This window comes from Streptacidiphilus cavernicola (genome assembly GCF_042510955.1).
Classification (GTDB): Bacteria; Actinomycetota; Actinomycetes; order Streptomycetales; family Streptomycetaceae; genus Streptacidiphilus; species Streptacidiphilus cavernicola.
The window spans coordinates 55,866-160,837 of sequence record NZ_JBHFAB010000019.1; the positions used below are offsets into that span (position 1 = coordinate 55,866).

Genomic DNA, 104,972 nt, shown 5'->3' on the forward strand with positions numbered 1-104,972 from the left:
CTGCCGCTCGTCGCCACCCAGGACGTGGCCGCCACGGCAGCGGCGCTCCTGCTGGACGGCGCCTGGAGCGGACAGGCCCGCGTCCCCGTGGTCAGCCCCGACCGGCTGACCCCCGACGCCATGGCCGGGATCATCTCCGACGCCCTGGGCCGCACGGTGCGCTACCAGCAGGTGCCGGTCGCGGAGTTCCGGGCCCGGATGCTGCAGCACGGCGCGAGCCCCGCGCTGGCCCAGGACATGGCCGACATGATCGTCGCGCAGAACAACGGCATCTACGACGCCGAACCCCGCGACCCGGCCTCAGCCGCCGCCACCGGCTTCCGCCAGTGGTGCCAGGACGTCCTGAGGCCGGCCATGCGGTGACGGGGCCGCGGTGCCCGAGGGCACGGCTCGGTCAGGCAGGACCCAGGTAGGACCAGTCCTCGTAGTGGTTCTCGCCGTGGGCGTTGCAGCCGTTCTCCGGGTAGCCGTAGGTGTCCGAGTATCCGCCGTCGAGGCAGACCCGGTACTGGAAGTTGAAGTAGTTGAGGTAGCCGTCCGCGCTGCGGGTGCTGGCCCACTCCTGGGCGGCCGACCCGTCGCAGGGGCGCGGAGAGACCTCGTTGCCGAATCCGCCGGGGCCGACCTGGCCCAGGACGGTGAGGCACTCGTTCAGGTCGGTGCCGCGAATGCGGACGTTGGCATAGGCGTGGTTCGGCGCGTCCGGGTAGACGGACTCGAGGTTCCAGTCCGTGTCGATCCCGTAGACGCCGCAGGTGCCCATGAAGCTGCCGGCGCCGGGTTCGCCGACGATGCACTGGCCGGTCTGACGGAGGCCCAGTTGCTGGTTGGGAATGTTGATCGAGGCGTAGGCGCTGCCGGGCAGCGCCGCGACGGCGACGGCGGCCATGGTGGCGACGGCGAGTCCGGACTTCAGCAGTCCGGCCTTCGGAGCGGTGGCGCGTCGGGTCCTTGGGAGCTTGAGCATGCTGCTGTCTCCTTGACTGCGAGCGACTTGGCCCGACTCGGCTGGAGTCGAGCAAGCCCCACCGTTCCAGGGCCCGTCCTAGGTTGGTCCTAGCCCCACTTCCACCTGTGGGGCCCCGCCGAGTGGCGGGACCCCGGGTGCGGGCGGCGGCCAGTGGTCGGCCTTGGGCGGTCGGCGGTCAGTGGGCCGGGAAGCTCACGTAGTGGAGGCTGACGTAGGGCGGGTTGCCCGGTGCCGCCGAGGACATGACCAGGTAGACGTCATGGGTGCCGGTGGTGGTGGCGATGTTGGCGGGGACGGTCTGCCAGCTGGACCAGCCGCCGGTGTTCCCCACCGCGAAGCTGCCGATCGGGGCGTTGGCGGGGTTGTCCAGGACGACTTCGACCAGCCCGCTGACGCCGCCCGCCGCGCCGGAGGCGACCCGGGCCTGGAACTGGCTGGAGCCGCTGCCGAAGTTGACGCCGCTGTACTTGAGCCAGTTGCCGTTGTGCAGTTGGGCCACCTGGTTGCCGTCCACCCCGCTGGGGTCGGTGTCCCCGGTGGCGGCCTGGACGGTGACCGTCCCCTGGGCGGCGCTGTAGCAGTCGGCCGAGAGGGAGGCGGTCGCCGTGGTGGTGCACAGCGTGCCGCCGCCACTGCCGCCGGCGCCGGTCGGGGTGGGCGTCGGGGTCGGAGTGGGTGTAGGCGTAGGCGTGGGGGTCGGCGTGGTGCTGCTGCCGCCCGCGGGCTTCTCGTACGCCGCGAACCAGTCCACGCTCATCGCCGCGCCCGAGGAGGTCGCCGCCGTCGGCGAGCCGCAGCCGCAGATGGCGTTGGGGTAGGCGCCGCCGATGGCCACGTTGAAGATGGCGAAGAAGCCGTGGTCGACCGCCGCCTGCCAGGTCGCGGTGGGGACCTGGCTCTCGTTCACGGTGAAGGTCTGCGCGCCGTCCAGGTAGAAGCGGAGCTGCTCGGCGGCGGTGTCGGTGCGGTCCAGGATCACCGAGTAGGTGTGGTAGCCGGTCTGGCAGCCGCTGCAGGCCTGCAGCCCGCTGCCGATGCCGGTGGTCTCGTTGCAGGGGCCGCCGGGGTCGACGCCGCAGTGGAAGGTGGTGGAGTGCTGGCTGAGGCCGTTGACGTCCTCCATGATGTCCAGCTCGCCGATGCTGGGCCAGTTGGTCGCGCCGACCGGACGGGCCGCCGCGCCCAGCGCCCAGAAGGCGGGCCAGTAGCCGGTGCCCGAGGCCGGGTTGGGCTGCTCGAGCGAGGCGCTGAGCTCCAGCTCGCCGCCGGCCGGTGCGGCGAAGTCGGTGCGCTGGGTCTCCACCCGGCCGGAGGTCCAGTTGCCCGCGGCGTCCCGGATCGGCTTGATGACCAGGTGGCCTGAGCCGTCCTGGTAGACGTTGGCGGTGGAGCTGGTCTCGCTCTCCACCTCGCCGGTGCCCCAGTTCCCGGCCCCGCCGGGATAGTTGGTGCCGGTGTCGTAGAGCCAGTCCGCGGTGTTGAGGCCGGTGCCGGCGGCCCCGTTGAAGTCGTCGCTGAACGCGGTGGTCCAGCCGGCCGGCGCGGGCGGGACGGCGGCCGAGGCGCTGCCCGCGGCGACGGACAGCCCGAGCAGCCCGGCCAGCGGCAGCGCCATCGCGGTGAACAGCGCCACCGTGCGGCGGCTGAGCCGGGGACGCCGGTGCCGGGAGCCGGGGTACCGGCCGGGGCTGGGAGGCAGGGAAGGGCGCGGCGGGGTGGGTCTGCGCATGGGGGTGCCTTCCTCGGTTCGTGAAGTGAAGCTGGAGTCGACTTCCTCCTTTGAATCAACGGAATGGAAGCGCTCTCAAGCAATGGACAAGCGACTTCTGACCACGTAACGCAGTGTCATCCCGTAGCTGAAGGGCCGTCAATACACCGCGCAGCGTTCATCTTCCGAACGGACTGTCATGCACGCGCTTGCTCCGTCCGGGGCGGTTGGCGGCCGTTCGGGGCGAGCCGGGATGCGGGCGGTGGCCCGCTCCCGCAGGATGGGCCGAGGAGCACGAAGCGGGAGGGCGGGTGGGGGCGGGTGTTCAGTGACGCCGCGGACCCGCGCACCAGCCGGATCCTGCACCAGGTGCTGGACGGCACCACCGCCGGGGTCGCCCTGCTCGACCAGGAGCTGCGCTACATCTATGTGAACCCCACCCTGGCGCGGATGAACGGCGCCCCCGCCGCCGACCACCTCGGCCGCACCATCGCCGAGATGCTGCCGGGCGTCGACGCCCGCGAGGACGTGCTGCGCCTGGTCCTCGCCGACGGCGTCCCCCGGGAGGTCACCTCCAGCGGGCACACCCGGGCCAGCTCGGACCGGGAGCGCCGCTACTGGCACGGCGCGTACCACCGGCTGGAGCAGGACGGGCGGGTGCTCGGGATCGTCGGGATCGTCCTGGAGGTCACCGACTCGCGGGAGCAGCAGCAGGCGCTGGAGCGCACCCGGGCCCGGCTGGCCCTGCTGGACCGGGCCGCCACCATGATCGGCACCACCCTGGACATGGACGCCACCTGCGGCGAGCTGGCCGCCTTCCTGGTGCCCGAGCTGTGCGACACCGCCACCGTGGAGGTCTTCCCGCACGAGCACAGCACCGAGACCCGTCCCGCGCCGCCCGGTGTGCTGCGGCTGCGCCGGGCGGCGATGGAGTCGGTCCCCGAACTGCGGGAGGCGGTAAGGGTGTTCGGGCGCCCCGGCGAGCACGTGGACTACCAGCCGGGGGCGGCGATCCCGCGCTGCCTGGCCAGCGGGCAGCCGATCGTGGAGAACCTGTTCAGCGACGCCTCGGTGAGCCGGTCCGCGCCCACCCCGGCGCGGGTCGCCGCGTACCGGGCCGCCGGAATCCACTCCGCGCTGGTGGTGCCGCTGACCGCGCGCGGGGTGCCGGTCGGCACGGTCAGCATGGTCCGCGCGGGCGACTCCCCCACCTTCAGCCCGGAGGACGTGATCACTGCCCAGGACCTGGCCGGGCGCGCCGCGATCAGCCTCGACAACGCCCGCCGCTTCACCCAGGAGCACCACATCGCGCTGGAACTGCAGCGCGCCCTGCTGTCGGGGCCGACCCGCCCGCACCGGGGCCTCAGCATCGCCACCCGCTACCTCGCCTCCGGCAGCAGCGCACTGGTCGGCGGCGACTGGTTCGACAGCGTGCTGCTGCCGCGCGGGCGGACACTGCTGGTGATCGGCGACGTGATGGGCCACGGGGTCGCCGCCGCGGTCGACATGAGCCGCTACAGCTCGATGCTGCGGGTGGTCGCCGAGCAGGAGCTGCCGCCGCACCATGTGCTGGAGCGGATGGACCAGATGATGTCGAAGGTCGCCTCGGCCCGCCCGGCCACCTGCCTGCTCGCCCTGGCCGACCCGCGGCGCGGGGTCTGCACCTACGCCAGCGCCGGCCACCTCCCCCCGGCCCAGGTCCGTGAGGGCGACCGGACCGTGCTCATCCCGGTCCCGGTCGGCCCGCCGCTGGGCAGCGGGTTCGGCGGCTACCGCTCGCTCACCACGGCGGTCCGACCGGGCCGCACCCTGCTGATGTACACCGACGGCCTGGTGGAACGGCGGCACGAGGACATCGACGTCTCCCTGGCCCGTCTCGCCGGGCTGCGCCTGCGGAGCGCCGCGAGCCTGGACCAGATCCTGGAGCAGCTGCTCACCGGCCTGAACGCGAAGGACGCCGAGGACGACGTGGCGGTACTGGCAGCCAGGATCCTGCCGGGCTGAGCGGGGGCCCCGCGGGGGCGGGCGGAGAGGCGGGGGCGGCAGGGGTAGCGACACGGCGAGGTAGGTGGCAGGACAGGGTCGCCGGAAACTCGGGGGCGGGGGGCAGCGTCCGTCGCTACCGTGACGGGGTGACCGCCTCTGCCGCCGCCTCTGCCGCTGCCTCCCCCACCGTCAGCGCCTCGCTGCTGCTCTGCTGCGACCCGCTGCGGCCCGCCCGCTGCGACCCGCACTTCGCCGACCACGCCACGGCCGCCCGCGACCTCGGCGCGGCGGTCGCCCTGCTCGACCACGACGCGCTGCTCGCGGGCGACGCCGCCGAGGCCGTCCGCCGGGTGCCGAAGGATCTCGGGCCGCTGTGGTACCGGGGCTGGATGATCCCGGTGGCCGCGTACGCGGAGCTGGAGACGGCCCTCGCGGCCCGCGGCGGACAGCTCCGGACCAGCGCCGAGCAGTACCGGACGGCCCATCAGCTCCCGGGCTGGTACCACCGGTTCGCGGAGGCGACCCCCGCGAGCGGCTGGCTCGCCTGCGCGCCGGGCCAGGCTCCGACCCGGGAGGAGCTGGCGGCGCTGGCCCGCTCCCTGCCGCCCGGGGCCGGCATCGTCAAGGACTACGTCAAGTCCCGCAAGCACGAGTGGGACACCGCCTGCTACCTCCCCGACCTCGCCGACACCGAGGCCGTCCACCGGGTGGTGTCCCGCTTCGTCGAGGTGCGGGAGGACTCCCTCGCGGGCGGCGTGGTGCTGCGCGCCTTCGAGCGCTTCTCCGCCGCGACCGGCGAGGCCCGGATCTGGTGGCTGGACGGGGGACCGGTTCTGACGACCCCTCACCCCGACAGCCCCGAACTGCTCCCCTGCCCGGACCTGGCGGCCGTCCGCCCGCTGGTCGCCGCCCTCGGCTGCCGCTTCGTCAGCACAGACCTGGCGCTGCGCGAGGACGGCGCCTGGCGGGTGGTCGAGGTGGGCGACGGACAGGTCAGCGGGCTCCCGGCCGGAACCGACCCGTCGGCACTGCTGAAGACACTGTTCGCGGGCACGGATGAGCAGCTGGGAGCTGGGTAGACGGGCCCAGGGGCGGGGCGGATCATACGGTGCCGCACATGGCTGAGCCAGGAGGCACAGGGAGCATGCTGAACGGAATACTGCGACGCGGCGACTCGTCGGCGGCAACGGCTGCGAAGCCGAGACCGAAGCCGAAGACGAAGCCGAAGTCGAAGCCGGCAGCGGCGAAGCCCGCGCCGAAGCGCTCGATCCCGAAGCCGAGGCTCAAGCGGCTGCCGCGCAAGGCTGCTGACGTTCCGTCACGGCAAGGTCCGTCCCTGGGCCTCCGGATGCTCCGGGCGCTGGTCGGCACGGTCGCGCTGCTCGCGTTCACGGTCTGTGCCGCGGTGGTGCTGAAACTGACGCTGACCCCTTCCCCCGCGTCGGTGGGGATCGCGCACACCAACCTGGATCCGGGCACCTCGATCCGGCTCTACCTGGACCAGCCCTCGGTACGCGAGGCCGCGCTTCAGATCGGCGGGAACATCCTGATCGGGGTGCCCTTCGGCCTGCTGCTGCCGCTGATCAGCCCGCGGGCCAGGGGGCTGCTCCGGGTGGTGCTGACCACCACCTTCGTGGTGCTGATCCTGGAGCTGACGCAGCACTACTTCATCGAGGGCCGCTCCTTCGACGTGGACGACCTGATCCTGGCCGCCGTCGGCGCCGTGATCGGATACGTCCCGGTCGGCCGCTACCTCTCGCTGCGGATCCACCCCGGACACCGGCACTGGTGGCAGCGCCTGCTCGGCTCCCGGCGCCGGACCACCGCCTGACCCCGGCGCGGGGCTCAGTGAGGTGGGGGCAGCGGTGCGGGCGGCAGCCGGGTACGGTGGGCCCGTCTTGATCACGAGGAGTTGACGCCGTGTCCACCCAGCCCACGCCGCCCGCGCCACCCGCCTCCGCAGCATCCCCCGCCTCTACGCCGTCCCCCGCCGCACCAGCTCCTGCCGCACCGTCCCCCGCCGCACCGCAGGTGCCCCCGCTGCGGCGTCCGCGCAGGCTCGTCGCCGGGGACACCGTCGCCGTGGTCGCGCCCTCCGGCGCCGTGCAGCAGGACCGGCTGGACCACGGCGTGGAGATCCTCAGGTCCTGGGGCCTGCGGGTCCAGGTGATGCCGCACGTCCTGGCCGGGCACCCGGAGCTGCCCTACCTGGCCGCACCCGACCGTGACCGAGCCGCCGACCTGCAACGCGCCTGGCTCGACCCGGACGTCGCCGCGGTGGTCTGCGCCCGCGGCGGCTACGGCGCGCAGCGGGTGGTCGACCTGCTCGACTGGACCGCGATGGCCGCCGCCGGACCCAAGGTCCTGGTCGGCTACAGCGATGTGACGGCGCTGCACGAGGCACTCGCGGTCCGCCTCGGGCTGGCCACGCTGCACGGGCCGATGGCCGCCGCCGCCGTGTTCGGCGCCGACCGGGCCACCGTGGAGCACCTGCGGCTGACCCTGTTCGAGCCGGAGCGGGTGCGCACCCTCGGCTCCCCCACCGCGGAGTGCCTGCTGCCCGGCCGGGCCCGCGGCGTCACCGCGGGCGGCTGCCTCAGCCTGCTCGCCTCCGACCGCGGCACACCGCACGCACGGCCCGGCTTCGCGGGCGCGATCCTGGTCGTCGAGGACGTGGACGAGGAGCTCTACGCCCTGGACCGGCTGCTCACCCACCTGCTGCGCTCCGGCGCGCTGGACGGCGTGGCGGGGATCGCCCTCGGCTCCTGGCAGGACTGCCGCCCCTCACCGGACCGCATCCGCGGTCTGATGCTGGAGCGGCTCGCCCCGCTCGGCGTCCCGGTGATCTGGGAACTGGGCTTCGGCCACGGCCCGACCAGCCTCACCGTCCCGCTGGGCCTGCCCGCCGTGCTGGACGCGGACGCCGGGACGATCACCCTGGACCTGCCCGCCCTGGACGTCGCGGGGCCGGACGCGTCAGCGACGGTGTGAATATCGCTCGCCGGGACGCGCGGCCTGGCCTAGCGTCTCCGGGTATGAGCAGCAGACTGCACACCATCGCGACCGAGAACGAGCGCATCGCCGCCGAGGGCCACTACTGGGCGGCTGACGGCAGCCGGGTCACGATCGAGGCCGCGCTCAAAGCCGCCGCCACCGGCACCCGTTGCCATCAGCCGGAGGAGGCGCTTTCGCGGCCGTCGGGACGCTCGCCCGGGGCCGCGCCTGCCGGACCCAGTGGACCCGGCGGGCCTGCTGACGGGCCCGCCGACCGTGCCCTGCGGATCGAGGTCACCGCGGAGAAGACCCTCGACGCGGCGCGGCGGCTGTGCGACAGCGGAGCCGGTGAGGTCGCCGTGCTCAACTTCGCCTCGGCGCGCAACCCGGGCGGCGGCTACCTGCGCGGCGCCAAGGCCCAGGAGGAGGACCTCTGCCGCGAAGCGCTGCTCTACAGCTGCCTGATCCGGACGCAGCACGACTACTACGAGCCGCACCGCGCCTCCGACGACCTGCTCTACAGCGACCGGGTGATCTGGTCCCCGCAGGTGCCGGTGCACCGCGGCAACGGGGCGCTGCTGCCCGAGCCCTACCTGGTCTCCTTCCTCACCAGCCCGGCCCCCAACGCGGGCCAGATGCTGCGCCGCGATCCGGCGGCGGGACCGGCGATCGACACCGCACTGCGCCGCCGCGCGGGCCGGGTCCTCGCGGTCGCCGCGGCGCACGGCGTCCGCAGGCTGGTGCTGGGCGCCTGGGGCTGCGGAGTGTTCGCCAACCAGCCGACAGCGGTGGCCGAGGCGTTCCACCAGCACCTGGAAGGCGACGAGTTGGGCAACCGTCGCGACTTCGACGAGATCGTCTTCGCCGTCTGGGACCGGGGAACCCACTCCGCCAACCGCGACGCCTTCACCCACCGCTTCGCCGGATGACCGCAGCGCGCGAACTACGCCTGGACGGCACCGGCCTGACCGAACTGGACCCGTCCCTCTTCCGGAGCCCGGACGGCACCGACGGCGTAGAGGGCGCGGGCGGGCCGGAGCTGCTCTCCGCCTACCGCAACCGGATCACCGAACTCCCGCCCGGCATCGCCCTGCTGGCCCCGACCCTGCACACCCTCAACCTCGCCGACAACCTGCTGACGGCGGTCCCGGCCGAGATCGGCACGCTGCGCCGCCTGCACACGCTGGACCTGGCCCACAACCGCATCGCCGAACTGCCGGACACCCTCGGGGACCTCTCCGGTCTGACCCGGTACCTCTACGTCGCCGACAACCGGCTCACCTCGCTGCCGACCGGGATCGGCCGACTCACCCGGCTGCGCTACCTGGGCGCGACGGACAACCGGCTCAGCGCCCTGCCGTCCGGCATCGGCGCCATGGCCCAACTGCGCGAACTGCGCCTCTACGGCAACCGGATCAGCGTCCTGCCGGAGTCCCTGGGACGGCTCGGCGCGCTGCGGGAACTGCATCTGATGGACAATCAACTGACGTATCTGCCCGACTCCGTCGGCGGCCTGCGGCAGCTCCGCGAACTGCGGCTGATGGACAATCAGCTGCGGGAGCTGCCGCCGTCACTGGGCGACCTGAGCCGGTTGAGCCACCTCGACCTGCGCAACAACCAACTGGCTGAGCTGCCACCCGTGGTGGCGGGCGGGCTGGTCGCGCTCACCCGGCTGGACCTGCGCAACAACCGCCTGCGGCGGCTCCCCACAGCAGAGTTGGCGTCCCTGCCGCTGCTGGAGAAGCTGGACCTCCGCTGGAACCCGCTCCAGCTGGACCGGCGGACCGAGGAGTGGGTCAGCGACCTGGAACACCGGGGCTGCACGGTCCTGCTGTGACGCCACCGCCGCCTCGCCGCGGCCCGTCACCCCGGCGGCGGGCCCGTCACCCCCGGCTCCGCCGCGAGCACCGCCGCCGTCTCCTCCTGGCCGAAGTGGCGGGCCCAGTCCAGGGGCGTGCCGTCGAAGCGGCGGTCGCGGACGGTCCGGTCCGCCCCGAGGCTCAGCAGCAGCCGTACCGACGGAACGTCACCCGCCATCGCCGCATGGTGCAGCGCCGTCTCCCAGGGCTGGTCGGAGGGGATGTCGCCGCGACCCAGCGCATTGACGTCGAAGCCCAGACCGGCCAGCAGCCCCAGCACCTCCGCCCGCCCCTGGGGCGATCCTTGAGCCCGTCCCTGCGCCGGACCCTGGGCCGCCGCCCAGACCATCGCCGACGGACGGGCCGCCCGCGCCTCACCTGCGGCCTCCGGGTGCGCGGCGCGCAGCGCGGTGACGGCCGCCCCGTCCCCAGCCAGGGCCGCACCGAGCAGGGCCTCGGCCGGGGTCGGCACGGGGGCATCGGCTCCGTGGGCCACCAACAGGGCGACCAGCTCCGGATCGCCGTTGCGCTGGGCGCGTTCGGCGAAGGTGCCTCCGGTGCTGCCGGTGCTGCCGTCCAGCGGCGTCCGCAGATCGACGCCGTGCGCGGCCAGCAGCCGGACCCGCTCCGGCATCCGGTGGTCGACGGCCCAGCCGAGTTGGCCGCGCAGCATCTCCCCCGGGGTGGCCAGGGCGTCGCCGAGACGGGACTTCCAGACCCCGCCGTCGCTCTCGGCCAGGCCATGGGCGAACAACAGGACGAGGTGGTCGTCGTCCGAGCCGAACATCCGGTTGTAGAGGGCCTGGCTGTCGGCCGGGTCCGCGCCCGCGTCGAGCAGCAGCCGGGCCAGCGCGAGCGCGTCCGGGTGGCGCGGCTGGCGCTCCGGCCCCTGTTCCCCCTCGCCGAAGGCGCCGGTGAGCAGGGTGAACGGGCTCGGCAGCCCGTGCCAGAGGTAGCCCTCGTGCGGATCGGCCCCGGCCTCCAGCAGCAGCCGGGCGGCGGCCGGCGCGTCTCCTGACGGCGCGTTCAGGCGCGAGTAGACCAGGTGGAACAGGGGGGACCAGCCGTACGGACCGCTGTGCCGCACGGCCGCGGACGGGTCGGCGGCGAGGTGTCGGCGCAGCGCGGCCACGTCCGCGGCGGCTGCCGCGGCCCCGGAGTGAGCGTTCACCAACCCCGGTTCGTCGGCGAGCAGCGCGGCGGCGCGGGCCCAGCGGTCCGGGCCGTCCGCGGGCGTGTAGCCGAGGCAGGCGAGGCGGCAGAAGCGGTCGGCCGAGGTCTCGTCCGGCTCGGGGTCGGCCGTGGCGGCCGGATCCCAGCGGTAGCGGGCGACGGTGTCGAGATGGTGCTTCAGCCGCGGCCAGCTCGCGAAGCCGTACTCCCGGGCGACGGCGAGCTGGGCGGCGCTGAGCGGAAAGGCATCGAGCGGGACGGCGGCGCCCGTTCCGCCCGACCCGGCGGCCAGGCCCTGGGCCCGGATCCGGCGCAGCGCGGCCGGGTCGCCGCGGCGGACACCGCGTTGCAGGGTGCGGGCCTGGCCGCGCAGGTGGCCCAGGTCGGCGTTCTCGGGCAGGGCGGCCCGACGGGGGGCAGGACGGTCCGGCACAGCGGACTCCTCTCGTCATGCCTGCTGTCCGCATGGTCAGGCCGAAAGGAGTGCGGGGATCGTACGCACCGGGTTCCGCCCGGATGGGCTGAGCCCTTCCCGCGGACCGGGGGCGCTCCGACGCGCCGTGTGCCGACGATAGCGCTGCGCGCGCCCCGGACACAGCAGGCACGGCAGGCACGGCCGGGCGGGTTGCGGAACCGGTCCATCTTCTTGACATGGCGTTAACAGATGCGCAACCGTCGTGGAATCTGAGAGAGCGCTCTCAGTCGGACTCGCCCCGGGCACTCAGCCGGACGTATCCAGGTGGACCGCCGCGAACGGGTCCGCACAGAATGGTGAACCCGAACCGACGGGGCCGCCGCGCCGCATCCACCCCGCTCGCGCGCGGCGGCACCGTCCCCCCGACTGCAAGAGAACGGTCCTGATCCACACATGAGTTGATTACCCGTCAGGGAAGGGCAGTCTCGATGACGCACCTACGCCACCCCGCCTCCGTGCACGTCGGAACCGGCCGCCCCTGGCGGGCGCTCGCCGCGCTGCTGGGAGTGCTGCTGCTCGCCGCGCTGCTGGTCGCCCCGCGCGGGGCCGCTGCCGCGACCGGAGCCGTGCTGCTCTCCCAGGGCAAGCCCGCCACCGCCTCGTCCACCGAGAACGCGGGCACCCCCGCCTCCGCGGCCGTGGACGGCAACACCGGGACCCGCTGGTCCTCCGCCTTCAGCGACCCGCAGTGGCTGGAGGTCGACCTCGGCTCCAGCCAGAGCATCAGCCAGGTCGTGCTGAACTGGGAGACCGCGGCCAGCAAGGCCTACCAGATCCAGACCTCCACCGACGGCACCACCTGGACGCCGATCTACTCCACCACCACCGGCGCGGGCGGCACCGAGACGCTCAACGTCACCGGCACCGGCCGCTACGTCCGGATGTACGGGACCCAGCGCACCACCGGCTACGGCTACTCGCTCTGGGAGTTCCAGGTCTACGGCGGCGGCAGCGCCCCCACCACCTGCGGCAACGCCGACATCGCGCAGGGCAGGACGGCCACCGCCTCGTCCACCGAGAAGGACTCCACCCCGGCGTCGGCCGCCGTGGACGGCGACGGCGGGACCCGCTGGTCCTCCGCCTTCAGCGACCCGCAGTGGCTGGAGGTCGACCTCGGCTCCAGCCAGGCGGTCTGCGGCGTCCAACTCGCCTGGGAGGCGGCCTACGGCAAGGCCTACCAGATCCAGACCTCCACCGACGGCAGCACCTGGACCACGATCTACAGCACCACCACCGGCGCCGGCGGCACCGAGAACCTCACCGTCAACGGTACCGGCCGCTACCTGCGGATGTACGGGACCCAGCGGGGCACCGCCTACGGCTACTCGCTGTGGACGCTGGCCGTGTTCTCCCCCGGCGTGACCACCTCGCCCCCGGCCGGCTGCCCCTGGGTCGGCTCCACCGCGCCGGTCGCCACCCGGGTCGCCCAGCTGCTGGCGCAGATGACGCAGGCTCAGAAGGTGTCGCTGCTGCACGGCAGCGGCAGCACCTCCCCCTACGTCGGCGACGTCAACGCCATCCCCGCGCTCTGCATCCCGGCGATGGGCCTGCACGACGGCCCCGAGGGCGTCGGCGACGGCTTCACCGGCGTCACCCAGTTGCCCGCCCCGGTCGCCGCCGCGGCCACCTGGGACACCTCGCTGGAGAAGCAGTACGGCACGGTCGCCGGGAACGAGTTCGCCGGGAAGGGCGTCACCGTGGGCCTCGGCCCGACCCTCAACATCGACCGCGACCCGCGCTGGGGCCGGGCCTTCGAGACCTTCAGCGAGGACCCCTACCTGACCGCGCAGATGGCCACCGCCGACATCCAGGGCATCCAGAGCCAGGGCGTGATGGCGCAGGCCAAGCATGTCGCCGTCTACAACCAGGAGACCAACCGCAACACCCCGGCCGACAACGCGGTGATCGACACCCGCACGCTCCAGGAGATCTACCTGCCCGGCTTCCAGGCCGCGGTCAGCAAGGGCGCGGCGGCGTCGGTGATGTGCGCCTACAGCAGTGTCAACGGCGTTTACGCCTGCCAGAACCCCTATCTGCTGAACACCGCGCTCTACCAGCAGGCGGGCTTCGGCGGCTTCGTCACCTCCGACTGGGGCGCCACCCACGCCACCGCGGACTCCGCCAACGCCGGGATGACCATGGAGATGCCCGGCAGCGACTACTTCGGCGCCTCGCTCACCAGCGCGCTCAACGCCGGGACGGTCAGCCAGACCACGCTGAACACCATGGTCAGCCGGATCCTCACGCAGATGTTCGCGTTCGGCCTGTTCGACAGGGCTCCCAGCGGTTCGATCGGAGCGACCGTCACCAGCGCGGCGCACCAGGCCACCGGCACCCAGGTGGCGCAGCAGGGCACGGTGCTGCTGAAGAACTCCGGGGTGCTGCCGCTGTCCACCACGACCACCCACTCCATCGCCGTCATCGGCAGCGACGCCGGCACCGGCGTGATGAGCGTCGGCGGCGGCAGCGCGGGGGTCACCAGCTCCGGCACGGTGACACCGCTGACCGGCATCCAGAACCGGGCCGGCAGCGGGGTGAACGTCCAGTACAACGACGGCAGCAACGCCACCACCGCCGCCGCCCTGGCCAAGTCCTCGGACGTGGCGATCGTCTTCGCGAGCTACGGCGAGAGCGAGGGCAGCGACATCGGCAGCATCGACCTGCCGGGCAACCTGAACAGCCTGATCACCCAGGTCGCCGCGGCCAACCCGAAGACGATCGTGGTGCTGAACACCGGTTCCGCGGTCACCATGCCGTGGCTGGGCCAGGTCTCCGCGGTGATGGAGAACTGGTACGCCGGACAGGGCGTCGGCACCGCGCTGGCGCAGCTGGTCTTCGGCGACGCCGACTTCTCCGGCAAGCTGCCGATCACCTTCCCGGCCAGCCTGGCGGACGTCCCGGCCAGCACCACCGCCCAGTGGCCCGGCAGCGGCGGCACGGTCCAGTACTCGGAGGGCCTGGACGTCGGCTACCGCTGGTACGACGCCAAGAACAAGACGCCGCTGTTCCCCTTCGGCTTCGGCCTCTCCTACACCAGCTTCGGCTTCTCCGGGCTGCAGGTCGGGACCCCGGACGCGGCCGGGAACGTCACGGTCAAGGCCACCGTCACCAACACCGGCAGCCGGGAGGGCGCCGAGGTCGCCCAGCTCTACCTGGGCGACCCGGCCTCGACCGGGGAGCCCGCCAAGCAGCTCAAGGGCTTCCAGCGGGTGGACCTGCAACCGGGGGCCAGCCAGCAGGTCAGCTTCGCGCTCACCGCGCACGACCTGGCGTACTGGAACACGTCGAGCAACGGGTGGACCGCGGCGAGCGGCGCGTACCAAGTGCTGGTCGGCGACTCGTCCCGGAGCCTGCCGCTGACCGGTTCGTTCACCCTCGGCAGCGCGATCAGCCCGGCGCTGGTCGGGTCCGCGGGCGGCAGTGGCGGTGCCGGTGCGGGTGCCGCTGCGGTGGTCGTCGACAACCCGCACGGGATGAGCAGCCGGGCCCACGCGCCCGCGACGCTGACCGTCACCGCCGACGGAACCGGCGTCAGCTTCACCGCCACCGGGCTTCCGGCCGGGCTGTCGATCAGCCCGACCGGGGTCATCTCCGGCACCGCGAGCACCCCCGGCACCAGCACGGTCGCTGTCACCGCCGTTGACAGCGCCGGTGACTCCGACACGGCCTCGTTCGTCTGGACCGTCGTCGGGTAGCCCGGACCGGCAAGGGCCCCGCAGCCGATGCGGGATGATGTCCGCCATGAGTATGGGGAACGGGGAAGGTAGCGACCGGCTGGTCGCCGGTCGCTACCGCCTGCTGACGCGACTGGGCCGCGGCGGCATGGGCACGGTGTGGCGGGCCGAGGACGAACTGCTGAACCGTCAGGTCGCGGTGAAGGAGGTGCACCTGCGCGGCGAGCACTCCGCGGCGGAGCGCGAGCAGCAGCGCGAGCGCACCCTGCGCGAGGCCCGCGCCGTCGCGCAGGTCCGGCACCCCTCGGTGGTCGGCATCCACGACGTGGTGGAGCAGGACGGCCGCCCCTGGATCGTGATGGAGCTGGTGGACGGCGCCACCCTGGGCAGCGTACTGGCGGCCGAGGGCCCCCTGCCGCCGCGCGAGGCGGCGGCGATCGGCCTGGCCGTACTGGCGGCGCTGGAGGCCGCGCACGCGCGCGGCGTGCTGCACCGCGACGTCAAGCCGGACAACGTGCTGCTGGAGCGGGGCAGCGGCCGGATCGTGCTGACCGACTTCGGCATCGCCCGGCTGGACGGCAGCACCACCCTCACCGAACAGGGGGCCTTCCTCGGCTCCCCCGAGTTCACCGCCCCCGAACGGACCGAGGGCGGTACGGCCGGTCCCGAGGCCGACCTGTGGTCGGTCGGCGTGCTGCTGTGCGCGGCGCTGGACGGGCGTTCGCCGTTCCGCCGCGACTCGATGTCGGGCGTCCTGTACGCGGTGCTCTACGAGGACATCACGCTCCCGGCGCGGGCGGAGCCGCTGGCTCCGGTGATCCGCGGGCTGCTGCAGCGGGATCCGGCCGGGAGGCTGACCGCGGTGGAGGCGTCCTGGCTGCTGACGGACTATCTGGACGGGCAGCCGGAACGGTCGGCGGCGACAGCGGAGACGGTGCAGGCACCTCGCCGGGAACGCGATCGGGATCAGGATCGGGATCGGGATCGGGATCGGCAGGTAGCTTCGCAGGACCGTGGCGGGACGCTGGCGGACCCGGAGGGGGCAGTCGGCAGGTCGGCGGAGCCGGGGCACGGCCGGGTGGCGCCGAGGCCCGGAGCGGACCCTTCCGTCGCACCCCGGTCCGGATCTGCGTCCGGATCTGCGTCCGGGTCCGAGCCCGCATCCGGGTCTGACGTCTGGTCAGAGTCCGGGCCGGACGGGGCTCCAGAACGCGGGCGGGGTCGGACGGCCCTCGTCCTGCTGGCCGTGGTCGTCGTCGCGGCGGCGCTCGCGGCAGGCGGGGTGCTGCTCCTCGGGCCCGACTCCGGGCCCGGCTCCGACCCCGGCCGCGGCACGGTGGCCGGGGCCTCGACCCATCCGCCGGCCTCCCCCGCAGCCTCCTCTTCCGCTTCCGCCACCACCTCCGCCGCGCCCACCGGAACGCCTTCGGTCCGGCCGACCGCCCTCGCCGACGACCCGGTCCCCGCGGGCTACACCCTTCACCGCGACCCGGCCGGGTTCTGGCTCGCGGCCCCCACCGGCTGGCCGCGCACCACCAACAGCGCCGGGCAGGTCTTCTACATCTCGCCCGACGGCAGGTTCCGGATCGGGGTGCACCCGTCGCCGGGCGTGTCGCCCGACGGCGTGCTCGCCACCCTCAAGGGGCAGGACAGCGCCGGCGCAAAGGTCTACCCCGGCTTCAGGAACGACTCGGTGCAGGCCACCGTCTTCCACAGCACCAGCGACGCCGCGCTGATGGTGTGGACCTGGGACGGCTACTCCGACGGCTTCGGCGCGCGCACGGTCGAGGACCAGAGCTGGACCGAGGGCGGCGCGACCTACGACTTCTGGGTCTCCGCGCCGACCACCGGCGCCGAACAGGCGATCCGGTACTTCCAGGTCGTCTCGTCGACCTTCCGCGCGGGCTGAGCGCGTCGCCGACGGCCCGTATGTTTGCTCAACTCCGGCTTATTTCACCATAGCTGACGTGTCGTCATTCATTATCTGACGCACCGTCATTGACTTCTCACGGTGCCGGTTGGATTCTCTGTCCACCACGGCTCCAGCAGCCACCACGGCCCAGCAGCGCGCCACGACGCGGCCCCGCTCCGCCGTACCCAGTACAGGCCCGCGCCCCTGTACCCGGCTCCACTGTCACCTTCACCCGGCCCCGCCCCCGTCCCCCACGGGCCCGCGGCCAGGGCACCGCCATGCCCGCCCCCACCCGGTCGCGCATGCCCACCTCTCTGTGGAGGACATCCATGGGATCATCCAACCTCTCCCGTCGCACCTTCCTCGGCGCGGCCGGGGCCACCGCCGCCGTCAGCGCCCTGACCTGGACGCCCGCGTTCCGGGTCACCCCCGCCGAGGCGGACACGCCCGCCCCACCCGCCTTCCCGAGCGGGATCAGCGTCTACCAGCAGGCCTGGTCCAACTGGTCCGGCGAGATCGTCGTCAGCCCGACCTGGACCTGTGCCCCGTCCTCCCCCACCGACGTGGTCACCCTCGCCAACTGGGCCAACTCCCAGGGCTGGAAGCTCCGTCCGCGCGGCATGGGCCACGGCTGGTCACCACTGCTGGAGCCCAGCGGAGCCAGCGGCAACATCCTCATGGTCGACACCACCCAGCACCTCACCGCCGTCACCGTGAACAGCGGCAGCGCCCCCACCGTCACCGCGCAGGCCGGCATCACCATGCTCAACCTGCTCACCTCGCTGGAGAACGCCGGATACGGGCTGACCAACACCCCGGCCCCGGGCGACCTCACCCTCGGCGGCGTCCTCGCCATCGACGGCCACGGCACCTCCGTCCCGGCCAGCGGCGAGAGCCGCACCGCCGGGCACACCTTCGGCTCGGTCAGCAACCTGGTCACCTCGCTCACCGCCGTGGTCTGGGACGCGGGAGCCGGCGCGTATGTGCTGAAGACCTTCCAGCGCAACGACCCCGACATCGGAGCCTTCCTGGTGCACGTCGGCCGGGCCTTCGTCACCGAGGCGACGCTGCGGGTGGGCGCCAACTCGCGGGTCCGCTGCCAGAGCACCTACACCACCAACGTCGGCACCCTGTTCGCACCGCCGGCCTCGGCCGGGTCCAACTCCTTCGCCTCGCTGGTCAACCAGACCGGGCGGGTGGAGACGATCTGGTTCCCCTTCACCACCGTGCCCTGGCTCAAGGTCTGGACGGTCAGCCCGAAGAAGCCGCTGTTCTCCAAGGAGGTGGACAGCCCCTTCCCGTTCAGCTTCGCCGACTCGGTCAGCCAGGACGAGTCCACGCTGATCGCCGAGATCGTCGGCGGGAACGTGTCGGTCACCCCGACCTTCGAGAACCTGGAGATGAGCATCGTCGGCTCCGGGCTGATCGTCACCGGCACCTGGGACATCTGGGGCTGGGCCAAGAACACCCAGCTCTACGTCAAGCCGACCACGCTGAAGGTCACCGCCAACGGCTATGCGATCCTCTGCGCCCGCGCCGACCTGCAGCGCGTGGTCAGCGAGTTCTACACCTACCTCAACGGGGCGCTCAACACCTACAAGGCGCGCGGCCAGTACCCGATGAACGGGCCGTGGGAGGTCCGGGTCACCGGCCTCGACAACGCCGCTGACAGCGGCGTGACCGGCGCGGTGCAACCGCTGCTCAGCGCGCTGCGCCCGCGCCCGGACCAGCCCGCCTGGGACACCGCGGTGTGGATGGACCTGCTCACCATCCCCGGGACGCCGCAGTCGCAGCAGTTCTACCGGGAGACCGAGCAGTGGGTGCTCGGCAACTACACCGGCAGCTACGCGGCGGTGCGTCCCGAGTGGTCCAAGGGCTGGGCCTACTCCGGCACCGCGGCCTGGGCCGACCCGACCATCCTCGGCAGCACCATCCCGGCCGCGTACCGGGCCGGGCAGGCGTCGGGCAGCAACTGGGACACGGCTCTGTCCATCCTGGACCGCTACGACCCCAACCGGATCTACAGCAACGCCTTCCTGGACGGCCTGCTGCCCTGACCGCCGCCCTGACCACCGCCGGGGTCGCGGCGGTCAGCCGGACTCGGAGTCGGTCCCGGACACGGTCTTGGCCTCGGGTTCGGTCTTGACCTCAGCCCCGGTCTCGCTCTCGGTCTCGGCCGTCTGCGCGACCAGCGCGTAGCGCTCGTCGTGGACCTGACGGCCCCACAGGTCGGCGTCGCCGCTGAGATCCTCGACCCGCACCGCGGCGACCAGCGGGCGGAGCACCCCGGCCAGGTGCTCCGCCCCGACCCCGCCGCCCCACGGCAACTGCTCCGCGCCCGGGACGTACGGGGCGGCCGTCTGCCCCACCGTCCCCCAACGGCCCTCGACCAGGAGACCAGCCGACCGCCCGGAGCGAGCCGTCCCAGCCAGGCGCGCAGCGCGTCCTCGGGCGACGGCAGCGTCCACAGCAGGTGCCGCGCCAGGACGACGTCGTAGCTCCGGCCGCCGGTCGGCGGGTCCGCAGCGTCGCCGAGCAGGAACTCGGCCGACAGTCCGGCGGCGGCCAGCTTCGCCCCGGCCCTGGCCAGCATCGCGGGCGCCAGGTCCACCCCGGTCACCTGGTGGCCCCGCCGGGCCAGTTCCAGCGCCAGCGAGCCGGTCCCGCAGCCGACGTCCAGAATCCGCCGCGGTGGCACGGCCGGGATGCAGCGGGCCAGCAACCCGGCCCAGGCCGCCCTGGTCCGCTCGGCCAGCAGGCCGTGGTCCGGCTCCCGGTCGAATGCGGGCGCGGCGGCGTCCCAGTAGTCGGCGACGGCATCATGATCGAACGTCATCCCGGCATGCTCGCACGCGGCACTGACACCGGGGTCAGCACCATCACCGGCAGCCGCCGCCCGGCCCGTCCGGCCCGTCCGGCTCGCTCGGCCAGGGCCTGGTGCCGGTCGTAGCCGCCGTAGACCTGGAGCAGCAGCGGCCAGAGCCGCGCCCGCTCGGCGCCCTCGGCCTCGGCGGCGGTGACCGCGAAGACCTCGCGGCGGTAGCGGACGGTGCCGCCGCCGGAGGCGAGCAGGTTGTAGTACCAGCCGGGGTTGCGCCGGGCTCCGTTGTCCGAGGCGACCACCACATAGCGGTCGGCGTCGCGCAGGAAGACCAGCCCGTTCACCCGCAGCCGCCCGGTCCTCCGGCCGCGGGTGGTGAGCAGCAGGATCGGCTGTCCGAACCAACTCGCCCCGAGCAGGCCGCCGGTGGCGCGGTAGACGACGTTGCAGCCGCGGAGGAGGGCACGGCTCAGGGCGCGGGGCAGCAGTCGGTGCACAGCGTGATCGCTCCTCTAGGTCTTGGAGGGCCTTGGAAGGTCTTGGAGTGTCTTGGAAGATTGCGGAAGATTGCGGAAGATTGCGGAAGATTCTGGGAGTCCTGGAAGGTTACGGGCAAGGTTCGCGGAGCGTTCCCCTCCGCGCCGTGCCTCGGTCGTGGGTGAGTCCACCCCGCGCGGTGACACTGTTCCGTCCGCCGTCCGTCCATCCTCCCTCAGTCGCGGACGAGAGCCCCAGGAGCCACACCTGTCATGAGCGATATCAACCGCCGCAGGTTCATCCAGCTCGCCGGCGGCACCGCCGCCGCCAGCGCCATGTCGACCAGCATCGCCCGCGCCGCGTCGATCCCGGCCGACCGCAGGACCGGCACTCTCGCGGACGTCGAGCACATCGTCGTACTGATGCAGGAGAACCGGTCGTTCGACCACTACTTCGGCAGCCTGCGCGGGGTCCGCGGCTTCGGGGACCCGCACCCGGTCACCCTGCCCAACGGCAAGGCCGTCTGGTACCAGTCGGACGGCGGCAAGGACGGCGCCGGCGCCAAGGACGTGCTGCCGTTCCACCCGGACGCCAGGAACCTCGGGCTGCAGTTCCTGGAGGACCTGAACCACGACTGGAACGGCGGCCACCAGGCCTGGAACCAGGGCAGATACGACCAGTGGGTGCCCGCGAAGACCGCGAGCACCATGGCCTACCTGACCCGTGACGACATCCCGTTCCACTACGCCCTTGCTGACGCGTTCACCGTCTGCGACGCGTACCACTGCTCGCTGATCGGGCCGACCGACCCCAACCGCTACTACATGTGGACCGGCTACACCGGCAACGACGGCAAGGGCGGCGGTCCGGTGGTCACCAACGCCGAGGCCGGCTACGACTGGACCACCTACCCGGAGCGGCTGGAGCAGGCGAAAGTCAGCTGGAAGATCTACCAGGACGTCGGCGACGGCCTGGACGCCGACGGCTCCTGGGGCTGGACCGACGACGCCTACATCGGCAACTACGGCGACAACTCGCTGCTCTACTTCGACAACTACCGCAACGCGCAACCCGGTGACGCCCTCTACGAGAAGGCCCGCACCGGCACCGACAACAAGAACGGCGACGGCTACTTCGACCTGCTGAAGGCCGACGTCACGGCGGGCAGGCTGCCGCAGGTCTCCTGGATCGTCGCCCCCGAGGCCTTCACCGAGCACCCCAACTGGCCGGTGAACTACGGCGCCTGGTACATCGCCCAGGTGCTGGACGCGCTCACCGCCAATCCCGGGGTGTGGTCGAAGACCGCGTTGTTCATCACCTACGACGAGAACGACGGCTTCTTCGACCATGTCGTCCCCGCCTTTCCGGCCGGGTCCGCCGCGCAGGGCGGGTCGACCGTGGACACCGGCGGCGAACTGCTCGACCCTCCCGCGTCCACCGGTCTCGCCGCAGGGCCCTACGGGCTGGGGCAGCGGGTGCCGATGCTGGTGGTGTCGCCGTGGAGCAAGGGCGGCTACGCCTGCTCGGAGCTGTTCGACCACACCTCCATCATCCGCTTCATCGAGCGGCGGTTCGGGGTGCGCGAGCCCAATATCTCGCCCTGGCGGCGGGCCATCTGCGGCGACCTGACCTCGGCGTTCGACTTCTCGCACCGGGACGCCAAGGTCCCGGCGCTGCCCGCGACCGACTCCTACGCCCCGCCGGACCGGGACCGGCACCCGGACTACGTGCCGACCCTGCCCGCGCACCCGGCGCTGCCCCGGCAGGAGCGCGGCCGACGCCCGGCCCGCGCCCTGCCGTACGACCTCGCGGCGGACGCCCGCACCAGCCCGGCCGACGGAAGGCTGACCGTCGACTTCGCCGCGCGGGGGCGGGTCGGGGCGAACTTCCTGGTCACCTCCACGACCCACCCGGGCGGCCCGTGGACGTACACGGTCGGGGCGGGAGCGCGGCTGACCGGATCGTGGGCAGTCGACGCGGACGCCTCCGGCGGCGGCTACGACTTCACCGTGCACGGGCCGAACGGCTTCCTCCGGCAGTACCGGGGCAGGGTCGGGACGACTGGGGCGGAGGTGACGGTACGTCACGACGGCGGGGCTGACCTGGTTCACCTCGATCTGGTCAACCACGGCGACAACACCGTCCACCTCGACATCCAGGACGGCTACGGTGGCCGGGCCACCAGCCACCAGCTGCGCCCCGGGGCGCGGGTCACCCACACGGCGCACCTGCACGGCACCGACGGCTGGTACGACCTCACGGTCGTGTCCGACCACGACCCGGCGTTCGCCCGACGGGCGGCCGGTCACGTGGAGACCGGCAGGGAGAGCAGCACCGACCCGGCAATCGCCTCGGCGTAGCCGCGGGGGCCGCTCGGGGCGGCGAGGGGTCACGGGGACCGCGAGCGTCACGGGGCCGCGAGCGGTGGCGGGCGGTGGCAGGCGATGGCGAGGATCGAGGGAGGACTGCGGGAGACTGGACCGCATGACGCCCGACACCCTCAAAGCCGCCTGCCTGGAACTCAACGGCGCGGAGGAGACCTTTCCGTTCGGCCCGGAGACCTCGGTCTTCAAGGTCGGCGGAAAGGTCTTCGCACTGACCGCGCTGGACGGACAGCCGCTGAAGGTCAGCCTCAAATGCGACCCCGACCTCGCCCTGCAACTGCGCGAGGCGCACCCGGCAATCGTGGGCGGGTGGCACCTCAACAAGCGCCACTGGAACACGGTAACCCTGGACGGCTCCGTACCGGAGCCGCTGGTGCGGGAGATGATCGAGGACTCGTATGACCTGATCGTCGCCAAGCTCCCGCGGAGGCAGCAGCTGATCCTGGACTGGCAGGGCGTCGGGGCCGCAGGCAGGCAGCGGTAGCTCAGCCGGTCAGGACGGCGCTTGCCGACGCCGACGCCGCAGGAAGGCGACAAGCGCCCCGACAACGGCGAGGACCGCCACGGCCGCGATGCCCGCGAACGCCCCGACCCCGAGGCCACCCGACGCCCCACCCGGCGTAGCGGCAACCGCACCCGCACCCTTCCCGCCGACGGCAGCAGCAGTGGCCGCGCCGCCACCACCCGCAAGCGGATCAACAGTCTGCGGCAAAGGCCCGGCAGCCGGGCCAGCCGCAAGCGTGGTATTCAACGCAGCATCAGGCCGCAACACGCCGTACCCGTAGTGCAGATCAGGCGTCGTCTGCCCAGGCTTGGCATTGGGATCGACAGCAGTCTTAATCAGCCGATTGACCACCTGCCCAGCAGTAAGCTCCGGAAACTTAGCCCGAACCAGCGCGGCAGCAGCCGAAACGTAGGCAGCGGCATAACTCGTGCCATCGCCGATCCCGTACTGGGTATCAGATCCCATGTTGTCACTGACGATTCCCGTGGCCGGTGCAACGAGAACTAGATGCGAGCCGAAGTCCGATCCGCCCCAGATGGTGCCGTTCTGATCAGCCCCACCTACAGAAATGACACCGGGGAAGGATGCTGGGTAGTTATCGACTTGAACCCCATCATTCCCGGAAGCAGCCACCAAGATCACATCCCTCGATTCAGCATAGGCAACCGCCGATTCCTCGGTTGTACTTTTTCCAGGCCCACCTAGAGAAACGTTGATTACAGCAGCACCTTGATCCACTGCGTATCGGATCGCATCGGCAACCTGCTGCGACCCACTGTTCGATTCGCTGTCGACTGCGAGCGGAAGAATCTTGACTCCTGGAGCAAGGCCGATGATCCCCTCAGTGCCACCCGGGCCATGGCCGTGAGCAGCAATCAGACTCGCAACACCAGTTCCATGTCCATCGGTGGAGATATCATGCTGCCCATTTCCGCCAGTTGCAAAGTTCTTACCCACAAGCACTTGCCCATCAAGATCAACATGGGTGGCTCGAACACCCGAGTCGATGACCGCGACCACTACACCTTTGCCGATTGAAAGCGGCCAGATTCTCTGCTGCGCTTTGAACACCTGCAATGTCCATTGTTTGTCACGCGTCGCATCGGCATGCGCCGCTACAAAGGTGGTGAACATCAAAACTCCCGAAACAGCAAAAGCGCACAAAAGGAAAAATACGCGCCTCACGCCAGCTCTCCATTCCCTCATAGCCAGATTATCCATCGCATAATCCGTTGCAACGGACGCCACACGCCGATCACACTTAACTGATGACCGGCGGATTGGCATGCCCATCAGCGATCCACGCCTCCTCGTCCTCGACCAGATAGCGAGCACGAGCACGGCGCTTGCACTTTTTCCCCTTACTTCCAGTCCCAAGACCGAGACCGCCAATCATGGCCGGCCCCCCTTGCTTCACAGTCTCACCTGCTACACCACCACCTTTCGTGCCCGATAGCTCCTCGATGAAGCCCTCTTCAGACTCCTGCCGCCCTGACCCCCCTGCACCAATCGGTCTTCCTCTCTCAGAGGAGGGATTATCAGACACTGTGTACCAACCCTCTCCTTCATTGCGGGAGTGCCCTCGCGTAGCACCACTGCTGATCGGCGCGGAATCCCAAATACCGGCATTGCCGCCGCTGATACCTTCGATCCCGGCTCTGCCACCGGTCTCCCGGACAGCGTCCGCACCTGTCGTACCGCCGTCCCTCAACTCAGCGGTCTCTGCGACGCCACTGACTTCGGGAGTAGTCCCTTGGACGGTCGTTCCCAGGTCAGGCAAGCGTGGGGGGTGTTCACCGCCCGAAATGCCATAACCTGATCTACTGTCACCGCCCATTTCAACCGATCCGGAACGTGCCGGGTCGAGGACTTGTTTCGAACGGCTCTCCGCGGTCCCGCCCCCTTCAACCTGACGGGCACCACCGCCTGCCCCAGGGTCAGCCACAGTAGAAGCGGATTTGCTGGTCACCGAGCTACGCCTGATCGTCGGCGGTGGCGACGGATACACGTCATGACCGCCGAAGGCGTCGCCCGGCGGCTCGCCGATCATCTGTGCTGCGGCGTTGTATGAGGACTCCAGGCGTTCCATTACTGCGACTGCTTGTTGGTGGCGTTCTTCCATGAGGGAGAGTTGGCCGCCGTCCTGTTTGATGGCCTGTTCTCGGGTCATGCCTGCGCTCAGGTCCTGGTCGAAGGCTTGGCCGTTGCGCTCGCTGGTGAGGGCTCGGGTGAAGCGGTCCCACTGGCTCGGGACCTTGGGCATCGTCTGCTTTGCCAGCCGCAGCGCCTCCGCCGCTGCCGAGACACCCGTGCCTGCGTTGGACGCGTACTCCGCGCCGTTGCCCAGTGCCTCGGCGAGCTGCGAGGCCCTGCTGGCGAAGCCGTCGGCCGCTGCGCCTTCCCAGTGCTGAAGGGCGGCGCCGGTATGCGTCCGGAGATCCGCCTGCGCAGCAACCAGTGCCTGCTGGATCGCGGTCCAGCGGGCCGAGACCGTGTCCAGGCTCCCGGGGTCGGCGTCGGCGATCATCGCGCGCAGCCCTACCAGCCCGCCCGCGCCGTCGCCGGCGAAGTCGGCGCCAGAGCCGGTGCCGGGCTGAGGAGCACCGCCGCCACCCCCGGTCGCTGCCGACATCGTCTCTCCCGCTCGCCCTCGGTCGGTCAGCTGTTGCTGTACAGGTCCTGCTTGGTCTGGGCTTCCTGCCGGGTGTAGTTGGCCGCTGCCTGCCCGGTCTGACCGCCGTAGTCGTCGATGAAGCCCTGCAGCTTGCTGATCATCGAGGCGATCCAGGACTGCATCGAGTCGTGCGTCGACAGCAGCCCGTCCGCCGCGGCGAAGTTCTTACCGAGGACGCCCGCACCGATGGTGGTGTCGTATGCGGCGCTGCCCTGACTGTGCGCCAACTCGGCTGCGACGGACCGCAGTTTTGCCACCGTCTGCTCAAGCGAACTCACGTCGACCTGGTAACCGGTTCCCACAGTGCACGCTCCCACCGTCAGCGCATGTCTTGCCTGGGTGCGCATCTTATGGAGCGTGTGCTGACCATTCGCAACTCGCCGGAGGGCCACGAATTGCGCGTGGACGCAGCGTCATGCCGCCTCCGGGGTAAGAGAAATCCGGTCAAAGTAAGGGCTGTCCGCCCGGCTTCCGCGGCTCAGAGGCGGTCACTCAGCGTCAACTGGGGACCTGTTGAATCCCAACGATCGGGCGAACGGTTGTTGACGCGCGAGGTACCGTAGGTCCTGGTGGTTCCGGCCGCCTCTGGGTCCGCGGGAAGGGCTTCAAGCCCATCGGTGGCACGGCCGTGTGATCGATGCCGGTCTTTCCTGCCTGATGTCGCGGACCCGCAGGCGTGAGGAAGGACTGCCATGTCTGACCAGCACCGTTCCCTGCCCGACCGCCCTAACCTGCGGTATCTGAAGCTTGAGGCCAAGCGCCGTCTCACCGCGGGCGAGTTCCCTTCGCTGCACGACGCGCAGTTGGCCGTCGCCCGCGAGCACGGCGAGCCCAGCTGGGCCGCGCTGAAGCGGCGCGTCGAGAGCAGCCACGCCGCCCCGAGCGGCCGTGCCGGAGAGCAGCTCCGCTGGATCGCCTCCCGCTTCGCCGGGGCCGACGAGCCCGGCTGGGCCCCGCCCACGGATGACGAACTGCGCGAGCACTTCCACGAGCGGTTCCTCGGCGCGCTTCCGTCGGACCGGCTGCTGCCCACGCTCACCGCCCTCGCTCCGCGCCTGCGCAAAGCCCCGGCGCTGGTCGAGGACACCCCGACGCACGCGCTGGTCCAGCTCGACGGGGGCCAGTTCCAGGCGGTCGTCGAGGCCGTCGCGCCGTACCGGCTGATCGGCCTGCGCGCCTACGGCACCGGCCGGGGGCACGACCCGCGGCTGGCCGCGCCGACCACCGCCCTCGGCAACGGTGCCGTACCCGCTGCGGCGGTCGACGTGGCGGAGCGGGCATTCTCCGAACTGGGCCTGGTGGGGCTGGCTCTGGCCGGGAGCGACGGTTCCGCCGGTAGCGGTGCCTGGGCGCTGGCCCGTGGCTGGGCAGCTCTGGATCCGGACGTCGAATTGACGGTCCATCACCGTTTTCCGGTTGGTCCGGTCAGCACGCTGGTCACCGCCGTCGCGGTGCTGTGCCTGGTCGTTGACGGCCGGGTCGTCCTCGACGCCCCGCTGAATCGTCAGCTGCGCAGGCCCGGACCGGCCGATCCGTCAGCGACCGTTCGGGAGTTGCTCAGCGGCATCGGGGACGCGGGCGCGGTACTCGGGCGGCTCATCGCGGACGCCAGCGGAGTCCGGTACCCGGAGGCGGTCACCCGTCTGGTGCTGGAGCCGCTCGGGATGAGCAGCACGTCCTTTGCGCGATCGAGCGTGGAGACCGTCACCGGTTACGGTCCGGGGGTCGACGGCCGACTCGTTCCCGTCCAGGGACAGGGGCAGGACCAGCCGACGGCTGCCGTTGGCGGGCTCTGGACCACCGCGTTCGATCTGGTTCGGTTCGGGGTCGGTTGGCGCACGCTGCTCCCTGAGGAGTTGGCGCGTGAGGCGCTGACGCCGCACACCACCCTGCCGGGCGGCAGCGCCCTCGGTCTGGGCTGGCGGCTGGACCCGACCGGAGAGATCGCGGGGCTCGCCGGCAGCCTCCCCGGCGCGTCCGCCTCGCTCGTGCTGCGGCTCCGGGACCGGCGGGTGCACGTCGCGCTGAGCAACCGGGACGTGCCGGTCGAGCCGGTCAACGGCCGCGTGCTGCGCGCGCTCGGCTGACCTGACTCCTGGTCAGCCTGACAGCCTGACGGCGAGCGCCCGGATCTTCCCGTAATCGCTCGCTTCCGGGAGCAGGATCGGAACTCACCGCCCTTCTCACGCAAGCAACAGCAGGTCGGCGGTCCGGAAATAGCTTCCGGGAGCCGACAAGGCACGCCCCAAGGGCTTCATGATCAACTCATGGCCCTTGGAGACGTGCCTTGCAGGTCGGGTCAGCCCCCGTGCTGTCGTCTCAGCCCGTGATCCTCCATGCCGAGAGACGCCAACGGGCGCTGTCCGCTGCGGCGATAGTGAGTTGCGCCTCCGTCGCACGAATGGCGCCCGTGGAGCTGTAGATCACCGAGCCGTCGGTGGAGCAGGCAGAGATTTGCTCCAGGTTTCTTCCGTCACTCTCCTTCACCGTGAGGGCCTGCGAGCTGCCGGTGCAGGTGACGGCCACGACGAACTTCCCGCTTCCGCGGACACCCTTGAGTTGCAACGTCCTCGACCCCGTGCCCGCCGTGTCGAGGAGGAGGGTGGCTCCGGCCGTGTTCTTCTCGTAGGCCACGGGGTCGACGGGGACGGTAACCGCGGTGCCGGATGGTGATGCACTGGTGCTGGAGACGCGGACCCCCGGGGCCGAGCCGACCGAAGAGGGCTGTGCCCCCGCAGTGCAGGCGGTGGCACCTGCCAGCAGAAGGCCGACGAGGACGGTGGCGACAGATGGTCTGATCATCGACTGTTCCCCTGTCGTCAGGTCGTCTGCGTGTGCCAGAAGGTGGGCACGTGGTAGGGCAGGTAGCCAGTCCCACTGAAGCTGGTCATCCAGGTGCAGTTGCCGTTGTACTCGCCGTACTGCCAGTGCACGTACTCCTCGTCCGCTCCCGCGTGCAGCTCTCCGAACTTCCAGGAGGCCGGGACCGCATACGTGGAGCTGTAGGCCACCGATGCGGTGATGCCCGCGGCCACTGAGACCCCGATGGTCTCCTTCGCACTCGCGATGATCATGCTCTCTTTGAAGGCGGCGCTGCCGCTGATCGTTGCGGTGACCGAGGCGCCGGCGGTGAGCGTGATGCCCACGGTCTGACCACCTTCCGCCTTGGCGTACGGGACCATGTCATGGTAGGCGTGCGTATACGAAGTGACGACGTAGCCCTCGTCGGGCGCGCACGCGTTCGGGTGGACCTCCGTCGGCGCGGCGGCCAACGCCGTCGTCGCCCCCGCAGCGGTCAGGACCAGCAGGCAGGCGGCAACTACAGCCGCCCTAGCCGGTATTGTGCTCATTCGGTTCCCCCGTATTGTTTTCCAAGCCGATTGTTTCGACACGGAGGAAGCTAGCACGAACATGTCAAGAATGGAACAAAATTTGAGGGCGATTTGAGGCAACCCGCACTTCAGAGGGGCTGTCGGCGCGCCCGCACGGGCAGCAGCGTTCTATCAACCAAAGGCCGAGGGAGCGCTAACCGCCAGGCCGCCTTTCTTCCACGGGTCGGCCGACTGAACGCCAGCCCGGGATCGGGGCGGCCAGGAGTCGAGGCGCTCTTCGCCGCAGGCGGCGAGGACCTTCACCTGGGTCGTGCCGTTGGTGGAATCGGCGAGGATCTTGCGCAGCCGAGCGGCGTCGTCGTCCGGTGCGACCAGGTCATCGTAGAGTTCCCCGCGCGCCGTCACGAGTATCAATCGCCCGTCGTCAGCGGCCTCGACCAGGGTGTAGGGGTCGCGGCGGACGAGGGGGACGAGGATCTCGGCGCTGTGGGGCAACACGGTCTCGTGCTTGGTGCCGGTGAACAGGTCGAGGCCGATGATGGACGCCTGCTTGCGCCCGCCCACGGTGACGCCTCGGATGGTGCTGTCGGCCGGCCCGGCCGGCGCCCGGAGCTCGCGCGGATCCCGCACGCGGTCGGCGCCAACCCGGGCCTTCACGGCTTCACGAGAGAGTGGAACCACCGTGACTACTGACACCAAGTCGTGAATCCAGCAGGCCGATCCCCCCGGGCATCAGGGGAACTCACCGGATGTCGTGCCCCTACCCCGTCAGCTGAACGGGTCGAGGGTGATGTAAGCCTGCTGCGGGTTGCTGTCGTTGACCAGCGACTCGAAGTTGCCGACGTCGTCGAAGGCGAAGGCGTAGGCCTTGCCGTCGACCATCTGGGCGTGGATCTTGCGGGCGTACTGGTTGCTGACCGTGTCCTTGTAGAAGTCCGCCGCGTTGGTGTCCGGCTGGTTGGAGTCGGTCAGCAGCGTCGCGCGGTTGTAGCCCGCGCACAGCGTGCGCGAGATCGGGCCGCGGACCAGGTCGTTCGGCGCGTCCAGCAGCTTGTAGCAGCCGAAGATGCTGTCCGAGTCCGGCTTCTGGAACGAGGTGACGACCGCCCCGGCGCTGTTGGTGAAGTTCATGACGTTGCCGGAGACCCGCCCGTAGTACTTGGTGTTGGGCTGGTCGGCGAACGGGGTGACGGTCAGCGTCGAGCTGCTGTACTTCGTCCAGACCCGGTTGACGTAGTCGTTCATCACGGTGGCGGGCAGGGCGCCGTTCTCGATGCCGTGGCCGGGGGCGAGCGCTCGCAGGATCGTTCCGTCCGAGCGCTTCTGGATCAGGTTGGCCCAGCCGCCCGGCTGCCCCTTGAGGGCGTTGAAGAAGCCGGTGTAGCCGCCGGACTTGAGGTGCCCGGTGTTCTTGACGGTGCCGTTGGCGGCCTTGACGCCGACCGCGTACGGGGCCGAGAACATGTCGACCTGGGTGCTGTTGATCCACAGCCCGGAGCTGTTGAGGGTGTACTCGGTCCAGTTGAACAGGATGTTCTCGTTGGGGTCGCTGGGGTTCTGCACCGCGGGCTGGACCAGGCCGCCCGTGGTGAGCTTGAACACCAGCTTCTGGCCGTAGGAGAAGTAGACCCGGCCGGAGAACTGCGGCATCCGCAGGGTCAGCTTCTGCCCGTTGGCCGGTCCGGCGATGGACGCGTCGGGCGCGGCGATCGGCGGCTGCGCCCCGGCCGGCCAGGCGTGGAAGGTGCCGTTGGCGTCGGCCCAGCCCTGTTGGCCGGTGGAGAGCAGCGTCCCGATGTCGTAGATGTAGACCTTGTCGCTGCGACCCGAGTTGTTGCTGAAGGTCAGTGGGAGGGTCGTCGGGACGGCGGCCTGCGCGCCGGATCCGAACCCGACCGCGGCGAGCCCGGTGCCGACCAGGGCGGCGGCGATCGCCGGGGCCAGCACCCTTCTTCTTCTGGCATGCATCTGTGGCGTTCTCCTCGTCAGGGATGGGTGCCTGGGTGGAATGTGACGTGGTGACACCCTTGCGGGCATTTTTGAGAGCGCTCTCAGAATTGACTGATGAGCAGAACCTGTCAATCCTGCTGCACAGAGATTTCCCAGGCGATTTCCCAGGGTCGGGCAAACCGTTGGCCCCGCCCACCGGGCCGTCGGTAGATTCGCGCGATGGACGACGCCCCCAGCACCACCCGGATACGCCCCGCCGGACCTGCGGACGCGGCGGAGATCGCCGCCGTCCAGATGCGGTCGCGGGTCGAGACCATGCCGTACCTGCCGCCGCAGCGGCGGACCCACGAGCAGGTGACCCGCTGGGTCGAGGACATCGTGCTCCGCGACTGCCGGATCTGGGTGGCCGTGGACGACGGCGGCCGGATCCTCGGCTTCGCCGCGCTGGAGGGCACCATGCTGGAACACCTCTACCTGCTCCCCGAGACCCGCCGCCGGGGCATCGGCAGCCGACTCCTGGACCAGGTCCGCCGGCACAGCCCGGACCAGGTCACGCTGCATGTGTTCCAGCAGAACACCGACGCCCGCGCCTTCTACGCGAAGCACGGGTTCACCGTCGTCGACAGCACCGACGGCCGGGGAAACATGGAGAAACTGCCTGATCTGACCCTCCGCTGGACGCCGGACCGGGCCCCGGACGGGACGCCGGAAGGAACCCCGGACGGGACCCTCCACGGGGTGCCGGGAGAGCGCTGACCAGGGGGCTTCCGGGTGTCGGCGGCTGCACCTATGCTCAGCCTGCGCATTTCCGCGCCCCTGATCGAAACCCCGATCGAGACCCCTGATCGAAAGGCCCTGCTCCGTGAGCGTCAGGATCCAGCCCAGTGCCCAGGTCGACGAGACGGCCGAGGTCGGCGAAGGGAGCGCGGTGTGGGATCTGGCGCAGATCAGGGAGGGCGCCACGCTCGGGGCGAACTGCGTGGTCGGGCGCGGGGCGTACGTCGGCCCCGGGGTGCGGATCGGCGACAATGTGAAGCTGCAGAACCACGCGCTGGTCTACGAGCCCGCGGTGCTCGGTGACGGTGTGTTCATCGGACCGGCGGTGGTGTTCACCAATGACCACTTCCCCCGCGCGGTGACCCCCGACGGCCGGTTGAAGCGCGGCGACGACTGGGAGGCCGTGGGCGTACTGGTGGCAGAGGGGGCGTCCGTGGGGGCGCGCGCGGTGTGCGTCGCGCCGGTGCGGCTGGGCCGCTGGGCGCTGGTCGCGGCCGGGGCCGTGGTGACCCGTGATGTGCCGGACTTCGCGCTGGTGGCAGGGGTTCCGGCACGAAGGATCGGCTGGGTGGGCCGGGCCGGGGCCCGACTGGTCGCCAAGGACGGCGAGTCCGGCGTCTGGGAGTGCCCCACGACCGGGGCGCTGTACCAGGAACAGGACGGTGAGCTGGGCGAGCTCGGCTGACCGCGCCGGGGGCCGCTTTCCGTTGATCGACCTGCGGTAATTCCGCAAAACGTCAGTCAGCGGACATCTGTGGCCTTACGGTGTGTGTGTACGGTTCGGGCTGGGGACAGCCACGGGCTGTAGTGCAGGGGGGACGCGGTGGGGGTACCGGCGGTTCGACGGGTCGAGGCGGATGACGCCCCGACAGTTGTCGGCTGCCCGGACGCATCCCCTCCCCGCGCAGCACCAGATCATTGAAAATCCGACCCGAGGGGGGTGGGGTGTGCCGAAGCCGCGTTGCTCAGACGTGCACAGCTTGTACAACCGCAAGATCCGCAAGATCCGAGAGAGCCGCGACAGCCAGGTGACTGACGCATCCGCCGCGGCAGGGGCGGTCCGATGACCGCCGCCGTGGCGTCGAGCCGTCTGCGCGCGCTCGCCGAGACCGACGCCGACCTGCACGGACTCGCCGAGCGGCTGCTCGGCCTGGCCGAGGCCGGGCTTCCGGCGATGTACCTGCCCGGCGCCGACACCTTCGTCTTCACCCGCGCCCAGGGCCCGGACGGGACGTTGGAGCAGCGCGGCACCAGCATCCGCTACGCGGCCATCACCGCGCTCGGCGCCCGCTTCCTGCCGCCGGACCGGCAGCGCGCGGTGCTCGGCGGCCACACCGCCGAGGAGTTCGCCGGGCTGCTGGTGCAGCGCCTGCCCGAGGTGTCCAACCTGGGCGACGCCGCGCTGGTCGCCTGGGCCGCCGCCGAGACCGGGCATCCCAAGCTGTCGGACGCCCTGGACCGGGTCGCCGCGCTGGACGCCGACGGGCGGCCCCGGTACACCGTCGAGGCCGCCTGGGTGCTGTCCGCGCTGGCCGCGGCCCGCGGCGTGCTCGACGTCGAGGAGCGCCTCGGCGCCGCCCGGGACCGGCTGCTGGCGGCCAGGATCGGCGACAGCCCGCTGTTCCCGCACGCCACCGGGCCCGGCCTGGTGCCGTGGTACCGCTCGCACATCGGCTGCTTCGCCGACCAGACCTACCCGTTGCAGGCACTGGCCCGCGCCCACGCCAGCGGTGTCGCGAACGGCGGCGCGAGCGACCCGGAGGCGCTGGCCGCCGCCGAGGCCTGCGGCCGGCGGATCTGCGAGCTGCAGGGCGGGGGCGGCCAGTGGTGGTGGCACTACGACGCCCGCCGCGGCAGCGTGGTGGAGGGCTTCCCGGTCTACAGCGTGCACCAGCACGCGATGGCCCCGACCGCCCTGTTCGACCTCGCCGAGGCCGGCGGCACCGACGCCGACGGCGGCGACTTCGGCCCGGCGATCCGGCGCGGGCTGCGCTGGATGACCGAGGTGCCGGAGCTGGCGGCCGCGGGCGCGGCCGAGCCGATGGTGCTGGACGAGCTGGGCGTGACCTGGCGCAAGGTCTACCGCGGCGACCCGAGGAAGGCGGTCCGCGCGGCGCGCGGGGTGGGTACCAGGGTCGCGCCGGGGCTGCGGCTGTCGCCGCTGGACCGGGTGTTCCGGCCCGCCTCGGTGGACCGGGAGTGCCGCCCGTACGAGTTCGGCTGGATGCTGTTCGCCTGGCTCGGCGGCGACGACAGCAACCATGCCGATGGGGGGAGCACGACATGACGGAACGTCAGGCTCTCTTCGGGGTCGAGCTCGACCCGCTGACCATGGAGCAGACCGTCCAGCGCTGCCTCGGCGCGGTCCGGGACGGCGAGCAGTTGGAGGTCGGCGTGGTGAACGCCGCCAAGCTGGTCAACATGCGCCGCGACCCCCGGCTCGCGCAGGCGGTCAGCGGCTGCGACCTGGTGCTCGCGGACGGGCAGGCCGTGGTCTGGGCCGCCCGGGTGCTGCGCAGGCCGCTTCCGGAGCGGGTGGCCGGCATCGACCTGTTCATGCGGCTGCTGGCCGAGGCCGAGACGGCCGGCATGTCCGTCTACCTGCTCGGCGCCAAGCAGGACGTGCTCGACCTGATGCTGCTGCGGATCGCGGAGCGGTTCCCGGAGTTGAAGGTCGCCGGGAGCAGGAACGGCTACTTCGAGGACGCCCGGCAGGGCGACGTCGCCGACGCCATAGCGGCCTCCGGCGCGCAGATGCTGTTCCTCGGGATGACCTCGCCGAAGAAGGAGATCTTCACCGCGGGCTACGGCGCGCGCAGCGGCGTCAAGGTGGTGCACGGGGTCGGCGGCTCCTTCGACATCCTGGCCGGGGTGACCAGGCGGGCCCCGGCGCTCTGGCAGCGGCTGGGCGTCGAGTGGCTCTACCGGGCACTGCAGGAGCCGCGCCGGCTCGGCCGCCGCTACCTCACCACCAATGCGCTGTTCATGCTCATGACCGCCCGTGAGTTGGTCCACCGCACCCCTGTCGCCACCGTTTCCGCCACCGGTTCCACCGCTGGTCCCGCCACCAGGAGGTAGTCATGCGTGTTGTCGTCGTCGGACAGGGATACGTGGGACTGCCGCTGGCCATCCGGGCCGCGGAGGTCGGCCACGAGGTGATCGGATACGACGTGGACGTGCCCCGGGTCAAGAGCCTCGCCGCCGGGGAGTCCTACGTCGAGGACGTCTCGGCCGAGCGGATCAGGGCCACGCTCGCCAACGGCAGCTACCGGCCGAGCGAACTGGCCCGGGACTGCGGCGGTTTCGACGTCGCCGTGGTGACCGTGCCGACCCCGCTGCGCGAGGGCGTGCCGGATCTCAGCTACATCGAGGAGTCGGCCAGGACCCTGGCCCGCTTCCTGCGGCCGGGGGCGACGGTGATCCTGGAGTCGACCACCTACCCGGGCACCACCCAGGAGCTGTTCGCCCCGCTGCTGGAGGACGGCTCGGGGCTGACCGCCGGGGCGGACTTCCACCTCGGCTACAGCCCGGAGCGGATCGACCCGGGCAACCCGGTCTGGGGCTTCCAGCAGACCCCGAAGGTGGTCTCCGGGGTGGACCCGGCCTCGCTGAAGGCCGTGCAGGGCTTCTACGACCAACTGGTCGACACCACCGTGCCGGTCGGCTCGCCGAAGGAGGCGGAGCTCGCCAAGCTGCTGGAGAACACCTTCCGGCACGTCAACATCGCCCTGGTGAACGAGGTGGCGATGTTCGCCCGGCACCTGGACATCGACGTCTGGCAGGCGATCGAGGCGGCGTCCAGCAAGCCGTTCGGCTTCATGAAGTTCACGCCGGGGCCCGGCGTCGGCGGGCACTGCCTGCCGATCGACCCGTCGTACCTGTCCTGGCGGGTGCAGCGCGAGCTGGGGCAGAGCTTCCGCTTCGTGGAGCTGGCCAACGACATCAACAACCACATGCCGGAGTACGTGACCCGGCGTCTGATCGACGCCTTCAACGAGCGCCGCCGCTCGGTGAACGGCTCGCGGGTGCTGCTGCTCGGCCTCGCCTACAAGAAGAACACCGGCGACGCCCGGGAGTCGCCGGCCCTGCGCGTCTCGCAGCTGCTGCTGGACATGGGCGCCGAGGTCAGGGCCGCCGACCCGCATGTGGTGGAGCGGGTGAGGGTGGACGCCCGGCTGGTCCGGGTCGAGCTGACCGCGGAGGAGGTGGCCGCCGCCGACGCGGTGGTGCTGCTCACCGACCACGACTCCTACGACTACGACCTGGTGACCGAGCACGCCGCCCTGGTGCTGGACTGCCGGAACAAGCTGTCCGGACCGAATGTGGAGGTGCTCTGACCATGGGGGCCCCGATGAGGATCGTCTGCGTCGCCGGCGCGCGACCGAACTACATGAAGATCAAACCGGTGATGGACGCCCTGGAGGCGCGCGGCGCCGACGTGGTGCTGGTCCACACCGGGCAGCACTACGACGAGTCGATGAACGACGTCTTCTTCCGCGACCTCGGCATCCGGCCGCCGGACCGCTTCCTGGGCATCGGCTCCGGCAGCCACGCCGAGCAGACCGGGCGGGTGATGGCGGCGTTCGAGCCGCTGCTGGACGAGGTCGCCCCGGACGCGGTGGTCGTGGTCGGGGACATCAACTCCACGCTGGCCTGCGCCCTGGTCACGGCCAAGGCCGGGCCGCTGCTGGCGCATGTCGAGGCCGGGCTGCGCAGCCGCGACTGGGGCATGCCGGAGGAGGTCAACCGGGTCGCCACCGACCGGGTCAGCGACTACCTGCTCGCCTCCTCCCCCGACGCCGCCGACAACCTGCGCGCCGAGGGCTACCGCGAGGACCAGATCCACCTGGTCGGCAATGTCATGATCGACACCCTGTTCGGCAACCTGGACCGGGCCCGGCAGTCGGACGTGCTGGCCCGGCACGGGCTCAGCCGCGGCGGGTACGGCCTGGTCACCCTGCACCGTCCGGCCAACGTGGACGACCCGGAGGTGCTCACCGGGCTGCTCAAGGCGCTGGGCGAGATCGCCGGCCGCTGCCCGCTGCTGCTGCCGGTGCACCCGCGCGCGGCCGGGCGGCTGGCCGAACTCGGCGTCCCCGGCGGCATCACGCTGATCCCGCCGGCCGGATACCTGGACTTCATCGCACTGCAGGACTCGGCCCGGGTGGTGCTCACCGACTCCGGCGGGGTGCAGGAGGAGACCACGGCGCTGGGCGTGCCGTGTGTGACGCTGCGCGACAACACCGAGCGCCCGATCACGGTCGAGCAGGGCACCAACGTCCTGGCCGGACGCGATCCGCAACGCATCGTCAGCACCGTGCACGCGGTGCTGGACAGCCCGCCCGAGCCGCGCCGCCCGGCGCTGTGGGACGGGCACGCCAGCGACAGGATCGCCGCGGTGCTGCTGGACGGCGGAACCGCCGCGCAGCGGCTGCGGCCGACCGACCTGTCGGAGGGATGAAAGGGTGTTCAGCTGATCGGAGCCGACTCTATGCTTGATCACCGCATTGTCGTACGGGGCTGAGTAGGGGGAAAACCATGGATCTCGCCGAGATCGCACGGGTCATGCGCAGACGCTGGTATGTCCTGCTGCCCGGGCTGCTGGTCACCGCGGTACTGGTGGTCGGCGTCTTCCTGGTCGTACCGACCAAGTACCAGTCGCAGAGCACCGTCGAGCTGCTCAACTCACAGAAGGCGACCGTGGATTTCGACGGCAACCCCTTCCTGAGCACGCAGACCTCGCTCACCGGCATGGCCGACAGCCTGGCCCGCAACGTCAACTCGGACGCGGCCATCGCCGACCTCAAGTCGCAGGGCCTCACCGGCACCTATGTGGCGATGATCGCGGACAACGCGCAGGGCCCGCTGATGTGGCTCACCGTCACCGGCACCGACCAGGCCGCCGTGCTGAAGTCGGACCAGCTGCTGACCGCCTACACCGCGCAGCGGCTGCAGCAGTTCCAGGCGCAGCAGTCGGTCGCCGCCGACGCCATGATCCGGATGACCACCATCGTCCCGCCGCAGAACCCGGTGGCCCAGCTCAAGACCAAGATCGAGTACCTGATCATGGCCGGTCTGCTGGGGGTGGTGGTCAGTATGGTGGGCACCTTCTACGTCGAGGCCAGGCGGCGTCCGCAGCCGACGGTCCGCCCGGCCGACGACGAACTCGCCCCGGTCAGCGCCGAGGACGACGACGAGGACGAGGACGACGGCCCGGACGGGCAGCACGGCGCCGCCGGGGACGGCTCCGTCCCCGCGCCGCGACAGCAACGGCCACGACCACAGGACGAGGACATCGAGCAGCCGACGGTCCAGCTGGCGCTGCTCCAGTCCCATGAGCACGGGAACCAGAAGGGCGACCGGACCAAGGCCCCCTGGTTCTCGCCATGACCCTCACCTCGGACGAATCAGCCGACCAGGACTGGGAAGATCCGCCTCGGCCGGGCGACCCGGCCACGATCCCGATCAGGGTGCTGGACTCCTCCACCATCCCGATCCGGCTCATGGACAGCGCCACGATCTCGATGCGCGTCCTGCGCCCCGCACCGGCCGGGGAGCAGGACGCGGCGGACAGCCCCTCACTGGGGAAGCAGGTCCGCTCCGCCGCCCGGTGGAGTCTGATCAACACCGTGGTGATGCGGCTCGGCAACTTCGCCACCGGGATCATCCTGGCCCGGTTCGTGCTCGACCCGGCCGCCTGGGGCGTCTACGGCATCGCGCAGACCGTGCTGCTGGTGCTGCTGTCCGCGAACGAGCTGGGCATCGGCCTGGCCCTGGTCCGCTGGGACGGCGACCCGCGCCGGTTCGCCCCGACCGTGCTGACCCTGAGCACCGCCTCCAGTACCCTGCTCTATGTCGCGCTGTTCGCCGCCGCGCCGACCGTGGGCGGGATGCTGGGCTCGCCGCAGGCGGTCGGCGTGCTACGGGTGATGTGCCTGTGCGTGATCCTGGACGGCCTGTCCCAGGTGCCGTCGGGGTTTCTGACCAGGGCGTTCGACCAGCGCAAGCGCATGGTCATCGACGCCCTCAACTTCGTGCTGAGCACGGCCGTGACGCTGGTGCTGGCGTTCGCCGGGATGGGCGCGATGGCGTTCGCGCTGGGCTCGGTGGTCGGCAATGTGGCTGCGCTGATCGGCTTCTGCCTGGCGGCCCCCGGGACGCTGCGGTTCGGCTGGGACCCGGCGCAGGCCAGGGCGCTGCTGCGGTTCGGGCTGCCGCTGGCCGGGGCCAGCCTGCTGGCGCTGGGCGTGGTCAATGTGGACACCCTGGTGGTCGGTTCGACTCTGGGCAATGTGTCGCTGGGCTTCTACGTGCTGGCCTTCAACATCTCCGGCTGGCCGGTGCGGATCATCTCCGAGGCGGCCCGCCGGGTCTCCTTCGCCGGGTTCTCCCGGCTGGCCGAGTCCCCCGAGGCGCTGGCCAAGGGCTTCAGCCGGGCGCTGGGCGTGCTGGTCACCGGCACGGTGCCGCTGTGCGTGCTGCTGGGCGTGCTGGCCGGGCCGATCGTGGAGCTGGTCTACGGGAAGCAGTGGCATCCGGCGGCGGCGGCGCTGCCCTGGCTGATGGTGCTCGGCCTGGTCCGGATCGGCTGCGAGCTGGCCTACGACTGCCTGGTGGCGATCGGTCGGCGACGGCTGCTGATCACGGTCCAGGGGGTGTGGCTGGTGGTGCTGATCCCGGTGCTGATCGTGGCCGCCAGGACGCACGGCATCGTCGGCGTCTCGCAGGGCCATGTGCTGGTGGCCGGGGGCATCGTGGTGCCGGTGTTCCTCTGGGCATTGCAGCGCGGGGGCATCGGCGTCGGCTCGATCGCCAGGGCCACCTGCTGGTCGTTCCTCGGCGGGGCGGCGATGACCTTGTGCATCATGGTGCTGGAGCGACCGCTCGGGCATGACCTGCTCGCCCTGATGATCATGGGGGTGCTGTCCATGGTGCTCTACGGAGTCTGCGTGCTGCCCAGCATCGGCTACCTGCGCGGCACCGCCAAGGAGCAGAAGGGGGGCAAGCACGCTGCGAAGCGCCGAAGAAACGGATGAATCCCCCTACACACGGACAAGGTTGGCCGATGTTAAGAGCACGAGGGCGGATCCTGGCGACCGGGATCCTGCTCGCACTGGTTCTGGTGACGCTGGCGGTGGCCCTCTCCCGCGGCGGCGGGCCCGAGCGCACCACGGCAGGGCCGCCCGGTCCCAGTGCCGACGGGTCCGCCGGCACGTCCTCCGTGCAGGGCACCCCGTCCCCCGCACCGGGCAGCGACCCAGCGAAGATCGGCCAACCGGCCTCCACTCCGTCGCCCAGGCCCAGCACCGGCAAGCCGGCCGGCAGCGGAAAGGGCTCCTCGGTCTCCGGTGACGCGACCGGCCAGATCGTCGCCGGGGGCTTCCCCGACGCCAGCTCCACCGGGCCCCGGATCGCCCTCAAGCCGCACCACACCGGGGCGCTGAGCATCACCACCAACGGCACCGTGATCAGCGGCTGGGACATCACCGGCTCGCTGGACATCTATGCGAACAACGTCACCATCGTCGACAGCCGGGTCACCTCGGACAACTGGTGGGGCATCAACCTGCGGGCCGGGTTCAGCGGCCTGCGGATCCTGCACACCACCATCACCGGGCTGCCCGGACAGGGCCCGGACAACGGCGGCGAGGACTACGCGGTCTCCAACATGGGCGGCAGCTCGATCGAGGTCGGCTGGAGCAACATCTCCGAGTTCGGCAACATGCTGTCCATGGGCCAGGGCAACCTGCACGACAACTACCTGCACGACGTGTCCGAGTTCCGCAACCAGAGCGGCGGCTGGGAGCACGCCGACGCGGTGATCAGCGACGGCGGCAACACCGGCAGCCTGATCATCCGTCACAACACCCTGCTCAACCAGGTCGGCGTGGACCACGGCGCCAGCGGCAGCATCGGCCTGTTCGCCGACACCGGCACGGTGGCCAACAGCGTGGTGGACGGCAACTGGATCGCCGGCGGCTCCTACGCGCTGTACGGCGGGGGGCCCGGCGCGACCGGGATCCAGGTCACCAACAACATCTTCTCCACCCAGTTCCACCCCGACTGCGGCGAGTACGGTCCGGTCGCGGCGTGGAACGCGGGCGGCGCGGGGAACGTCTGGAGCAACAACAAGATGTCCGACGGCCGCACCGTGGTGCCCTCGTCCTGACTGCACGGAAGGTGACCATGCGCCGGATCGTCCGGGCTCCCTGGGAACTGCTCAAGCTGGTCTTCGGCTGGCTGGTGCTGTTCGAGGCCGCGAACAAGCTGCGGCTGGCCCCGTCGGCGGTCCGGCTGCGCCGCTTCGAGGACGCCGAGGTGCGGCGGCTGGCGCCGCTCACCGCCGACGCGCCGTCGGCTCTGGTCGCCACGGTCATCGCCACCCACCGCCGGCCCGAGGCGCTGCTGCACGCGATCCGCTCGGCGCTGACGCAGACCGAGGCGGACCAGGTGGTGATCGTGGTCGACGACGGCGCCGGGCTGCCCGAGCGGTCCCGGTTCCCGGACGACCCGCGGCTGTTCACCGTCTCGCTGTCGCGCAACTGCGGCACCGCCGGGGTGGTCCGCAACGTCGGCATCCGGCTCACCCGCTCCCGCTACACGGCCTTCCTGGACGACGACAACCTCTGGGAGCCGGACCACCTGGCCCGCGCCCTGGCCGCGCTGCGCGCCCCTGGCGGCCCGGACGGCGTCTACACCGCGCTGCGCCGGGTCCGCGCCGACGGCACCGAGCAGGATGTGCTCTCCGTCCCGTTCAGCCGCCGCCGCTCGGCGCGCGAGTCCTTCCTGGACACCAACGCCTTCGTCGCCCGCCGGACCCGGGCGCTGCACTTCAGCCGGCTCCGGCGCACCCCGGAGGTGCTCCCCCGCGAGGACTGGGAGCTCATCCGCCGCTACAGCCGCCGACACCGGGTCGCCCACCTCCCGGAGCCGACGGTCCGTTACCTGATGAACCCCGCCAGCTACTTCACTGCCTGGGACGAGCCGCCGGTCACGGTCCCGGGGTCGCCCGGAGCGCCGCCGAGCTGAGCAGGGCCGCGGCGGCGGCGCGGTTGGGGGCCCGGCCGAGGGCGGCCCGGGAGGTCTCCCGGAGCAGGACCGCGGCCCGGAAGGCCGCGCTGGAGGCGGCGCCGTGGCGGCGGCGGTGCAGCCGGACCCGGTTCAGCACCAGCAGGGTCCACAGCCTCGGCGAGACCTGGGACTCGCCGCCGAGGTGCACCGCCTCGGCCTCGGGGCGCAGCTGGGTGGCGTAGCCGCGGTCCCCGGCCCGCAGGCAGAACTCGGTCTCCTCGGAGTAGAGGAAGAAGGACTCGTCCCACGGCCCGCAGGCGGCCAGGCAGTCGGCGGAGAGCGCCATCAGCGCCCCGGTGGCCCAGTCCGCCCGGGTCGGCCGGTCGTAGGCGGCGGGATCGGTGACCAGCTCGCTCAGCCCGGGGAAGCGCCCGGCCCTGCGATTGCCGATGACCGCCTCGCCCAGCGCCCGGCCGACGCTGGACTCGCGGCGCAGCGAGTGCAGCGGGGCGTCCTCGCCGTCCTGGTAGAGCAGCGGGACGGTGATGCCGACGGTCGCGCCGTCCGGCAGCGCCGTGCCGAGCGCCGCGACCAGCGCGGGGGCGCAGCCGGGGCGCATCCGCACGTCCGGGTTGCAGACCAGGGCGGCCGAGTAGCCGCCGTCCCATGCGGCGGCGGCGCCGAGCGCGGCGTTGACCCCGGCGGCGTAGCCGGCGTTGCGGCCGGTCTGCACCACGACCGCGTCCGGGGCGAGGTCGCGGACCAGGGCGACGGTGTCGTCGGCCGAGTCGTTGTCGGCGACGACCAGCCGCCAGGGCAGGTCGCCCATGCCGTCCGGCAGCGCCGCCAGGAAGCCGGGGATCACCGCGGCGCTGTTCCAGGTGACCACCAGGACCGCGACAGGGGCGACGGGCGCGGGCTGAGCGGGCATCAGGAGTCCACCAGTTCGGGGGTGCGGGCGCTGACGGCGGGCGGGGGTGCGGTGTCCGCCCGGGAGGTGTCGGCGGCCTCCGCGGCCTCGCGGCGGATGAAGCCGAGGTAGCTCCCGCCCGCGGCCAGGACCAGGAAGAACATCCCGGCGAACATCGCGAAGCTCAGTGCGTCGAAGGTGGCGCTGATGACCAGCGCGACCAGCGAGGAGGCGAAGAAGGCCTGGCCCAGCTCGCGGTCGGACTCGGTCCTGGCCAGCCGCCGGATCGCACCGCCGTGGTGGATCCCGGTGCAGAACAGCACCAGCAGCGCCAGCACGCCGAGGCCGCCCATCTCGGCCATGGTCAGCATGTACTGGTTGTCGGTGAAGAAGTAGAGGTCCGGCATGAAGGTGCCGAACCCCCGTCCGAACAGCGGCCGGTCGACGATGTAGGGGACGATCTCGGCGTACTTCACGGTACGGGCCTGGGTGCTGCTGTCGGTGTTGGAGAAGAAGCTGGAGAACAGCCCGCTGATGGTGCCGATCAGCCCGGGGATGACCACCTTGAACGCGCCCAGCGCCCCGGTCAGCAGCCCCAGCGCGGCCCAGCGCCGGGCCGGCTTCCAGCGCGGCAGCATCACCAGGGCGACGATCACCGCGCCGATGATGGAGGTCCGGGAGACGGTCAGCGGCAGCGCCCCGCCCATCGCCACCACCGGTCCCCAGCGGCGCAGCAGGCTCGCGTGCCGGCGGACCGGGTCCAGCGCCTGGTGGATCGCGAAGGGGACCAGGATGGCCAGCATCCCGCCGAACTCCAGCGGCTGCGCGGTGGTGGAGCGGGGGCGGGTGAACGAGCCGCGGTCCATCGCCGAGATGCCGGTGACGCTGGAGTGCAGGCCGGGGATGGTGATCGAGTCGGCGATGTTGGTGGCGGAGAAGAAGTCGTAGTAGCCGAGCGCGGCGACCACGGTGCCCATGATCACCATCCGCCGCATCAGCACGTCCAGCCGGTCCCGGGTCTGGATCCCGGCGGAGACCAGCACCACCAGCGACACCCAGACCAGGAAGCCGATCAGGCCGCGGTCGGCGGCCAGCACCTCGGCGTGCGAGCTGTTGCGGGTCGCGTCGGCCAGGTAGGAGAACAGCACGGCCGCGCCGAGCAGGCACATCGCCAGCCGCGGCGAGCGGGTGCCGGGGGCCGGGACCAGCCGGTCGCTGAGCCAGTTGGCGATGTACCAGAGCAGCGCCAGCAGCGCGAAGACGTTGGCCGGGGTGCCGACCCCGCCGAGCGCGGGCAGGGCCAGGTCGGAGGGGATGAAGAAGGCCAGCGCCATGTAGACGGTGAGCAGCGCGGTGGCGTCGCGCGGGCGGCCGAGGAAGCCCCGGGCCGGGCGCTTCAGCGGCCAGGGGTTGATCCTGGCGCCGAAGAACGGCCGTCGGCGGCGGGCCAGCATGATGCTCTCGAAGACGAAGCAGAGCAGGAACCCGCCGGTGATGCCGACCACGATCACGCCCGCGACGTCCTGGATCTTGGTCTTGGACTGCGCCACCGGGGCCTGCGGCAGCACCACCGGGGTGGCCTGCACCAGGTAGGCGGGGGCGATCCCGGCCGCCGTCTGCAGCGCCTTGAGCTGGTCCCCGGCGAAGGCGGTGATGGTGTTGGTCTCCCGCAGCACCTTCGCCCGGTCGTGGCCGGTGACGGTGAGGGTGAGCAGCGGGCCCGAGGTGTTGCTGGCGAAGTCGACCGTGTAGACGTCGGTCACCCCGAGCGACTGCAGGTCCTTGGCGGAGTCGCTGGACTCCAGCGTCCGGATCAGCACGTCGGCGGTGACCACCAGCGAGCCGCCAGCGTTGGAGATGGGGTTGCCGTAGGTGGGCGCGAGCTTGGCGACGGCGGTGGAGTCCAGCAGCGCGACCGAGCTCTGCGACTCGTAGGACAGCGGCACCGTGCGGAACAGGTAGAAGCCGGCCGCCAGGCTGAGCACGGTGATCGGCACCATGAAGTACCAGCGCCTGCGCAGTACGGCGATGACCTCACTCAGGCTCATGGTCACTCCCCCGGCTCGATGTCGCGGTCCGCTCCCCCCGGAGCCCCGGGCCAGCATAGGCTGCCGCCTGGGAGTACCGGTACCGAGGGAAGGACGTCACGTGTCGCCTGCCGAGCTGGTCCGCACGCTGCTCAGGCGCTGGTACGTCCTGTTGCTGGCGCTGCTGCTGACCGCTGCCGGGGCCTACCACGTGCTGAAGCCCACTCAGCTGTACCTGAGCACGGCCGTGGTCGTGCTGAAGCCGCCGGTGACCGGGAACCAGCCGAACCAGTTCGCCAATCTGCAGCCGACCCTGGCCGCGGTCTCCTACGCGGTGATCCAGCAGATGGAGTCCCCGGCCGGGGAGGCCGAGCTGGACGCCGCCGGGGTCGCCGGGACGTACCACCTGGTGCCGCGGAACAGCGGCACCAGCGCGACCCCGCACTATCTGATCCCGACCCTGCAGGTGCAGTCGGAGCTGACCGATCCGGCCACCGCGGACGGCACCGTGCAGAAGATCATCGCCATCTACACCACGCATGTCGACCAGTTGCAGTCGGCGCACCGGATCGCCGAGGCCTCCCGGATGAGCGTGGACGTGCTGGTTCCCGCCAGCGCGGTCGAGGTGCACGGCACCAAGAGCCGCGGGCTGGCCGGGACGGCGCTGCTGGGCCTGGGCGGCGGCGTGCTCGCGGCGCTGTGGACCGACCGCTGGGCGAAGCGGCGGCGGCTGCGCCGGGTAGGAGAGGGGTCGACGGACCATCAGATGCCCCGCCGCTCCCAGGACTTCCACCAGAACCACTCGCGGGCCCGGTCCGCCACCGCGGACAGCACCAGCGGCTGAAGCCAGGGCATGGCCCGGGTCCCGATCCGCTGCCGCAGCCGCAGCGCCCGGTACTCGGGCAGCGCGGTGAAGCCGTCCGGCAGGCAGTCCTCGGCGAAGGCCAGCAGTTCACCGACCGGGACCAGGTCGGTCCGGCCGCGGTCGTAGGCGCGGTAGGCGCGGCGCAGCGCGAACCGGGCCAGCCGGGTGTGCACCTCCGCCGACAGCCGTTCGGCCTGCGGCAGCCGGTCGCCGCACTTGGCGAGCACCGACTCGAAGGCGATCCGGCGCTGCCGCAGGTCGTCCAGCTGCCCGCCGAAGTCGGTGGTGGACATGTTGTTGCCGTGCACCCGGTAGAAGGCCTGGTCCGCGCCCTGGACGTAGCCGACGTCGGCGTGCGCCGCCAGCCGCATCCACATCTCGATGTCGCCCGCGTGCGGCAGCGCCGGGTCGTAGCCGCCGACCTCGCGCTGCAGGCTGGTCCTGACCACCACCTCGGGCGAGGTGATGCAGCCGGTGCCCTCGCGGAAGCGGCGCTCCAGCCACCAGTGGCCGGGGTAGACCACGCTGCCGGTGCCGCTGGTGCGGGCGGCCGGGAGCGGCCCGCCGTGCTGGAACCGGAGCGGCCTGCCGTAGGCGAAGCCGGCCTCCGGGTGGGCGTCCAGCAGGGCCGCGGCGCGCACCAGCGCGCCGGGGACCAGCCGGTCGTCGGCGGAGAGCAGGGCCACGTAGTCGCCGTCGGCCCACTCCAGCAGGCCTTCGTTGTAGGTGGCGATGTGGCCCTTGTTGGTCTCGTGCACCCGGACCTCGATCCGGGGGTCGGCGGCGGCCAGCTTGCGGGCGACCGCCGCCGAGTCGTCGGGTGACGCGTCGTCGATGATCAGCACCTTGACGTCCAGCCCCTCCTGCTCGTCCAGGACGCTGCGCACGCAGTCCGCCAGGAAGTGGCCGTACTTGTAGCAGGGGATGACGACGCTGAGGGTGCTCATGGTCTGTGGAGCCAATCCCCGGGCGGCCTCGGGGGAGGCGGCCCGTTACCGCTGGGCCGCCTCCCCCTGACCGCACCGGTGGGTGCGGGCTGGAAACGTGGTTGCTGTGCTGGTCAGGCCCTAGAAGAAAGGCGTGACCCCGTGCGGGAAGCGGATCCTGGCCGTCGCCGACGGCTGCGAGGCCGGGGCCCCGCTGCCGGCCGAGCCCGGGGCCGCCGGTCGCCCGGTGGTGCTCTTGAGGGTCGCGGTGAAGGACTTCACGGTGTGTCCGTGCTTGTCCTTCGCCGTGATGACCAGCTTGTACTTGGCGCCGTAGGGCATCGGTGCGGAGAGCCGGAAGGTCGCCCGGTGGGTGGCCTTGTCGTAGGAGAGGACCCCGGGAACCGTGGTCGCCCCCGCTCCCGACTCGGTGCTGACGTGCCCGACCAGGGTGGTGACCACGGCCTTCACCGTCGCCGGGACGGTGTCGGCGGGCAGGGTGACCACCGTGGCCGCGGGTGCGGCCGCGGCGAGCGAGCGCGCGCCCTCGGTCATGGTGCCGTTCAGGCCGGACGGCGCCGTGGTGGTGATGATCGGCGCGACCCAGTAGTTCGCCGACCCGGCCGAGCCGGTCGGGAAGGCGGAGGTGGACCCGTACGCGTACAGGCCGTTGGATCCGCCGCTGCCGTCGGCCGGTGCGGTGAGCGGGTAGGACTGGTGCGCACCGCCGAAGTAGCCGCCGTCCACGGAGTAGTTGCCGTTGGGCGCGTGGTAGGAGGCGACGTAGCTGGTGCCCGCGGTGATCGCCACCGGGGTGTCGAAGGTGAGCGTCTGCCAGCCGGTGGCGCTCTCCCCGCTGAAGGTGCCGGTGGCCAGCAGTGCGCCGGTGGACGACCAGAGGTTGCCGGAGTGCGTGCCGGTGTTGCCCGCGCCCTTGTAGAAGGTCACTCCGGTGACCCAGCCGTCGACCGCCGACTGGAACCGCACGCCGAGTTCCAGCGAGTTGGCGTCGCCGGTCTCGTCCACGGTGCTCGGCACGGTGCTGCTCGGCCACAGGCTGCACGGGCAGGTGACCGCGGGCGGGGTCGCGCTGGTGGTGAACGACCAGGTGGTCGGCGCCGTCATCGCGTTGCCCCACAGGTCCGAGGTCTGGACCGAGGCGGTGTAGGTGGTGTTCAGCGCCAGTTCGGTGGACGGGGTGAAGGTCGCCGTCTTGCCGGCGGTGACCACCGTGCTGCCGGGGACGCTGTTGCCGCTCGCGTCCTTGAGGCCGAAGACCAGGGTGCCGCTGTCGATGCCCTCGTTGAAGGTCGCCGACACCGGCGAGGTGATGGCGACCCCGGTGGCCGCGGAGGCCGGGGTGGTGCTGCTGACCGAGGGCGGGGTGGTGCTGGCGGTGGAGGTGTCCAGGACTGCGTCCACCCAGTAGTTGCTGCCGGTCGACGCCGAGGACGGGAAGCCGCCGCCGGTGCCGTAGTGGTAGACGCCGTTGCCGCCGTCGGTGCCGGACTGCAGGGCGGTCAGCGGGGCCACGCCGGCCGCGCTGTTGGTGAAGTAGCCGCCGTCGTAGGAGTAGCCGCCGTTGGGGGCGTAGTACGAGGCGATGTAGGTGGTGTTGGTCTTGATCGGCACGGGTGAGTCGAAGGTCAGCTGCTGCCAGCCGGACGCCGTCTCGTTGGTGAAGGTGCCGGTCGCCAGCAGGGTGCCGGTGCTGCTCCACAGGCTGCCGGTGTGGGTGCCGGTGTTGGCTGCCGACTTGTAGAAGCGGACGCCGGTGATCGAGCCGGGGACCGAGCTGCGGATCTTGACGCCCAGTTCGATCGCGCTGCCGTCACCGCCGTTGACGGTGCCGGGGACGGCGGAGCCGGGCCAGACCGTGCAGGGGCACTGCTGGCCGCCGACGGTCAGCGGGACGGTGGTGACCGCGCCGATGTTGACGCTGTCGTCCACCGCGCGGACCTTGACGGACGCCGGGCCGGTGGTGGTCGGGGTCCAGGAGTAGGTCCAGGAGTTCAGACCGGTCGCCGGGCTCCAGGTGCTGCCGCCGTCGGTGGAGACCTCCACCCGGGCGACCACGCCGCCGCCGGTGTCGGCCGCGGTGCCGCTGATGGTGACCGGCTTCTGCACCGGCACGGTGACGTTGGACGCGGGGGTGGTCACGGTGACCGTCGGCCCGGTGGTGTCGGTGGACTGCGTCGCGGCGACCAGGCCGCTCTGCAGGGTCAGCGGCTGGATGCCCATGTCGGCGATGATGTTGACGGTCGCCTGCTGCATCCGCTTGTCGGCGGTGACCACCGCGTCGGCCGGGTTGCTGGTCGGGACGTTGGTCAGGCCCCAGGACCACTGCACCGTGCCGGAGCCGAAGACCAGGGCGTGCGAGGTCGGGTCGCGGAACTCGACCAGGCTGTGGGTCGCGGTCCCGCTGCCGTAGATGTTGCCGTAGTCCTCGCGGTAGGTGCCGTCGGCGACGTTGACCGTGGTGGACGACAGGTCGATCTCGCCGGAGGGCCTGGTGGCGTTGTCGAAGTCGCTGTCCCACTCGTAGCCCAGCGTCCCGGTCGGGAAGGTGGCGGTCTGCGTGGAGGTCAGGTTGGCGACCGTGGTGTTGCGCCAGATCCGGTTCTTGGCGAAGGATCCGGGCACGGTGATCGCGTCACTGCGGTAGCCGTTCACCTGGAACAGCGAGCCGGTGAGGATGTTCTGCGGTTGGAACAGACCGGTCTTGGCGATGCTGCCCGGGTCCAGGAAGGCCCCGGTCCAGGTGCTGCTGGGGTCGGGTATGCCGTCCGGGGCCGGGAGTTCGAGCTTGGTCTCCTTGTAGGTGACCAGGGTCCGGTTCGGGGTGCTGGTGCCGTCGATGCTGGGGGCGAACCGGGTCTCCCAGGAGACCTCGTTGCCGCTGAAGAAGCTCTCGTTGACCCCGGCCTGACGGGCCGCCAGCACGTTGTTGAACTGGCTCTGGGTCCAGTACTCGTCATGGCCGGAGGACATGAACATCTTGTGGTTCAGCAGATCGGCCGGCCTGGTCGCGGTGTCGAGCCCGGACAGGTAGCTGACGTCGTAGCCGTTCTGCTCCAGCCAGGAGATCATCTCGAACTCGGAGCCGTAGACGCCGTTGTCGCCGCCGATGTCCAACGGGCGGTTGTAGCTGACCTGGTAGGCGCGGCCGTCGGGCGCGGGCCCGGCGCCCTGGTAGAGGTTCTGGCCGCCCCACATATTGTAGGCCTGCCAGGTCTCGTCGTCGGTCTGCACCACGATGTCGGAGTGGCTGCTGTCGTTGCGGACCACGAACGGGTACGGCATCACGCCGTTGCCGTCAGCCTGGTCGAAGTTGGCGATGTAGAGGCCGGAGACGGCGTCGCTGGGCACCGTGAAGGTGGCTGTGACCGGCCAACTCCCGCAGTCCACCAGGCCGGTGCCGGTGTCGTGGGCGCAGTTCAGCGGCTTGCCGTCGGGCACGCCGTCGTTGACCACGGTGTCGATCGGGCTGCCGGCCGTGCCGTTCTTGGTGAAGTTCGCCGGGTAGGTCGCCGCCGCCTGCGCGGCGGTGGAGATCTCCCGGCCGCCGTCGCCGCCGTAGTAGCCGAGCCGGTAGACCTCGACGTGGTACGGGGTCGGCGACTGGATCTTGAACTGGACCGTGTCGCCCGGCTGGACGCTCTCGGCGGTGGAGAAGCCCTGGACGTTGCCGTAGGCGTTGGGCGCGAACCAGTCGGACATCGGCGAGCCCGGCTTGGAGTTCTCGCAGACGATCGGATTGCTGCCGGACCCGCAGGGGTCGGCCGACGCACTCGCCGCCCAGGTCATCGGGAGTACGGCTGTCACCAGAGCTGCGACCACGGCGAAGAGCCCGCCTTGGAGGAGTCTGCTCCTTCTGAACATCTGTTACCTCTCAGTGGTGCTGGTGCCGCCCCGGTGAGGCGGGGCGGAGTGGTGCCGGTGGTGCTGTTCGGGGTGGTGCCGTTCGGGGGACCGTCAGCCGAGGGCGTCGACGAGGGCGCCGACCACCCGCCGCTGCTGGTCCGCGGTGATCTGCGGGAAGAGCGGAAGCGAGAGCATCCGGTCGGCGGCGGCCTCGGCCTGCGGGAAGTCGCCGCGGCGGTGGCCCAGTCGGGCGAACGCGGGGGTCAGGTGGACCGCGGCCGGGTAGTGCACCCCGGCGCCGATGCCGGCCGCGTTCAGCCGGGCCACCACCTCGTCCCGGTCCGCGCCGGAGATCCGGACCACGTAGAGGTGCCAGACCGGGACGTTGCCCTCGGCGGTGACCGGCAGCAGCACCCGCCCGGCCGCGGCCAGGTCGGCCAGCAGCGTGTGGTAACGGGCGGCGGCGGCGCGGCGGGCCGCGTTGCCGTCGGCGAGCCGGGCCAGCTTGGCCCGCAGCACGACCGCCTGCAGCCCGTCCAGCCTGCTGTTGAACCCGGCCACGTCATGGCGGTACTTGGCCACCCCGCCGTGGTTGGCCAGCGCCCGGACCAGCTCGGCCAGTTCCTCGTCGTCGGTCAGCACCGCGCCCGCGTCGCCGTAGGCGCCGAGGTTCTTGCCGGGGTAGAAGCTGGTGGCGGCGACGCCGCCGCTGCCGGGGGTGCGGCCGAACCGGCTCGCGCCCTGGCTCTGCGCACCGTCCTCCACCACCCGGACCCGCTCCGGCAGTTCGGCGAGCAGTTCCTCGACCGCGGCCGACTGCCCGTACAGGTGCACCGGGACCACCGCGCGGGTGGCCGGGCCGACCGCCTTGAGCGCCAGCCGGGGGTCGATCAGCAGGGTGTCCGGCAGGCAGTCCACCAGCACCGGGCGGGCGCCGATCCGGGCCACCGCGCCGGCCGTGGCGATGAAGGTATTGGCGGGCAGCACCACCTCGTCGCCGACGCCCACGCCGCTCGCGCGCAGCGCCAGTTCCAGCGCGTCGGTGCCGTTGGCGACCCCGACGCAGTGCGCCACGCCGCCGAACTCCGCGTACTCGCGTTCGAACGCGCTGACCTCGGCGCCGCCGATGAACGCCGTGTTGGCGAGGACCCGGTCGAATCCGGCCCTCACCTCCTCGGCGACCTCGGCGTGGGCGGCCTTGAGGTCCACAAGCGGAATCTGGCTCATCTGACGGAGTCCCCCATCGGTTCGGCTTCCTGTTCCTGTTCCTGTTCCTTCAGCTGCTCCAGTGCCGCGGTCCCGGCCGCGCGCAGCCGCCGGGCCGGGGCGCCGACCCAGACCTCCCCCGGCGGGACGTCGCCGAGCACCACGCTGCCGGTGCCGACCAGTGACCAGTCCCCCACCGTCGCGTACTCGCGCACCAGCGCCCCGGCGCCGACGTAGCCGCCGGTGCCGATCCGCACGCCGCCGCCGAGCCTGACCCCCGAGGCGACCGTGGCGAAGTCCTCGACCACGTCCTCGTGGGTCAGCACCACCTGCGGCATCACCGCGGCGTGCGCGCCGATCCGGACCGCGGCGGTGAGCACGGTGTGCGCCAGCACCACCGAGCCCGGCCCGACCGAGGAACTGCGGGAGACCACCGCGGTCGGATGGACCACGGTGGCGTAGCGCTCCTCCGGCAGGGCGAGCCGGCGCACCAGCCGGGCCCGTACCGCGTAGTCCCTGGGGCTGCCGACGCAGACCACCACCCGGGCCCGGTCCAGGCCGCCCCACTGGTGCACCAGTTCGCAGGAGCCGAGCACCGGCACCCCGTCGACGGTGCGCCCGTGCAGCGCCGGGTCGTCGTCCAGGTGGCCGAGCAGGGTCCACTGCCCGGAGTCGAGGACGGCCTGCGCGGTCTCCCGCGCGAAGCCGCCCGCGCCCACGATCACCAGCCCGTTGTCCCTCATCCCGCGGTCGCCTGTCTCCGCAGCACCGCCACCACGCGGTCCTGCTGGTCCTCGGTCATGGTGTGGAACAGCGGCAGGATCAGCGAGTCGCGGCTGATCCGCTCGGTGACCGGGAGCGGCGCTGCCGGGTGCCCCTGATAGGCGGGCTCCAGGTGCGAGGCCATGATCCCGCGCCGGGCCGAGACCCCGGCCTCGGCGAGCACAGCCAGCAGGTCGTCCCGGCCGACCGGGAAGTCCCGGTCCGGAAGCACCCAGTAGGACTGGAAGTTGCCCTGCCCGTACTCCGGGTCGCGGACCGCGGTGAGCCCGGGGACGTCCCGCAGCAGCGCGTCGTAGCGGGCGGCCAGGGCCCGGCGGCGGGCCACGATCTGGTCCAGCTTGCCGAGTTGGACCAGGCCGATGGCGGCCTGGACGTCGGTCATCCGGTAGTTGTAGCCGACCTCCAGGTAGCTCTCCAGGACCGGCTTGCTGCTGGCGTGCCGTTCGGCGGCGGAGGCGTTCATGCCGTGCTCGCGCAGCCGGCGCAGCCGGGCGGCCCACTCGGCGTCGTCGGTGGTGACCATGCCGCCCTCGCCGGTGGTGATCACCTTGCGCGGGTGGAACGACCAGGCCGCGAGCAGCGCGCCGTGGCCGACCGACTTGCCGCCGACGGTGGAGCCGATGGCGCAGGCGGCGTCCTCGACCAGGGCCAGGTCCCAGTCCGCGCAGGCCGCCCGCAGCGCGTCCACGTCGGCCGGGACGCCGCCCTGGTGGACCACCAGGACGGCCTTGGTCCTGGCCGTCCTGACCGCGTCCACGGTGGCCGCGGTGAGGTTGCCGGTGGTGGCGTCGACGTCGGCGAAGACCGGGTCGGCGCCGACGTAGCGGACCGCGTTGGCGGTGGCGATGAAGGACAGCGAGGGGACGATCACCTCGTCGCCCGGACCGAGGTCCAGTGCGACCAGGGCCAGGTGCAGCGCGGTGGTGCAGGAGCTGACGGCGATGCCGTGCTCGGCGCCGACCCGCTCGGCGAAGGCGCGCTCGAACGCGGCGACCCGGGGGCCCTGGGCGACCCAGCCGGACAGCACCGCGTCGGAGGCGGCCTTCGCCTCCTCCTCGCCCAGCCAGGGGATCATCACCGGGATCCGGTCCGGCTGACCGGCGCTCATGCCCCGGCCCCCGCACCGGCCTGGGCGGCAGCCGCCGCGTCGGCCTCGCGCTCGGCGCGCCACCAGGCGACCAGGTCGCGCAGCCCGGTGCGCAGGTCGATCTCGGCGGTGAAGCCGAGCTTCTCGGCCGCCTGCGAGGTGTCGGCCAGCCGCCGGGTCACCCCGTTCACCGCGCGGGCCGGGCCGTGCACCGGCTCCAGGTCCGAGTCCATCGCCTCCAGCAGGCCGTCGGCCAACTGGCGCAGGCTGGTCTCGCTGCCGCTGGCGACGTTGAACACGGTGTCGGTCAGGTCCGACTCGGCCGCCAGCAGGTTCGCTCTGGCGATGTCGCGGACGTCGACGAAGTCCATGGTCTGGGTGCCGTCGCCGAGGATCAGCGGGGGCTCGCCGGAGGCGATCCGCTCCATCCAGCGGATCAGCACCTCGGTGTAGAGGCCGTGGATGTCCATCCGCGGGCCGTAGACGTTGAAGTAGCGCAGTGCCACGTAGTCGAGCCCGTACATGGCGTGGAAGCTGCGCAGCAGGCCCTCGTTGAAGGCCTTCGCCGCGCCGTAGAAGGTGTCGTTGTTGTACGGGTGGTGCCGCTCGGTGGTGGGGAACTCCTCGGCCAGGCCGTAGACCGAGGCCGAGGACGAGGCGACCACCTTGCCGACCCCGGCCTGCGCCGCCGCCTCGACCACGTTGAAGGTGCCGTCGACCATGACCTCGTTGGCCAGCCGGGGCTCCTCGGCGCACTGGGTGATCCGGATCGCGGCCAGGTGGAACACCAGGTCCGCGCCCTCGGTGACCTTCCGCACGGTGGCGGCGTCGCGGATGTCGCCCTCGACCACGTTCACCAGGCCGCTGGGCATGGCCGTCGCCAGGTTGGCCATCCGGCCGCGGACGAAGTTGTCCAGCACGGTGATCTCCCGTGCCCCGTTGCCGACCAGCAGGTCCACCAGATTGGAGCCGATGGTGCCGGCGCCCCCGGTGACCAGGATCCTCTTGCCTCGTACGCTGCTCAACTCTGTTCCCTTACTTGCTCGTTCATGACTTCCAGGCCCTGTCGGAGGGTCAGCGGTCGGCCCGCAGGCCGACCACCGCCCCCTTGAACTCCAGGCTTCGTGACGCCGCCTCCAGGATGTCCAGCACCCGCAGCCCGGCCCGGCCGTCGGTGAGCGGGGCGCGGCCCTCGCGGATCGCCGCGGCGAACTCGTCGACCATGGTCCGCAGCGCCTCCTTCTCGCCGATGGCGGGCGCGACCATGTCGCCGGTGCGGTAGGAGACCAGCATGTCCCGCCGCTCGTCCGCGCCGATCTCCTGCGGCGCGGCCAGGTCCACCCCGCGGTCGAAGACCGCGACCCGCTGCGCCGGGTTGAGGTCGTCCCAGATCAGGGTGCGCTTGGCGCCGCCGACCATGGTGGTCCGCACCTTGGTCGGGGACAGCCAGTTGACGTGGACGTGGGCTATCGCGCCGGTGTTGAGCTGCAGCGTCAGATAGGCCACGCAGGCCTGCCCGGCGCCGATCGGGTCGGCCCCGTGCGCCGCGACGGCGACCGGGACCACGTGCTCCGGGAGGATGAAGTCCAGGATCGACAGGTCGTGCGGGGCCAGGTCCCACATCACGTCGATGTCCTTCTGGACCAGGCCGAGGTTGATCCGGACCGAGTCCACGAAGTGGATCTCGCCCAGCTCGCCGGAGCGGACCAGGTTCCGGATCGCGCCCACCGCCGGGGTGTAGCAGTAGGTGTGGTCGCACATCAGGGTCAGCCCGCGCTCCTCGGCCTCGGCGACCAGCCGGACCCCGTCCGCGTAGGTGGCCGCCAGCGGCTTCTCCACCAGGACGTGCTTTCCGGCGCGCAGCGCCGCGAGCGCCACGTCCAGGTGGGTCCCGGCGGGGGTGGCCACGGCCACGGCCTGGACGGCCGGGTCGGCCAGGACCGCCGCGTAGTCGTCGGTGGCCTGGACCGTGGAGTAGCCGCCGAGCACCCGCTGCGCCCGGGAGACGTCGAGGTCGCAGAGCCAGCGCAGCCGGAACTCCGGGCTGGACTGGAAGTTGCGGACGAGGTTGGGGCCCCAGTAGCCGGCGCCGACGACGGCGACACCCAACGGTTCCGCGCTGGTCTGTGTCACGGTGGTGTGGTTCCTCTCAGGTGAAGCGCTTTCGGGTGAAGCATGATGACGGTGCGTCGGCGGGTGCGACGGCGGGGACGCGGGCTCAGTACGCCCCGGTTCCGCGGAGCACGGCGGGGCCGGTCCGCAGCAGGATCTCCAGGTCCAGGCCCAGCGACCAGTTCTCGACATAGCCGAGGTCCAGCCGCACCGCCTCGTCCCAGGGCAGGTCGGAACGGCCGCTCACCTGCCACAGGCCGGTCAGACCCGGCTTGACCAGCAGTCGGCGGCGCACCTCGGGGGTGTAGCCGCTGACCTCCTCGGGCAGCGGCGGGCGCGGGCCGACCAGCGACATGTGGCCGCGCAGCACGTTGAACAACTGCGGCAGCTCGTCCAGGGAGTAGCGGCGCAGCAGCGAGCCGACCCGGGTGATCCTGGGGTCCTCCTTCATCTTGAACAGCAGGCCGTCGCTGTTCTCGTTGAGGTGGGCCAGCTCCTCCCGGAAGGACTCGGCGTCCTCGCGCATGGTGCGGAACTTCAGCATGGTGAAGTGGTCGCCGTTGCGGCCGACCCGGGCCTGCCGGAACAGCACCGGGCCGGGGCTGTCCAGCCGGACCCGCAGCGCGACCACCGCCAGCAGCGGCGCGAGCAGCAGCAGGAGCAGCACGGCGACACCGCGGTCCAGGATCTCCTTGGGGATCCGCCGGGTTGCCGAGAGCGCCGGGGCACGCAGCCGCACCAGCGGAACCGCCTTGCAGGGCTTGGCCACCAGCCGGTTCGCGGCGATGTCGGCGACCACCGGGGCGAGCAGGAAGTCGACCCCCTCGGCGGCGGCGATCCAGGACAGCCGGCGCAGCACGGTCGAGTCGATCTCGGGGGCGGGCAGCACCAGCACGGTGGTGCTGCCGCCGCCGTGGACCACCTCGGGCACCGCGTCCAGGCCGCCGCGGTACGGGACGCCCAGCTTGGCGACCGCGGCGGCGTTCGCCGGGTCGGTCAGGCAGACCCCGGCCACCCGCAACTCCTGGGAGCCGCCCCGGCGCAGCGCGCCGACCAGGTCGACGATCCCGTGCGAGGGGCCGACCAGCAGCACGCTGCTGCGGTCGCGGTCCGAGGCCCAGCGCCGGTGCAGTCGGCGGCGCAGCATGTAGCGGCCGGCCAGCCCGATCACCGCGGCCGGGACGACGGCGATCATCGTGTCGTGGAAGAGGTCGTGCTCCCGGGCGAACCACCAGTAGGAGCAGGCGCCGAGCGCGGGCAGCGCAACGGCGCCGCGCAGCACCCGCCGGTACTCCTCGGTGCCCAGGCCGAAGGCGCTGCGGTCGTAGGCGCGGTAGGCGCCCATCGCGGCGATCCAGGCGGGCGGCAGGACCAGCGCCACGGCCCAGCGGCCGTACGCGCCGTGGATCACAAAAGCGGCCAGTGCGGCCGCCAGCGCGTCCGCGATCAACAGGACGGCACGGTACCTCCGGTCCCAACGTCGGCGCCGGACTCCGAGAGTCCGACGGTCCACCACATGTCGTTCGTGCGTGACCGGCTCAATGGTCATGGGAACCCCCCCACAACGGTGCTCGGCGCGCCCGCGGCCGGTTCCGGCGACCGACCACAGCCGTCCCGGCGGGGCCCGGCGACCGGGCGGCAGGGTGGCTGGAGTGGACTGTCGACGTCTCTACCTGGGCACTTGACTCTTACACCTGATCGGACAGCTCGGCGACCTTCGGCAAGTGTCCCCCCGCCTCCGGTGTCCGCCCCGTCCGCTCCGCGCTGCTCCTGACCCGTCCCACAGAGTTCTGGAAACCGAACAACGCCTCATACCGTAGCGATGACCAATCACTACGTTCGGGCGAACAATCCGATTCGGCTGAAACCGCATCCCTGGGGAGGACTCCGTCACGGACTGTGCCCCTATGTGTCAGACCTGTGTTGATCGAGTGAAAGTCACCGCCCAAACCGGCCCACCGGCGTTCAATCTAGAGCACAGGACGCAAGCGCGGGAACATTTGGGCGAAACACTCGGCATCATCCCCATCCCTGGCCTCATACTGCCCAGGTGACGAGCATTGTGATCCCCGCTCACAACGAGGGGCAAGTCATCGGCCGCCTGCTGGACGCGCTGCTGACCGGAAGCGACCCCGGCGAGGTGGACATCGTGGTCGTCTGCAACGGCTGCACCGACGACACCGCGCAGGTCGCGGCGTTGCGCGGGCCCGCGGTCAGGGTGCTGGAGAGCCCGGTCCCGTCCAAGCACGCGGCCCTGCGACTGGGCGACGAGCACGCCCGCGGCTTCCCCCGGCTGTATGTGGACGCGGACGTGGTGCTCGCGGGCCCGGACGTCCGGAAACTGACTGCCCCGCTCGCCAGTGCGCCGGACGGCGGGCCGGCCGACGGCCCCGCCGTGCTCGCCACCGCGCCCGAGCGGGAGCTGCCGATGGACGGCTGCGCCTGGCGGGTCCGCGCCTACTACCGGGTCTGGCAGCAACTGCCGTCCGTACGCGAAGGGTTGTTCGGTCGCGGGGTGATCGCGGTGTCCGCCGCCGGATACGCCAGGCTGGCCGCGCTGCCACCGCTGATGGCGGACGACCTGGCCGCCTCGCTGGCCTTCGCCCCGCACGAGCGGCTGGTGGTGCGGACCGCCCTGGTCCGGGTGCTCCCGCCGCGCACCTGGGCGGACCTGATCCGACGCCGGATCAGGGCGGCCACCTCCACCACCCAGTTGGAACAGCACCAGCGCGAGGCCGCCGGTCCTGACGGCGCGGAGCAGCCCGCCCCCTCCGCCCGGACCGGCAAGGCCGACCTGGTCGCCCTGCTGCGGGCCAGGCCGGGCCTGCTGCCCGCGATGGCGGTCTTCCTGGCCGCGGCGGTGGTGGCCCGCCGGAAGTCCCGAAAGGCGGTCAGCAGCCAGGACTTCGGCACCTGGCTGCGGGACGAGAGCAGCCGGCAGGCCTGACCGCCCGGTCCGGAGCGGGCGGCGATCCGACCGAACCGCCCCCGACCACGGCGAACGAGCCTCTAGAGTGTGCGTCGGACGATCGAGCACACGCCCGATCACAGTAGAGAGCATCGACGATGTACCTCGCGGACCGATCCGCCCCCGCCAAGACGGCGACCACGACGACCGCGTCCCGCTCCGGCGGCACCGCCCGCGTGGTCGGTTCCACCGTGCTCGCGCTCGGCGCGGTCAGCCTGATCACCGACGTCTCCTCGGAGATGGTCACCGCCGTCCTGCCGCTCTACCTGGTGGTCGGGCTCGGCCTCAGCCCGCTCGGCTTCGGTGTGCTGGACGGCGTCTACAACGGCGTCAGCGCCCTGGTCCAGCTGCTCGGCGGCCACCTCGCTGACCGGGTCAGGAACCACAAGCTGATCGCCGGAATCGGCTACGGCCTGTCCGCGGTCTGCAAGCCGCTGCTGATGCTGGTGCACACGCTCGGACCGCTCGGCTTCGCGCTGGCGCTCGAACGCACCGGCAAGGGGCTGCGCACCTCCCCGCGCGACGCGCTGATCTCGATGTCCACCGCACCGGAGAACCGCGGCCGGGCCTTCGGCGTGCACCGGGCGATGGACACCACCGGCGCGGTGCTCGGGCCGATCTCCGCCTACCTGATCCTGCGCGCCGCCACCGACGGCTACGACGCGGTGTTCGGGGTCAGCGCGTGCGTGGCCGTGCTCGGCGTGCTGGTGCTGGTGCTGTTCGTACCGGGCCGCGCGAAGACGGCGCAGGCGGACGCCGCGACCGGGACCGCCACCGACCCCTCCGCCACCGCTCCAGCCGCCAACGCTCCGTCCACGACCGGCCCTTCCGCCGCCGACCCGGTGCGCCGGGTCGACCTGCGCGAGGCGCTGACCCTGCTCCGGCTTCCCCGGCTGCGCGCGCTCACCGGCTGCGCCGCGCTGCTCGGGCTGACCACCGTCAGCGACGCCTTCGTCTACCTGCTGCTGCAGCAGCGGATCGGCATCGGCGAGCAGTGGTTCCCGCTGCTGCCGCTCGGCACCGCCTCGGTCTTCCTGCTGCTCGCGGTTCCGCTCGGGGTGCTCGCCGACCGAATAGGCCGCCGGGTGGTCTTCCTCGCCGGGCACGCCGGGCTGCTGGTCGCGTACGGGCTGCTGCTCTGGGCCCCGCACACCGCCGCCCTCCCCTACCTGGTGCTGGCCCTGCACGGCAGCTTCTACGCCGCCACCGACGGGGTGCTGCCCGCCGCGGTCGCCGACGTCGTGCCCGAGCAGCTGCGCGGCAGCGGCCTGGCCCTGGTCGGCACCGGGCAGGCGCTGGCCCGCTTCCTCTGCTCGCTGGGCTTCGGCGCGGCCTGGACGGTGTGGGGCGACGGCCCGGCGCTGGCCGGGGCCGCGATCGGACTGCTCTGCTGCGCGACCGCGGCCGGCTTCGTACTGCGCCCCTCAGGACCACCCGCACCCGGTACCACCGCACCAGCGAGGACGACCCCGTGACACCGCTCCGCCGCCTGCTCATCCTCGTCGCGGCCATCGTGCTGCTGGCCGGTCTCGGCACCGGGTTCGTGCTGCACGCCCACTCCAGGGACGCCGCCAGGACCCGGCCGCAGGCGGGCGGACCCACCGTCGCCGCCGGGAAGGTGACGCTCGGTCAGCCGGGGCGGCTGCTGTTCGTCAACACCGCCCGGGGCCCGCACCTGGACGAGCTGGTCTCGGTCCCCGATACCGCGGGCGGCGCGGTTTCCGACTCGGCCCCGCGGACCGCCGCCGGGGTGAAGTGCCTGCGCTTCTACACCGCCGCCGGGACCGGGGTCTGCCTGCAGTCCGTCCCCGGCGCGCTCACCCCGACCAACCAGGCGGTGATCCTCGACAGCGGGCTGCACACCCTGCACACCTTCCCGCTGGCCGGGACCCCGAGCCGGGCCCGGGTCTCGCCCAGCGGCCACTTCGCCGCCTGGACCGTCTTCGTCGGCGGCGAGTCCTACGGCGCGGCCTTCTTCTCCACCCGCACCTCGATCGTCGACACCCGCACCTGGAAGCTCATCCCCAGCCTGGAGACCTTCCACATCACCCTGGACGGCAAGCCGTACCACAACGTCGACGACAACTTCTGGGGCGTCACCTTCGCCGCCGACGACGACACCTTCTACGCCACCCTGGGCACCGGCGGCCACACCTACCTGGTCCGCGGCTCGATCTCCCGGCAGACCGTCACCACCCTGGTACAGAACGTCGAGTGCCCCTCGCTCTCCCCCGACGGCACCCGGATCGCCTACAAGAAGCGGGCCCTGGCCGGGGCGTCGCTGTGGCACGAGTACGTGCTCGACCTCGGCACCCTCAAGGAGACCCCGCTGGCCGAGCAGCACAGCGTGGACGACCAGGCCACCTGGCTGAACGACGACACCGTCGCCTACGCCCTGCCGACCCCGGGCGTCACCGGCAGCGACGACCTCTGGTCCGTCCCCGCCGACGGCAGCGGCAGCCCGCACCTGCTGCTCTCCGGCGCGTTCTCGCCCTCGGCCCCGCAGTAGCGCCTCCCGCCGCCGGAACCTAGAGCAGTCGGGCGTACTCCGCGCCGTCCCTGACGCCGAATCCGATCCGGCGCGGGAAGCCGGACTCGACCGGCCGACCGGCCCAGGCCCGCAGGCTCTCGGGGAGCAGCTTCACCGAGCCGTCGGCGAGCCGGATCCAGGCGGGGCCCGCGCCGCCGTCGCGGAGGCCGACCTCGGCGACCTCCAGCACCAGTTCCGGGCCGCCGTCCTCGACGCCCGCGAAGAGGTCGAGCATCCCGGCGATCTCCGCCATCCGGGGCTGCCCGGTGCCGGTCAGGGTCGGTCGCTCACGGCGCGGCTTGTTCTGCTTCTGACGGCCCATCCCCGGATCGTAGGCCATCGGCCGGTGACAGTGGGTCACCAGCACCGACGTCACCGGCCACCGACGTCGAGGGCCGACCGTCCGGGCCGACCGGGACCTCCCCGGCCAGCAGCACCCGGTGCATGATCCGCGGGGCGTCCAGGTGCTCGGTGTCGGACGGGGCGAGGTGGATGGTGGCCCGGTTGTCCCAGAAGGCGACGCTGCCGGGCTCCCAGCGGAACCTGACGGTGTACTCGGGCCGGGTCGCCTGCTGCAGGAACAGCTCCAGCAGCGGCCCGCTCTCGATCCGGGACACCCCGGTGATCCGCTCCACGTAGTAGCCGTTGACGAACAGCAGCCGCTCGCCGGTGTGCGGGTGCACCCGCACCAGCGGGTGCACCGACACCACCGGCCGCTGCTGCAGCCGCTGCAGGTAGCGGTCCTCGCCGGGGACCGGGAGGTAGCCGACGCCGTGCCGGTGCTCGGCCCGCAGGGTGTCGGCGAAGCGGCGCAGCGGCTCGGACAGGCCCGCGTAGGCGGCGGCCAGGTTGGACCAGGTGGTGTCGCCGCCGTAGGGCGGGACCTGCTCGGCCCGCAGGACGGTCGCGGCGGGCGGGTCGATCCAGGTGGTGAGGTCGCTGTGCCAGCCGCGCAGCGGCGCGTGCCGGCGGCGGTCCAGCCAGTCCGCGCGGTCCTGCCCGTACCGCCCGGCCAGCTCCCGGCGGTCGGCGGTGGTCTCGATGTGCGGGAAGTCGGCGGGTGAGGCGGATCCGCGCGAGCGCGGCGGGACCGGCTCGCCGAAGCGCCGGGCGAAGGCCAGGTGCGCGGCGTGGTCCAGCTGCTGTTCCCGGAAGAACAGCACCTTCCAGCGGTGCAGTGCGGACCGGAGCGCCGCGACGGTGCGGTCGTCCAGCGGTCCGGCCAGGTCGACGCCGCGGACCTCGGCCCCGATGTGGCCGGCCGCGGGCCGCAGGTCAAGCACTGGCTGCTGATGCTCGCTCAAGGACGCTCCTCGGTAGGACGTGGGGACCGTGCCATTGCACAATGTGCGGGCGGGGAACGCCAGTTCCTCCGATCCCGGGACCGGTGTGCGTATGCCCCCTAGTCTGTTGGGGTGATCACAGCCGCGTCCGTGCCGGTGGAGAGGAAGTGTCGTCGATGACCAGCGAGGAGATCCAGGGACCCACCGAGCTGGACAGCTGGGCGCCGGTCCGGATCGACACCAGCGTGGCGCACCCGGCCCGGATGTACGACTTCTACCTCGGCGGCAAGGACAACTTCCCGGCCGACCGCGAGGCCGCCGAGCGGATCATCGCGATGGGCGCGGACGTCCGCGAGGGCGCCAGGACCAACCGGGCCTTCCTGGGCCGCGCGGTGCGCTACCTGTCGGCGCAGGGCGTGAGCCAGTTCCTGGACATCGGCACCGGGATACCCAGCGCGGGCAACACCCACGAGATCGCCCAGTCGGTGGACCCGGCCGCCCGGGTGGTCTACGTCGACAACGACCCGATCGTGCTGGCCCACGCCCGCGCGCTGATGGGCGGTCACGGCAAGGGCGCCACCACCGTGGTCCAGGCCGACCTGCGCGACCCGGCCGCGATCCTGGCGGACCCGAGGGTCAGGGCCGCGCTCGACTTCGACCGGCCGATCGCGCTGATGCTGGTCGCGGTGCTGCACTTCATCACCGAGGAGGACGGCCCGGACCGGATCATCAAGACCCTGGGCGACGCCCTGCCCGGCGGCAGCTACCTGGTCGTCTCGCACGGCACCGGCGACGGCGTGGCGGAGCGGAAGCGCCCCGGCCTGGACGAGGCGGTCGACGTCTACCGGAACCGGTCCACGGCGGCGCTGAGCCTGCGCGGCAAGGCCAGGATCGCCGAGTTCTTCGCCGACTTCCCGCTGGTCGAACCCGGTCTGGTGCCGGGTCAGGACTGGCGCCCGGACGCCGAGACGCCCCCGGCCACCATGGTCACCGTGTACGGCGGGGTCGGCCGCAAACCCTGACCCGGGAACCCCTCGCACTGATGGAACGTCAGAAAGGGTGACAGTAGGGGGAAGAGGCCACGTGTTCCGCAGCAGGTGCCCGGTCGGCGAGGACGAGCGGCGGTGGATCGAGGAGTCGCTGGAGTGGCTCACCGGACAGTTCGGCGAGCCGCTGCTGCGCGCCCCGGTGCTGCTGCCGGACGACCCGCGCTTCCCGCGCCCGTACCGGGGCGGGGAGGAGCAGGTCCAGCAGGTGGTGCGGACCGTCTTCGCCCAGCTCCGGGTGGACCGGGAGGCGGTGACCGTGGAGCTGGAGCACGAGGACCGGGCCGAGCGGGAGCTGTTCGCCCACCTCCCCCGGGTCGCCTACAGCGCACAGGGCGCGGTGGGCCACTACCGGCGCTCGGCCGACGGGTCGCCGCTGGTCACCCTCACCGACCGGCTGACCGCCGACCCGGTGGCCCTGGTCGCAGTGCTGGCCCATGAGCTGGGCCACCACCGGCTGCTGGGCGAGGGGCGGATCACCGCCGACCGCCGCGACGGCGAGCCGCTGACCGACCTGCTGACCGTCTTCTTCGGGGCGGGCCACTTCAACGCCAACGCCGCCTTCCGCTTCACCCAGGGCTCCACCGGCTGGCGCCGCAGCAGCATCGGCTACCTCACCCAGCCGATGTTCGGCTACGCCCTGGCCCGCTACGCCTGGCTGCGCGGGGAACGCGAGCCGGGCTGGGCCCGGCTGCTGGACGCCAACCCGCGCGGGTACCTCCGCGAGGGCCTGCGCTACCTGCGCTGATCCCTTCCCGGGGCGGGTTGACGCGCGGCCCGGCGCTGGGCAGGGTGGCGGCTGACCGAGGGAGATCACCGATGCAGTCGTGGAACAGCCCGGCCGAGGACCGCCTCCTCTCCCCGTACACGGGCTGGACCCGGGCGCACTGGGAGCGGCTGGCGGACCGGATGCTGGACGCGGTCGCCCGCCACGCGACCCCGCGGCAGGCGCTGATCCACCTGCCGGGCCCGGTCAGCGGCAACGGACGGCACAGCGACGGCCTGGAGGGCTACGCCCGCACCTTCCTGCTGGCCGCGTTCCGGATCGCCGGGGCGCGCGGCGCGGACGGCACCGGGGCGCTGGCCGAGCGCTACGCCGAGGGGCTCGCGGCGGGCACCGACCCGGCCTCGCCGGAGCGCTGGCCCCGACTGGCCGCGTGCAACCAGGCCAAGGTCGAGGCCGCGTCGATCGCGCTGGGGCTGCACGAGACCCGGCCGTGGATCTGGGACCGGCTCGACCCCGGGGTGCGGGCCCGGGTGGTGGACTGGCTGGCGGAGATGCTGGGCGGCTGGGTCCCGGACAACAACTGGGTCTGGTTCCGGGCGGTCGTGGAGGCGTTCCTGCGCTCGGTCGGCGGCCCCTGGCGGCAGCGGGACCTGGCCCACGCGATCGAGCGCACCGAGGACTGGTACGCCGGGGGCGGCTGGTACGCGGACGGCGCCGACGGTCCGGCCCCGTTCCGCAACTTCGACCACTACAGCGGCTGGGCGATGCAGCTCTATCCGCTCTGGTACTGCCGGATCAGCGGCGAGCAGGCCGAAGAGGGCCTGGCCGACCGCTACCGGGCGCGCCTGGCCGACTATCTGACGGACCTTCAGTACCTGGTCGGCGCCGACGGAGCGCCGCTCCACCAGGGCCGCTCACTGACCTACCGCTATGCCGCCGCCGCGCCGTTCTGGGCCGGGCAGGTCTTCGGCGCGCCGGCGCTCTCCCCCGGGCTGGCCCGGCGGATCGGCAGCGGCATGGTCCGGCACTTCACCGAGCGGGGCGGGCCGGACGACGACGGCCTGCTGTCGCTGGGCTGGTACCGGCCGCATCCGCCGATCCGGCAGAACTACTCGGGACCGGCCTCGCCGTACTGGGCCAGCAAGGGCTTCGCCGGGCTGCTGCTGCCCGCCGACCACCCGGCCTGGACCGCGGTCGAGGAGCAACTGCCGGTGGAGCGCGGCGACTTCGTCCGCACCCTGCACGCGCCCGGCTGGATCGCCTCCGGCACCCGCGCCGACGGCATCGTCCGGATCGCCAACCACGGCGCGGACCACGCCGACCAGGGCGAGGTCAGCCGGCACGCCTACGACCCGTTCTACAGCCGCTGGGCCTACTCCACCGCCACCGGACCCGAGCTGGGCGGCCCCGGCCCGGTGCCGGACGCCGAGGGGGCGGTCCACCCCTCGGCCCCGGATCTGGCGCTGCCCGGCGGCGGCCCGCTGGACTCACACGTCGCCCTGCTGGACGACCGGGGACGCCCCTCCCACCGCCGCCCGCTGACCCGGCTCGCGGTAAACGGCGCGACCGCGGCCTCGCGGTTCCGCGCGCACTGGCCGCAGCACGACGGCGCCGAAGGCCCCTGGCTGACCACCGCCTCGGCGCTGCACGGCCCGTGGGAGGTGCGGGTGGTCCGGGTGGACGGCGATCCGGGCGGCGCACGGCTGCGGATCGGCGGCTGGGCGGTGTCCGGCGCGGTGCCGCCGGAGCAGCGGACGGCCGCCGACCGGGCCGAGGCGCGGGCCGCGGACGGGCTGGTCGGGGCGGTGGTCGCGCTGCACGGCCCGGAGTCGGGGCCGCTGCGGCCGGGCGTCCGGGCCTCGACCGGCCGCAGCTCCTTCGGCGCGCACGCCGCCGTCCCCTACCTGGAGGCCGCCGCCCGCCCCGGCGTGCTGTACGTCGCCGCCGTCGCCCTCGGCCGATCGCTGGACGCCGCTCCCAGCGTCACAGTTGACGGCCCGTCAGTCCTGATCGACTGGTCCGACGGGTCGTCCGACCGACTGGTCCTCAGCTCCGGTGAAGGAGCGGCTACTTGACCGATCCGGCGGTCAACCCGGCCACCAGGTAGCGTTGCAGCAGCAGGAATCCGGCCACCACCGGGACGCTGACCACCAGCGAGGCGGCCATGATCTGGTTCCAGTACACGTCGTTCTGTGAGGCGTAGTTGCGCAGCCCGACCGCGAGCGTCCTGGTCGAGTCGTCGGTCATCACCGAGGCGAACAGCACCTCGCCCCAGGCGGTCATGAAGGAGTACACCGCCACCGTGACGATGCCCGGGACCGCTGCCGGGACGACGACCCGCAGCAGCGCCCCGATCGGCCCGTTGCCGTCCATCTCGGCGGCCTCGTCCAACTCGCGCGGGATGGAGTCGAAGTAGCCGACCAGCATCCAGATCGAGAAGGGCAGGGTGAAGGTGAGGTAGGTGATGATCAGTCCGAGCCTGGTCCCGGACAGCTCGATGCCGGTGCTGTTGCCGATGTTGACGTAGATCAGGAACAGCGGCAGCAGGAACAGGATGCCGGGGAACATCTGGGTGGACAGCACGGTCACGCTGAACACCCGCCGCCCGGGGAAGCGGAAGCGGCTCACCGCGTAGGCCGCGAGGACCGCGATCACCACCGAGACCGCGGTCGAACAGGTGGACACCAGCAGGCTGTTCAGGAAGTAGTGCCCGAGCGGCACGGTGCTCCACATATCGACATAGGGACGTATCGTCAGCCGGGACGGCCACCACTGGAACGCCGACTGCACGTCCTGCAGCGGCTTCAGCGAACTGCTGACCATCACGTACAGCGGGACGGCGGTGAACACCCCGAGCAGGGTCAGCACGATCCGCCGCACCCACAGGAACGAGCGCGGCGGGGCCATCGGCGAGCGGGGGCGGCGTTCAGACATCGGCGCTCCTTCTTCCGCGACCGGTCAGCAGCAGGTAGACCGCGGTCACCAGCAGCAGGAACAGCAGCAGCAGCACCGACATCGCGGAACCCGAGCCGAAGTTCCAGCTCTGGAAGGAGGTGTCGTAGATCTGCAGCGACAGCAGGTTCGCCTGCTGCGGGGCGACGTTGCCGAACAGCACGTAGGGGGTGTTGAAGTCGTTGAAGTTCCACAGGAACAGCACCAGCACCAGCACCTGGTTCACCGGCCGCAGCGAGGGCAGGGTGATCCGGCGGATCCGCTGCCGGACGCCGGCCCCGTCGATGGCCGCCGCCTCGTAGAGGTCGGCCGGGATGTTCTGCAGCCCGGCGGTGACCACCAGGAAGGCGAACGGCCAGGTGCGCCAGACCGCGGTGATCACCAGGGCGGCGAAGCTGTTGTCGCCGATCAGCCAGAACGGCGCGTGCGAGGTCAGGTGCAGCTCGTGCACCAGCAGCCGGTTCACCAGACCGTTGTCCCGCTGGAACATGAACTCCCAGGTGATCGCGGCGGTGTAGGCGGGCAGCGCGTACGGCACCAGGAAGTAGGTGCGCAGCAGCCCGCGCCCGCGGAACGGGTCCTGGAGCAGCACCGCCGCCCCGGTGCCGATCAGCCAGGACAGCCCGACCACCAGCACCGTGAAGCCGCAGGTGACCAGGAAGGAGTGCAGCAGCGCGCGGCCCACCGCGTTGTCGAAGTCCAGCGCGAAGCGGTAGTTGGTGAGTCCGGCGGCCGGGGCCGCGCCCCAGTCGCCGATGAAGAACTGGGTGAGCTTCTTGAAGCTGATCCAGATGCCGACCAGCATCGGCACCACATGGACCAGCAGTTCGAAGCAGACGGCCGGGAGCAGCAGCAGGTACGGCAGCCAGGCCCGGCGCAGCCGGGCCCAGGGCCGCCGCCGCGCCGCGGGCGGCGTCGCGGCGGCCCGGCTGACCTCGGTGGCGCCGGCCATCAACCGCCGGCCTGCATCTTCTGCTCGGCCTGGGTCAGTTCGCCGCTGATCACCTGGTCGGTGACGGCCTTGCCGCTGGCCGCGTCGGCGAAGAGGTCCTTCATCACCGCGCCGATCACGGTCTCGAACTGGCTCTCCTGCGGGATCGGCGGCATCGCCGCGGCCGAACCGGCCAGCACGCCCTGCAGCACCTTGTCGTCCGGGATCTGGAACGCCGGGTCGGTGTAGGCGTCGGTCACCGAGGGCAGCGAGCCGTAGGCCTTGTTGAGGGCGATCTGGGTCGGCTTGCTGGTCATGAACTTCACGAACTTCAGCGCCGCGTCCTGGTGCTTGGTCTTGGCGAAGACCGCCAGGTTGATCCCGGCGACGATGGAGTCGACGTGCTTGCCGCCGCTGGGCGGGCTGGCCGGGAACGGGATCGGGACCACCCCGTACTGCGAGGAGTTCATCCCGTACTTGGCGAGCGAGGCCCCGGCCGCCTGCCACATCAGCATGGCCGCCTTGCCGGTGGCGAAGTCCTGGACCGCCTCGGTGCCGTTGGAGTACTCGGCGTCGCTGGGGTTGGCGATCTTGTCGGTGCCCATGAAGCCGATGTACTGCTTGAGCGCGGCGACGTTCTGCGGGGTGTCGAAGGTGGGCTTGCCGGAGGAGTCGAAGAAGTCGCCGCCCTGCTGCTGGCTCAGCACGAAGGCGTGGTGGGCGTTCTCCGGGGTGCTGGCGCCCTCCAGGGTGATCCCCCACTGGCTGCCGTGGGTCAGCTTCTTGCCATCGGCGACCAGGTCCTCCCAGGTGGCGGGCGGGGTGCTGATCCCGGCGGCGGCGAACATGGCCTTGTTGTAGTAGAGCCCGTAGGCCAGCGAGTAGAGCGGGACGGCGACCGGGGGCTTGCCGGGGGCGCCGGTCGCGGCGAGCGCGCCGGGCAGGAACCGGCCGGTGTCGCCGATCTGGGTCATCACGCTGTCGGTGATCGGCAGGAAGGCGTTGGTGGCCTGCAGCGAGGCCGACCAGGTGTTGCCGATGTTGAGGACGTCGGGCCCCTGGCCCGAGGTGGCGGCGGCGAGCACCCGGTTCAGCAGGTCGTTCCAGCCGATCACCTCCAGCTTGACCTTGATGCCGGTCTGCTTGGTGAAGGCGTCCAGCTCCGGGGTGAGCACCTTGACGTCGTCGGCGATGGAGCTGCCCTGGTCGCTGGCCCAGTAGGTGAGGGTCTGCGAGCCGCCGCCCGACCCGCTGCCGCCGCTCCCGCTGCCACTGCCGCACGCGGTGGCGAGGAAGGCGGTGGCGGCTGCCACGGCGAGGACGGAGTTCCAGCGGTTTCTGTGATGGTTCGAAGAACTGCCCATGGAACGAACCCTTTCGAAGGCGTGCCGGGTTATCTTCCGCCTTAGTTCGAGCTGTGATTTAACTTCTGATGAAGTGTCACGTCAAGAGGTCCGGCAGCGACCCGGGTACCGGAACCACCGGGCCGCCGAAGCACCGCAGGTGGCGCGGCGATAAGGTGCGACGCGGTCCCGCGCCGCCGTCGAGAAGGAGACCCATGGCAGAGCAGGCCGGCAGAAACGTCCGGGACCTGCGGCGATCCAACAGGTCGCTGCTGCTGCGCCATCTGTACTTCCACGAGCAGGTGAGCCGCCAGGAGTTGAGCCGGGCCACCGGCCTCAGCACCGCCACGGTCAGCAATGTGGTGGCCGAGCTGATCGACGACGGCCTGGTGGTCGAGGCCGGTGCGGTGGAGTCGGAGGGCGGCCGGCCGCGGATCCTGCTGGAGATCGCGGCGTCCCGGTTCCAGGTGATCGGCGTGGACGTCGGCGAGACCCATGTCCGGGTCGAGCGCTTCTCGCTGACCCTGGACGAACTGGCGCGCTCCGACGTCCCGGTGACACCGGGTCGGTACAGCCCGGAGACGGTGGTGGCCGGAATCGCGGCCGGGCTCGCCGCGGTCGCCCCGACCGGGGCCGACCCGGACGGCGGCGCGGGCGAGCTGCTCGGGGTCGGCGTCGGCGTGCCCGGCATCGTGCACGGCGGCCCCGACCCGGTGGTGCACTGCCAGACCTTCGGCTGGGACGGCGTGCCGCTGGCGGCGCTGCTGCGCGGGGTCACCGACCTGCCGCTGTTCATCGACAACGGCGCCACCACCATGGGCCAGGCCGAGGTCTGGTTCGGCGCCGGGCGGGAGGCCTCGGACAGCGTGTTCCTGCTGATCGGCTCGGGCGTCGGCGCCTCGGTGATGGTGGGCGGGGTCCCCTACCGCGGCTCGACCACCAGCGCGGGCGAGTGGGGCCACATCACCGCCGTGATCGGCGGACGCCGCTGCCGCTGCGGCGCCCGCGGCTGCCTGGAGGCGTACACCAGCGCCGAGTCGGTGATCGCCCGCTACCGCGAGGCCGGCGGCACGGCACTGACCGAGGGCTCGGGGCAGGAGGCGGCGCTGCGTCAGATCCTGGACGACGCCGGGTCGGCCGCGGCGGCGGAGGTGCTGGACACCACCGCCCTGCACATCGGCGTGGGCATCGGCAACCTGGTGAACCTGTTCAACCCGGAGCGGGTGATCATCGGCGGCTGGGCCGGGCTGCTGCTGGGCGACCGGCTGCTGCCGCGGATCCGCGAGGTGGCCCGGGACCACGCGCTGCACTACCCGTTCTCCCGGACCACGATCGAGCTGTGCCAGCTCGGCGCGGACGCGGTCGCCCGGGGCGCGGCCACCCTCCCGGTCGCCCGCTTCCTCGGCTCCGGCGGCCCGGTCCCGCGTCCCCCGCTCACCACCTCCGTCCCGCGCTTCCGCACCCGCCCCTGACCGAGCGGGTACCGGCGCGGGCGCGGGCGCGGCTGGTCAGCCGAGCAGCGCCTCCCAGTCCGGGACGGCGGGGTCGCGCCCGTCGCCCTCGGCGACGACCGGCAGGGCGTCCCAGTCCGCCGCCGGGTCGGCCGGGCCCCGGTGCACCACGTAGTGCTGCGGGGCCATCGCGGTGTCCCGGTTCGGCAGGGCGGCGACCACCGCGCGGTGCACCTCGACCGGGCTGAGCCGGTCCGGGTCCGCACTGGCCAGACGCGCCGTCAGCGGTCCGCCGTCGGCGTCCAGACGGAACCGCACCTCCGGCGCCAGGACCGCGCCGAGCAGGGCGCGGACCGCGTCCAGGTCGATCCAGGAGCCGCCGACCAGCCGCCAGTCCCCGGTCCGGACGCCCGGCCGGACTCCGGTCAGCGCGCCGAGGCCGGCCAGCGGCAGCGGCCCCCGGGCGGCAGCCGCGACCACGGCCAGCAGGCCCCGGGCGAACTGCTCGGTCTCGGCCCGGTCCAGCACCTGCGGGCAGGTGAGCAGCGCGAACTCCAGGCTGCCGCCGACCCGGATGATGTTGAACATCAGCCGGGTCGGGATCCGCTCGTCCGGGAACCAGCTGATCTCCGGGTCGGCCGCCGACGACGCCGCCGCGTCGTCGAACGCGGACTCGGGGATGGTCAGGCTGAGGTCGTTGACCACCACATGGCGGGCGTAGCGGGAGCCGCGCCGGTGCGCGATGTCGTCGATCATGCGCCAGACCTGGTCGGCGTCGAAGCTGCTGTGCCAGTAGCCCGCCAGCGAGGCGGCCTTGGTCCGGCCGATCAGCTCGTCCAGGTCCTCCGCGCCGGCGTCCACGGCCAGGAAGGCGTCCTGGGCCAGGGTGCCGACGTAGTCGGCCAGGCCGGGGCGGTGCCGGTTGGCGGAGAGGGCGGCGATCACCAGCTCGGACTGGTCCGCCCGGTGCGCGACCAGCGCGGCGAAGGCCGCCAGCAGCACCGTGGACGGGGTGGCCCCGGTCCGCTGCGAGGCGGCCTCCAGATCGCGGGCAGCGGCCGGGGAACGCAGGATCAGCACCGAGACGGTGTCCGGCGGGCCGACGATCCGCGACTCCGCGAACACCGCCTGCGGGCTGGTCCGCAGCACCCGCTCCCAATGCCGCAGCGAGGTCTTGGCCCGCCGCCGGCCCAGCGCGGACCCCTCGGCGGCGGCCACCTCCAGCGGGGTGCGCGCGGTGGACGGCGGCAGCTCCTTGCCCGAGGCGAGCAGCAGCCACTCCTGGACCAGCAGCGCGGTGGACGCCCCGTCCGCGCCGGAGTGGCACACCACCACGGCCATCCGGACCGGCCGCCCGTCCCGGGTGACCAGGGTGAACCGCAGCGGGAAGTCCTCGGCCAGGTCGAAGGCCACCGCGATGTCGGTACGGGCCAGCTCGCCCGCGAAGGCGTCCAGCGCCGGGCCGTCCAGCGGGCCCGCCTCGACCACGGTGACGTCGAACTCCCCTTCGGCGCGCACCTGCTGACCGCTCGGGAAGCCGTCCGGGCCGGGCGGGAAGACGGTGCGCAGCGACTCGTGCCGCTCGGCCAGGGCGCGCAGCGCGGCGAGCGCGGCGGGGAGGTCCGTCCCCTCCGGGACCGGCCACACCGCCTGCTTGTTGATCTGCTCGGGATCGTCCCGGCGGATACAGCGGATCATGTTGTCCTGGCCCAGGGTGAGCGGCCCCGAGCCGCTGCTCCCGCCGGTGTAGCGGACGGTGATCCGGCTCATGCGTCGGCCCCGGCGATCGCGGAGACCAGCGATTCCGGCCACTCGGCCGGACGGTCGCCGTGGGCGTGCAGCAGGGCCAGCGCGATCCGCTCGATGCCGAAGGCGGTGCAGGCGGTGTTGCCGGTGGCGCCGCCGCTGGTGAAGCCGAAGGCCTCGCCGAAGTGGTCCTTGTGGAAGTTGGCCGAGGCGATCGCCTGCACCAGCCCGTCCGCCACCGGGACCTTCAGCTCGTACTTCAACTCCTGGGCGCGCTGGGCCGCCTGGAAGATCCGGCGGCCCGGTCCGAAGAACGGGTCGTCGGCGACCTCGATCTCGGCCTTCAGCGACATCCGCTCGAACCAGTCCGCCACCCGCTCCAGCCAGGTGCCGCGCCAGGCCAGGCAGTGCTCCTCGGTCCCGGCGGTGACCAGCTCCACCATCCGGAAGCTGCGCAGCCGCCCCGGTTCGCTGGTGGCCTCCTGCCGGAAGCACTGCCCGGCCACCGCGAACCGCTCCGGCTCCGCCAACTCCCGCCCGGCCAGGCCCGCGTAGACGGGGTAGCAGGCGGCGGGCAGCAGCACCAGATCGCTCAGCCGCTGCTCCGTGTGCCAGTCGCCGCCCTCGACCGCCTGCTCCTTCAGCGGCTTCCACTCGGCCGCCGTCCCGGCGAAGCTGTGCACCGTGCCGAGCAGTTGCGGGAAGGCCTGCACGTACCCGGCGCGCTCCACCAGGCTGCGGGCGACCACCGGCGGGATGGCGAGCTTGGGGAACTCCTCCGCCGAGGCCAGGGTGTCGATGCCGCGCCGGAGCAGCTCCACCACCGCCTCGAACGGCGCGGGGTAGAGCACCACCCCGGCCGCCTCGGTCGGCAGCGGGCTCGCGTCACCCGCGGGCAGCGTTGATTGATGGATCGTCATATCGCGTCTTCCGTCCTCGGATCGAAGAGTCCAGCAGGAGTTCGTTGAATGCGGGGAAGTCGTCCGGCCAGCTCCAGCGGACCACCTGGAACGGCCGGTCCCCCTCGGCCGCGACCGCGGCGCGGAACGGCTCCGGCACCGGCACGTCGCTGACCAGGCAGGCCCCGGCGTCCAGCGAGCCGGCCTCGGCCAGCCGCACCGGGGCCGCACCGCCCAGCCGGAGGCCCAGGCCCTGCGCCAGCCGTCCGCCGTAGGCCTTCACCACGGCCTCGCGGCGGCACCAGAGGCGGGTGAAGCGGTCCGAAGCGCCCGCCGCCGAGCCCGCCTCGGCGATCCAGCGCCGGTCGGCCTCGGGGAAGTAGCGCCCGGCCATCCGGGCGGCCACCCGTTCGTCCCGCAGTTCCTCGACGTCGGCGCCGACCCGGCGGTCCTCGGCCAGCGCGAGCACGGCCAGCGGCCCGGAGCCCGAGTAGCTGAGCCGCAGCGTACGGCCCCGGTTCCGGTCCTGCTCGGGCTCGGGTTTGCCGTGCGGCCCGTACCGCCAGACCAGGTCGGCGGCGGCGATCCCGAGCCGCTCGGCGGTGAGCAGCCGGACCGCGCCGTGCACCACGGTGAAGCGGTCGGCCAGGACCGGGTCGGCGGCGGCGTCGGCCCGCTCCCGCTCGGTGCGGTCCAGCAGCCGCCGCAGTACCGCCGCCACCGGGGCGGGCTGGTCGGCGCGGACGGTCCAGAAGTCGACGGAGGTCGGGGCGGCGGTCACGGCAGCGCCGGGAGGGCGAGCGTGCTGAGCCGGCCGTGCCGCCGGTCCAGGTCGGCGACCAGCACCGGGCGGTGTTCGGCCCGCCAGCCGGGCAGCCGGTCGGCCAGTTCGGTCCAGACCCCGGTGAGCGGCTGCCCCGGCGGCAGGTCCGCGCCGAGGATCACCGCGGTGTCGGGCCCCAGCGCCTTCCGCCCGATCCGGACCAGCTCGGCGCCCTGGTCCGGGCCGAGGTCACTGCCCGAACTCTGACGCACCGTCATGCCCCCGTCCTCGGACCACTCGCAGACCAGCGCCACGGCCCGGTTCCGCCGCGGCAGGGTGACCGGCCGGTCCGGGACGTAGTGCAGCGCCGTCTGCTCCATCACCAGCACCACGGCCCGGCGGACGTCGCCGGTGCGGGCGCAGTCGGCGGCGATCCGCAGCGCGGTGAAGGCCGCCGAGGTGCCCTGGTCGCAGACCGCGAAGGCCAGCGGCGCGCCGGGGCAGAACCGGCTGAGGTACACCGCGTTGGCCCGCCCCGGCTGGACGTCCGGCATGTCGAAGGCCACCACCAGCAGGTCCACCGGTTCGTCCGGCGCCAGCGCCGCGCGCAGCAGCACCTCGCCCATCTCGCCGAAGGCGTGCCCCACCCCCTGCCCGAGCAGGTCCTCGCGCAGCGCCAGCCCGTGCGGGCGGACCAGATCGGAGAGGAAGACCCGCAGGTCGGGGTCGAGCGAGGTCTCCGACCTGCCGTCGAGGTCCAGGCTCAGCACCCGGGCGACGCCGAGCCCGGCCACGGCGTCAGTCCTCGTCGATGACATGCCCGGCGACGAAGTCGGCCAGGCTGGCGACGGAGCGCAGGTCGTCCTCGCCGATCTCCTCGACGTCCACCTGGATGTCCAGGGACTCCTCCAGTTCCAGGATGAGTTCCAGGGTTCCGGCCGAGGTCAGCCCCAGGTCGTCGAAGAGGCAGGCGTTCTCCGGGATCTCGGTCAGCTCGCGCTTCAGCACCCGCGGCAGCAGGTCGTTGATGCCGCGCAGTACCTCCCCGCGCAGCCGGGGGTCGGCGTGGACTGCGGTTTCTTCCATGGGTTGGCCCGTCCCGTCGTGCTCACGATGTGGAAATGGCGGTGATGAATGGCAGTGGTGGCAGTGGGCATGGCTGACCGCGGCCGGGCGGGGCCGGCGGTGGCGAGGAGGTGCGGCGGGGTGATGGTGCGTCAGTGTTCGACGACCATGGCCGAGAAGGTTGCTCCGATGCCGGATGCGGCGATCAGGTAGCGGTCACCCCGCTGGAGCAGACCGCGTGTTGTGGCGGTGTGGAGATTGATGAAAGCGTCCGCTGCGAAACTGTGCCCGACCGACGGCACGTTGTCCAGCACCACCTTTTCCAGCGGGTAGCCGAGGCGGCGGCAGAGTCCGTGCCAGGAGACCCGGTTGACGTTGTGCGGGAGCAGCAACGCCAGCTGGTCCAGACCAGTTCCGGCCTGGTCCAGGGCCGCTTCGATGGTCTCGACCATGGTGTCCGGGTACTCCCGCTGGTAGCGGGCCAGCAGCTCCGGATCCTCGGCCAGCCTGCCGTCGAAGTCCGGCCGCTGGCGCACCGCGTAGGAGAGCACCCGGTCCCGCGGGCCGTCGGCGCGGACCAGGCAGGCCGCCGCGCCCTCGCCGAAGATCGCGGTCTCCGGCACCAGTTGGGCGTCCGGGGTGAAGGTCTTCTCCCCGGCGAGCACCAGCGCGAGCGCGTCCGGATCGGGTTCGGACGCCAGCAGCCTGCCCGCCAGGTCGATGGCCAGCAGGCCCACCGCGCAGGCGTGGTGGGTCACGGTGAAGGCGTTGGCCCTGGTCAGGCCGCGTGCCTCCAGCAGGTCGCGGAGCGGGTTCAGCGGATGCGGCGAGGCCACCGGCATGCTCCGCGCGTGCAGCACGAAGCGGACCCGGTGCTCGCGTCCGCGCAGTTCGGGCAGCGCGTCGAGGGCTCCTGTCAGCAGGTCGAGCAGCGTCCCGGCCGGGTCCAGGCGCACCCGGTCCAGACCGTGGAAGCGGCGGAAGAGTCGAAGTTGACGTGGGGTCAGGCCGATCCGCTCCCCCACCGCCTCGATGGTCACGGTGTCGTGGGGCAGGTGGACGGCCACTGCCTCCAGTGCGGTCACGCGGGCTAGTATCACCACCGCCCGGCGGGCAGCACAAGATCCCCGGCCCCGGGCCCGTCGCAGTCCTGCCGCGGCCCGCGCCGCGGTCCCGCCCCCGTGCCGTCGAGCAGGTGGAGCCGCCATGCACACCCCTGAAACCCGTCCCGACCAGGGCATACCCGCCCCGGCGAGCCGCGTGCTGATCGTGGTCCCGCCGCTGGCCGGGCACATCCTGCCGACCGTCGGCATCGGCCGGGAACTGGCCGCACGCGGCCACCGGGTGGCCTGGTCCGGCTCGGAGCCGGTGCTGCGCCCGCTGCTCGGGCCGGACGCCGAGGTGCTGGCGACCGGCAGCCGGCTGTTCCGGGCCCAGGGCGGGAGCGGCCTGGCCGCGGTCCGGTCGCTGTGGGAGGGCTTCATCGTCCCGTACGCCCGGTTCACCGCGAAGGCGCTGGACCGGGCGGTCCAGGAGTTCCGGCCCGACCTGCTGCTGGTCGACCAGCACACGCCGGCCGGGGCGCTGGTCGCGCACCGGCACGGGCGGCGCTGGGCCAGCTTCGCGCCGGGGGCGATGGAGATCGGGCGGCCGTTCCGGGCGCTGCCGCAGGTCGAGGCCTGGATGCGGCAGCGGCTGGTCGAGCTGTGGCAGCGGGCCGGGCTGCCGCCCGAGGAGTTCACCGACCCCCGGTTCTCGCCGGAACTGGTGCTCGCGCTGACCGGGCCCGCGCTGACCGGCCGGACCGTCTTCCCGGATCACTATGCCCTGGTCGGACCGATTCTGTCGGAGCGTCAGCCCAGTGCTGGCTTCCCGTGGGAGCGGCTGGAGCCCGGCCGCCGCCGGGTACTGGTCACCATGGGCACACTGGCCGCCGACGTCAGCGCGGACTTCCACGCCAGGGCGGTCGCCGCGCTGGCCCGCTGCGCCGAGGCCGGGGTGCAGGCGGTCATCGCCGCGCCGCCGGACCTGCTGCCGCCGCTCCCCCGGGACGCGGTGGCGGCCGAGCGGGTGCCGGTGCTGGAACTGCTGCGGCGCGGGCTGCTGGACGCGGTGGTCTGCCACGGCGGGATGAACACCGTGGGCGAGGCGCTCGGCCATGGGATTCCGCTGGTCACCGCCCCGATCCGGCATGACCAGCCGATCGTGGCGGCGCAGCTGGCGGCGACCGGGGCGGGCCTGCGGGTGCCGTTCGCCCGGGTCACTCCGGAGCGGCTGGCAGCGGCCGTCCGCGACGTCCTGGAGCAGCCCGGCTACCGCGCCGCGGCGGCCAGGACCGGTGCGGCGCTGCGGTCCTGCGGGGGCGCGGCGGCGGCGGCCGACCGGCTGGAGCAGGTGGCGGCGGGTGCGCCGGTTCCGGGAAATCCATTGGTCTAGGCCATTGTTTCCGGACCGCCGGAGACCCTAGGGTGGCGCGCAGCACCGGTTCACGAGTGCCCCGGCAACCCCATCCCAGCACGGGAGTTCTGGTTGATCGAGACCCAGGGACTGCGCAAGTCCTTCCAGTCCCGGAATCGCCGCAGATCCGCCTCCGACGCCAACACCGTCGACGCCGTCCGCGGCATCGACCTGGACGTCGGCGTCGGGGAGATCTTCGGCTTCCTCGGCCCCAACGGGGCCGGCAAGACCACCACCCTGCGCATGCTCGCCACGCTGATCCGCCCGGACGGCGGCGAGGCCAGGATCGCCGGGGCCGACCTGCGCTCCGACCCGGCCGGGGTGCGCCGCCGCATCGGCTACGTCGCCCAGGGCGGCGGCACCGCCGACGCCGTCAGTGGCCGGGAGGAACTGGTGCTCCAGGCCCGGATGTACGGCACCGGCAAGACCCGGGCGCAGCAGCGGGCCGAGGACGTGGTCAAGTCCTTCGATCTGGCCGACTTCGCCGACCGCAACTGCGGCACGTACTCCGGCGGCCAGCGCCGCCGGGTGGACATCGCCCTCGGCGTGATCCACGAACCCCGGGTGCTGTTCCTGGACGAGCCCACGGTCGGCCTCGACCCGCCCAGCCGCAGCCAGGTCTGGGACGAGATCCGCAGGCTGCGCACCGAGGGCATGACCGTCTTCGTGACCACGCACTACCTGGACGAGGCCGACGCGCTGTGCGACCGGGTGGCCATCATCGACCACGGCGAGGTCGTCGCCGAGGGCACCCCCGAGGCGCTCAAACGGGAGATCGCCGGGGACGTGGTGCTGGTCGGCCTGGAATCCGGCGGCGGCGCCGCGACCGGCGCGAATGCCGCCGAGGCGCTGCGCGACGAGCCCTACCTGCACCGGCTCGAACCGCAGGGCGAGGACGGGCTGCGGCTCTACGTCGAGAACGGCGCGGCGGCGATCCCGCAGTTGCTGCGGACGCTGGAGGGGGCCGGCGTGGTGCCAGCCACGGTCCAGCTGCAACGCCCCAGCCTGGACGACGTCTTCCTGGCCCGCACCGGCCGCTCGCTCAAGCAGACCTGAGAACGCAAAGGCTGACGAACCGATGAAGCTCGCCCGCGACACCTGGCTGGTCTTCCAGCGGCAGCTGCTGCTGATGGCCCGCACCCCGGTCTGGATCGCCGTCGGGGTCATCCAGCCGCTGTTCTACCTGCTGCTGTTCGCCCCGCTGCTGAAGCCGGTGCTGGCCCCGATGGGGGCGACCACCTACGCCCAGACCTACCAGATCTACGTGCCGGGACTGCTCGCCGTGCTGGTCATCTTCGGCGGCCTGTTCACCGGCTTCACCCTGCTCGGCGAGCTGCGCGCGGGCATCGTGGAACGCTCCCGGGTGACCCCGGTGAGCAGGCTGGCGCTGCTGCTCGGGCGCGCGCTGCGGGAGGTGGTGGCGCTGATGGTGCAGGCGGTCATCATCACCCTGCTGGCGCTGCCGTTCGGCCTGCGGGTGAAGCCGCTGAACCTGCTGCTTGCCTATCTGCTGCTGGCCCTGCTGGCGCTGATGACCTCGGCTCTCTCCTACGGGATCGCCCTGTTGGTCCCCAACGACTCCGCGCTGGCCCCGGTGGTGAACACCATCGCCCAGCCGATCGCGCTGCTCTCCGGGGTGCTGCTGCCGCTGGCGCTGGCCCCCGGCTGGCTCAAGGGGGCCGCCGAGTGGAACCCCTTCTACTGGGCGGTCCAGGGCATGCGCGCCCTGTTCTCCGGCCGTCTCGGCGACAGCTCGGTGTGGCAGAGCCTGCTGATCGTGGCGCTGCTGACGGTGGCGGCGGTGTTCTGGTCGGCCCGACTGTTCTCCAGCCGGGTCCGCTGACCGGGACGGACCCCGGTCTCAGGCCCCGGCCTGGAGCCTGAGACCGGCCAGGGTCAGGTCGAGACCGGCCAGGAACTGCTCCCTGTCGTCGTGCCCGTCGAACTCCTCGACGATGTCGTGCACGAAGCGGAACTCCTGGGCATCCAGCCCGCGCCAGGTCTCGGCGTAGCGGCCGAGGAACTCCTCCCGGTCCACCGCGCCGTCCAGCACCTCGGGGGGCGGCTCCTGCCCCATGTCGACGGCGTTGCCGACGACCACGCTCACGATCGCCGACACGGCGTAGAACCGCTGCCGCGGCGTGAGGTCGAGCCGGAGCGTCTGCCGCCCCAGGACCTCGTAGAGCCGCAGCGCGTTGCCCGGCACGTCGATGCCGCGCATAAAGCGCCCGCCCAGCCACGGGCGGTCCACGATCGCGTCGAACAGGGTGACCGCCATCACCCGCAGGTCGTCGATCGCGTCGCCGCTCCCGGCCTGCCCCTCGACGGTGGTCAGCACCCCGCTGAGGACGTGGTCGATGGCCCGGTCGAGCAGGTCGTCCTTGCCGGAGACGTACCAGTAGATGCTGCCCACGCCGGTGCCCAGCCTGGCCGCCAGGGCGCGCAGGGTCAGCGCCGGCTCGCCCGCCTCGTCGAGCAGGGCCACCGCCGCGCTGAGCACCGCCTCGATCGAGTGCGAGGCACGCTGACGTCCTCGGGGAGGACGTTCGGCGGGTCGGGGTCGCGGGCCGGTCATGGTGCCCATCCAATCACAATTTGCCTCATCATCGAACCTCGTTCTACTCTCGAACCATGTTCTAGTATCGAACCACATTCGATAGCCGAGGCCGCTCGGCGACATTCCGAGAGGAGACCGTCATGACCACGACCACCGCCGCGCCCGCCGTGACGCGCACCTATCCGTCCCTACGAGCGGCCTGGATTCCCCTGGCCGCGCTCTGCCTGGCCTTCTTCGTCGAGATGGTCGACAACACGCTGCTCTCGATCGCGCTGCCGACGATCGGCCGGGACCTCGACAGCAGCACCACCGCGCTGCAGTGGGTCACCGGCGCGTACTCGCTGACCTTCGGCGGCCTGCTGCTGACCGCCGGGTCGATGGCCGACCGGCTCGGCCGCCGGCGGGTGCTGCTGGTCGGCCTCGCCGTGTTCGGCGTGCTGAGCCTCGGTGTCGTCTGGGTCACCTCGGCAGGGCAGCTGATCACCCTGCGGGCAGGCCTGGGCATCGCCGCCGCGGCGATGGCCCCGATCACCAACTCGCTGGTCTTCCGGCTGTTCGACGACAAGGCGCTGCGGATGCGCGCGATGACCCTGATGATCGTCGTCGGCATGTCCGGCTTCGTCCTCGGCCCGCTGCTGGGCGGCACCGCGCTGGCCCACGTCTCCTGGCAGTGGCTGCTGGTCGTCAACGCCCCGATCGCCCTGATCGCGGCCGTCGGCGTCCGTCTCGGCGTCCCGGCCGACCGGCCCGAGGACCTCACCCGCGACCGGCTCGACCTGCCCGGCGCCGGGCTGAGCGTCACCACCATCGGCCTCGCCTGCTACTCGCTGACCAGCGGCGTCGAGCACGGCTGGCTCTCCGCGCCGACCATCGCGGCGGTGCTGGGCGCCATCGCCGCCGGGACCGCGTTCGTGTGGCACGAGCGCCGCAGCGCGGCGCCCATGCTGGACCTGCGCCTCTTCTCCCACGGCACGGTCCGCGGCGCGGCGATCGCGCAGATCGGCACGGCCATCGCGATGGCCGCGGTGATGTTCGGGCTGATCCTCCACTTCCAGTACGCCTACGGCTGGAGCCCGGTGCGGGCCGGCCTGGCGAATCTGCCGATCATCGTGACCATGATCGCCGCGACCCCGCTGTCCGAGTGGCTCGCGGGCCGGTTCGGCCACCGGATAGCCTGCCTGGTCGGCGCGGCCTGCCTGGCCGGCTCCCTGGCCGGCCTGTCCTGGGGCGTCGAGCACGGCTACGCCGCGATCGCGGTCTGCATGGTCGTGATGACCATCGGGCTGCGCACGGTCATGACGATCTGCGCCATCGCGCTGGTCGACGCGATGCCGGGCAACCGCACCTCGATCGGCACCGCGCTCAACGACACCGCCCAGGAGGTCGGCAGCAGCATCGGCACCGCCGTGGTCGGCACCATGATCGCCGCACTGGTCACCACCCAGCTGCCCGCGGGCGCCTGGAGCGACGCCCTGGTGGCGTCGTTCTTCCACGGCGAGCGGATCACCTACGCCCTGCTGGCGGTCGTCGTCGGCGCGATCGCGGCAGTCGGCGCCCTCACCCTCACCGACTCCCACGCCACCGAGGAGCCCGCCTAGGATCCGTCCGGGGGTGCGCAGCGCTCGGCCCGGTCCCGGATGAAGCGGGCCAGGCCGGCGATGCCGTCCACGATCTGAGCGCGGGTCAGCGAGCTGCAGGACAGCCGCAGCCGCCGTTCGCCGCCACCGCCGGGGTAGAAGGGGGCCATCGGCGTCCACAGCACCCCGTACTCCCGGGCGCAGTGCTCCATCGCGGCGTCGTCGGCGGTGAACGGAACGCTGAGGACCGCGAAGAAGCCCCCTTCGGGCCGGTTCCAGTCGACGCCGAGGCGGGACCGCAGAGTCGGCGGGAAGTGCCGCTCCAGCTCGTCCAGCAGGGTCTGCATATTGGCCGCGTAGAAGGCGGTGGCGTCGGCGTTGGCCTTGCGCAGCCGGTAGTCGTGCCGGATCAGCATGCCGCCGATCACCGCCTGGCTCAGCGCCGGGGTGTTCACCGTGGTCATGCTCTTGAGCTTGGCCAGTTCGTCGGCGAGCAGGGTCCGGCGGCCGTCCGCGCCCGCCACCTCCTGGTCCGCGACCACATAGCCGAGCCGGGCCCCGGGGAAGCAGGTCTTGGCGAAGGAGCCCAGGTAGACGACCTGCCGACGGCGGTCCAGGGCCTTGAGCGTGGGCCGCTCGCCGGGACTGCGGGCGAAGAAGCCGTAGGGGTTGTCCTCGATCACCAGCAGCCCTTCGGCCGCCGCGGTGTCCAGCAGCCGGGACCGGGCCGGAAGCGGCATGCTGGTGCCGGAGGGATTGGCGAAGTCGGGGACCACGTAGAGCGCGCGCGGTCGCTGCCCGCGCGCCCGCACCGCGCGCGCCGCGGCGGCGACGCCCTCGGGGTCCGGGCCGCCGTCCGGGCCCTCCGGCACCGGCACGGTGGTCAGGTCGAGCAGCCGGGCCGCGCCGGTGACCCCTACGTAGCAGGGGGAGCTGACCAGCAGCACGTCGTCCGCGGTGGCGCAGAGCGCGCGCAGCACCAGCAGCATCCCCTCCTGCGCGCCGACCGTGAGCACCAGCGCCTCGGGCGCCACGGCGAGGCCCTCGTCGTTGGCCAGGGTGCGGGCGACCAGCTCGGGGACGATGCCCTTGGTCGGCCCGTACTGGAACAGCGCGGTGCGGACCGCGTCGCGGCTGAGGCCGCGTTCGCGCAGGTGGTCCAGATAGGTGTCGAGGTGGCCCTGGACGTCCTCCGGCTCGAAGAAGCCCTCGTACGGGCGGCCGGGGGCGAAGGAGACGGCGTCCGGGTAGCGGGAGGTGACCTCGTTGAGGAAGGTCATCGCGTCCAGCAGCGGATCCGCCAGGGAGGAGTGCAGCTCGCCGAGCTCCAGCGGGGCGATCGGCGCGACCGCGTCGGCGCTCATCGGAACGCCTCGCGGAGCTGCTCGGCGGCGAACCGCTGGGCCTCGGCCGCTGCGTCAAGACGGCCGGTCATCGCGAAGAAGCCGTGCGGCATCCCGGCGAAGCGCCGGGCCAGCACCGGGACGCCCGCGGCCCGCAGCGCCTCGGCGTACTGCTCGCCCTCGTCCCGCAGCGGGTCGTACTCGGCGGTGATCACCGTGGCGGGCGGCAGTCCTGACAGGTCGTCGGCGCGCAGCGGGGAGGCCAGCGGGTCGTCCCCGTCCGCCGCGGCGGCCAGGTAGTGGCCCCAGTACCAGTCCACCGAGCGCCGGTTGAAGAGGTGCGGGTCGTCGTTGTCGCGCAGCGAGGCGGTGTCGGCACGGCGGTCGGTGTTGGGATAGACCAGCAACTGGTGCCGGATCACCGGGCCGCCGTCCTGAGCGCCGCGCTGGCCGCCGGCGCCCTTGCCGCGGACCAGCAAGGTGAGCGCGGCGGCGAGGTTTCCGCCCGCGCTGTCGCCGCCGACCGCGATCCGGTCCGGGTCGATCCGCAGGTCGGCCGCGTGCTCGGTGAGCCGGCGCAGGGCCGCCTCGCAGTCCCGCAGCGCGGCGGGGAAAGGGTGCTCAGGAGCGAGCCGGTAGCCCACCGACGCGGTGACGCAGCCGACCGCGTTGGTGAGGCTGCGGCAGATGGCGTCGGAGGTGTCCGGGGAGCCCAGGGTCCAGCCGCCGCCGAAGAGGTAGAGCAGCACCGGGAACGGGCGGCGGCCCGGCTCGGACCCCTCCGGGCGCGGGCGCTCGGGGTAGTAGAGCCGCAGCGGCAGCGGCCCGCCGGGCCCGGGGATACGGTGCTCCTCGACCACGGCGACCGGCTCCGGTGTCCCGGCGGCGGAGCGGATGTCGGCGAGGTCGGCTGCCCTGGCCTGGGCCAGGCTGAGCGTGTAGAGGGGCGGTGCTCCGGAACGGGAGCGCTGCTCTCGCAGGGCCAGCGCCTGCGGGTGGAGTGGCATGGGTCCTGGTCAGCCCGTCGTCGTGGTGGAGGGGGGAGCGGAGAGCGGAAGGTCGGCCTCGACGTAGATCGTCTCGTCGGTGCGGAACGCGGTGTCCAGGTCGGCGACGTCCGGGCGGACGCCCTCGCGGTAGCCGCAGAGCCGGATGTCGCCGGGGGCGAACCCGGCCCGGGTGAGGACGTGCCGCAGCTCGTCCAGGTCGTAGATCCACTGGTGGCCGTAGTAGCGGAAGATCTGGTTGACCAGGAAGGCCTTGCGCTCGGGCATCGGCGGTCCGAAGCCCAGCATGCTGAGCCGGCGCCGGTGCCGGGCCAGGAAGCCGTCCTCGGACACATATCCTGCCAGGTAGCGGGCCAGGTCGGGGGTGGTGATCCGGAGCACTCCGCCGGGCCGCAGCACCCGCCGCGCCTCGCTCAGCCAGCCCACCGCGACCGGCATGGTCACATGCTCGATCAGGTGCTCGGCGTAGACCCAGTCCACGCTGGCGTCGGCGAAGGGCAGCGGCTCGGAGATGTCCAGCTGGGTGAACAGCCGGTCGCCGTCGACCCGGTAGAGGGTGCCCGGCTCGCTGGCGACGGCGCCGGCGGCGTCCCGCAGCACCGCGAGGTCGGTGCCGAGCCCGGCCGGGTGGGTGGTCCTGAAGGCGGCGAACTCGATTCCGGTAAGCCCGAGTTCGAGGAAGTCAGCCCGGTCGTGCGGCAGCCGCGCGGCGACCGGTTCGAGCTTCTCGCACCCGGCCACCTGCTCGCTGAAGGCGTCGAGCCGGACCGCGAGGCCGTCCGGATCGTCCCAGTCCCAGCCGGGGAACGCTGCCCGCTTGGTCATCTGTACCGTCCTGCTCTTTCGCTGAGGGCGCCGCGGTCGAGGCCGCGGAGCCTGGGTCGTCCCAACAAGGCCATGGTGTGCGTCAGTTCGGAGCTGAGCTGGTCCAGCACCTGGGCTGCCCCGTCCTCGCCGCCGACGGCGAGGCCCCACAGCACCGGGCGGCCGACCAGCACCGCGCGGGCGCCCAGGGCGAGCGCGACGGCGACGTCGGCGCCACTGCGCACCCCGCCGTCGAACAGCACCGGGAACTCCGGCGGCACCGCATCCACCACCTCGGGCAGGGCGGCCAGGCTGGGCAGCGCGCCGTCCAGCTGCCGTCCGCCGTGGTTGGAGACCACCACCGCGTCGGCTCCGTGCTCGACCGCGAGCCGGGCGTCCTCGGCGGTGAGGATGCCCTTGAGCACCAGCGGCAGCCGGCTGCGCTCCCGCAGCCAGGCCAGATCCGCCCAGGTCAGGCTGGGGTCGAACTGCTCCCTGGCATGAGTCTCGATGCCGGAGGCCCCGGCGTCGCCGTGGTGGCTGGCCCGCATCAGCTCCGGGTCGAGGTTCACCGCGCGGACGTCCGCCGGGACGGCGAAGCCGTTGCGCAGGTCGCGCAGCCTGCGGCCGATCCGCGGTGCGTCGACGGTGAGCACCAGTGCCCGGTAGCCGGCCGCCTCGGCCCGCTCGACCAGCCCGGCCAGCACGTCCCGGCGGCGCAGCCAGTACAGCTGGAGCCAGAGCGGACCTTCGGCGGCGGCGGAGATCTCCTCCAGCGTCCTGCTGGCGAAGATCCCGGCGATCAGCAGGGTGCCGGTGCGGCCGGTGGCGCGGGCGGTCGCGACCTCGCCCTCGGGGTCGACCAACCGGTGGTAGGCCATCGGGGCGACCCCGATCGGCGCCCGCAGCTCCGAGCCGAGCAGTGTCAGCGACGGGTCGCAACCGGCGACGTCGACCAGCACCCGGGGGCGCAGGGCGTAGTCGCCGAACTGGGCCAGGTTCGCCGCCAGGGTGCTTTCCGCACCGCTCCCACCTGCGATGAAGTCCCAGACGTCGGCGGGCAGTCGGGCCCGTGCGGCGCTCTCGAACTCGGCCGGCGCGAGCAGTGCCATCGGCCTCCCCCTCCGGGTGGCCGCGCTCGGGCCAGTCCCTGCCGGGCAGCGTAGGAGGTCTGGACCACATTGGTATAGACCTTGATTTGACGGTTCGTCTGTGCCAGTGTCTGCATTCGGAATTGACCGAACAACTTGTGAACCGACGTCCATAATTTCCCTCCTCAATGCGTGGAGTGGCGTTGACCGGCTCTCTCCTCTCCCCTCCCCCGCATGCCCGAACACCGGACGGATGGGTCGAGCTCTTCCTCCTCTCCGGCCCCGGTGACGAGGAGTGCCTGCGCTTCGGCTCCCCCGTCGACCGCAGCACCCTGCGCCGGCTGGTCGCCGCCCAGCGCGAGCGGCTCGCCGACGCCGGGCTCGGTCCCGGCGGGACGGCCGCGCTGCGGCTGCCGCCCTCGCTCGGCTTCGTCGTCGCGCTGCTCGCCTGCTGGCAGCAGCAGGCTCAAGTCACGCTACTGGACCACAGGCTGACGGACCATGAGATCGGCCTGGCACTCGACCGACTGCGACCGCAGGTCCTGGTCCGGGCGGAGCACCGCAGCGCGGCGGCGCTGCGCGGCTTCGCCGAGGTCGAGCCGGAGGCGGTCCCGCTCCCGGCCGGACGCCCGGCCGCGACCCCGCACGCACTGCTGCAGTTGAGCTCGGGCTCGACCGGCCCCTCCAAGGTCATCGGCCGTACTGCGGCCGACCTGATCCGTGAACTCGACTGCTACGCCAAGCTTCCCGACTTTCCCGGCGAGGGCGAACGGGTGGTGCTGCTGTCCTCGGTGGTGCATGTGCTCGGCCTGGTCGGCGGACTGCTGAACAGCCTGCACGCACGGGCCCCGCTGACCGTCCCGGAACGGATGACCGCCGCCGGGATCCTGGACGCGATCGCCGCCGACGACCGTCCCAGCACCGTGATCGGGGTCCCGTTCCACGCCGAGCTGCTGGCGGGGGCCACTTCGCCGCCGGCGCTGCCACGGCTCCGGCGGATGATCGTGGCGGGCGAGGTGGTCCGGCCCAGCCTCCCGGCCGCCTTCGGCGCCCGCTACGGCGTCCCGCTGGGAACGATGTACGGGATGACCGAACTCGGGGTGATCGCCACCGACCTGACCGGCGAGCTGCACCCGTGGTCCGCCCCGGTGCACGGGCTGGAGCTGCGCGAGGAGGGCGGCGAGCTGCACATCGCCATGGCCGACTCGCCCTACCCGGGACTGACCGACCCGGCCCGCTGGTCCGACGGCTGGCTGCACACCAGGGACGCCGCCCGGGTGGACCCCGACACCGGCCGGGTGACCGTACTGGGCCGCCGGGACTCGCAGGTGTCGGTCGGCGGCCTCAAGGTCGACCTCACCGAGGTCGAGCAGACGCTGTCCGCGCTGCCCGGTGTCCGCGAGGCGGTGGTGGTCTTCGACAAGGGCGCCATCGAGGCCTACCTGTCGGGCGACCCCGGCGCCGAGCCGGACCGGCTCCGCGAGCTGCTGGCCAGGCAGTTGGCGCCCTACAAGCGCCCGCGCCGACTCGCCCTGCTGGCCGCGCTGCCGCGCACCGCCACCGGAAAGCTGCTCCGCGACGTCACCGGCCTCCGCGCGGCGGTCGCCGCGGGGCGCACCACCGCAGACCCGCACCACTGAACCTCACTGCCACTGAACGTCACTGCCACCGCACCGCCCGCACCACCCCCTGCCACCGCACGAGTTCGAGGAGCACACCATGCAGGACCGGATCCGCGCGTTCGTCCTCGCGACACTCATCGAGATGAACTACGACGTCACCGAGGTCACCGGCGACACCGACCTCGGCCCGGCCGGGCTCGACCTGGAGTCGCTGGCCCTGGCCGACCTCTCGGTCCAGGTCGAGGACGAGTTCGGGGTCAAGTTCGACCTGGACGAGATGGAGGGCACCGCGCTGATGACCCTCGACGAGTTCACCGCCGACGTCGCCGCCCGGATCGCCGCAACCGGCGCCGCCGCCCCCGCCGTGTCCGGCAGCCCCGCGTGACCGACCTCGCGCCGCTGGGCCGGGCCGAGGTGCTGGCCATGCTGGCGACCTTCGGCGACCGCTCCCCCGAATCCGTCCCCGACGATCTCGGCTCGCTCGAACTCACCTGGCTGATAGCCGAGTTCGAGCAGCGCTACGGGATCGAACTGGACCTCTCCGACGAGCGGATCGACACCGTCCGCACCGTGGACGACGCCGTCGAGGTGCTACGCGAGGCCGCCGAATCCGGGAGACCCACCGGGGCCGCTCAGCCATGAGCAGCGACGCCGTCCCCGCCGCCCGGCCCGTGGTCACCGGTCTCGGCGTGCTCAGCGCCTGCGGCCGGGGGCTCGAACCGCTGGCGGCAGCGGTCAGTTACGGCAAGACCGCGTTCGACACCGTGTCCCGCTTCGACGTCAGCCGACGCCGGACGACCAGGGCCGCACTGCTGACCGACCCGCCGCCCCTGGCCGAGGCCCTGCTCGGGGTCATCGCCGACGCCTGCCGCCAGGCCGGTCCGGACGGCAGCACGGAGACCCCGCTGCTGCTCGCCCTGCACAGCGACCTGGGCACCGCCGAGGTCGCCGCGCGGGTCGCCGAAGGAGCGGCCCGGCTCTGCGGCGTCCCCGGGGTGACCCGGGTCTACACCGGCGCCTGCGTCGCCGCGGCCACCGCCGTGGCGGACGCCGCCGCGCTGGTCGCCGCGGGTCGGCAGTCCCGGGTGCTGGTCGCGGCCGGGCACCTGGTGCAGCCGGGCGTCTTCGCCGCCTTCGACGCCGGACGGGCCCTGGCCCGCGACGGCGAGCTGCGCCCGTTCAGCGCCGGACGGTCCGGCACCCTGCTCGCCGACGCGGCCGTGGCCGTCGTCATCGAGGACGGGGCCGCGGCCGAGCGGCGCGGAGCCCCGGTGCTGGCCGGGCTGGCCGGCTGGGGCCGGTCGGGGGACGCGCACCACGTCTGCCGTCCGCTCCCGGACGGCGGCGGGATGGCCAGAGCAGCCGAATCCGCGCTGGCCAGGGCGGGGGTGGCCGCGGCCGAGGTCGGCTACGTCAACGCCAACGGCACCGGCTCGACGCTGGCCGACCGGGCCGAGGCGAACGCGCTGCGCCGGGTCTTCGGCAGCCACACCGACCGGCTCCCGGTCAGCTCCACCAAGGCGGTGCACGGCCACGCCCTGGAGGCGTCGGCACTGCTGGAGCTGGCGGTCACCATCGCCGCGCTGCGGGACGGCCTGCTCCCGGTCAACGCGGGCTGGCTCGGACCCGACCCGGACTGCGGGCTCGACCTGGTGCTGGACGGTCCGCGCGAGGCACGTCCGCGCTATGCGCTCAGCCTCAACTCGGCCTTCGGCGGCGCCAACACCGCACTACTGGTGGCCGCCTGATGGTACTTCAGATCCTGGCCGAGGGCCGCTGGCCGACTCCGGACGACTCGAACGACCCGAACGACTCGGAAGGCCTGGAACCGCCGCCGCTTCCCGGCTTCACCTCCTCCTCGTTCAACCCGCTGGTCGCCGTGGCCGCCGAACGCTGCCTGCGGGCCGGCTTCGGCGACCGAGCCGTTCCGGACCGGACCGCGCTGCTGCTCACCAGCCGCAGCGGCGACCGGGCCACTGCGCGCGCCATCGACACGGCGGCCCAGGCCGACCGGCGGATGCCACCGCTGCTGTTCTTCCAGTCCAACCCCAATGCCGTCCTCGGCCACATCGCCGCACGCCACCGCCTCACCGGCCCGGTGGTCGCGGTCAGCCCCGGCCCCGCAGTATCTGACAATCCCGGTGAAGTGCCGTCCGATGCAATGGCGTTGGCGGAACTCCTGCTCGCCGACGGCGACGCCGACCTGGTCCTCGTCATCGCCGCCGAGCAGGCCGACCCGGCCGACCCCGCTGTCCTCACCGTCCCCGCCGGACACCCCGCGCAGCACGACCGGGCCGTCGCCGTCCTGGTCCGCAGCGCCTGAGCGACAACCCCGCCCGGCACCTCGTCCAGCCGTACCACCGGTCACCCGCACCACCGGTCACCGCAGCACCCGTCACAGGCATGGCCGCCGCCATGGGAGGGACCACCACCGTGAGCACTCGCAATATCCGCGCGCTTCTCGCCGCCGACCCGGACGTCGGCGCGGGCAACGTGCTGACCAGCAGGATCGCCTTGGGCATCGGCCTCGACGAGCCGCTGCTGACCTTCGACACCCCGGTCGACGACCACGCCGCCTGGGAGCCCTTCACCCTGCGCGAGCTGGACCGCGCGGTCCGGGCCAGGGCGGCGGCACTGCACGCGCTGGGCATCGTCCCGCGCGACCCGGTGGCGGTCTACGCGACCGACGCCGCCGACCATGTGCTGGCCTTCCTCGCGCTGGCCCGGCTCGGTGCGATCCCGGCGCTGCTCAACCCGAACGTGCCCGGTGGGCGGGCCGCCCGCTACATCGCCCGGCTGAACGCGGTGGGCATCCTCGCCGACCCGGCCCGCGCGGCCATGCTGGCCGAGCACGACCCGGGCGCCCCGCTGCTCCCGGCCGTCGGCACACTCGCGGTCGGCGCGGACCCGGACGCCGCGCCGGAGCCGTACCGGCACTGGTCCGAGGACCCGGTGGCGATCACCCACTCGTCCGGCACCACCGGGATGCCCAAGGCGGTGGTGCACTCGCACGCGAGCCTCTTCGCGGCGATCCGGCACCGGCTGGCGCTGCCCCGTCCGCAGGGCTCGGAACGGATGCTCAGCGCGCTGCCCGCGCCGCACGCCGCCACCCTGATCGCGGTCAACCTGGCGATGAGCGCCAACGCCGAGATCGCGCTGCTGTCCCGGCAGTCCGGCGCCGGGGTGCTGGACGCGATCGAGAGCTGGGCCCCGCGCGGGGTGATCGGCTTCGCGGCCACCTGGGCCGAGCTGGCGCACCATCAGCTGAGCGACCGTCAACTGGACTCGGTCGCCCTGTGGTGGAACACCGGCGACTGCGCCCACGAGACGCACATCCGCCGGCTGATCGCCGCCGGCTCCCGGGAGACGGTCACCCGGCAGGGCCGGGCCCGGATTCCCGGCTCGCTCTTCGTGGACGGCCTCGGCTCCACCGAGATGGGCCACTCGCACTTCTTCATCTCGCACGGCCCCGGCACCGAGCGCTACGGCCGCTGCGTCGGCAGGCCGCACGCCTTCGTCGACTGCGCCGTGCTCGCCCCCGACGGCAGCGCCCTCGGGCCCGGCGAGGTCGGCGAGCTCGGCACCCGCTCCCCCACCCTGGCGCTGGGCTACTGGAACGACTCCGCCACCACCTTCCGCACCCGGGTCCGCGGCTACTTCCTCACCGGCGACCTGATGTACCGGGACGAAGAGGGCTACTACTACCACGTGGACCGCGCGGTGGACTCGGTGGACCTCGGCGGCGGGCGGCGGCTGTTCACCGCGATGTCGGAGGAACGGGTGCTCGCGGCCTGCCCGGACGTGCTGGACTGCACCGTGGTCGCGTTCCGGGACGGCGGCGAACGGGTGGTCGCCGACGTCCTGCTGCAGCTCGACCCCGGCGCCGACCCGGAGGCCGACCGCACCAAGGAGGTCACCGCGGCGCTCGACCCGCACACCGCCGCGGTCGTCCGCGAGGTGCTGGTGGTATCCGAGGACCGGATTCCGCTGGGCCCGACCGGCAAGGTCCGCAAGGTCCTGCTCCGGGAACGCCACCTCGCCGCCGTGGCCGCCCGATGAGCCGGGACCGCGACGCCGCCGTGGTGACCGGGATCGGCCTGGTCACCCCGGTCGGCCGGAAGCCGGACGAGGTCTTCGACGCGCTGGCCGCCGGACGCTCCGGGGTCCGCGCCGTGCCCGAGGGCCACGCCGCGCACGGCTGGCTGGAGGCGGCCGGGATCGCCCCGGCCGTGGACGGCCGCGAGGTGCTGCCGCCGACCGAGACCCGCTGCGTGGACCGCTTCGTGCTGCTGGCCCTGGCCGCGGCCGACGACGCCCTCGCCGACGCCGGGATCGTGGTCGGCCGGGACGCGGACCCGCGCCGGGTGGCCGTGGTGCTGGCCACCGGGGGCGGCGGCCTGGAGACCTTCGAGCAGCAGTCGCACAAGCGGCTGCGGCGCGGCCGACCCGGCGTCAGCCCGTATCTGCTTCCGGGGATGCTGTCCAACATGGCCACCGCCCGGGTCGCCATCAAGCACGGCATCCGCGGCTACAGCTCGGCCGTGGTCACCGCCTGCGCGGCCGGTGCACAGGCCGTCGCCGAGGGGCTGCGGCTGATCCGGGCGGGCGACGCGGACGTGGTGGTGTGCGGGGGCAGTGAGTCCTCACTCCATCCGACGATCGCCGCCGCCTTCACCAACTCCGGTGCCTTGTCCCGTGGTTGGAGTGACCCTGAGCAGGCGAGCCGACCCTTCGACCTGCGCAGGAACGGCTTCGTGCTGGGCGAGGGCAGCGCGGTGCTGGTGCTGGAACGGGCCGCCCACGCCGACGCCCGCGGCGCGGCCGGCTACGCCGACCTGCGCGGCTGGGGCGGCTCCACCGACGCCCACCACCCGACCATGCCGCGGGCCGACGGCGAGGGCGCGGCCGACTCCATGCGGGCCGCCATCGCCTCGGCCGGGCTGCTCCCGGCCGACATCGGCTATGTCAACGCGCACGGCACCGGCACCAAGCTGGGCGACGCCGCCGAGACCGCCGCGCTGCACACGGTGTTCGGCGCGGACCAGCCCGCGGTCAGCTCCACCAAGGGCTCGACCGGGCACCTGCTCGGCGCGGCCGGGGCGGTGGAGGCGGCGGTGAGCGCGCTCGCGCTGAGCCGGGGCATCCTGCCGCCCACGGTGAACCTGGACGAGCCCGACCCGGCCTGCGCCCTGGACCACGTCCGCGGCGCGGCCAGGACCACGCCGGTCGGCGCCGTCCTGACCAACTCCTTCGCCTTCGGCGGCCACAACATCAGCCTCGTCCTCGGCCCGCCGTCCACCCACGCCACGCGCTGAAGCACGCCGCGCCGCCCTGAAGCACAGCGCGCCGAACCGCGCCGTCCTGAACCACGCCGCTTGAACCCCACCGCGCCGATCCACGCCGCGCGCCGACCCGCAGCACGCCGCACCCGCGGCACACCACACGTCCGGGGAGCCTTCCGTTGACCGTCACCACCATCACCCACATCGAGTACCACTGCGCCGACGCCGCGCAGTCCGCGACCGACCTGGTCACCGGGTTCGGCTTCGCACCCGACGCCCGGCAGCCGGAGCCGCGGCCCGGCCTGCACAGCGTGCACCTGCACCAGGGCACGATCCGGCTGCGGCTCACCTCGGCCGCGCAGCCCGCGCACCCGGTGGCCCGGTTCGTCGAGCGGCACGGCGACGGGGTCGCCGTGATCGCCCTCGGCTGCACCGACCCGGCGGCCTCGTTGGAGCGCGCGGTCCGGCACGGTGCCCGGGTGCTGGACCGGGACGCCGGCCTGGTGGCCGGCTTCGGCGACCTGGCGCTGCGCTTCGTCGCCGACGCACCGGCCGACCCCGGTGCCGACCCCGGGGCAGATTCCGGGGCCGGGCCCGCCGCACCGGGCGGCGCGCTGCTCGACGTGCTGGACCACATCGCGATCTGCGTCCCCGCAGGAGAGTTGGCCGCGGCGGTGCGCTTCTGCGAGGCGGCCCTCGGCTTCCACCGGATCTTCGGCGAGCACATCGAGGTCGGCGCCCAGGCGATGGACTCCAGCGTGGTGCAGAGCGGCTCGGCCGCGGTGACCTTCACCCTGATCGAGCCGGACACCGCGCGCCAGCCGGGCCAGATCGACGCCTTCCTGGACGCGCACGAGGGCCCCGGCGTGCAGCACCTCGCCTTCCGCACCCACGACATCGCCGCCGCGCTGCGCACCTTCCGCGGCAACGGGGTGGAGTTCCTCACCACCCCGTCCGCCTACTACGACGGGCTGGCCGAGCGCCTCGGCGGCACCGCGATCCCGGTGGACGTGCTGCGCGAGCTCGACGTCCTGGTGGACCAGGACCACGGCGGGCAGCTGTTCCAGATCTTCACCCGCTCGGTACACCCCCGGCGGACCTTCTTCCTGGAACTGATCGAGCGTCAGGGCGCGGGCACCTTCGGCACCGCCAACATCAAGGCCCTGTACGAGGCGGTCGAGCGCCAGAACGCCGCCGCGGCGCTCTGATCCCGAGTCACCTTTCCTGAGTGACCTTCCTGAGTGACCTTGAGGAGACACCGCCCATGACGGCCACCGCGCATGCCGCCGCAGCCTTCGCCCTGACCGACGCCGAACGCGCCCTGCTGCCGACCCCCGAGGAGGTGGCCGACTACGCCGAGCACGGCTGGTATCTCTCCCGACGGCTGTTCAGCGACCAAGAGTTGGACACCCTCCAGGACGCCACCGAGAAGTACTACGAGGGCCACCGGGACCGCACCCTGCCGGTGCGTCCGCCGAACCTCGCCGCCTGGGAGCCGTCGCACGGCCCGGTCCAGCGGCACAACGACTACGTCCACTTCGAGAGCGACGCCATCGCCGCGATCCTGCGCAAGCCGCTGGTGGGCGCGGTCGCCGCGCTGCTCGCCGGGGCCGAGGAGATCCGGATCTGGCAGTCGACCCTGATCTACAAGCCGCCGGTCCCGGACGAGCCCAGCAACCAGGTGCCCTGGCACTTCGACCGGCACTACTGGCAGACCTGCTCCTCGGAGCGGATGCTGACGGCCTTCATCCCGTTCCACGACTGCGCCGAGGAGAACGGCACCATCACCATGGTCGACGGCAGCCACCGCTGGAAGGAACTGGAGACCGAGGAGGACTCCAGCCGCCACTTCGCCCAGCGGGACAACTCCGAACTGGAGCAGCTGCTGCTCGACAACGCCGACTTCAACGGGCAGCAGGTGCGCAAGGTCCCGGTGCTGATCCCGCGCGGCCAGGTCAGCTTCCACCACTGCCGGACCTACCACGGCAGCGGCGCCAACCGGGCGCCCGAACCGCGCCGGGCGGTGTCGCTGCACCTCCAGGACGGCGCGAACCACTACCGCCGGCACACCCGTCCGGACGGCAGCCAAGTGGCCTACAACCACGACGTCGTGGTGCGCCGCACGGCGGACGGGGTTCCGGACTACGCAGACCCGGAGATCTGCCCCACGGTGTGGCGGGGATCGCTATGATGACGCCTCAATTCCCTTTGCTCACAACAGGTCTCACCACTGTCGAGGGTCGCTACCGGATGCTCCGGCTGATCCGCGGCTTCGAGGAACGAGCGCTGGCGCTGGTGCGCAGCGGCATCATCGTCGGCGGCATCCACCCCTACATCGGCCAGGAGGCGGTCGCGGTCGGCGTCTGCGCGTCGCTGCGTCCTGGCGACCGGATCACCAGTACCCACCGGGGCCACGGCCACGTCCTGGCCAAGGGCGCGGAACCCGGCCGCCTGCTCGCCGAACTCGCGGGCCGGGAGGCCGGGTTGAACCAAGGACGGGGCGGTTCCATGCACGCCGCCGACCTCGCACTGGGCATCCTCGGCGCCAACGGCATCGTCGGCGCCGGTGCCCCGATCGCGGTCGGCGCCGCCTGGGCGGCCCAACAGGCAGGAGAGGAAAGGGTGGTGGCAACGTTCTTCGGTGACGGCGCGCTGAACCAGGGCGTGCTGCTGGAGTCGCTCAACCTGGCCGCGATGTGGCGGCTGCCGGTCCTCTTCGTTTGCGAGAACAACGGCTACGCCACCACCCTGCCCGCCGCGACCGCCGTCGCGGGCAGCGCGCTGGGCCGGGCCGAGGCCTTCGGCATCCCGGCCGTCAGCGTCGACGGGATGGACACCGAGGCGGTCCGCGAGGCCGCGGCGCAAGCCGCCGAGCTGGCCAGGAGCGGCGGCGGGCCGAGCTTCCTGGAGTGCCGCACCTACCGCTTCGAGGGGCACCACACCATGGAGCGCCGGGTCAAGGTCAGCTACCGCACCGCGGAGGAGGTGGACGGCTGGCGCGCCCGCGACCCGCTGCTCCGCGCCGCCGCCGCGGTCGACGCGATCGACCCGGAGCTGCGGCCGGGGATCGACGCCGAGGTGGCGGCGGTGCTGGCCGAGGCCGAGCGGTTCGCCCTGGCCGCCGCGCACCCGGACCCGGCGACCGCCTGCGACCACCTCTACGCGGACGGGCTCCGCCCGCGAGCCGGGGCCGTCGTATGACCCTGCTCTCCTACACCAAGGCGCTCAACCGCGCCCTCGCCGACGCCCTCGCCGACGACCCCGCGGTCTGCGTGTTCGGCGAGGACGTCGGGGCCGGTCTGGCCGGACCGACACTGGGGCTGCAGCAACGCTTCGGCAGCGGACGGGTGGTGGACACCCCGCTGTCGGAGCAGGGCTTCACCGGCCTGGCCGTCGGCGCGGCGCTGTCCGGGCGGCGTCCGGTGATCGAGTTCCAGATCCCGTCGCTGCTGTTTCTGGTCTTTGAGCAACTCGTGAACCAGGCGCACAAGTTCTCGCTGATGACGGGTGGTCAGGCCGGAGTCCCGCTGACCTGCCTGGTCCCCGGCTCCGGCTCGCGGGACGGCTGGGCCGGGCAGCACTCGGACCACCCCTACAGCCTGTTCGCCCACGCCGGGGTCAAGACCGTGGTCCCGGCCACCCCCTCGGACGCCTACGGGCTGCTGCTCTCCGCGATCCGCGACCCCGACCCGGTGGTGGTCTTCGCCCCGGCCGCCGCACTCGGCGTCCGCGAGGACGTCACCGTGCCGCTGGCGCCGGTCCCGCTCGGCTCGGCCCGGGTGCGTAGGGCCGGGACGGACGTCACCGTCGTCGCGGTGGGCCACCTGGTCCAGGACGCGCTGGCGGTCGCCGAGGAGGTCGCCGACAGCGTCTCGGTGGAGGTGTTCGACCCGCGCACCCTCCACCCCTTCGACTGGACCGCGCTCGCCGCCTCGCTGGAACGCACCGGTCGGCTGGTCGTCATCGACGACTCCAACCGCAGCTGCGGCATCGGCGGGGAGATCCTGGCCACGGCCGCCGAGGAGATGCGGCTGATCGCACCGCCCCGCAGGATCACCCGCCCCGACGGCGCGGTCCTGCCCTTCGCGTTGGCCCTCGACCGGGCGCTGCAGCCCGGCCGGGACCAGCTCCGGCACGCCCTGCACGCCGTGATGAAACACCCGTCCTGACCCCCTTCTGCCGTTCCATCCCGAGGAGCCCTGCCATGGTCACCGACCGCTACCACTGGGACCGCACCCACCCCGGCCTGTCCGGCCTGCAGCAGGCGATCGAGCCGCTGCGCCGCGAGGTCGTCGAGCACACCGTCTACGGACAGCTCAACAGCATCGAGCGGGTCCGCACCTTCCTGGACCGGCACGTCTTCGCGGTCTGGGACTTCATGTCGCTGCTCAAGAGCCTGCAGCGGGAACTGACCTGCGTCGAGGTGCCCTGGGTGCCGAGCGGTCCGACCGCCAGCCGCAGACTCATCAACGACATCGTGCTGGTGGAGGAGAGCGACGAGCTCGGCGAGGGCTTCATCAGCCACTTCGAGCTCTATGTGGAGGGCATGCGGCAGGCCGGCGCCGACCCCGGCCCGGTCTCCGCCTTCCTGGACCTGCTCAGGGCCGGTACGGCCGTGCCGGAGGCGCTGAAGGCCGCACAGGCTCCGCAGGCCGCACTGGACTTCACCGGCACCACCTGGGAGATCATCGACAACGCCCCGGTCCACTGCCGGGCCGCCGCCTTCGCCTTCGGCCGGGAGGACCTGATACCCGACATGTTCGCGCAGGTCATCAAGATCGACGACCCGGACGGCGTGCTCACCGTCTTCAAGGACTACCTGGCCCGGCACATCGAGGTGGACGGCGAGCAGCACACCCCGATGGCCATGCAGATGCTGATCGACCTGTGCGGGGACGACGACGCCAAGTGGGCGGCCTGCGCCGACACCGTCCGCACCGCGCTGCGGGCCCGGGTCGGGCTGTGGACCGCGATCGAGGACGCTTTCTCGGAATGCCCTTGACGATGCGTCAGGCCAGCTTGCGCACCGCCTCCGCGAGGGGCGGCAGCGGGTCCTGGTCCGAGCGGTGACGGTGCAGCGCAGCGCGTCCCTCCGCGCTGCGCAAGCGTCCGGCGAGGCGGGTCGGCAGAACGACGGTGAACAGCGAGCCGGTTCCCTCGAAACCCTCCACCATCCAGGAGACCCAGGGCAGTTGGAGGTTCGCGGCCGGGCTGAAGAAGACCGGCCGGCGACCGCCGAAGCTGATCTCGTAGGCGCCGAACCGGCTCCAGTTGGAGAAGGTGAGCCTGCGCCGCGCGGGGTCGAACCCGAGCGGGGCGCAGTCGCCCAGGCGGTCCCGGCCGATCGCTTCCAGGAAGCGGATATTGGCCCGCAGATTGAGGTGTGAGGCGGTGAAGTCCTCGACGGCCTCCCGCAGTTCGACCGCGAGCCGTTCCGGCGCCGCGCCCCCGGCGCAGTCGAGATGGATCTCGCTGAGCAGATTGCCGACCACAGTCGCCGGAAGGTCCAGCGGGCGCCGGACGTTGACCGGCACGGTCAGTTCCCTGGCCTCCGCGTCGTCGTCCAACTCCCTTATCGTGCAGACGACATGCGCGCAGAGCACATCACTGGTGGAGAGCTTGCGCCCGGCCGCCTCGATGAACGCCTGTCGCATCCGTTCGGTCTCCGCCTCGCTGAAGTAGACCTGGACGGTGCGGTTGGCCCGCACCGAGAAGGCGACCTCACGGGCCAGCAGCTCCGCCTCCTCCGGTCCTGGCAGCCGGAATCCGGGGCGTCCGCAGTCCTCCGGCGGCAGCACCCGGTCCAGGTAGGCGTCGTGGTCGGCGACCAGTTCCACCTCGGGCAGCCGCAGTCCCTCGACCGCCGCCGACCAGGCCCGCATCAGCAGCATGAACGTCTGCACGTCGCCCAGCGCGTGGTGCCAGGAGAGCCCCAACGCCGTTCCACCGTCGGCCAGTCGGCTCAGCCGCACGGTCAGCAGCGGCAGGCCGCCGCCCCGGGCCTCGCTCGCCCGCACATGGTCCACCAGCTCGGCCCCGGGCAGGGTCACCCGGCTCATCGCCTCGGCCAGGGTCTCGTCCACGTCGTAACTGTCCATCGGCACACCGGAACCGTCGCAGACGATCTCCAGCACGTCGCCGCCGGCGGCTTCGGTGGTGCGCAAGCGTCCGCCGAAGACGGGGATCTGCTCCAGCGCCCGCGCCAGCCCGTCGGCGAGGCGTTGCTCGTCGAGCGGCTCACGGAAGAAGTACACGACGGACACCGCGAGATCGGCCAGCATGGCGTCCATCAGACCGCACCGCACCACCGTCCCCGCCGCCGTTCCCGCTGCGCCGCCGGGGCGGACCGTCCGGGATTCGCGCAACTGCGGCCAGGCACCCACGTCGTCGTGCTCCACTCGTCCGAAGAGGCCTCTGATCACCTCGAACCTTAGGGCAGCACACCGGTCCGAGCCAATGGTCTGGACCAACTTGTCGAAGCGTCAGTACGCCTTGTCAGTCCGGGACTTCGGCGACCGGCGTGGAGACGACGGATGCCTGGCCTCTGCGCGCGGCAACGGAGCCCGCGGCGGTGGCGGCGCCGATGGTGACCAGCGCGCCGAGCATCAGCGCCGCGGCCTCGCCCGGTGCCAGCAGCCGCAGTTGCGTGCCGAGCGTCGCCGCGGCCACCGGAACGCCCAACTGCGCCGAGGCCAGCACACCCAGCGGCAGTGGCTGGCCCGAGCCGCGCATCGCCGCGTGCACGGCGACCGCGCCCAGGCCGAGCAGCAGTCCGAGCAGGACGAACGAGGGGTGGCGGCCCAGCGCCCGCAGGTCGAGTGAGGCGCCGAGCCAGAGGAAGAACAGCGGTCCGAGGAAGCCCTCGGTCAGCGCGAAAAGCTGCTTCGCCAGTCGGCGCGGCTCGCCGACGGCGGCGACCGCGAGACCGAACGAGAACCCGGCCAGCATGATCGACACATGCGTCCGCACCGCCAGCGCGGCCAGGGCGAACAGCAGCACCAGGCTGATCCGCAGCTCCAGGGCGAACTGCCGCTCCTCGGAGAGCTGATGCAGCCGACGGCGGTAGCCGCCGCGCTCCAGCCACCGCAGTACCAGGAACAGCACCAGTGCCGACCCGGTCACCGCCAGCGCCCCGAGCGCCGCCCGCGCGGCGTGGTCGGGATCGATGACCAGCGGCAGCGCCACGATGCAGGCCGTGTCGGCGACGGCGACCTGCGGCAGCAGCGCCAGCACCAGGCCGCCGCCCAGCCCCAGCGAGTCGACGATCGGCAGCACCAGCGCGGCCGAGGAAGACGCCAGCAGCACCCCGTACATCGCGGCGTGGCCGGTGCCGAACGCCCGCGCGATGCCGAACCCGGCCGCCGCCGCGAGCACTCCCACGGCGGCGGCCCGGAGCGCACCGGTGCCCAGCCCGGCCCGCAGGCTCGGATCCCGCACCGGGACGTGCGCCCCGGCCACGAACATGATCAACGCGAAGCCGGTGTCGGCCAGGAAGGCGAACGTCCCGTTGCCTGCGTCCAGGTAGCCCACCACGGTCGGTCCCAGCAGCACCCCGGCGACCAGCTCGCCCAGCACCACCGGCAGCCCCCAGCGCCGGGGCAGCGCCAACAGCGGCCCGAGCAGCGCCGCGAGCGAGATCACGGCCAGCGTGGCGAACCCCACCGGGACGGCCTCCTCTTCTGCTCCCCGATACCCTCCGACGCCGCCCGGTCGGGGGCGGGGCGGGTCGAGTGATCGACTCACCCCGTCGGATCCGACTCACCCTAGAACCTGACCGGCCCTCAGCACGTCAGGCGCCGGTCAACAGGTAGGCCGTGGTGTCGCGGCCGGGGACCAGGGCGTGGCCGGCCGGGGTCAGCCGGGCCGAGCTGATGCCGGTGACCTCCGCGGCGCACTCCAGCGTCATCGGGCCGGGCGGACTCCCCGCCGTCCGCAACGGCTTGACGACCAGGATCCCGTTCTTGGCCCCGACCACGGTGAGCGGGGTGCTCTCGCCGTCGAGGGACACCTGCGCCTTTCCGGCGCACGGAGTGGCCAGCACCTCGATGCCGAGCGTGCTGGCGGACGCCTTGGAGGTCAGGCCCTGGAGCAGCGCCAGGGCCACCGGAGCGGACCGCCCGGTCGGCGCGTCCACGTCCAGCAGCAGGTCGAGGCCGGTGCGTGACACTGCTCCGTTGATGCCCTGCATGCCGAGCAGCAGCGCCACCCTGGTCCCGCCGTCCGGCGTGCGACCGGCGACCAGGAAGAGCACGGCCTTGGGGTCCAGCTGCTGCTGGTAGAGCAGCCGGGCGTCGCTGTGGGTGGTCTGCTTGGCCGCGTCCCAGCCCGACAGCACCGCGGACGGCGGCGGCCGCAGGTCGGCGTCGGCCAGCGGCCACCAGGCGGTGTCGGTGGTCGCGCCGCCGGAGGGGGCGGTCGCGCCGTGGGAGGAGCCGGCCGCTCCCCCGCTTGCCGGGACCGCGGACGACGGAGTCGGGGCGGGTGCGGCCCGGTCCGCGAAGGTCAGGGTCAGGCCGAGCACGGTCGCGGTGCAGGCCGCGACGCCCCCGGCGAGGACGGCGGTCCGACGGCGACGGCGCCGGTCCACCCGGGCCCGCACCTGGGCGTAGAGGTCGGGCGGGGGCGGCGCGGACGCCGCGGCCAGCGCCTCAAGATCCGCTTCCAGCCGCTGCTCGAACCCCCCGGTCACCGTGCACGCCCCGACGCGGGCGGGCCGGTCCGAACCGCCGAGGCGTCCGGCGCCTCCTCCGTCTGCTGCTGTCCCACCGTCGTCCGCAGCTGGGCCAGACCGCGGAAGGTGAGCCGTTTGACGTTGCCGACCGAGCAGCCGAGGGTCTGCGCCGCCTCCAGTTCGGTCAGTCCGACGTAGTGCCGCAGCACCACCGCCGAGCGGGTGCGCGGGGCCAGGTCGGCCAGAGCGCGGCGGAGCAGGTCGCGGTCGTCGACCCACCCGGCCGGCTCGCGCGAGCCGTGCTCCGGCAGGTGCAGGGTGAGGATCTCCTTGAGCTTGCGCCGACGGACGCCGTCGATGTGCGCGTTGACGATCGCGGTCCGCACGTACGCCTCCTCTCTGCCCTGCGCGAGCACCCGGTCCCAGTGCCGGTAGCAGTTGGCCAGGGCGGTCTGCAGCAGGTCCTCGGCCAGGTGGCGGTCATTGGTCAGCAGCTGGCACAACCGGAGCAGCGCACCGGAGCGGGCCTGGACGAACTCCTCGAACCGAGCCTCCCGTTCGCTCTGCCGCACACCGCCCCCTGCCTCGTTCTTGTTTCGCCCTGGGCCTGGCTCGCCCTGGTTCCGTGCCGAAGTGCCCCCGATTCTGACATCAACGCAGGTGGGGCCCGCGAGGTTGTACTCGCCGGGGGTGACGGGCGTCACAGTCGACCCGGACAACCAGCGGGGACGGGGGCCCGTTCCAAGGTCTACATGAGCACCTTCACAGTCCGCACGGCGTCGTTGCCTGTCGCCGCCGCCGCGACAACGGTCGCCGTCCTGGTCAGCACCCTGTGCACGGGCTGCGCCCAGCCATCGGCGTCCGCCGCCTCTGCGCCTGCGCCCGCCCAAGCCCGGACCCGGATCGCCGCGGCAGCAGCCGCAACCACGCTGCCAACCGCCACCCCCAATCCGACCCCCTCCCCAACCGCCCCCACCTCCCTACCGCCCGGGATAGGCCCGGCGCTCGGAGCCAAAGTCCCCACCGACGCCGACCAGATCCTCCTCGTCACCGGAAAAGGCGCGCGCTCCCCCGACTCCACCGCCGTGCTGTACCAACGCACGGGCGGGCAGTGGCAGGCCGACGGAACCTGGGCCGCGCACAACGCCCTGCGCGGCTGGACCAGTGACCACCACGAGTCCGACCTGCGCTCCCCGATCGGCGTGTTCGCCCTCACCGACGCGGGCGGACGGCTGCCCGACCCCGGTTCCCGGCTCCCGTACCACCGGTCGTCCCAGTTCGTGGACTTCGGGACGGGATTCGAGGGCGAGTCGCTGGCGGGGGTCTTCGACTACGTCATCGCCATCGACTACAACCGCAGGCCCGGCACCTCCCCACTCGACCCGGTCCGCCCGCAGGGGCAGGGAAAGGGCGGCGGGATATGGCTGCACCTGGACCACAAGGGCCCGACCCACGGCTGTGTCTCGCTACCGAAGGCGGCCATGCTGACCCTGCTCCGGACCCTGGACCCGAGCGAGCACCCGGTCGTCGTCATGGGCGACCGAGCCGCCCTCGCCGACGCGTGACCTGGACGAAACCGCGCTGGGCAGGCACGCTGTCCCTGTACCGAGAAGAGCCGTCATCCGCTTGCGCAATTAATCAACACTCTTCCGCATAGAGTCTATATTTATTTGCAATGCCTGGATCGCTCTATGCAAATAGGTGGGCGGTCGTGGCATAGTCGTTTCATGACTCGTAGACTCGCGGAAGTTGCCAAAAGGGTCGGCGTGAGCGAAGCGACCGTGAGCCGTGTCCTGAACGGCAAGCCCGGCGTCTCCGACAGCACCCGACAGTCGGTCCTCACCGCCCTGGACGTACTCGGATACGAGCGCCCCACCCAACTGCGCGGCGTCCGCGCCCGCCTGGTCGGACTGGTGCTGCCGGAACTGCAGAACCCGATCTTCCCGGCGCTGGCCGAGGTGGTCGGCGGAGCACTGGTCCAACTCGGCTTCACCCCGGTCCTCTGCACCCGCACCGCCGGCGGACTGACCGAGGCCGAGTACGTGACCATGCTGCTCGACCAGCAGGTCTCCGGCGTGGTCTTCTGCGGCGGGCTCAGTTCCGACGAGTACCAGCAACTGCTGGGCCGCGGCGTCCCGGTGGTGCTGCTCAACGCCGCCGTGGACTTCGCCGGGGCCCGTCCCGCGCCGCCCGCGTACGCGCCGCCGCCGGGCGGACGGCTGGGCTTCCCGCAGGTCTCCACCGACGACACCTCGGCCGTCGAACAGGCCTTCGCGCATCTGACCTCGCTCGGCCACCAGAACATCGGTCTGCTGGTCGGCCCGGACGACCACACCCCGTCCCAGCGGAAGATCGCCGCGTTCAAGTCAATGACCTCGCGGCTCGGCCAGCGCGGCGAGATCCACCGGATCGGGCACGCCCTGTTCTCCTTCGAGGGCGGGCAGGCGGTCGCCAGCGAACTGTTCCAGGCCGGGATCACCGGGCTGATCTGCGGCAGCGACATCCTCGCCCTGGGCGCCATCCGCGCCGCCCGACGCCTGCGGCTGACCGTGCCCGGCGACGTCTCGGTGGTCGGCTACGACGACTCGGCCTTCATGAACTACACCGACCCGCCGCTGACCACGCTGCGCCAACCGATCGAGGCCATGTCCAAAGCCGCGGTGACTTTGCTGGTCAACCAGATCCAGGGCAACGCCCCCACCCCCAAAGAACTCCTGCACGAACCCGAACTCGTCGTCCGCGGCTCCACCGGCCCCCGCACCGACCCCGTCCGCGAAGCAGAAGAACTCACCCGCCGCGCAGGGGTGTAGCAGCGGCGACGGCGTCGCCGGGCACGGACGAACGGACGGCGACGGAATCGACCCGCTCCCGGCCCTTCCGGCTGCCAACCGGGTCACGTCTGGCCGCCTCCGCAGTTGCGGCGTCCCGGAGGCCGCGCCAACGCCGCACTCCCGACGGCGTGGGAGACGGCCGTCGGCACTGGGCCTCCCACCGCGCACCGGCCCCGGCGAGTTGCAATTCTCGGGACAGGGCCACGTCATCGAGACCGGACACGCGGCAGGCTCGACTCTTGAGGCAACAGCCCACCGCCTGCTCCACCCAGGCATTCAGCAATTGCGGATTGCGGTTGAAGGAATTGCTCACGCCGGGAACCCGCCAGGCGTATCCGCGACGCCGACCAGTTGACTGCGGCGCAGCGCCCCACGAGGACCGCACCAGTACACCTGGTTGTCACGGACGCCGACCACATCGCGGATCGGGACGTGCTCCATAGAGCTCGTAACACGATCATGTGGTGGCCTTCTTGAGTCGTCGCCAGCAGATGAGCGTGCAACCCAGTGAGACGAGGGCGTTGTGGAGGTTGAGGCGGCGTTCCCAGCGGGTGGCGAGTCGTT

The 104,972-nt window shown here is 72.3% G+C and carries 91 protein-coding genes and 1 pseudogene (1 of these 92 only partly in view); 49 read left to right on the forward strand and 43 right to left on the reverse strand.

Features of this window, described 5'->3' with window-relative positions; all coding sequences use genetic code 11:
- Positions 1–363 carry the final stretch of an NmrA family NAD(P)-binding protein gene (locus tag ACEZDE_RS23570; RefSeq protein WP_380539144.1) on the forward strand. 528 nt of this gene lie to the left of the window's left edge, so only the last 363 of its 891 coding nucleotides appear in the window; the start codon falls outside the window, past its left edge; it ends in the stop codon at positions 361–363.
- Positions 364–394: 31 nt separating this feature from the next.
- Here ACEZDE_RS23570 and ACEZDE_RS23575 read toward each other — a convergent pair whose 3' ends face one another.
- Positions 395–967, reverse strand: coding sequence for a hypothetical protein (locus ACEZDE_RS23575; protein WP_380539147.1), 573 nt, complete (start codon positions 965–967; stop codon positions 395–397).
- 178 nt (positions 968–1,145) lie between these two features.
- On the reverse strand, positions 1,146–2,699 hold the full coding sequence (locus tag ACEZDE_RS23580) for a carbohydrate-binding protein (protein ID WP_380539149.1): 1,554 nt from the start codon (positions 2,697–2,699) through the stop codon (positions 1,146–1,148).
- Between the two features lie 300 nt (positions 2,700–2,999).
- On the opposite strand from ACEZDE_RS23580, the gene ACEZDE_RS23585 reads away from it, so the two are divergent.
- Both ACEZDE_RS23585 and ACEZDE_RS23590 read left to right on the forward strand, forming a co-directional pair.
- Positions 3,000–4,682 (forward strand): SpoIIE family protein phosphatase, encoded by a 1,683-nt coding sequence (locus ACEZDE_RS23585; protein WP_380539152.1) that lies wholly within the window; start codon positions 3,000–3,002, stop codon positions 4,680–4,682.
- A 128-nt stretch (positions 4,683–4,810) separates the two neighbouring features.
- Positions 4,811–5,743 carry an ATP-grasp domain-containing protein gene (locus ACEZDE_RS23590; protein WP_380539155.1) on the forward strand — a complete coding sequence of 311 codons (933 nt, stop codon included), beginning with the start codon at positions 4,811–4,813 and terminating at the stop codon, positions 5,741–5,743.
- Between the two features lie 22 nt (positions 5,744–5,765).
- Here the strand turns inward: ACEZDE_RS23590 and ACEZDE_RS23595 are convergent, their stop codons facing one another.
- Positions 5,766–5,966, reverse strand: a complete 201-nt coding sequence (locus tag ACEZDE_RS23595; RefSeq protein WP_380539158.1) for a hypothetical protein — start codon at positions 5,964–5,966, stop codon at positions 5,766–5,768.
- A 46-nt stretch (positions 5,967–6,012) separates the two neighbouring features.
- Here ACEZDE_RS23595 and ACEZDE_RS23600 point away from each other — a divergent pair, with 46 nt between their 5' ends.
- From ACEZDE_RS23600 to ACEZDE_RS23615, 4 genes are all read left to right on the forward strand, one after another.
- Positions 6,013–6,495 (forward strand): VanZ family protein, encoded by a 483-nt coding sequence (locus tag ACEZDE_RS23600; RefSeq protein ID WP_380539161.1) that lies wholly within the window; start codon positions 6,013–6,015, stop codon positions 6,493–6,495.
- A gap of 209 nt (positions 6,496–6,704) precedes the next feature.
- Entirely contained in the window at positions 6,705–7,655 is a 951-nt protein-coding gene (locus ACEZDE_RS23605; RefSeq protein WP_380539415.1) for a S66 peptidase family protein, read from the forward strand.
- 44 nt (positions 7,656–7,699) lie between these two features.
- Positions 7,700–8,587: a TIGR02452 family protein gene (locus ACEZDE_RS23610; protein ID WP_380539164.1), complete on the forward strand. Its 888-nt coding sequence runs from the start codon at positions 7,700–7,702 to the stop codon at positions 8,585–8,587.
- Positions 8,584–9,495 carry a leucine-rich repeat domain-containing protein gene (locus ACEZDE_RS23615; protein ID WP_380539167.1) on the forward strand — a complete coding sequence of 304 codons (912 nt, stop codon included), beginning with the start codon at positions 8,584–8,586 and terminating at the stop codon, positions 9,493–9,495. The genes ACEZDE_RS23610 and ACEZDE_RS23615 overlap by 4 nt, the downstream gene beginning before the upstream one ends.
- 26 nt (positions 9,496–9,521) lie before the next feature.
- On the opposite strand, the gene ACEZDE_RS23620 is transcribed toward ACEZDE_RS23615, so the two are convergent.
- A complete protein-coding gene (locus ACEZDE_RS23620) occupies positions 9,522–11,123 on the reverse strand; it encodes an ankyrin repeat domain-containing protein (protein ID WP_380539170.1) in 1,602 nt (533 codons plus the stop codon).
- A 470-nt stretch (positions 11,124–11,593) separates the two neighbouring features.
- Here ACEZDE_RS23620 and ACEZDE_RS23625 point away from each other — a divergent pair, with 470 nt between their 5' ends.
- The 3 genes from ACEZDE_RS23625 to ACEZDE_RS23635 all read left to right on the forward strand — a co-directional run bounded on the left by ACEZDE_RS23625 (position 11,594) and on the right by ACEZDE_RS23635 (position 18,808).
- Positions 11,594–14,860 (forward strand): glycoside hydrolase family 3 C-terminal domain-containing protein, encoded by a 3,267-nt coding sequence (locus tag ACEZDE_RS23625; protein ID WP_380539173.1) that lies wholly within the window; start codon positions 11,594–11,596, stop codon positions 14,858–14,860.
- 46 nt (positions 14,861–14,906) lie between these two features.
- The gene (locus ACEZDE_RS23630; protein ID WP_380539176.1) at positions 14,907–16,748 is read left to right on the forward strand and encodes a serine/threonine-protein kinase; all 1,842 of its coding nucleotides are present in this window, start codon (positions 14,907–14,909) and stop codon (positions 16,746–16,748) included.
- 332 nt (positions 16,749–17,080) lie between these two features.
- Positions 17,081–18,808: a cholesterol oxidase substrate-binding domain-containing protein gene (locus ACEZDE_RS23635; RefSeq protein WP_380539179.1), complete on the forward strand. Its 1,728-nt coding sequence runs from the start codon at positions 17,081–17,083 to the stop codon at positions 18,806–18,808.
- Between the two features lie 33 nt (positions 18,809–18,841).
- Here ACEZDE_RS23635 and ACEZDE_RS23640 read toward each other — a convergent pair.
- Together ACEZDE_RS23640 and ACEZDE_RS23645 are read right to left on the reverse strand one after the other, a co-directional pair.
- Positions 18,842–19,587 (reverse strand): annotated as a pseudogene (locus ACEZDE_RS23640) (class I SAM-dependent methyltransferase).
- Complete coding sequence (locus ACEZDE_RS23645; RefSeq protein WP_380539182.1) at positions 19,584–20,069, reverse strand: nitroreductase/quinone reductase family protein; 486 nt, start codon at positions 20,067–20,069, stop codon at positions 19,584–19,586. The pseudogene ACEZDE_RS23640 and the gene ACEZDE_RS23645 overlap by 4 nt, the downstream one beginning before the upstream one ends.
- Positions 20,070–20,321: 252 nt before the next feature.
- Between ACEZDE_RS23645 and ACEZDE_RS23650 the strand changes: the two genes are divergently transcribed.
- Together ACEZDE_RS23650 and ACEZDE_RS23655 are read left to right on the forward strand one after the other, a co-directional pair.
- Positions 20,322–22,409 (forward strand): phosphocholine-specific phospholipase C, encoded by a 2,088-nt coding sequence (locus tag ACEZDE_RS23650; RefSeq protein ID WP_380539185.1) that lies wholly within the window; start codon positions 20,322–20,324, stop codon positions 22,407–22,409.
- A gap of 124 nt (positions 22,410–22,533) precedes the next feature.
- Positions 22,534–22,917 (forward strand): MmcQ/YjbR family DNA-binding protein, encoded by a 384-nt coding sequence (locus ACEZDE_RS23655; protein ID WP_380539188.1) that lies wholly within the window; start codon positions 22,534–22,536, stop codon positions 22,915–22,917.
- A 9-nt stretch (positions 22,918–22,926) separates the two neighbouring features.
- On the opposite strand, the gene ACEZDE_RS23660 is transcribed toward ACEZDE_RS23655, so the two are convergent.
- The 3 genes from ACEZDE_RS23660 to ACEZDE_RS23670 form a co-directional block, all read right to left on the reverse strand.
- Entirely contained in the window at positions 22,927–24,123 is a 1,197-nt protein-coding gene (locus ACEZDE_RS23660) for a S8 family serine peptidase (protein WP_380539190.1), read from the reverse strand.
- A 76-nt stretch (positions 24,124–24,199) separates the two neighbouring features.
- On the reverse strand, positions 24,200–25,570 hold the full coding sequence (locus ACEZDE_RS23665) for a WXG100 family type VII secretion target (RefSeq protein WP_380539193.1): 1,371 nt from the start codon (positions 25,568–25,570) through the stop codon (positions 24,200–24,202).
- 26 nt (positions 25,571–25,596) lie between these two features.
- Complete coding sequence (locus tag ACEZDE_RS23670) at positions 25,597–25,890, reverse strand: hypothetical protein (RefSeq protein WP_380539196.1); 294 nt, start codon at positions 25,888–25,890, stop codon at positions 25,597–25,599.
- A 414-nt stretch (positions 25,891–26,304) separates the two neighbouring features.
- Here ACEZDE_RS23670 and ACEZDE_RS23675 point away from each other — a divergent pair, with 414 nt between their 5' ends.
- On the forward strand, positions 26,305–27,699 hold the full coding sequence (locus tag ACEZDE_RS23675; RefSeq protein WP_380539199.1) for a serine hydrolase: 1,395 nt from the start codon (positions 26,305–26,307) through the stop codon (positions 27,697–27,699).
- A 232-nt stretch (positions 27,700–27,931) separates the two neighbouring features.
- Here ACEZDE_RS23675 and ACEZDE_RS23680 read toward each other — a convergent pair whose 3' ends face one another.
- From ACEZDE_RS23680 to ACEZDE_RS23695, 4 genes are all read right to left on the reverse strand, one after another.
- Complete coding sequence (locus ACEZDE_RS23680) at positions 27,932–28,246, reverse strand: hypothetical protein (RefSeq protein WP_380539202.1); 315 nt, start codon at positions 28,244–28,246, stop codon at positions 27,932–27,934.
- 185 nt (positions 28,247–28,431) lie between these two features.
- Positions 28,432–28,758: a hypothetical protein gene (locus tag ACEZDE_RS23685; protein WP_380539205.1), complete on the reverse strand. Its 327-nt coding sequence runs from the start codon at positions 28,756–28,758 to the stop codon at positions 28,432–28,434.
- A 357-nt stretch (positions 28,759–29,115) separates the two neighbouring features.
- Positions 29,116–29,601: a hypothetical protein gene (locus tag ACEZDE_RS23690; protein WP_380539208.1), complete on the reverse strand. Its 486-nt coding sequence runs from the start codon at positions 29,599–29,601 to the stop codon at positions 29,116–29,118.
- A gap of 111 nt (positions 29,602–29,712) precedes the next feature.
- On the reverse strand, positions 29,713–30,912 hold the full coding sequence (locus tag ACEZDE_RS23695) for a glycoside hydrolase family 64 protein (protein ID WP_380539211.1): 1,200 nt from the start codon (positions 30,910–30,912) through the stop codon (positions 29,713–29,715).
- Between the two features lie 201 nt (positions 30,913–31,113).
- Between ACEZDE_RS23695 and ACEZDE_RS23700 the strand changes: the two genes are divergently transcribed.
- From ACEZDE_RS23700 to ACEZDE_RS23745, 10 genes are all read left to right on the forward strand, one after another.
- Entirely contained in the window at positions 31,114–31,650 is a 537-nt protein-coding gene (locus tag ACEZDE_RS23700) for a GNAT family N-acetyltransferase (RefSeq protein ID WP_380539214.1), read from the forward strand.
- A gap of 106 nt (positions 31,651–31,756) precedes the next feature.
- Positions 31,757–32,356, forward strand: a complete 600-nt coding sequence (locus ACEZDE_RS23705) for an acyltransferase (RefSeq protein ID WP_380539217.1) — start codon at positions 31,757–31,759, stop codon at positions 32,354–32,356.
- Positions 32,357–32,734: 378 nt separating this feature from the next.
- Positions 32,735–33,958: a hypothetical protein gene (locus tag ACEZDE_RS23710; protein ID WP_380539220.1), complete on the forward strand. Its 1,224-nt coding sequence runs from the start codon at positions 32,735–32,737 to the stop codon at positions 33,956–33,958.
- Positions 33,955–34,749 (forward strand): WecB/TagA/CpsF family glycosyltransferase, encoded by a 795-nt coding sequence (locus tag ACEZDE_RS23715; protein WP_380539223.1) that lies wholly within the window; start codon positions 33,955–33,957, stop codon positions 34,747–34,749. Before ACEZDE_RS23710 ends, ACEZDE_RS23715 begins: the two co-directional genes overlap by 4 nt.
- Positions 34,750–34,751: 2 nt before the next feature.
- Positions 34,752–36,008, forward strand: a complete 1,257-nt coding sequence (locus tag ACEZDE_RS23720) for a nucleotide sugar dehydrogenase (protein WP_380539226.1) — start codon at positions 34,752–34,754, stop codon at positions 36,006–36,008.
- Positions 36,009–36,010: 2 nt separating this feature from the next.
- Positions 36,011–37,132 carry a non-hydrolyzing UDP-N-acetylglucosamine 2-epimerase gene (wecB, locus tag ACEZDE_RS23725; RefSeq protein WP_380539229.1) on the forward strand — a complete coding sequence of 374 codons (1,122 nt, stop codon included), beginning with the start codon at positions 36,011–36,013 and terminating at the stop codon, positions 37,130–37,132.
- A gap of 77 nt (positions 37,133–37,209) precedes the next feature.
- Positions 37,210–38,061: a chain length determinant protein gene (locus ACEZDE_RS23730; RefSeq protein WP_380539232.1), complete on the forward strand. Its 852-nt coding sequence runs from the start codon at positions 37,210–37,212 to the stop codon at positions 38,059–38,061.
- A complete protein-coding gene (locus ACEZDE_RS23735) occupies positions 38,058–39,707 on the forward strand; it encodes a lipopolysaccharide biosynthesis protein (protein WP_380539235.1) in 1,650 nt (549 codons plus the stop codon). The genes ACEZDE_RS23730 and ACEZDE_RS23735 overlap by 4 nt, the downstream gene beginning before the upstream one ends.
- 29 nt (positions 39,708–39,736) lie before the next feature.
- Positions 39,737–40,840 carry a hypothetical protein gene (locus ACEZDE_RS23740; protein ID WP_380539238.1) on the forward strand — a complete coding sequence of 368 codons (1,104 nt, stop codon included), beginning with the start codon at positions 39,737–39,739 and terminating at the stop codon, positions 40,838–40,840.
- Between the two features lie 17 nt (positions 40,841–40,857).
- Complete coding sequence (locus ACEZDE_RS23745; protein WP_380539241.1) at positions 40,858–41,700, forward strand: glycosyltransferase family 2 protein; 843 nt, start codon at positions 40,858–40,860, stop codon at positions 41,698–41,700.
- Here ACEZDE_RS23745 and ACEZDE_RS23750 read toward each other — a convergent pair.
- Both ACEZDE_RS23750 and ACEZDE_RS23755 read right to left on the reverse strand, forming a co-directional pair.
- The gene (locus tag ACEZDE_RS23750) at positions 41,663–42,613 is read right to left on the reverse strand and encodes a glycosyltransferase family 2 protein (protein ID WP_380539244.1); all 951 of its coding nucleotides are present in this window, start codon (positions 42,611–42,613) and stop codon (positions 41,663–41,665) included. The genes ACEZDE_RS23745 and ACEZDE_RS23750 overlap by 38 nt on opposite strands.
- Complete coding sequence (locus tag ACEZDE_RS23755) at positions 42,613–44,640, reverse strand: O-antigen ligase family protein (protein WP_380539247.1); 2,028 nt, start codon at positions 44,638–44,640, stop codon at positions 42,613–42,615. Before ACEZDE_RS23755 ends, ACEZDE_RS23750 begins: the two co-directional genes overlap by 1 nt.
- 100 nt (positions 44,641–44,740) lie before the next feature.
- Here ACEZDE_RS23755 and ACEZDE_RS23760 point away from each other — a divergent pair, with 100 nt between their 5' ends.
- A complete protein-coding gene (locus tag ACEZDE_RS23760; RefSeq protein WP_380539250.1) occupies positions 44,741–45,463 on the forward strand; it encodes a hypothetical protein in 723 nt (240 codons plus the stop codon).
- On the opposite strand, the gene ACEZDE_RS23765 is transcribed toward ACEZDE_RS23760, so the two are convergent.
- The 8 genes from ACEZDE_RS23765 to ACEZDE_RS23800 all read right to left on the reverse strand — a co-directional run bounded on the left by ACEZDE_RS23765 (position 45,382) and on the right by ACEZDE_RS23800 (position 56,912).
- Entirely contained in the window at positions 45,382–46,431 is a 1,050-nt protein-coding gene (locus ACEZDE_RS23765) for a glycosyltransferase family 2 protein (protein ID WP_380539253.1), read from the reverse strand. The genes ACEZDE_RS23760 and ACEZDE_RS23765 overlap by 82 nt on opposite strands.
- Before the next feature lie 120 nt (positions 46,432–46,551).
- Positions 46,552–50,235 (reverse strand): DUF4082 domain-containing protein, encoded by a 3,684-nt coding sequence (locus ACEZDE_RS23770; RefSeq protein ID WP_380539256.1) that lies wholly within the window; start codon positions 50,233–50,235, stop codon positions 46,552–46,554.
- 150 nt (positions 50,236–50,385) lie between these two features.
- On the reverse strand, positions 50,386–51,501 hold the full coding sequence (locus ACEZDE_RS23775; RefSeq protein ID WP_380539260.1) for a DegT/DnrJ/EryC1/StrS family aminotransferase: 1,116 nt from the start codon (positions 51,499–51,501) through the stop codon (positions 50,386–50,388).
- Positions 51,498–52,223, reverse strand: coding sequence for a NeuD/PglB/VioB family sugar acetyltransferase (locus ACEZDE_RS23780; protein ID WP_380539263.1), 726 nt, complete (start codon positions 52,221–52,223; stop codon positions 51,498–51,500). Before ACEZDE_RS23780 ends, ACEZDE_RS23775 begins: the two co-directional genes overlap by 4 nt.
- Complete coding sequence (locus ACEZDE_RS23785) at positions 52,220–53,371, reverse strand: DegT/DnrJ/EryC1/StrS family aminotransferase (protein ID WP_380539266.1); 1,152 nt, start codon at positions 53,369–53,371, stop codon at positions 52,220–52,222. Before ACEZDE_RS23785 ends, ACEZDE_RS23780 begins: the two co-directional genes overlap by 4 nt.
- Complete coding sequence (locus tag ACEZDE_RS23790) at positions 53,368–54,375, reverse strand: NAD-dependent epimerase/dehydratase family protein (protein WP_380539269.1); 1,008 nt, start codon at positions 54,373–54,375, stop codon at positions 53,368–53,370. The genes ACEZDE_RS23785 and ACEZDE_RS23790 overlap by 4 nt, the downstream gene beginning before the upstream one ends.
- A 49-nt stretch (positions 54,376–54,424) precedes the next feature.
- Entirely contained in the window at positions 54,425–55,483 is a 1,059-nt protein-coding gene (locus ACEZDE_RS23795) for a Gfo/Idh/MocA family protein (protein WP_380539272.1), read from the reverse strand.
- A gap of 85 nt (positions 55,484–55,568) precedes the next feature.
- Positions 55,569–56,912: a sugar transferase gene (locus tag ACEZDE_RS23800; RefSeq protein ID WP_380539275.1), complete on the reverse strand. Its 1,344-nt coding sequence runs from the start codon at positions 56,910–56,912 to the stop codon at positions 55,569–55,571.
- Positions 56,913–57,512: 600 nt separating this feature from the next.
- Here ACEZDE_RS23800 and ACEZDE_RS23805 point away from each other — a divergent pair.
- The 3 genes from ACEZDE_RS23805 (at position 57,513) to ACEZDE_RS23815 (ending at position 60,939) form a co-directional block, all read left to right on the forward strand.
- On the forward strand, positions 57,513–58,409 hold the full coding sequence (locus ACEZDE_RS23805) for a glycosyltransferase (protein WP_380539278.1): 897 nt from the start codon (positions 57,513–57,515) through the stop codon (positions 58,407–58,409).
- Positions 58,410–58,528: 119 nt separating this feature from the next.
- Positions 58,529–59,905 (forward strand): MFS transporter, encoded by a 1,377-nt coding sequence (locus tag ACEZDE_RS23810; protein ID WP_380539281.1) that lies wholly within the window; start codon positions 58,529–58,531, stop codon positions 59,903–59,905.
- A complete protein-coding gene (locus ACEZDE_RS23815; protein ID WP_380539284.1) occupies positions 59,902–60,939 on the forward strand; it encodes a TolB family protein in 1,038 nt (345 codons plus the stop codon). Before ACEZDE_RS23810 ends, ACEZDE_RS23815 begins: the two co-directional genes overlap by 4 nt.
- A 19-nt stretch (positions 60,940–60,958) precedes the next feature.
- Here the strand turns inward: ACEZDE_RS23815 and ACEZDE_RS23820 are convergent, their stop codons facing one another.
- The gene (locus ACEZDE_RS23820; protein WP_380539287.1) at positions 60,959–61,282 is read right to left on the reverse strand and encodes a hypothetical protein; all 324 of its coding nucleotides are present in this window, start codon (positions 61,280–61,282) and stop codon (positions 60,959–60,961) included.
- The gene (locus ACEZDE_RS23825; protein WP_380539290.1) at positions 61,248–62,264 is read right to left on the reverse strand and encodes a TauD/TfdA dioxygenase family protein; all 1,017 of its coding nucleotides are present in this window, start codon (positions 62,262–62,264) and stop codon (positions 61,248–61,250) included. Before ACEZDE_RS23825 ends, ACEZDE_RS23820 begins: the two co-directional genes overlap by 35 nt.
- 155 nt (positions 62,265–62,419) lie before the next feature.
- Here ACEZDE_RS23825 and ACEZDE_RS23830 point away from each other — a divergent pair, with 155 nt between their 5' ends.
- From ACEZDE_RS23830 to ACEZDE_RS23840, 3 genes are all read left to right on the forward strand, one after another.
- Entirely contained in the window at positions 62,420–63,265 is an 846-nt protein-coding gene (locus ACEZDE_RS23830; RefSeq protein ID WP_380539293.1) for an SAM-dependent methyltransferase, read from the forward strand.
- 61 nt (positions 63,266–63,326) lie between these two features.
- Entirely contained in the window at positions 63,327–64,037 is a 711-nt protein-coding gene (locus tag ACEZDE_RS23835; RefSeq protein ID WP_380539296.1) for a hypothetical protein, read from the forward strand.
- 71 nt (positions 64,038–64,108) lie between these two features.
- Positions 64,109–66,091 (forward strand): DUF2264 domain-containing protein, encoded by a 1,983-nt coding sequence (locus ACEZDE_RS23840; protein WP_380539299.1) that lies wholly within the window; start codon positions 64,109–64,111, stop codon positions 66,089–66,091.
- Here ACEZDE_RS23840 and ACEZDE_RS23845 read toward each other — a convergent pair.
- From ACEZDE_RS23845 to ACEZDE_RS23855, 3 genes are read right to left on the reverse strand one after another with little or no spacing between them, the layout of a single operon-like run.
- The gene (locus ACEZDE_RS23845; RefSeq protein WP_380539302.1) at positions 66,084–66,950 is read right to left on the reverse strand and encodes a carbohydrate ABC transporter permease; all 867 of its coding nucleotides are present in this window, start codon (positions 66,948–66,950) and stop codon (positions 66,084–66,086) included. The genes ACEZDE_RS23840 and ACEZDE_RS23845 overlap by 8 nt on opposite strands.
- Positions 66,943–67,920: a carbohydrate ABC transporter permease gene (locus ACEZDE_RS23850; RefSeq protein WP_380539305.1), complete on the reverse strand. Its 978-nt coding sequence runs from the start codon at positions 67,918–67,920 to the stop codon at positions 66,943–66,945. Before ACEZDE_RS23850 ends, ACEZDE_RS23845 begins: the two co-directional genes overlap by 8 nt.
- Positions 67,920–69,263, reverse strand: a complete 1,344-nt coding sequence (locus ACEZDE_RS23855; RefSeq protein ID WP_380539308.1) for an ABC transporter substrate-binding protein — start codon at positions 69,261–69,263, stop codon at positions 67,920–67,922. Before ACEZDE_RS23855 ends, ACEZDE_RS23850 begins: the two co-directional genes overlap by 1 nt.
- A gap of 194 nt (positions 69,264–69,457) precedes the next feature.
- Here ACEZDE_RS23855 and ACEZDE_RS23860 point away from each other — a divergent pair, with 194 nt between their 5' ends.
- Entirely contained in the window at positions 69,458–70,714 is a 1,257-nt protein-coding gene (locus ACEZDE_RS23860) for an ROK family transcriptional regulator (protein WP_380539311.1), read from the forward strand.
- Between the two features lie 36 nt (positions 70,715–70,750).
- Here ACEZDE_RS23860 and ACEZDE_RS23865 read toward each other — a convergent pair whose 3' ends face one another.
- From ACEZDE_RS23865 to ACEZDE_RS23890, 6 genes are all read right to left on the reverse strand, one after another.
- Positions 70,751–72,463 carry a condensation domain-containing protein gene (locus ACEZDE_RS23865; RefSeq protein ID WP_380539314.1) on the reverse strand — a complete coding sequence of 571 codons (1,713 nt, stop codon included), beginning with the start codon at positions 72,461–72,463 and terminating at the stop codon, positions 70,751–70,753.
- Positions 72,460–73,359, reverse strand: coding sequence for a hypothetical protein (locus tag ACEZDE_RS23870; protein ID WP_380539317.1), 900 nt, complete (start codon positions 73,357–73,359; stop codon positions 72,460–72,462). The genes ACEZDE_RS23865 and ACEZDE_RS23870 overlap by 4 nt, the downstream gene beginning before the upstream one ends.
- Positions 73,325–74,119 (reverse strand): 4'-phosphopantetheinyl transferase family protein, encoded by a 795-nt coding sequence (locus tag ACEZDE_RS23875; RefSeq protein WP_380539320.1) that lies wholly within the window; start codon positions 74,117–74,119, stop codon positions 73,325–73,327. Before ACEZDE_RS23875 ends, ACEZDE_RS23870 begins: the two co-directional genes overlap by 35 nt.
- The gene (locus tag ACEZDE_RS23880) at positions 74,116–74,919 is read right to left on the reverse strand and encodes a hypothetical protein (RefSeq protein ID WP_380539323.1); all 804 of its coding nucleotides are present in this window, start codon (positions 74,917–74,919) and stop codon (positions 74,116–74,118) included. The genes ACEZDE_RS23875 and ACEZDE_RS23880 overlap by 4 nt, the downstream gene beginning before the upstream one ends.
- Positions 74,900–75,187, reverse strand: coding sequence for a phosphopantetheine-binding protein (locus tag ACEZDE_RS23885; RefSeq protein ID WP_380539325.1), 288 nt, complete (start codon positions 75,185–75,187; stop codon positions 74,900–74,902). The genes ACEZDE_RS23880 and ACEZDE_RS23885 overlap by 20 nt, the downstream gene beginning before the upstream one ends.
- A 131-nt stretch (positions 75,188–75,318) precedes the next feature.
- On the reverse strand, positions 75,319–76,251 hold the full coding sequence (locus ACEZDE_RS23890; RefSeq protein WP_380539328.1) for a 3-oxoacyl-[acyl-carrier-protein] synthase III C-terminal domain-containing protein: 933 nt from the start codon (positions 76,249–76,251) through the stop codon (positions 75,319–75,321).
- 121 nt (positions 76,252–76,372) lie between these two features.
- On the opposite strand from ACEZDE_RS23890, the gene ACEZDE_RS23895 reads away from it, so the two are divergent.
- The 3 genes from ACEZDE_RS23895 to ACEZDE_RS23905 all read left to right on the forward strand — a co-directional run bounded on the left by ACEZDE_RS23895 (position 76,373) and on the right by ACEZDE_RS23905 (position 79,466).
- Positions 76,373–77,602: a glycosyltransferase gene (locus ACEZDE_RS23895; RefSeq protein ID WP_380539331.1), complete on the forward strand. Its 1,230-nt coding sequence runs from the start codon at positions 76,373–76,375 to the stop codon at positions 77,600–77,602.
- A 93-nt stretch (positions 77,603–77,695) separates the two neighbouring features.
- A complete protein-coding gene (locus ACEZDE_RS23900; protein ID WP_380539334.1) occupies positions 77,696–78,679 on the forward strand; it encodes an ATP-binding cassette domain-containing protein in 984 nt (327 codons plus the stop codon).
- Positions 78,680–78,701: 22 nt separating this feature from the next.
- Positions 78,702–79,466 carry an ABC transporter permease gene (locus tag ACEZDE_RS23905; protein ID WP_380539337.1) on the forward strand — a complete coding sequence of 255 codons (765 nt, stop codon included), beginning with the start codon at positions 78,702–78,704 and terminating at the stop codon, positions 79,464–79,466.
- 18 nt (positions 79,467–79,484) lie between these two features.
- Here ACEZDE_RS23905 and ACEZDE_RS23910 read toward each other — a convergent pair whose 3' ends face one another.
- Positions 79,485–80,132, reverse strand: a complete 648-nt coding sequence (locus tag ACEZDE_RS23910) for a TetR/AcrR family transcriptional regulator (RefSeq protein WP_380539417.1) — start codon at positions 80,130–80,132, stop codon at positions 79,485–79,487.
- A 188-nt stretch (positions 80,133–80,320) separates the two neighbouring features.
- Between ACEZDE_RS23910 and ACEZDE_RS23915 the strand changes: the two genes are divergently transcribed.
- A complete protein-coding gene (locus tag ACEZDE_RS23915) occupies positions 80,321–81,778 on the forward strand; it encodes an MFS transporter (protein ID WP_380539340.1) in 1,458 nt (485 codons plus the stop codon).
- Here ACEZDE_RS23915 and ACEZDE_RS23920 read toward each other — a convergent pair.
- The 4 genes from ACEZDE_RS23920 to ACEZDE_RS23935 are packed head-to-tail and all read right to left on the reverse strand — an operon-like array spanning position 81,775 to position 86,023.
- Positions 81,775–83,121, reverse strand: a complete 1,347-nt coding sequence (locus tag ACEZDE_RS23920) for an aminotransferase-like domain-containing protein (RefSeq protein WP_380539343.1) — start codon at positions 83,119–83,121, stop codon at positions 81,775–81,777. The genes ACEZDE_RS23915 and ACEZDE_RS23920 overlap by 4 nt on opposite strands.
- The gene (locus tag ACEZDE_RS23925; RefSeq protein ID WP_380539346.1) at positions 83,118–84,107 is read right to left on the reverse strand and encodes an alpha/beta hydrolase; all 990 of its coding nucleotides are present in this window, start codon (positions 84,105–84,107) and stop codon (positions 83,118–83,120) included. Before ACEZDE_RS23925 ends, ACEZDE_RS23920 begins: the two co-directional genes overlap by 4 nt.
- A gap of 9 nt (positions 84,108–84,116) precedes the next feature.
- Positions 84,117–84,932 (reverse strand): methyltransferase domain-containing protein, encoded by an 816-nt coding sequence (locus ACEZDE_RS23930; protein WP_380539349.1) that lies wholly within the window; start codon positions 84,930–84,932, stop codon positions 84,117–84,119.
- Positions 84,929–86,023: an alpha-hydroxy acid oxidase gene (locus ACEZDE_RS23935; RefSeq protein ID WP_380539352.1), complete on the reverse strand. Its 1,095-nt coding sequence runs from the start codon at positions 86,021–86,023 to the stop codon at positions 84,929–84,931. The genes ACEZDE_RS23930 and ACEZDE_RS23935 overlap by 4 nt, the downstream gene beginning before the upstream one ends.
- A 176-nt stretch (positions 86,024–86,199) precedes the next feature.
- Between ACEZDE_RS23935 and ACEZDE_RS23940 the strand changes: the two genes are divergently transcribed.
- From ACEZDE_RS23940 to ACEZDE_RS23995, 12 genes are all read left to right on the forward strand, one after another.
- Positions 86,200–87,642 carry a class I adenylate-forming enzyme family protein gene (locus tag ACEZDE_RS23940; RefSeq protein ID WP_380539355.1) on the forward strand — a complete coding sequence of 481 codons (1,443 nt, stop codon included), beginning with the start codon at positions 86,200–86,202 and terminating at the stop codon, positions 87,640–87,642.
- Between the two features lie 79 nt (positions 87,643–87,721).
- Positions 87,722–88,009, forward strand: a complete 288-nt coding sequence (locus ACEZDE_RS23945; RefSeq protein WP_380539358.1) for a phosphopantetheine-binding protein — start codon at positions 87,722–87,724, stop codon at positions 88,007–88,009.
- The gene (locus ACEZDE_RS23950) at positions 88,006–88,266 is read left to right on the forward strand and encodes an acyl carrier protein (protein ID WP_380539361.1); all 261 of its coding nucleotides are present in this window, start codon (positions 88,006–88,008) and stop codon (positions 88,264–88,266) included. Before ACEZDE_RS23945 ends, ACEZDE_RS23950 begins: the two co-directional genes overlap by 4 nt.
- Complete coding sequence (locus ACEZDE_RS23955; protein WP_380539364.1) at positions 88,263–89,372, forward strand: beta-ketoacyl synthase N-terminal-like domain-containing protein; 1,110 nt, start codon at positions 88,263–88,265, stop codon at positions 89,370–89,372. The genes ACEZDE_RS23950 and ACEZDE_RS23955 overlap by 4 nt, the downstream gene beginning before the upstream one ends.
- The gene (locus ACEZDE_RS23960; RefSeq protein ID WP_380539367.1) at positions 89,372–89,947 is read left to right on the forward strand and encodes a hypothetical protein; all 576 of its coding nucleotides are present in this window, start codon (positions 89,372–89,374) and stop codon (positions 89,945–89,947) included. Before ACEZDE_RS23955 ends, ACEZDE_RS23960 begins: the two co-directional genes overlap by 1 nt.
- A gap of 110 nt (positions 89,948–90,057) precedes the next feature.
- Complete coding sequence (locus tag ACEZDE_RS23965; protein ID WP_380539370.1) at positions 90,058–91,683, forward strand: class I adenylate-forming enzyme family protein; 1,626 nt, start codon at positions 90,058–90,060, stop codon at positions 91,681–91,683.
- Positions 91,680–92,939, forward strand: a complete 1,260-nt coding sequence (locus tag ACEZDE_RS23970) for a beta-ketoacyl-[acyl-carrier-protein] synthase family protein (protein ID WP_380539373.1) — start codon at positions 91,680–91,682, stop codon at positions 92,937–92,939. The genes ACEZDE_RS23965 and ACEZDE_RS23970 overlap by 4 nt, the downstream gene beginning before the upstream one ends.
- 146 nt (positions 92,940–93,085) lie before the next feature.
- Positions 93,086–94,114 (forward strand): 4-hydroxyphenylpyruvate dioxygenase, encoded by a 1,029-nt coding sequence (gene hppD / locus ACEZDE_RS23975; RefSeq protein ID WP_380539376.1) that lies wholly within the window; start codon positions 93,086–93,088, stop codon positions 94,112–94,114.
- 56 nt (positions 94,115–94,170) lie between these two features.
- The gene (locus tag ACEZDE_RS23980; RefSeq protein ID WP_380539379.1) at positions 94,171–95,097 is read left to right on the forward strand and encodes a phytanoyl-CoA dioxygenase family protein; all 927 of its coding nucleotides are present in this window, start codon (positions 94,171–94,173) and stop codon (positions 95,095–95,097) included.
- A 59-nt stretch (positions 95,098–95,156) separates the two neighbouring features.
- Positions 95,157–96,107 (forward strand): thiamine pyrophosphate-dependent dehydrogenase E1 component subunit alpha, encoded by a 951-nt coding sequence (locus ACEZDE_RS23985; protein ID WP_380539382.1) that lies wholly within the window; start codon positions 95,157–95,159, stop codon positions 96,105–96,107.
- A complete protein-coding gene (locus ACEZDE_RS23990) occupies positions 96,104–97,075 on the forward strand; it encodes an alpha-ketoacid dehydrogenase subunit beta (protein ID WP_380539385.1) in 972 nt (323 codons plus the stop codon). The genes ACEZDE_RS23985 and ACEZDE_RS23990 overlap by 4 nt, the downstream gene beginning before the upstream one ends.
- A gap of 35 nt (positions 97,076–97,110) precedes the next feature.
- A complete protein-coding gene (locus ACEZDE_RS23995) occupies positions 97,111–97,908 on the forward strand; it encodes a DUF3050 domain-containing protein (RefSeq protein WP_380539388.1) in 798 nt (265 codons plus the stop codon).
- Between the two features lie 7 nt (positions 97,909–97,915).
- On the opposite strand, the gene ACEZDE_RS24000 is transcribed toward ACEZDE_RS23995, so the two are convergent.
- From ACEZDE_RS24000 to ACEZDE_RS24015, 4 genes are all read right to left on the reverse strand, one after another.
- Positions 97,916–99,289 (reverse strand): acyltransferase, encoded by a 1,374-nt coding sequence (locus tag ACEZDE_RS24000; protein WP_380539391.1) that lies wholly within the window; start codon positions 99,287–99,289, stop codon positions 97,916–97,918.
- A 112-nt stretch (positions 99,290–99,401) separates the two neighbouring features.
- Positions 99,402–100,568 carry a cation:proton antiporter gene (locus ACEZDE_RS24005; protein ID WP_380539394.1) on the reverse strand — a complete coding sequence of 389 codons (1,167 nt, stop codon included), beginning with the start codon at positions 100,566–100,568 and terminating at the stop codon, positions 99,402–99,404.
- 127 nt (positions 100,569–100,695) lie between these two features.
- A complete protein-coding gene (locus ACEZDE_RS24010; protein ID WP_380539397.1) occupies positions 100,696–101,595 on the reverse strand; it encodes a hypothetical protein in 900 nt (299 codons plus the stop codon).
- Complete coding sequence (locus ACEZDE_RS24015) at positions 101,592–102,149, reverse strand: SigE family RNA polymerase sigma factor (protein WP_380539400.1); 558 nt, start codon at positions 102,147–102,149, stop codon at positions 101,592–101,594. Before ACEZDE_RS24015 ends, ACEZDE_RS24010 begins: the two co-directional genes overlap by 4 nt.
- 180 nt (positions 102,150–102,329) lie before the next feature.
- Here ACEZDE_RS24015 and ACEZDE_RS24020 point away from each other — a divergent pair, with 180 nt between their 5' ends.
- Both ACEZDE_RS24020 and ACEZDE_RS24025 read left to right on the forward strand, forming a co-directional pair.
- Positions 102,330–103,142, forward strand: coding sequence for a L,D-transpeptidase family protein (locus ACEZDE_RS24020; protein WP_380539403.1), 813 nt, complete (start codon positions 102,330–102,332; stop codon positions 103,140–103,142).
- A 162-nt stretch (positions 103,143–103,304) separates the two neighbouring features.
- Positions 103,305–104,387 (forward strand): LacI family DNA-binding transcriptional regulator, encoded by a 1,083-nt coding sequence (locus ACEZDE_RS24025; RefSeq protein ID WP_380539406.1) that lies wholly within the window; start codon positions 103,305–103,307, stop codon positions 104,385–104,387.
- Positions 104,388–104,972: the final 585 nt, after the last annotated feature.

Bases quoted from the DNA above. Each gene is read 5' to 3' on its own strand.
- ACEZDE_RS23575 (WP_380539147.1), bottom strand. From the start codon at position 967: ATGCTCAAGCTCCCAAGGACCCGACGCGCCACCGCTCCGAAGGCCGGA.
- ACEZDE_RS23580 (WP_380539149.1), bottom strand. From the start codon at position 2,699: ATGCGCAGACCCACCCCGCCGCGCCCTTCCCTGCCTCCCAGCCCCGGC.
- ACEZDE_RS23600 (WP_380539161.1), top strand. From the start codon at position 6,013: ATGCTCCGGGCGCTGGTCGGCACGGTCGCGCTGCTCGCGTTCACGGTC.
- ACEZDE_RS23610 (WP_380539164.1), top strand. From the start codon at position 7,700: ATGAGCAGCAGACTGCACACCATCGCGACCGAGAACGAGCGCATCGCC.
- ACEZDE_RS23615 (WP_380539167.1), top strand. From the start codon at position 8,584: ATGACCGCAGCGCGCGAACTACGCCTGGACGGCACCGGCCTGACCGAA.
- ACEZDE_RS23625 (WP_380539173.1), top strand. From the start codon at position 11,594: ATGACGCACCTACGCCACCCCGCCTCCGTGCACGTCGGAACCGGCCGC.
- ACEZDE_RS23630 (WP_380539176.1), top strand. From the start codon at position 14,907: ATGAGTATGGGGAACGGGGAAGGTAGCGACCGGCTGGTCGCCGGTCGC.
- ACEZDE_RS23635 (WP_380539179.1), top strand. From the start codon at position 17,081: ATGGGATCATCCAACCTCTCCCGTCGCACCTTCCTCGGCGCGGCCGGG.
- ACEZDE_RS23650 (WP_380539185.1), top strand. From the start codon at position 20,322: ATGAGCGATATCAACCGCCGCAGGTTCATCCAGCTCGCCGGCGGCACC.
- ACEZDE_RS23655 (WP_380539188.1), top strand. From the start codon at position 22,534: ATGACGCCCGACACCCTCAAAGCCGCCTGCCTGGAACTCAACGGCGCG.
- ACEZDE_RS23665 (WP_380539193.1), bottom strand. From the start codon at position 25,570: ATGTCGGCAGCGACCGGGGGTGGCGGCGGTGCTCCTCAGCCCGGCACC.
- ACEZDE_RS23675 (WP_380539199.1), top strand. From the start codon at position 26,305: ATGTCTGACCAGCACCGTTCCCTGCCCGACCGCCCTAACCTGCGGTAT.
- ACEZDE_RS23695 (WP_380539211.1), bottom strand. From the start codon at position 30,912: ATGCATGCCAGAAGAAGAAGGGTGCTGGCCCCGGCGATCGCCGCCGCC.
- ACEZDE_RS23700 (WP_380539214.1), top strand. From the start codon at position 31,114: ATGGACGACGCCCCCAGCACCACCCGGATACGCCCCGCCGGACCTGCG.
- ACEZDE_RS23710 (WP_380539220.1), top strand. From the start codon at position 32,735: ATGACCGCCGCCGTGGCGTCGAGCCGTCTGCGCGCGCTCGCCGAGACC.
- ACEZDE_RS23715 (WP_380539223.1), top strand. From the start codon at position 33,955: ATGACGGAACGTCAGGCTCTCTTCGGGGTCGAGCTCGACCCGCTGACC.
- ACEZDE_RS23720 (WP_380539226.1), top strand. From the start codon at position 34,752: ATGCGTGTTGTCGTCGTCGGACAGGGATACGTGGGACTGCCGCTGGCC.
- wecB (WP_380539229.1), top strand. From the start codon at position 36,011: ATGGGGGCCCCGATGAGGATCGTCTGCGTCGCCGGCGCGCGACCGAAC.
- ACEZDE_RS23730 (WP_380539232.1), top strand. From the start codon at position 37,210: ATGGATCTCGCCGAGATCGCACGGGTCATGCGCAGACGCTGGTATGTC.
- ACEZDE_RS23735 (WP_380539235.1), top strand. From the start codon at position 38,058: ATGACCCTCACCTCGGACGAATCAGCCGACCAGGACTGGGAAGATCCG.
- ACEZDE_RS23740 (WP_380539238.1), top strand. From the start codon at position 39,737: ATGTTAAGAGCACGAGGGCGGATCCTGGCGACCGGGATCCTGCTCGCA.
- ACEZDE_RS23745 (WP_380539241.1), top strand. From the start codon at position 40,858: ATGCGCCGGATCGTCCGGGCTCCCTGGGAACTGCTCAAGCTGGTCTTC.
- ACEZDE_RS23750 (WP_380539244.1), bottom strand. From the start codon at position 42,613: ATGCCCGCTCAGCCCGCGCCCGTCGCCCCTGTCGCGGTCCTGGTGGTC.
- ACEZDE_RS23755 (WP_380539247.1), bottom strand. From the start codon at position 44,640: ATGAGCCTGAGTGAGGTCATCGCCGTACTGCGCAGGCGCTGGTACTTC.
- ACEZDE_RS23765 (WP_380539253.1), bottom strand. From the start codon at position 46,431: ATGAGCACCCTCAGCGTCGTCATCCCCTGCTACAAGTACGGCCACTTC.
- ACEZDE_RS23775 (WP_380539260.1), bottom strand. From the start codon at position 51,501: ATGAGCCAGATTCCGCTTGTGGACCTCAAGGCCGCCCACGCCGAGGTC.
- ACEZDE_RS23780 (WP_380539263.1), bottom strand. From the start codon at position 52,223: ATGAGGGACAACGGGCTGGTGATCGTGGGCGCGGGCGGCTTCGCGCGG.
- ACEZDE_RS23785 (WP_380539266.1), bottom strand. From the start codon at position 53,371: ATGAGCGCCGGTCAGCCGGACCGGATCCCGGTGATGATCCCCTGGCTG.
- ACEZDE_RS23810 (WP_380539281.1), top strand. From the start codon at position 58,529: ATGTACCTCGCGGACCGATCCGCCCCCGCCAAGACGGCGACCACGACG.
- ACEZDE_RS23820 (WP_380539287.1), bottom strand. From the start codon at position 61,282: ATGGGCCGTCAGAAGCAGAACAAGCCGCGCCGTGAGCGACCGACCCTG.
- ACEZDE_RS23830 (WP_380539293.1), top strand. From the start codon at position 62,420: ATGACCAGCGAGGAGATCCAGGGACCCACCGAGCTGGACAGCTGGGCG.
- ACEZDE_RS23840 (WP_380539299.1), top strand. From the start codon at position 64,109: ATGCAGTCGTGGAACAGCCCGGCCGAGGACCGCCTCCTCTCCCCGTAC.
- ACEZDE_RS23845 (WP_380539302.1), bottom strand. From the start codon at position 66,950: ATGTCTGAACGCCGCCCCCGCTCGCCGATGGCCCCGCCGCGCTCGTTC.
- ACEZDE_RS23850 (WP_380539305.1), bottom strand. From the start codon at position 67,920: ATGGCCGGCGCCACCGAGGTCAGCCGGGCCGCCGCGACGCCGCCCGCG.
- ACEZDE_RS23855 (WP_380539308.1), bottom strand. From the start codon at position 69,263: ATGGGCAGTTCTTCGAACCATCACAGAAACCGCTGGAACTCCGTCCTC.
- ACEZDE_RS23860 (WP_380539311.1), top strand. From the start codon at position 69,458: ATGGCAGAGCAGGCCGGCAGAAACGTCCGGGACCTGCGGCGATCCAAC.
- ACEZDE_RS23865 (WP_380539314.1), bottom strand. From the start codon at position 72,463: ATGAGCCGGATCACCGTCCGCTACACCGGCGGGAGCAGCGGCTCGGGG.
- ACEZDE_RS23870 (WP_380539317.1), bottom strand. From the start codon at position 73,359: ATGACGATCCATCAATCAACGCTGCCCGCGGGTGACGCGAGCCCGCTG.
- ACEZDE_RS23880 (WP_380539323.1), bottom strand. From the start codon at position 74,919: ATGTCATCGACGAGGACTGACGCCGTGGCCGGGCTCGGCGTCGCCCGG.
- ACEZDE_RS23885 (WP_380539325.1), bottom strand. From the start codon at position 75,187: ATGGAAGAAACCGCAGTCCACGCCGACCCCCGGCTGCGCGGGGAGGTA.
- ACEZDE_RS23895 (WP_380539331.1), top strand. From the start codon at position 76,373: ATGCACACCCCTGAAACCCGTCCCGACCAGGGCATACCCGCCCCGGCG.
- ACEZDE_RS23905 (WP_380539337.1), top strand. From the start codon at position 78,702: ATGAAGCTCGCCCGCGACACCTGGCTGGTCTTCCAGCGGCAGCTGCTG.
- ACEZDE_RS23915 (WP_380539340.1), top strand. From the start codon at position 80,321: ATGACCACGACCACCGCCGCGCCCGCCGTGACGCGCACCTATCCGTCC.
- ACEZDE_RS23920 (WP_380539343.1), bottom strand. From the start codon at position 83,121: ATGAGCGCCGACGCGGTCGCGCCGATCGCCCCGCTGGAGCTCGGCGAG.
- ACEZDE_RS23925 (WP_380539346.1), bottom strand. From the start codon at position 84,107: ATGCCACTCCACCCGCAGGCGCTGGCCCTGCGAGAGCAGCGCTCCCGT.
- ACEZDE_RS23930 (WP_380539349.1), bottom strand. From the start codon at position 84,932: ATGACCAAGCGGGCAGCGTTCCCCGGCTGGGACTGGGACGATCCGGAC.
- ACEZDE_RS23935 (WP_380539352.1), bottom strand. From the start codon at position 86,023: ATGGCACTGCTCGCGCCGGCCGAGTTCGAGAGCGCCGCACGGGCCCGA.
- ACEZDE_RS23945 (WP_380539358.1), top strand. From the start codon at position 87,722: ATGCAGGACCGGATCCGCGCGTTCGTCCTCGCGACACTCATCGAGATG.
- ACEZDE_RS23955 (WP_380539364.1), top strand. From the start codon at position 88,263: ATGAGCAGCGACGCCGTCCCCGCCGCCCGGCCCGTGGTCACCGGTCTC.
- ACEZDE_RS23960 (WP_380539367.1), top strand. From the start codon at position 89,372: ATGGTACTTCAGATCCTGGCCGAGGGCCGCTGGCCGACTCCGGACGAC.
- ACEZDE_RS23970 (WP_380539373.1), top strand. From the start codon at position 91,680: ATGAGCCGGGACCGCGACGCCGCCGTGGTGACCGGGATCGGCCTGGTC.
- ACEZDE_RS23980 (WP_380539379.1), top strand. From the start codon at position 94,171: ATGACGGCCACCGCGCATGCCGCCGCAGCCTTCGCCCTGACCGACGCC.
- ACEZDE_RS23985 (WP_380539382.1), top strand. From the start codon at position 95,157: ATGCTCCGGCTGATCCGCGGCTTCGAGGAACGAGCGCTGGCGCTGGTG.
- ACEZDE_RS23990 (WP_380539385.1), top strand. From the start codon at position 96,104: ATGACCCTGCTCTCCTACACCAAGGCGCTCAACCGCGCCCTCGCCGAC.
- ACEZDE_RS23995 (WP_380539388.1), top strand. From the start codon at position 97,111: ATGGTCACCGACCGCTACCACTGGGACCGCACCCACCCCGGCCTGTCC.
- ACEZDE_RS24020 (WP_380539403.1), top strand. From the start codon at position 102,330: ATGAGCACCTTCACAGTCCGCACGGCGTCGTTGCCTGTCGCCGCCGCC.
- ACEZDE_RS24025 (WP_380539406.1), top strand. From the start codon at position 103,305: ATGACTCGTAGACTCGCGGAAGTTGCCAAAAGGGTCGGCGTGAGCGAA.